Here is a 115,343-nt window from a genome sequence, read left to right as displayed (position 1 = left end):
CCAGATTTTACCGCTGTCGGGACGTGTCATGCCGAATAGTGAGAGTGCCAGTTCAGTGCGTCCGGAGCCGAGCAGGCCGCACAGCCCAAGCACCTCGCCTTCATACAATTTAAAATTGACGTTGTGATATTGGCCGGCGCGGGTTAAATCCTCTATCTCCAGAATGGCGCGGTCATCGTTGCGCGTCGGCGCTTTCAGCTGATAGTCGAGTTTCAGACCGGTCATCAGCTCCGTCAGGTGGTGCGGCGTCATCTCCCGCGCGGGCCAGCAGCCCATTTTGCGCCCGTCACGGATTACCGTAACGCGGTCAGAAATCTCCAGCACTTCATCAAGACGGTGGCTGACAAACACCACGCAGATATTTTTATCTTTCAGATAGCGCACGGTTCGCAGCAACTGATTCACTTCGGTGCGGGTCAGAGAGGCGGTGGGTTCATCCATGATCACCAGCCGCGCATCGGCGACCAGGGCACGGCAGATCGCCACCTGCTGACGCTGCGCGATGGAGAGCGCTGCGACCTTCTCATCCAGATCGAGATCAAACTTCAGCTCGGTAATAATGTTGCGCGCGCTTTCCCGCAGGCGTGCGCGATGGTGCCAGCGCAGCAGGCCGTTGAGGTTATGCTCAAAGGCGATGTTCTCTGCCACGCTCAGGTTGGGAAACAGCGACAGATCCTGATAAATCACCTGGATACCGAAGTCGCGCGCCTGCCGGGTAGTCAGGCGCGGCAGTGGCGCGCCGTCGCCCAGGGTGATGCGGCTGCCGCTGTCCGGGGCGTGCACCCCGGAAATCACTTTGATCAGAGTGCTCTTGCCACAGCCGTTGGTGCCAGCGAGACAGTGCACTTCGCCTGCCAGTAAAGTCAGGGAGATATCGCTCAGCGCGCGGTTACCACCAAATGTTTTCGACAGGTTATCGAGCGCAATCAGTGTCTGTGGAGTGACCTCTTGCATATCAAAGCCCCATTTTTACCAGTTTTGGCAGGTTTTCTTTATCCAGACTCTCTGTGTTGTTACCGAGAATGGTGTGGGTCTTTTCATCCACTTTTACCTTGCCCAGCCCCTCAATCGTCATGCCGTCAGTAATCGGCTCTTTCTTCTGCATCATGTCGGCAATACGCACAAAGACTTCGCCCGCGGTCTCAGGATTCCAGATGTAGCCGCCTTTGATGGCGTTACGCTGAACCAGGGAGGCACCCTGTCCCGGACTGAAAGAGCCAAGGACACAAACCTGATCGATTTTTTTACGGTTCATGACCGCACGTCCGGCACCGATTGGCCCCTGCGAACCAAACGCAAGGATGCCTTTCAGATCGGGATATTTTGACATCAGCTCATTCGTGGTACGGATGGAGTCATCCAGTGATTCACCAACGCCAAATTTGTCGGTGACCAGCTGCATTTTGGGGTAGTGCTCTTTCTGATAAGCGAGTGCGGCGTCAGTCCACTGCTGATGCAGCGGCACCGTCAGGCTGCCCACATACATGGCGTATTTGCCTTCATCGTGCATGCACTTCGCCAGTGCTTTCATATGATTGATGCCATGGGTTATCGCATCGACCAGTTCAAAATCCCAGTTGGCGCCCTGCTGACCGGGAGACTCATGGGTAATGACTTCGATACCGGCATCGCGTGCCCGTTTCAGCACTGGCTCCAGCACTTTTGGATCGTTGGGGACTACGCCGATGATATCGACTTTCTGCGCAATCAAATCTTCAATGGCACGCACCTGAAGTGCCGGGTCAGCGGCAGTAGGTCCGACCATCCACGCATCAATACCGCGCTTCGCTGCTTCACTTTTAATGCCGGTTTCCATGGCATTGAACCAGGGAATACCGCCAATTTTGACCACAATACCCATACGCAATTTATCAGCAGCTTGCGCGCCCGTGGCGGCAAACAGAGCAAGTAAAGAGCAGGCGATAAGATGTTTTTTCATACAGACTCCGGGTTAATTTTTAATTAGCTGCATGGATTGATAACGCTGTGAACAGACGATGACATTGACGCCATTCCACGCCAGTTCCTGTTCAAGCTCTTTATCTTTTAATTGGTCAGTAATAAGAAAATCGACATCGCGGTAATGACATATTCGGGCGAACGAGGGCCGGAGAAATTTACTGCCATCCATTAAAAGATGTTTTTTTTCGGCGGCCAGCAGCATCTGTTGTTTCAGGTGCGCATTATTCTCATTGCCTTCGCGTAAATATCCGTCGTTACCCAGACTGCTACAGGAAAAAAATATTTTATTAATCTGAAATTCCCGCAGTGGTTGCTCAGCCACCACCCCATGGAAAGCCTCATCACGATCGGAATATTCACCGCCCAGACAGATAGTGCGAATACTGCCGCGAGCGGCAAGCGTCTGTACGATGCGCAGCGAATTGGTTAATACCGTTAATTCAATGTCTGGCAACTGTCGCGCCAGATACCAGCAGGTGGTACTGCTATCCAGTAAAATACAGTCGCCGGGACTGATAAAGTCGAGCGCGCGTTTGGCAATAATCATTTTTTCATCAACGTGCTCGTTAATTCGCTGCCGAAAAGTTAATTCACTTTGGTTAGCGATTCTGCTATTTCCTTGTGTGCCAGTGTTCTGTTTTTTTATCAGAACGGCGCCGCCATGGCTGCGTTGTAATAAACCTCGCTTTTCAAGCTGGCTTAAATCACGCCGAATTGTTTCCTGTGAAACCTGACACAGAGTGACCAGTTCTGAGACAATTACCCGGCCATTTATATTAATCTCATTAATAATTCTTTGCTGTCTTTCAATCGGCAACATACTTATCCTCCGATGGATATAAAGTACTGGAAGCAGACACGGGAAAATGTGGACTGGGCAGGAGTCCACGTGGGTAAATTGCGCTGGCGTTTATAAGGTGATGAAGTCGAAATATTTCATGAAAAATATTGCGGCTCATTACATTATTTAGTGATTGATCTCACATAATTAGCCTTATACGGCAGGTAGCAATCACCAAAAGGGTTAATAAACTATATAGACATTGTTGCTATGGCGTGACTGTTTATGACCGTTTGTGTGGGTTTGACCGTTTAAATCCACACCTGGCTTTCTCAGCGTCCCTGTTAAGTCACCTGAGGGTGAGGGAAAGATAAAAAATAACAGACTCAGTCCTGGTGATTCAGACGAAAATCAAGCTGTTCCGGCAATGGTTCTCCCGCTGAGCGCTTTCTACTTTTATGATCACGAGACTGCAGTAATGGAATGCGCAGCCTCGTTCACGCTATTCATCTTTCAGTTTTGTGACTCTCTGACCGTTGTTTATGGGCGCTTTAGTGCGCTCAATCATCGGGTTGCGCACAAATGTAAATGTAATTGATAATAGTTATCGTTTACATTATTGTTCGATTCTCTTCAGGGAAACGCAAAGGAATCGGAAGAAGATGAATTATCCTCAGAAACTAGTAAAAGTGCTTTCTGGCAAGCAGATGGTTGCCGGATTCGCAGGCCTCACGTTCGGTTTGCTCAGTGTAACGGCACAGGCGGTCACCGTCACAGACGTTGCGGGACGCACGGTTACCGTGCCGGATGATGTTCAGCGTGTGGTACTCGGAGAAGGCCGCTTGTTCTTCGCTCTTTCGCTGCTTGAGGGCCAGAAACCGTTTGACCGAATCGTCGGCTGGCAGGGCGATTTCCGTAAACTTGACCCGCAAACCTACGCCACCTATCGGGCGAAGTTCCCGCAAATCGACAACATCCCGTTGATCGGCACGACCAGTGCCGACACCATCAGCCCTGAAAAAGTGCTGACGCTGAATCCTCAGCTGGCGATTTTCGGTTTGTCGGGTCACGGTCCCGGCAAAGGAAGTGAGCTGGTGAAACAGCTGCAAAACGCCGGTGTGCCCGTGGTGTTTGTGGACTTCCGCACCTCTCCGCTCAAAAACACTCTGCCGAGTATGGAACTGCTGGGCAAAGTACTGAATCGTGAGAAACAGGCGCAGGAGTACATCCGCTTCTATCAGGAAAATATTAAACGCGTCACCGATGTGACCCGCGATATCCCGCTGCAGAATAAACCGAAAGTCTTTATCGAACTGCGAGCCTCCACAGCAGATGAATGTTGCCGCTCAGCCGGTAACGGCAACATGGGTGATTTTATCGATCTGGCGGGTGGCGTGAATATCGCCAAACCTCTGCTGCCGGGCGCGCTCGGTCAGGTGAATCTGGAAAAAGTCATTGCCGCGCAGCCGGATGTCTATCTGGTCAGTGGCGGTGCCAGACCGCCCAAAGCGGGCGATCCACAGCCGGTCAGTTTAGTGCTGGGTGCGCAGACCACACCAGAACAGGCAAGCGCCAGCCTGAAGCCGCTGATGGCGCGTAAAGGCATCAGCACGCTGAAAGCCGTGCAAGAGGGGCGCAGTTTTGGTATCTGGCACAACTATTACAACTCTCCCTATAACGTGCTGGCCGTTCAGTACTTTGCCAAAGCATTTTATCCGCAAAAGTTTGCCGGGCTCGATCCGCAGGAAACACAAAAACAACTTTATAAACAGTTCCTCGCTGTCGAACCGACCGGCACTTACTGGACAAAGTAAAAGGAACTTTGCCCCGGCTGCCGGGGCGTTTTACCTCTCGGAGAGACAAAATGGTTAAGACTAAATTTACACCTGCCGTTAAAGCAGGGCTGTTTGCACAACTGATTGCTGCCACGATGCCGGTGATGGCGGAAGAGGCCAGCGAGGTGAAAGAAAATGAAGATCAGATGGTGGTTACAGCCTCCTCTGTCGAACAAAATCTCAAAGATGCCCCCGCCAGTATCAGCGTAATCACACGCGAAGATCTGCAGAGAAAACCGGTACAAAACCTCAAAGAGGTGCTGAAAGACGTTCCCGGCGTACAGCTCACCAATGAAAGCGATAACCGACAGGGTGTCAGCATCCGCGGACTGGGTAGCAGCTACACGCTGATCCTGGTCGACGGCAAACGCGTAAATTCCCGCAACGCGGTTTTCCGCCATAACGATTTTGATCTGAGCTGGATCCCGGCAGAATCGATCGAACGTATTGAAGTGGTGCGCGGGCCGATGTCCTCTTTATATGGATCCGATGCGCTGGGTGGTGTGGTCAACATCATCACCCGTAAAGTCGGCACCCAGTGGCACGGCACGCTGAGCGCAGACACCACCGTTCAGGAACATCGCGATCGCGGTGACAGCGGCAACGGCAATTTCTTTGCCAGCGGCCCGCTGGTTGATGATTTACTGGGCGTGAAAGTTTATGGTGCGCTGGGTAAACGCAACAAAGATCAGGCCAGTTCCGCCAGTGGCAGCAATGGTCAGCCGCGCATTGAAGGTTACACATCGCGCAATGCTAATGTGGAATTCTCACTGACGCCGGATAAAGATCAGGACATCACGTTCGGTTACGGGATGGATCGTCAGGATCGGGATTCCGACACGCTGGATAAAAACCGTATCGAGCGCGAAAACTACTCGCTTGGCCATGCTGGCCGCTGGGGAGTGGCGAATACCGAACTGCGTTTCTACGGTGAAAAAATCGAGAACAAAAACGCCGAAACCATTACCTCGAAAAACAACGCTCTCGACGGCAAAGTTGTGATCCCGCTGGGTGATTACACTCAATTCCTGACGTTCGGCGGCGAATACCGCAACGATAAGCTGGAAGATGCGGTCAATATGAAAAATGGCGGCAGCGTGCAGGCTAATCAGTACGCGCTGTTCCTGGAAGATGAATGGCACATCTTCGAAAACCTGACGCTGACTGGCGGCGTACGCATGGATGACCACGAGAACTACGGCGTCAACTGGAGCCCGCGTGCCTATCTGGTCTACAACGCCACCGATGCGGTCACAGTGAAAGGCGGCTGGGCATCCGCTTTCAAAGCGCCTTCTCTGCTTCAGCTGAGCCCGGACTGGCTCAGTGGTTCATGCCGCGGGAGTTGCAATGTGGTGGGCAATAAGGATCTGAAAGCAGAAACCAGCGAAAGCATGGAGTTCGGACTCTATTACGCCGGTCAGAGAGGGTGGCTTGAAGATGTTACCGCCAGCGCGACGGTGTTTCAGAACGACATCGACGACATGATTACGGTTATCCGCACCGCCAACCGCAGTCTGGCGCCATCCTATCCAAATTTTGCCGGATTTGATGCCAGCGGCAATCCGATCTTCCGCTATTATAATGTGAATAAAGCACGGATCCGCGGGCTGGAAACGGAGCTCGGTCTGCCGGTCGCCGACAAGCTGAATCTCCGGCTGAATTACACCTACAATGACGCCCGCGATCTGAGTAACGGTGGCAACAAACCGCTGTCTGAACTGCCGTTCCACACGACAAATGCGACGCTTGACTGGAAACCGCTGGAGGACTGGAGCTTCTATCTTTCCGCGAATTACAAAGGCAAGAGCCGCACCGTGACCGATGGCAATGCAACACCAGGCGGATATACCACCTGGAATACCGGCGGGTCATATCAGGTGAACAAAGCGGTGAAAATCCGTGCTGGCGTTCTGAACCTGACCGATAAAGATCTCAACCGCGACGACTACAGCTATAACGAAGATGGCCGCAGATATTTCGCGGCTGTTGATTACAGTTTCTGATCGTCAGCGCCGGCCGGGACATCAGCAGTCCCGGCTGTTTTTGCGCTTTAAGTGGTTACTACGGGTTCCATCAGAGCCTGACATCAGAATCAGTCCGTCCTGACGATGCATTGTAAGAACGCAGAAGATGCCTGTTCAGTTCTGATCTCATTCAGCGATGTCACTCACCGACAATTAATGTGCACGATTATTTTGCGCGTGCATAAAGCGTGCACGCCAGGGCTTGAGCACCCACAACGCCAGACCGGCCGTGATAAAGTCGAAGGTAATCGCGCAGCCAAAGACCAGGTGCCAGTTATGGGTGTGCTGATACATCAGCGCCGCCAGCGGACCACCAAAGATCGAGCCAATTCCCTGAGACATATAGAGCCAGCCATAATTCGTGGAGGCATTTTCACTGCCAAAAGTATCGGTGAGTGTGGAGGGGAACAGCGAGAAGATTTCACCCCACCCGAAGAACACGACGCCTGAAAGCAGTACGAACAGCACGGGATCTTCACGGCAGGCGAGCCACAACGTCATCGCGACACCTTCCAGTGCGAAGGCAATAAACATGGTATTTTCGCGGCCGTAGCGGTCGGAAATAAAACCAAACAGGGGACGCGTTAAACCGTTTGTGAAACGGTCAATGGTCAGCGCCAGGGGCAGGGCGGCCATACCGAAAACGACTGCTTTGCTGATGCCAAAGTCTTCAGCAAAAATTGCCATCTGCGAAGTGACCATCAGTCCTGAGGTCGACATCATGGTCATCATCATGAACATCAGCCAGAACAGCGGCTGGCGCAGCATTTCTCTGGATTTAAACTGGCGCTGGCCTCGTACGGGTGACGATGTGTTGCTGACCGGCATCATCGCGCTGCTTTCAGGCAGCCTCAGGTTCTGGCTGGCGAGAAGTCCCACAGCGGCGAAGATGAGACCAAATGTCGTCATCGTCTGTTCCAGCCCGTAGCTATTAAGAGAAATGGAAATCGGGAAGGTGGTAAAAATCGCACCCATACCGTAGCCCGCCGCCACGGTTCCGGCGGCAAAACCGCGTTGCTGTGGAAACCACTTCATCACGAGTCCCACTACGCCAATATACACAATTCCCGTACCCAGTCCGCCCAGGCAGCCATAGACCAGATAGAGAGCAGTCAGGCTATCGACCCGGGCGGCGATTACCCAGCTGAAGCCCGCCATCAGCGTACCGATGGAGATCAGCAAACGTGGACCAAAGCGCTCAACCAGCCGTCCCTGGAAGGGAGAAAAAAAGGTCTGCAGAATAATCAGCAGCGAGAATGTGACCTGCAGTTCCGCCAGTCCGACGCCCAGTTTGGCAATCATCGGTTTGGTTAACAGCGTCCAGACGTACTGCGGGCTGGAAATAGCCGCCATGCAAATCAGTCCAAGTAGAAGCTGCACCCACTTGCTGTGTTTTGCTATTACCACCGGTTCGCTAATTGAGGTCATTATTATGTCTCCACATTACGCTCTGCTACACAGCTGAAATCAGTCTGCTCTGTTTACACACTGTTCTGGCATTGCGCAGATCCAAACCGTTGCCTGCTGCTAATGCCAGATTACTGAGACCGATATGCCAGTACATAGGTGTATGAAGAGAATTAAGCAGAAAATGTGCCAATAAAAATAAGCATTACTATCAACAGGTAATGAGATGGCTTAAAGGTTTAGTGTGATGAAGTGCAAAGAATTAGTGCGCTGAGATGGTGCGTGGGAAAGCGCTGGTGGTCATAAAAGCATTGGGGGTTTTGGGTTTTAAGGGCGATGTGCTGAGAGGGGCTCTCGAAAAGAGCTTAAACCGGTGGCTGAAAGATTGGGTATGGAATGGGTAGATTCTGACTCTAGGAAAAAATTGGAAACACAAATAGCCCGTAGGGTTTTCAGGAGTTCGATGATGGAGCTGGTAATCATGAACCAGGAAAATGTACTCCTGAAAGCCTTATTTCTCTGAAGAGATCTGACGAACAGTCATCAGGAATTCATGAGCCGTGGTTTCCCAAAGTTCAGGGGCAAAATCAAACCCATATCTTCTCCTGAATTACTTTTCGACATTGCCATCATAGGCTGAGATAAAATCGTCAACTTCTTCGACAAGATCGTTGAGCATCCAGTCTGGAACTGACTTTTTGAAAAGCCGCACTATGCCTTCGATCGTATCCTCGCCATCATTGATGATGTCTGCGTCATGATTGAAATAACCGAAAATCAGTTGGTCAGGAAAGTGGAATTTTTGCATTTTCTACCTATAAATCCGGGAATGCTGTGAGAATGTAGTAGGGTTTGCCGTTATATTGCTGAAACTCGATAACAACTCTCACATTTTTCATGACTATTCGCTGGCTACCTCCGCGCCGGAAACCATAGCCGATTGCTTTGCCAGATGCATTGCGAATAGTCAGCCTGCCTCCGAGCCTGCCTCCGCCCAACACCGATTTTATTACGTCACGGTTAGCGAAAAGCGCTTTCGATATAGCTTCTTCTGCTGACCGTACCTGTGTCCAGTCACTGCGTCCGGGCGTGGAGGTGCACGGCCAGCGGGTCACAAAGATGCAGCTGGACAGCGACACCACGACAATCACCTGGACGCCGCGAAATCGTACAACAAGCCAGCCGGTGCTGAGTTTCTGCCAAAGTTCGACAATTGAAAAGAGTGAAAAGGATTTCAGGAATTTTTAGTAATAGGATCTCCAAAAGGAGCTAAAGAAAAACATAACTTACTTTTATAGCTTAAAATAATTCTGTTTATGTATATTTAAATGGCTCGTCTTTTAGATAACATGTTTATAATTATAATCGTTAAATAACTATATAAATCAATTTTTAACATGGGGTCTAATTAGTGGTTTTGCTGGAATATAGTTCCAATGGAAATCCTGCGTCAGATTAGATATTCTCAACCCTGGACATAATTTGCTTATAAGGAAGAGTATGGACGCAAAGCAAATTGCTTATGGAATTGTGGATGGTATGTCATCGATTCCTTCGGGCATGTATCAGGGAGTTAAAAGAACATGGCAGGGTAGCGGCCTTGCCGGGAGCGATATTAAGAACCGGAATCGAAGGGAAACAGAACGATTTATGCGGTTGGTTAAGGCCACTACAGACAGGCATGAACCAATCCGACAACTGGTTACTATTGTGATTTTCGATTTTTATGCAAAGCTCGATAATGAGAGTAAGCAAGCTATTGATGGTAAGCTGGGTTATGGTGCTGGCAGGCTAGGGGGAAGGGTAGGTTCACAATTTATTCTGGCCCAGTTTATAGCTAAAAAAATATTAACTCGTATTGTTACTGCTGAGACCTTTAAGCGATTTGTGAGAGTTGGTTCGTCGCTATCGTTGAACCTTCTCATGATTCAAGGGTTAATCGAAGAGGCTTCACTTGCATCAAGATGGATGCAAAGCAGATTCCCAAAGACTTATTCTAAGGTTTCCCGACTGAATTTGGATATGGTCTATTTTCTTGTTGAGAAGCCACTTGAACCCTATCTGATGTACATCAACAGCCATACATTAATGTGTAAAGGTATACAGAATGAACTCTGCAAAATCATTTCTACTAAAATTCGGTAAGTTCATAGGTATACAAACTACTAATGTGGTTGAAGCTTTCTCCACGGGGATCTGCTCCTTCGCAGCATTTTTCTCGTTGTTTATATTTGAAGGCTGGCCATTAAAAATTGTTGGTTTTTTTGGTTTTTTTATACTTGCCTGGTTTATCGCTTATCTAATGGATAAGCTAAAAGGGGAAGCATGATTACTATGTCACATAATCTGTAAGTTATAATATTAAACGCTAAAGCCATGATACTAATCGTGGCCTTTTTTATTGCGTTCTTTCTCTTGTCAAAAACAGCATATCTCAAGGATGTGCTCTATGGAGTAATTACTGGTGATTCTTTAACCACTATGTGATCTGGCTGTGTGGTGAATACAGGAACGTAACCCTTTAATTTATTTGGCTGGCGAAGTCTGAATGGATTTTTTATCTTTGTGAATTTAAATGAAAATTATTGATTATAAAATTGTTGGTACACCTAAATGTATAACAATTGCTTTTGCTAAATGGTTTTTTATGCAGGGGAGGGCGATGGCTTTGCATCTATCTTCAGATACGCTTTCAGACCTGAAGAGCGTTTTACGTCACGCGGATCCGAAAAGAAAGGGATACGGAGCTTTGGCGAGTCGTTCACTTTAATTGTCCAGACAGACCCGCCAATGAAATTGAACTCAATGATTTCGTGATTGACAGACAGCGCCTCGAAAGAACCTGACGAATATGCATTGCCAACCTGTAAACTTTCAACAATACCCTGACTCAGGCTGATGAGAGTAACAGTAAGAAACTCTTCAAAGATCACATCATCCGTTGTGAAAAGAATATACCTATCATTGTCGACTTTAACGGAGGCTTCGAGTACCTGTCCTTTTATAGTGATACCCGTCGGTTTGTTATCGATCAATACTTCAGAAACGGCCTGCTGAAAATCAGTCGCTTTACTTTTCTCAATAAGCTTTACCGAGAGAGTTTGTTCCATGACTATCTCCATACTGGAAAAATTAAATAATATGAAGTTGGATAAAAATCACAATAAGTCCAGTCAGCAAACAGCATAAAAAACCAAATGCAAAAGTATAGTAAAGTGGTTTGAGAGTATTTATCTTTTTTAGATTTTGACTTTCATGTGCAAAACTATAAGCATTATCGCTCCTGTTTAAAAATAAGATTTTTTTGTTTTGTTTTAATCGCATAAAAAAATATGTCATTAGAGGTGAACCTATATATCCCATATTGCAGTGCAACAAGTAAGGGGTGGGAAGTGTATGATTTTTTTGGAAGTCTGAGATCAATTCCTGGTAACGGGATCTGTTAATCAGATACAAAAGAACACTTACTACTAAGCAAACTAAAGGAAGCATAAGCAAGACCATCAGGACCGATTTCATTTCTCAAATTCCCATGTATTCATAGATAGTATCCATTACAGAATCACTCGCTTTAGCACCTACATAGCCCGCAGCTATTGAGCCAACAGCAGCGCAGACTACCGCGCCGGTTCCTGCTGTGGCGATCCCTATTACTGCGTATACACCTAAACCTGCGAAAGCACCGGCTGCACCAGCTCCCACACCCGTTAAGGACGAAGCACCAAACTTACCATACTCTTTGAATGCAGTTCTTTTACATTCGCTCTAACGTCCTTTCACACTGGCATTGACTAGGTCTTTCATGATTCCAGCAAAGGCAAACCCCATTCCTATGTAACCACCTGATTTTAAGGATTTTACAGCTTTTGCTGTATTGCCTGCATAACTTGAATATCATGCCAGTCCTACTGTAGAGCATTCATGCACTATGGAGCGACAGGGTAGATTTTGACCTGCTCCCAGTATCAGATAAAACCTTCAGTTAGGAATATAGAAATATCGTGATTGCCTTTTGTTTGCTTTCTTAAATTTAATATCAACTATCATTACATTTCTTTCGGATTTAAACGTTTTTATTATTGAGGGTTTTGTTGGATTTTTAATTTAAATGATTATTTTAATTCTGTCATTTTTAATAAATTTTTTAAAAACTAAATGATAAGTGGATATCTATTCTTCGATCAGGTCAAACAAATATGATAAGCAAAACTACTGGATAATGCAGTATTCAAGAGTTATTCTGCAGGCAGCTTAACATATAACTGAGGATAGAGAATGGAAGTTATCCTTGGCGATATACAGTCAAGGCTACAGCTAGTCATCTCTAAAGCGGCAGTGCTCTTACCCTCTGACGTAGGTCAACAGCTTCTTGCTATGGTCACCCCCTCAGCATTAGCAACTATGGCGGGGGTCATCGTGGTTTGGGCTGGTGCGCACTTTTTTGGGATTGGTGAAATCGCTGATTTAGTGCTTCTCATTGTAGGTTGGGTAGCAGTAGGGGGTGTAGCGCTTGAAGCGGCTAAGAAGTTGTTTGATTTTGCCACGAAGACTAACGCAGCTCGTAGCGAAGGAGATCTTGACGTTGCTGCTAAGGATTTAGCAGACGCGATCACTCTGATAGGCGTTAATACTGTCCTCGCACTTCTTTTGAAGAAGAAGCCTGGTGATACATTTAAGACTCCTTTCAGGGGAGTAAAAATGCCCATATACAGCAGCGATATTGGAAGGCAAATGAACCTGCCTCGCAATGGAGGCTGGCGTTATACTCCTAAGATAAAAATTACAAAGCATAGTGACGTCGTTCAGGGACGCACAAAACCCTGGGGGGACGTAGAAGTAGGACGCAACTACTATCCTGGCGCAATGTCGAAAGATGACGCATATTTGCAGATGCTTTCAACTCTTTATCATGAACAGGTACACATGGCAATTGCGCCTAAGTTCTATTTATTTAGAGAACTTAGGGTTTTCATGAGACAAAGCGCATATAATAAATCATATATATTACGATACCTGGAAGAGTCACTTGCTGAAACTATTGGCTTATTAAGGGCAAGAGGGATGAGTAGGGAGTATATCATTGAAGGCTTCAAATTCCCTCTTGGAAATACTTACGAAATTACCTATACATTATTGCGGCATGAAACTGCAGGTATTCTTTTGGGTCCAGTAGTGGTTGGAGGGTTGATGTATAATGTTTGGTATGGAGTTCAGCAATGATATCGCAAAACAAAGCTGTTGAAATTGCCAAAGAATATGCAAGGGAAACAGGTTATGGTTGGGACGAACGTTTTCATGAGGCTGTGAGATCGTCTTTTGATGGCAAATCTGTTTGGGTTATTTCAACCTCAGATTTAAAATTTTCTGAAGATCTTCCATGGATGATGGAAAGTATGCCTAATCCAGTTAAATATTATATAGATGTCTCTAGTGGTGAATGTATTGCAGTAGGGGGAAGAGGCAGTGCGACTCTTCGATTAAATAAATAAATCAAAATGTTCATTATCGACTTTATAAAATATGAGAGTGTTTTCGCGAAAATTTAAATGCTTTGTATGCGGGCTTCAACGGGATAAAAATATACAGAATTGTGAAGCCTGCTAACAGTGTTAGCGAATAAGATACAAGGTTTTCTTGTGTACCGCTGCGAATGGTATAAATGAGTCCTGCGAGAAGGATAGCTATTAATATCATTGCAGCTATGAATCTTTTCTTTAACTGTGAAAGGAGCCAGGGATAAGGATAACCGTTTTTATCAGCATGCTGGCGTATCACAGAGACTTCTTTTGGTGTAAACCCTTCTTTTAAAAGCATTTCTTCGATTTGCTTTTTATTCATAATGAATGTTATTTATTTGTCTTACGATAGTCTGATTGTAACTCATTACCCAAGCTCTATACAAAACGGACAGGTATTTGTAAGTCTTCTGGTTTTTTAATTTTTAGCAATAGTTCTCTAATGCTAACATTTCCGCATTAAATATGTGCTTTTAAAATTACATGTAACCAAAAAGCCTGGTAATTCTGAGGGAGGTAGTGCTGGCATATTTTGCTTTTTAGATTTTAGAAGGCGCTCTGCAAAGATATCAACGGGATTGAACTCAATCAGTTCCTTGGTAGCTATTCAACGAAAAATTTCATTTAGTCGCGAAATAATGCGCCTTAAGGTTTCAAGACCCCCCGCGCTGTTCGATTGGATCAAGCTGATGCTTCAAGAGTTTGGGCCGAATCTCTTTAATCGGAACATTATTCAATCCAGGGAAGACGTTACGTTCAAGGCTACGCCAGATATCAGCTACATGATCTTCTAAAATCACTGACGTTCTTTTCTTCTCTTCCAGCCACTTTCTTGCCACCACCTACAAGGTGTGTTCAGTGGACGCTTTTAATGCATTCGCTTTGTCGGTCTTATGCGTTTGCGGATCAATCTGCTGTGCGAGTAGGGCAAGGTACTGATCTCTGAGAGAGCTATCTTGCGCGAATGTGAGGGTAAGTACCCGAACTCATTTTCGTTAGTTTCTTAGTTACGGGAACCGCATATCTGAAGTACCAGTTTTTCTTGCCACCTTTCACGGTTGGCGATATACGCAAAAACAAGCCGTAACCATTGAGGAGGTTCACTTCCTTATCGGCAGGCTTAGTGTTTTTGATTTGAGTATCATTGAGTTTAGTGACGACTTTCGGCATGTTCGGACCCTCAGATTTTGGACCCATGGGCGTTGGGTCCAAAACAGGGTGTCACATGGCGTGGATTCTAGCCACTCTCAGTGGACTGCTATGGACACAAAAAAGCCCGCAGGGCTTGTGCCGTGCGGGCTATCAGGACTTCAGCGGACAATTCTGGTATCGCCGCGAAAGAATTTTGGGCTGGCGGAATCTGAATAAATCTCGCAATCCAATGTATTTAGTGGTTTTTATCTAATTCAACTTTGTTGCGTGTACCTAAACGTGTACCAATTATTGGATCTTATACCCCGGAACGACTGCGTTAGGATACCGAATGCTCGGCGCTAAATCCAAAATAAAATGATTTTAGGGGAAAGTGTTCACACTGTTCACATTTGATTTTTATTCAATAAATTCATTCTATTAGTTAGTGAATGGTTTTAGACAAGATGTACAAAAGTGTGCACTAGGGGTGATCACCTCGACGAATGAAACAAAACGCTCGAAACTGGTGAGCGTGGAGGGATGTTAAAATGTGCCGCGTGCTGGCGATTTTCATCTCTGTGTCCTCAGCTGCTCACCACTAACCCCATGACATTCTTATTTACTTGCACTAGTTTATATTCGCTGGCATTTTTGTGTGATTATTATAAAATAACTTAATTAACTTCTTTAAAGTGCACCATTTTAGATGGTGCACTTTTTTTTAATGTTAAAAGCTGTTTATTATGTGATCAGCCAATTTATCATATTCATCAGCCATCTCATTCATGAGATCAATTTGGTTAATCGCCCATTGCCCTCTGCCACGTAGAGCATTTGTGGGTCTAACTCGAGACAGATAGCGAATGGGAATATTCTGGATAATACTATCAGGAGCCATAACATTGAGGTCCTCAATCTTTCCAACTGGTTCATAATCAGTAAAATCTGGAACCGCTTCGTATGATGAAATCCGTGAAAGCTGTGGGATCATATTTTCTTCGATAGCTTTTCTTATTGAGCGATGATGAACGGCGTCTGCACCAACTTCTTGTTTGATACCATTTTGCTTTCTCGTATCAAAGCCATTGAATATCCAACCACCAAATTTTGGCATTCCTTTTTGAGACACCATGTTATCGCGAGGATTGCCAGCTAAATATCTTTCCTTACCCTGTTCCCAATCACGTATAAATGATGGCAACATTTCACCAATCAGCCCTACACAATATGAAGAGAATAAATCAGGTGTGCATGGAACTAAGAAGTAGTCCGAGCAGTATAAGGATGATCTGACGAGTGTATTAAATGAGGGAGGTAAATCAATTAAGACATAATCATAATTAACTTCATTTCTTTCTGATGCTTTTTGAGTTATCAATGCTGGTAAAATAAAACGATATAAGCCTGCGCCACTTATAACATCAGTACCGACGTTCAAAATGTCGGAAAATGTATTAAGCCAGAAATCACCAGGAACAATATGCAAAACACCTGCATCTGTCTTAGTTTTTGGCTCGGTTGTATATACTTCACCTATAGTATTCTGTTGTATGTAAGGTAAAGCGAATGCTTTGACTGTTTTTCCAAAAGGAAAATCATCAGAAGAAACTAATAATTCAGAAAACTCTTCATCGCCAATACATGCAATAGAAAGATTGCATTGTGGATCGAAGTCTATTAATAAAACACTTTTTCCTTTATCTGATAACGATACAGCAAGATTCCAAATTATAGTGGTTTTACCAACACCACCTTTGTTATTGAAAACTGATATGGTTTTTGTCATTTGTAGTCCTTATCTTATTTGAATAATATTTCATTTTTGGGTATGGTTTATGAAAATCAGCACGATTCTTTAGTTGTAAAAATGAAAGTATATTTTCAGGCTAGCACAAAGTTTTTGATCATTTGTTGGAATTTTGAAACAATAGTATGATTATTAATTCACTTGAGTTGTGCAAACTTTGCGTATGTATAGTTAAATGCCGCTTCTCATTTATTGAGGATATTGCGGCGCAAGTCTCTTCTACTCTTTCATAATCGGAATTTGTTAATAAGTATATCTTTTTTCATTAAGCTTGTTGTTTCAGTTTCGAACCTGAACTAGTCGATGGATTTTTCCATTTATATGCTTCAAAGCATAAGGCTTCAAAATGGCATATCTTGGTCAAATCTAGGCTGCTCAATATCAGACTTGAATGCAGTCTGTACTAGAGCAGATTTTTCTATTACATTAACATCATCAATTAAAACTTTACTATCTTCATTAATACCATCCATGTCTTGCTGCTCTGAAATCTCTTCCGGATCTAGATCAACAAATGAATCACCCATCATCATTCGGTAATGCGCATCATGCTTAGCCGCCTTAAATATCTTGAAGAAAATTTTCAGATAGCTCGCTGCCATATTGTCACTAATGGCTACATAAAGCTCATCAGGAGCGTAATGCGATCCATCATTCACCCAACTCATCAAGGACTGGCACTGTGTCTTTTCAATGCCTTCAAACTTATCGACCAAGTGGTACGTATCGACACCACCTAAAATTTTGAAATAGTTCTCCAAAATCCGTCGCATTGTATTCTGCAACGTCAGGACTGGCATCGGTGTCTTATTCAGCTCAGCCCAAAGTAGTTGATAAGAATTCTTGATTGGATTGCTAGGATGGAACTCAATTACCGAATGTTCATTAGGTTTGCGGACAATCCAAAATGTCTCGTCAGCAAGAGATGTATTAGCGTTACGGCGCTGATCGTATGCGACCTCTTTGTGGAAATGCACGTTGTGAGTAAGTACCACAACTTGTTTAAGATGGCTACCATGTTTTCTAACCTCAGTAAAAAGCTCCTTGATCAAACTACTTACGATAAATAACACATCACTATCAAGGCTAGAAACAGGATCATCGATGACCACAATCCGATCGGCGGTGATACCGGAAGTCGTAATACTTCCTCTAAGAAGGTGATAGAAATAAAGGAAAGTTACAAATGTCTTTTCACCTTCGCTCAATGTTTGCTTTGCATTCCTCCCATCCGCCCGAATGATTCTATAAGAATTATCCGCACATGCAGGATCTAAAGAAAAACTGAGAAATCCAAAATTCTTTAAAATTTTATTTATAGCAATTACTGTCGGTTTTACGCTTGTAAGTTCCGCCTCAATCTTATTGATTTCGACATCAGCAGCGTTAATATCTTCCGTGGCTTTATCTCGGCTCAATGTGATGCCAGAAATAGATTTTTGTAACTTACTTTTATCAGTGGTGTAATCAGTCAACGTGTTTTTTAGTTCGGCATCGATAATATATTTCCACACTTCTGCAGTAAGCTTCCGTTGCTCAGCGGTGAAGCTTGAAACCAGGCGGTTTTTTTCGCTTATTTTTGCATTGGCTAATTTAATAATAGAAGAAATGTCTGCCTGAATATCCTCAAGCCCCTCAAGAGATACCTCAACGCTCGGAGTGGTGATTTTATTCTCCATTCGCCCTTTATTAACAAGTACAATAGCATCCAGTGCTGAAATTTTAGAATTAAGTTTTTCCTTATCTAGTTCAATGCAATTCAATTCTAACAAAGCATGTGCCTGTTCCAAAATATCCCCAGAAATTTGGAAGTAATTATTACGCAGGGTAAAGACAGCCTTCGAATCAGCCTCAAAAGTCTCGTCGAAGTAGTCAGTAAGTTCCTTCTCGAAGTCGTGGGGAAGATTTTGCTGACAGAACGGACATTGTTCGTCCGTATGCTCCAAAAATCTCATACCATGCCTAACCCAGTCACTATTACCTAATCGCTGAATAATCGCGGATATACTGACATCGTTTTTACCTACCACTTTCTTAACTAATACCGGACTTTTCTCGAATGCTATCAGTCGCGACAGATCCAAGGGCGAAACAAGATCTATTTTTGAAGGTTGTTCGCCATATAAAATTTCAGCTCTAGCCTTAAGATCAAACAAATCAACCAAAGGGGATTCGTTATTATCAAGTTCCTGAAGGACCCTTGCTTTGAATGCTTCTTTATTATTCCTTAAGCCTGTGAATGCCCCTTTGAAATACTCATCATGCTTTACTTTTTGTTCCCAGCACCTGCTTACTAGCTTTGTTTCCAAAGAATTCAACTCAGCATTTTTTCCGGGCTTTCCATCTTCACCATCAAGAGTGGTGATTAACTTTGCCCTCAACTGTTCATAGCGCTTTTTTTCATCTTTAAGAGCTTTTAAGCGATCGAGTTGAACTTTCTCAGCTTTACCAAGTGTAAATACTCCCTGAAACTCTTTGGATTCTGAAAAGTTGGCAGTGATGAAGTCATTATTATAAATCATTGCTGGCATTGGCATATTTCTGAGCCATGTAATGCTTGAGTCAATGGAAAGGCTAGGCTTATCTATAAGTCGGCTGATGGTGGTCTTGCCCGCTCCATTTGCGCCATAAATGAAATTAATCTTTTTCAGATTAATAACTTCTGATTTATCAGCACGGTAAGTAGCGATGTTGGAGAGACTAATTGATTCGATCATAGCGGGTCATCCCTACGCGCAACGTCTCTAAATTGGCCGCTGCTAAGTAAAATTTTGAAGGTATAGGTAAATAACACTACCTAAACATTTTACTATCTTATGAATGCTATTGGCTTGATAAACATATACGGCATGGTGATTTATGTAAAGGCCTGCGGTAGTAGGGAACTAAAATTGGTGTGGTATTGCCTACGCTACAGTTTAAGGATTATATAAATATTCCTGCAAATTTCTCATACCCTTATAGGGCTTAACCGCGCTGCGTAGTCATTGTCAGTGTCTTGCTCTGTAGCTGAGGTTGCAGGCTATTTGTAGGGGTAATTATACAAAACCGGCCTAAGCCGGTTTACGTGGAATGATGTTTTCAGACGCTACACGCTGGTAGCCAATCTGCCTCGCTGTCCTCATGTAACGTTAGGTTAGTTTGTATGCCGTTATTGGTGCGGCGCTTGAGCAGCACGCGCTCATACTCTTTCAACGTCTGAGGCACCGCCTGACCGAAGGCTGTAAGGCTGAGCGGGTGCTGATGGCCGCGCGATTCCATAAACGACAAATAAGCATGGTAAAGATAGCGCTTCGGGTTTATGGGGCGAATATTGGCATTACCTATGAACAGCCCGTTCGGGGTGCTTAAAGGCATCAGGTAGCCACAGAAATCAACCAGCGGATCCGCTTGTCGCTTGATTTCAAGCGCTTCGCCGGATGACTGCTGCGCCTGCAAAAGCTCGCGCGCTTCATCGGGTGACGCGAAGCGCTGCATCAGGTGGCGCACAATGACGGCCAGCTCGGCGCTGATTTTGTCCAGCAACTCTGGATCGCGCTCTTTGGCCGGTATCACCTCCGGGAAGGTCAGGATTACCCGGCGACGCGAAACACCACCGCTGCGATCGCTGAAACGCATTGGGTTGTTATTCACCGCCAGAATCACCGCCGGTATTTGAGTTGAGTAGGGATCGCGATACTTGGGATCGATGGCGACCGCATCGCCGCCTGTAATCGCCTTAATCCCCGCGCCGTCGCCGCTCCACTTCTCTTGATCGGGCAGAATAATCAGCGAGAACCCGACCACGCTGGCGCGTTCCCGTGATGATTCCAGCGTATCAATGGTGGCAGACGTGGTGTTATCGTGGCCAGCGAGCAGCGTGGCGATCGACGCTAAAACACTTTTCCCGCTTCCACCTGGACCAGTTACCTCTAGGAACATCTGCCAGTCGTAGCGGTTTGCCAGTACCATAAATAACGCCGCGAGGATGCGATCCTGCTTGTCGTTATTATGTCCGGCCGCCCGCGTTAACCAGTGGTAAAAGTGGGGCGCGTGGTCTGCGAGATTTTCGCCGGGACGCGGCGCAGAGAAGTCCACACTGTTGACCGTGCGCAGCCAGTTCTCGCGGCGGTGCGGGCAGAATGTGCCGTTAATCGTATCGAAAACGCCGTTACGAAAACCAATCAGGCGTCGCGGCGGTTCGCCCATCTGTGGCACCATCAGCTTAAGCGTATCGAGTACGCTGCCGATTCCGGCTGCTGAGAATGGTGCGCGCACCTTCTGAAACAGCGCGGCGATTTCGCGGCGCAGCATCTGCACCGGCATCACCTGCCACGCGCCGTTCTCATAGCGACAAATTTCCTCCCCGACGGGCGGAACGGCCAGCGCCTGTCCGTAGTGAGCGACCAGCAGCTCCGCCTTTTCACTGGCGCTCATGGCTTTAAGGTCTGCCTCGCTTACGGACTCAAACGGGCTTGGTTTATGGGGCTGAGTATAGGCAGTGAGAAGCGCCTGCGTCGTGATGTCGCCATGTGCCTGCCAGACGTCGTTCCAATCGCCGGATTCTGGCGGTAAAGCGGCTTTGCCTTTGCAGGCTTTCGCGGCTTCCTCTGCCTTTAACTGGCCTGTGCCGTTGTCGTCGCGATCGGCTGCAATCAGTATCAGAGCATCTGGATTTGCTTTACGCAGCAGTGCGGCAAGTGACGTCAGATTATTTGCGCTGAGCGCAACATAAACCGGTTGCCCGGTGAGACGCTGAACCGTCAGGCCGGTTGCATAACCTTCGGTGAGCCACAGCGTTTTGCTGTCAGGTTCGCCCGCAAGGTGATAAGCGCCTTTCACCTGCCCGCCGGGCAGGGTGCGCTTGTCGCCAGCCGCGCTAATAAGCTGGATGTTAACGGTGTTACCGCTTTCGTCGGTCAGTGGCACAAGCAGATCGCCAACTGCAAAACTGATACCGCCACAGCGCAGACCGGCAGCCAGCGTTAACGCGTGGGTGCTGTGCAGCCCTTTTGACAATAAGTAGGCGTTATCCGTGCGGCTGACGGCGGCGGCGATCAGTTTCTGCGCCCGTGCGGCGGCGTCGGATTGCGCAACGGCATTCATTTCTGTCTTCACCGGTACAACTTTTGATGTCGGTGGCAGTGCGCCGAGCAAATCGGCAATTTTGAGCGCCGCCTCTTTGGCGCTGACGTCGAACGCCTTTTCTACCAGATTCAGGCCGTCACCGGCTCCGCACTGGTTGCAGTGCCACGTCCCGCGCCCGTCCTGATTGTCAAAACGGAAGCGATCTTTGCCGCCGCAAACCGGGCATGCGCCGTGTCTGCCGCTGGCGTGAATGCTGATGCCGAGCGCGGGCAGCAGTTGCGGCCAGAATCCGGCGGCCGCTTTTACCGTGTCAGAGACAATGTGTTTCACCTGCTGGTTCTCCCTTAGTGCAACGTGGCGCGGCGAGTCGCGGCAAGCTGGCTGCAAAACAGTTCATCCATCATGGTTGCGCCAAGTCGTGTCAGGCGCGGCGGCGCGGTCAGCAGGTCAGGCTCAAGCATATCGCCCAGCATGGTGCAGGCCATCTCCATGCCCGCATCGGGGCCGTGACGGCGTAAATAGAAGCTTTCCAGCTCAAGGGCAATGGTCATCTGCAACTCATCAAGCGTGGCGGAGACTGTGATGCCGAGGCTTTTACATGCGTTCAGGTAGCCCTGCGCCAGCGCGCGGCGGTAAACGGCGGTGCGTATCTCAACGGGCAGGCAGGAGTGATTAACGGTCATCATGGCGGGCCTCCGTGGCTAACATGCGAGATTCACAGGTTTCAACGACTTTACCGAGCTGGTCGGTGAGCAGGGCGACGACCGAGGCCAGCGCGGCGCTGTCTGGTACGCAGCTTTGAGCGCTGAGGCAATGAACGGAATCGAACATATCAAGCACTGTTACACCGACGGAATGAGCATGTAGCAGACGCAGATAATCGGCGTGTGGAATTGAATAGGTGCTGTTGCTGCGAGCGGCAAGAGTATTCATGCAGCCACCGCCATTACCGGCACGCGGCCAGCAAAGCATAGAACATAATCACGAATGAAATTGGCACGAGCTGTGCGCTCGTCTTCTGCCGCATAGCGCAGCATGCAGGGACGGGCAGCGCGATCGGTGCGGTGCACGGCGGCGAAAATAAAGGTGAATTGGGGATGAGCGGTGTCAGTAACCGTAGCCAAGATGGCAGTCTCCTTGAAGTAGCTGTAATAACTACCACCGGAGTTCCTACACTCTATGGTGGTAGCCCAGACGGGGGTAGGAATACCGGCCTTCAAGGACACCGGCCAGCCCGAAGGCTGCCCCGCCTGAGCCACCATTGCCTGATAGGCATGACGATTCACAGACCGCCACGCTGAAAGCTGGTGCACTAAGGCAACGACATAAAAAAACACGCATGGCGCGTGTATTGTCGCCTTGAAGTAACTCGGGTTCCTACGCCCGGCTGCCGATTTTGCTGCAGCGCGAAAACTGTATAACGATCGCTCGCCAGAGAAAAGGCTTTTTTCACACATCGGGGCGTTTTCCTCAGCAATCGGTCAGGACGTGATCGGATTGTTGCGGATTTGATCGGAATTCACCGTCCTCTTTCTTTGCGCTTCGCTTTGCAGGCTTCGCTTTCTGACTCAGCACGGAAATATGACCATGCATCTCGCTGGTGAAAGCCGGTGCCGTGGCGGGTTTGCCGCTCACCGCTGCCGTCAGGCTTTCCGCGACAAAGGCGGCTTCTTCGCGGGTGAGGGGGTAAGTTTTCGTGCCGAAATTAAGCGTAATCATGCTGCATCTCCAGCACGCTGCGCGATGCGGGCCTGCATCCAGCCGTCAATCTCTGATGCCAGCCAGGCGACGTTCTTACCGCCAAGTGAAATCTGCGAGGGGAACTGCTCCCGGCTGATTAAATCGTAAATGGTCGAACGTGACAGGCCGCAGGTGCTGATGACTTCCGGCAGACGCATAAAGCGATCACGTGGATAAACGGTATCGCGGGTTACCGGGATGGCGAGGGCCGGTACAGATGAAAATGTATGCATGGTATTACCTCATTATGAGTCCGGCCGGTGCTGTCCGGTTACGGTAGTGTCTTCAGGTAACCACCTATTTTGAGAATATTTTTTGCTGTGTAAACAACCCTGTTTTGGCTTGTGACCACTTAAGTTAGCCTGAAAAATAAGCAGTTTGTTTAATTTGGTGCAGTGTGATGCAGTGAAGTGCAGTCAGTAAAAGTTAAAGAGGTACGGAACTATCAAAATTCCATCATTAAAAGGAAATAACGTTGAATAACGCTCGCCAAAAAAAACTTATTACTGAGCGAATGTGAACACCGGTGAATACTCCGTGAATACTTATTTTTAAAGTGTTCACTGCCTTAACTACTGTATTTATTATCTTTTTTATCTCAGTGAATACCAGTGAACAGTTATATAAGAAATATAATCTCTTAAGGGGCTGTTTCGCACCGGTTGTGCCCTTGTCTGTTCATCGACAGGCGGAAAGCAATGAAATGCACTGTCCTGTGGTAAACGACAGAATGGCCTCATCCTTTACAGAAGATGAGAGACAACCATGACCATGCCTGAACAGAAACCTGTATCACTGGAACGCTTCGAGAAAGCCCGCGCCGAACATACCGAAAGAATGAAAGCCTATAACGGCATCTGCGCCGATATTGCCCGCTGTGAAAAAGAGCAGCAGGCAGCCATCAAGGCTGGAAAGGAAGCCGAGAGCAACTGGCGCACGAGCTTCCGTAACCTGCGAGGCAATCTCACTGACGAGCTGCGCGCCGAACATTCTCAGCGCATCACCAGCCGTGAACTGGCCGATGAGTTCGGCGGGCTGCTTAAAGAGCTGGCTCTGGATAAGCAGGAGGCGATGCTGAAATGCTGCGGAAGTGGTAAAGAGTATGTTGAATCGCACCGGGAGGCTTTTACCGGGTTCGCGGATGCGAACTGGCAGTCAGCCCTGCGTAACGTAAGTCCGTCGCTGCTGTGGGCCATTAAGATGCGTCTCCGTCGTGAAGAGCTTTCCCCGACGTTTGCCGGAGACGACCGGGATAGTATTAAGGACGTGGCTTATCTGGTCGGTGAAGCGCTGACGCGGGCGGCTGCTGCTCTGCCAGACAGCATACTAATTGAGGCTCCGCTGCTGGAGAATATTGGTCTATATCGCCCGCCGCTTACGGGTATTGATATGGAGCTTTACCGCCATCCTATGCGCCGGCAGAAGCTGGCTGAATCAATCCGGACGCAGCGTGCAAAACTTCAGGAGGGCAGCCAGAAATGATGCACTGTCCCTGCTGTAAAAGCGCGGCACATACCAAATCGAGCCGCTATATGTCAGAGCAGGTAAAAGAGCGTTATCACCAGTGCACTAACCTCGACTGCTCCTGTACTTTCAAGACGAATGAGAGCATCACAAAGGTGATCACCGCACCGCCGCAGCCGGAAAAAATACCAGTACCATCACCGGAACCAGCAAGAAAACGCCAGACGCTGGGCCGCTATGGTTCTGCATTCCGCCAGATTCATTAATCCCTCACACTGCCGCTGCATATCCAGCGGCTTTTTTTATTCCTGTCTTTGTCTTACTGAAGCCTTTTTTCTGGCGAGCCGCTTTGTAAAGAGCCGTGCATGCATAGCGTGCATGGATCTGCATGCAAAATCATGTACCGCTTTCTCCCATTCTGGCCATACAGAGCGCGGCCCGGCCCATAGCATGCACCTGCATGAAAAGCGGTGCATAAAGCGGGCAGGCGTGGCGGGGATAGCATTGCGCGCTGGCATCTTTGTGTGATTCCTGGGCGCAATTGGTTTCCCTTCATGTTGGGCTAACTTTTATAAGTGAATGTGCCCCACCAACTCATCATGTCTTTACGTTGTTCGAGATAAGTAGAACGGTTGTAGGCTCGCCTGACTTCGTTTTTATCGCAATGTGCAAGAGCTGACTCAATAACATCAGGATTAAAGCTGGCTTCATTGAGCGCTGTGCTCGCTATGGAACGCAGACCATGAGCAACCAACTTACCGCCATAACCTATTCGCTTTAATGCCGCATTCGCAGTTTGGCTATTCATTGGCTCTTTGGGATTGTTTCGGCTTGGAAAAACATATTGTCGGTTAGAACTGATAGGCCGCATAACCTCAAGAATATCTAGAGCTTGTTTCGATAAAGGAACGACATGTTCGCGCTTGGCCTTCATGCGCTCTGCTGGAATAACCCATAGGTTTAAATCGAAGTCGATTTCAGTCCACTGAGTACCAGAGGCTTCTGATGGTCTTACAAGCGTAAGAAGTTGCCACTCAATTAAACAGCGAGTAGTGATTGAGAGATTGGACATCACCAATGAACGCATTAGCTTTGGCAGTTCTTCCGGTCGTAATGTTGGCATGTTCTGTTTTTTTGGCTTTTCGAAAGCCATACCAACGCCAGAAGCAGGGTTCGCATCAATCAACCCTGTGTTGACTGCAAAAATCATAATCTCGTTAATGCGCTGCACTAACCGGCGAACAGTCTCAAGTGCGCCGCGAGCTTTGATTGGCTCTAGTGCTTCAACAATCGTCCTGGCTTTGAGCGCTTGAACAGGAATCTCACCGATAGTAGGGAAGATGTCTTTCTCCAGCGATCGCCAAATATCCTTCGCATAATCTTCGGTAACGCTTTTGCTCTTAAGCTGGAACCACCTTCCGGCAACAACTGAAAAAATGCTATCCAGCTCAATTTGCCGTTGCTCTGATACTTCCTCTTGCTGTTTTTGCGGGTCGATCCCTTGCGCAAGCAGCGAAAAATATCGGTCACGCATCTGGCGTGCAACAGCGAGCGTCAGGGCAGGGTAAGAGCCAAGGCTGAGATTTGTGCGGCTGCTGCTATTTGGCCGTTGATAGCGAAAACGCCATAGCTTCTTACCTGATGTTTTCACGAGCATGAAAAGCCCGTCACCATCGTGCAGAGTGAAGTCTTTTTCTTGAGGCTTAGCTTTGAGGATTTCGTTGTTGGTGAGGGGGCGTGTCATCCGCGCCATGACTGGTTTCCGTCCATAATTGGTACACGTTTTTGGCCCACATTATAGCGTGTACCTAAACGTGTACCAATTATCTCTGGATTCAGGCGGATCGCCTCGGAAGGTTACAGACACAAAAAAGCCCGCAGGGCTTTTGCCGTGCGGGCTTTCAGGACTTCTGCGGATGGCACTGGAACCATCTTTGAAGAATTTTGGTGGAGCTGGCGGGAGTTGAACCCGCGTCCGAAATTACTACACCGTCGGCACTACATGCTTAGTCAGTTTTTACATTCGCCGGTTAGCTGCGAACAGACACGCCACTAACAGACTATCCTGATTGGATTTAACGCTTCAACCCCAGGCAAGGCATCCACGCGATCTCTTTTGGGTTTGACTTCTCTTGATCCCCGTCTTAAGAGCGGAAGCTAGGGAGAGAAGGCTAAAAGCAGGTTATTAAGCTGCTAAAGCGTAGTTTTCGTCGTTTGCGACTATTTTTTTGCGGCTTTTTACGAGGCAAACCGCCCCTCGGCATGCTCCTAAGGCTTCACAATCCCGTCGAGTCCAGAATCAGCCCCAGAACTTCAAATACTAGCAACAAAACAAATCAAAATCCAGTGCTTAACGCTTTGAATTCTTCATGATACGTGCTTTATCCAGTTTCCATTCACGGTCTTTGATATCGTCGCGCTTGTCGTGCTCTTTCTTACCGCGTGCAACACCAATCTTCAGTTTGCACCAAGCGTTTTTCCAGTACAGCGACAGCGCCACGATGGTGTAACCTTCGCGGTTAACGCGGCCATACAGTGAATCAAGTTCACGTTGCTTCAGCAGCAGCTTTCGGCTGCGCGTCGGGTCACAGACCACATGGCTGGAGGCAACGGCTAAGGGTTGAAAGGTTGAACCGAACAGAAAGGCTTCGCCATCGCGCAGCAGAATATAGCTGTCGCTGATGTTGGCTTTACCGGCACGAAGTGACTTAACTTCCCATCCTTGTAACGACAATCCCGCTTCATACTCCTCTTCAATGAAGTACTCGTGGCGGGCGCGTTTGTTCATGGCAACAGTGGCAGAACCGGGTTTGTGTGCTTTTTTCTTTGTCATAGTGCGGCGTATTTTACATCACTTAGTCGGTTATCGCATCCCCAGTCCAGCGGGGCGGCAGGAAACGGGATATTCTAGCACACCCTCACTCGGGGACATTTTTGTTTAATCGCTGAAAATGCTATTATTCAGCGGTTTTGTGATGAACAGGAACCATTATGGCTCAGATTAGTCGTTCGGCGCTGGTCCCGTTTAGTGCCGGGCAGATGTACCAACTTGTAAATGATGTGGATGCCTATCCGCAATTCCTGCCGGGTTGCACCGGAAGCCGCGTGCTGGATGCGTCTGAGAATCAGATGACGGCGTCTGTGGATGTGTCGAAAGCGGGCATCAGCAAAACGTTTACCACCCGCAATACCCTGACAGATAACCAGAGCATCCATATGCAACTGGTTGATGGTCCGTTCCGCAAGCTGACTGGCGGCTGGAAGTTCGTCTCGCTGGGCGATGACGCCTGCAAGGTTGAGTTAAGCCTGGAGTTCGAGTTCACCAACATGCTGGTAGAGATGGCCTTTGGACGGATCTTCAAAGAGTTGGCCAACAGCATGGTGCAGGCTTTCACACAGCGCGCCAAAGAGGTTTACCGTGCCTGATATCTCCGTCGAGGTGGTTTATGCCTTGCCTGAAAAGCAGTATCAGCTTTATGTGAAAGTGGAGCAGGGCAGCACGATTGAACAGGCCATCCTCAAATCAGGACTACTTGAACTGCGTCGTGAGATTGACCTCGCCAGTAACAAGGTCGGCATCTACAGTCGGCCAGTGAAGCTGGATGATGTGGTGAATGAGGGCGATCGTATCGAAGTCTATCGTCCGCTGATTGCCGATCCTAAAGAGTTACGCCGGCAGCGCGCAGAACGAGCGGCAGAAAGCAAAAAATAAGCCCTTATCCCATCAGATACAGCGGATACCCGGCATAAAAAAGGCGCTCAGTGCGCCTTTTTGCTGTCTGTTGTTTCTGACAATCTTACGGGCAATCAGTCGTTGTTCTGTGACAGATTCTGCTTGTTGTCGATATTAGTCAGAACGCCGTTACCATCAAAAGTCAGCGTCAGCGTCTGCTGTTTTACGCCCTCATGACCAGGCTCCTGACGGAAAACGTAATACCAGACGTTGCTGCCAAAAGGATCTTTCATCATCGGCGTACCGAGCGTGTAAGCCACCTGCTGCTGTGTCATACCGGTATGAATCTTGGCCACATCGTTGGCAACGAGATAGTTCCCCTGGTTGATATCAGGACGGTAGACCACGCGCTCTAAGGTGGAACATCCGGCGGTCATCATCAACATTACTACTGCCGCGGCAGTCAGCGTTTTACAGCGCATCTATACATTCCTTTTCCGGGGCCAAACGCCTTTTAAAGGCGGCTTTCTTGCCATCAAAATCTGAACTCTGCCTGCGGCAGGCTTTATTACTCTGGCGACATAAGTGCCGATGATAATAAACCTTTTCGCTGTTGGAAACCTCTACAGAGCAAGCATATGACCACGGAGGGTTAAAAAAGTGCGCGGCTATGCGGCTAAAAGTTCTTTTGCGTTGGCCAGGGTATTGCGTGTGACCTCGCTGCCGCCTAACAGTCGCGCCAGTTCCTGCAGACGCGCCCGCTTGTCCAGTGGCTGCATATGGGTTTCAGTCATTGCGCCATCGGTCTCTTTGCTGACGTAGAAGTGCTGATGACCACAACCGGCCACCTGCGGCAGGTGAGTCACACACATCACCTGGGTCGATTCACCCAGCTGACGCAGCAGTTTACCGACCACGGCAGCGGTCGGGCCGCTGATGCCGACATCCACTTCATCGAAAATCATCGCCGGTGTTTCCATTTTCTTCGCAGTAATCACCTGAATTGCCAGCGCGATACGCGACAGTTCACCACCGGAAGCCACTTTGCCCAGAGGCTGCAGTGGCTGGCCTGGGTTAGTGGTGACCTGGAAATCGACGCGGCTCGCGCCGTCTGCCGTGAGCTGATCCGGATTAAAGGTCAGCGCGATCTTGAACTGGCCGTGCGGCATAGAGAGCAGATGCATACTCTGGGTGATCAGCTGCTGCAGTTCGTCAGCAAAGTGGCTGCGCTGCTGATGCAGTTGCTCTGCGCTTTTCAGCGCAGCCTGATAATGTTCACCCACCAGTGACTGCAGGCTCTCCTGATCGCTTTCATGCTGTGAGAGCAGCTCCGCTTCTGCCAGCAATTGCTGATGCAGTTCGGGTAGGCCTTCCGGCGTAACGTGATGCTTACGGGCCAGCGCGATCTGACGTGAGATACGCTTTTCCAGCTCATACAGGCGGTTAGGGTCCATATCCAGGCTGTCACAGTAGTGACGCAGCTCATCGCTGGCTTCGGTCAACTGAATGGCGGCTTCTTCCAGCAGATTGTGAACGCCGTTCAGCTTCTCATCCAGTGAAGTCAGTTCAGAAATCATCTCACGCGCCGTGTAGAGCAGGCTGTTGAGATTCGTGTCATCGCTGTCTGCTAACAGCTGCAGTGCCTGCTGGCTGGTCGACAGCAGTTGTCCGCTGTTAGCCAGACGCTTGTACTCTTCATCGATCTGCTCATATTCACCCGGCTGCGGTGCGAAGTCGTTCAGCTCTTTCAACTGATACTGCAACAGCTCGCGACGTGATTCGCGTTCCTGCGCCTGCTGCTGATGCAGCGCCAGGGTGCGGCAGCTCTGATTCCAGGTCTGATAGCTGGCGCGCATTTGCTGCAGCAGATCGTCGTGACCGGCATAGGCATCCAGCAGATGTTTCTGATGATCAGGTTTTAGCAGAAGCTGATGGGCATGCTGACCATGGATCTGAATCAGCAACTGGCCGAGGTCGCGCAGCTGAGAGAGCGGCACGGCTGTGCCATTGATAAAGCCACGGGAGCGCCCGTCAGCGCTTATCACCCGGCGCAGCAGGCACTCGTTGCCCTCATCCAGATGATTATCGACCAGCCAGCGCTGGGCAGAAGGGGAGGACTTAAGCTGGAAGCGGGCACAGAGGTCAGCCCGGCTGGCTCCCTGACGCACCATGTCGGCATCAGCACGACCGCCCAGACACAATCCCAGCGCATCAATGGCGATAGACTTGCCGGCACCGGTCTCACCCGTGATAGCTGTCATGCCGCGTTGGAAATCAATGTCGAGCTCACGAACGATAGCGAAATTACTGATGGTCAGTTGGGCCAGCATAGGTTCACCTGTATGAATAAACACATATGGTTTTTCATACAGTATAAACTGGTTTTTTATCCAGTAAAGAGGCGAGGCCGGTTTTCAGAACAATTTTTTTGACCAGCCCAGTTTCGAACTCAGCGTATTGAAATAGCTGTAGTTTTTAGGATGGATCAAATCAAGATGACCGGCACTGCGGCGAATCAGTACATCCTCGCCCTCCTGGATGGGCAGCGCAATCTGGCTGTCACAGCTGATCTCGAGGTCACTGCGACGTGAAGAAAAGCGTAAACGGATTGTACTGCTGCTGTTGATCACCAGTGGCCGTGCGGAAAGCGTATGCGGGAACATCGGCACCAGCACAATCGCCTCCAGTGACGGCGTCAGAATAGGGCCGCCCGCCGAGAGTGAGTAAGCTGTAGAGCCGGTGGGCGTTGAGATAATCAGCCCGTCTGAGCGTTGGGAAAAGGCGAACACTTCATCAATGTAAACTTCAAATTCGATCATGTGTGCCACTTTGCCAGGGTGCAGCACCACTTCATTGATGGCAGAGCCGATACGGGGCGAGCAGTCAGATTTGCACACCTGCGCTTCCAGCAGAAAGCGGCTCTCGACGAAATAGTTGCCCTGCAGCACCTCATCCAGCTGTTGCTGTGCGTTATCCGGATCGAGGTCAGTGAGAAAACCGAGATTACCGCGGTTAATGCCGATCACTTTGATGTCATAACGCGCCAGCACCCGCGCTGCGCCCAGCATATTGCCGTCACCACCCACCACGACGGCTAAATCAGCCTGCTGACCAATCTCCGCCAGCGTGCCCGTCTGTACGTCGTGAAGCGACAGCTCCTGGGCAATCTGCTTCTCAACGATCACCTGATAACCTTTGGCCGTCAGCCAGCGCCAGAGCATCTCATGCGTGGTTAACGCAGTGGGATGGCGCGGATGACCCACAATCCCAATGCAGTTAAAGTGTTTGTTCATCTGGTCGGTGTTCCTTATAAGCCAAAACGGCAAGGCAATGTGATAGGTTCCCTTGAATCCGTCATACCAATCCCCATAATAAGCCAACCAGCGAAATGAATGTGCAAAACGCGGAGAAATTCATGAGTAGTAAAGAACAGAACACCCCAAACGAGCAAGTCTCAGACGAAATTCAGCAGGATCAGCAGCAACCTCAGGAAGCGGAGACAGCAGCAGAGGTGGATCCGCGTGATGAGCGTATTGCTCAGCTCGAAGCTGAATTAGCGCAGTCGCAAACCGGTGTGCGCGATGCCCAGCTGCGTGCGCAGGCTGAAGTTGAGAACATTCGTCGTCGTGCCGAAATGGACGTTGAGAAGGCGCATAAATTTGCGCTGGAGAAGTTTGCCAACGAACTGCTGCCAGTCATCGACAGCCTGGAACGTGCGCTGGAAGTGGCAAACAAAGAAGACCCGCAGCTGGCATCCATGATCGAAGGGATTGAGCTGACCCTGAAAGGCCTGCTGGGTGCCGTGCGTAAATTCGGTGTTGAAGTGGTAGGTGAAACGGGCGTGCCATTTAACCCGGAAGTGCATCAGGCAATGTCGATGATGGAATCTGAAGAGTTTGAACCTAACCATGTCATGCTGGTGATGCAGCGTGGCTATACGCTGAATGGTCGCCTGCTGCGTCCGGCGATGGTGGCGGTTTCTAAAGCTAAAAGCTGATTCAACGCCTGAATCCTGTCACACGGCCGCGCACTGACGCGGCCGTGTGCTTTCTGGCGTTAATCCGGTAAGACCGGCGTCCAGTCCACCGGTTTTTTACCGGCTGCGCTCAGCAGTTCATTGGTGGTCGAAAAGTGTTTGCTGCCGAAAAAGCCACGATGCGCGGAAAGCGGCGAGGGATGCGGTGCCTGCAACACATGATGGCGCTTGCGATCAATAATGCTGCCTTTCTTCTGGGCATGCGAACCCCACAGTAAAAAAATCACCCCTTTACAGTGCTGGTTAATCGCCGCAATCACATTATCCGTAAAGGTCTCCCAGCCGAATCGTGCATGAGAATGGGCTTTACCCGCTTCAACCGTTAACACTGTGTTGAGTAACATCACGCCCTGTTTAGCCCAGCTCTCAAGAAAGCCGTGGTTGGGCTTTTCAAAGCCGGGAATATCCTGTACCAGCTCTTTATAGATATTCTGCAGTGAGGGCGGCACCTGAACGCCGGGCAGCACCGAAAAAGCCAGTCCATGCGCCTGATTCGGCCCGTGATAGGGATCCTGACCCAGGATCACAACGTTGACGTCGCCCAGTTCTGTCAGGCGAAAGGCGTTAAACACATCTTTCTGCGGCGGATAGACTGTTACACCCTCGGCGCGCCGATCGGCGACCTGCTTCAGCGTCTCAATAAAATAGGGTTTCTCTTTCTCTTCAGCCAGCACGTCGTGCCAGGTCAGCTTTTCAGCCATGTTCAACTCCCTTAACGTTAGTGCCGTAAGCTTAGCTGTTCCTGCTGTCGACCTGAAGGCAAAAATAATTTTAATAATACAAACTATTTTTGAATGGCAGCGGTTTTGAGATCAACGGGTTAGCGTTAAAGCCGCCTGAATGCCTGATTCGTATTGATACAGGTCAAAGAGGCCTGGAATAAAGAGTGCTATACCGGGGCCTCAAATTTGATGTATTCACGTTTTATTCGGGAGACGCAATCATGATCACGGGTATCCAGATCACGCAATCAAACAACTCACAGTTACTGAACTCATTCTGGCTGCTGGACGAAGAGAAAGCCCAGGCGCGTTGCCTGTGTGCAAAAGCGGGCTATGAAGAAGACCAGGTTGTCGCGCTCAGCGAACTGGGCGAATTTGCCTGGCGTGAAGTGCCGGTTGAAATTAAACCTCAGGTGCGGGTTGAAGGTGGACAGCATCTGAACGTCAACGTTCTGCGTCGTGAAACACTGGAAGATGCGGTTAAACATCCTGAGAACTATCCGCAGCTGACCATTCGTGTTTCCGGCTATGCCGTGCGTTTTAACTCACTGACACCAGAGCAGCAGCGCGACGTCATCACCCGTACCTTTACTGAAAGTCTTTAAGCAGTCTGATTAATCAGGTGATGAAAATAAGCGCAAAGCGCACACAGCAATCTTTAGCTTAATAATTAACGAGATAAGAAGTTTACTGCCCGGCATTGTTATGCTCGCGCCTTAAAGAAAACGCGCTGGCATGAAAAACAGTGTGAAAGGGCTGTTACTGATTATCAGATAAAAAAAATCGCCTCAATTGAGGCGATTTTTTTATGACGGCGATGATTTATTCCGCATTCTCGTTAGCTGGCGTACTGCCGCTAGCCTTGCGGCGTTTGCCGACATTTTTGGCATCACGATGACGGTTTTTCACCCGCGGTTTTTCAGTTTCGCTGGCTTTCTTCTCTGCACGTTTGGCCAGTACCTTTTTCGACGGTTTTCCCGTGGTTTTGGCACTTGGCGCACGCGTTTCCGGACGCAGCTCATCAATCACACGCGCTTTGATAGGCTCGTTAACATAGCGGGTGATTTTGCCCAGCAGGACGAAATCGTGCGCTTCAACCAGTGAGATGGCGATGCCTTTACGGCCCGCACGACCGGTACGCCCAATGCGGTGCAGGTAAGTATCTGCGGTGCGCGGCATGTCATAGTTAAAGACGTGACTGACATCCTCAACATCAATGCCACGTGCCGCGATATCGGTAGCAACCAGCACGTTAACGCGTCCTTCGCTCAGGCGCTTAATCGCTTCGTTACGTTTCGCCTGCACCATTTCGCCTTCAAGATAGCTGCTGCGAATCCCCGCTTCGTGCAGCCAGCTCACCAGCTCATGCAGACGCTCACGCTTACGCACGAACACGATGCAGCGCGTCACATCCGGCTGTTTCAGCAGGTGAATCAGTAATTTTGTCTTGTGCTGCAGATCATCAGCGCGGTAGTACCACTGCTGAATTTTTTTGCGCTCACGACGGCTCGGGTCCGCTTCCAGCTCTACCGGATCGTTCAGCAGACGCTCGGCGAAGTCGCGAATGTTGTCGCCTTCCAGCGTGGCGGAAAAGAGCATGGTCTGCTTACGCCAGCGCGTTTCAGCCGCGATGGTTTCGATATCCTGGGCAAAGCCCATATCAAGCATGCGGTCCGCTTCATCCAGTACCAGGGTTTCTACGGCGCGACAGTCAAAGTTCTCTTCTTTGATGTACTGCAGCAGTCGGCCGGTGGTGGCGACGACAATATCCTGGTTTTCGCTGAACACTTCGGCATGGTTCATGTAAGCCACGCCGCCCGTGATCGTGGCGATATCCAGATGGGTATGTTTCGCCAGTTCACGCGCATGATCGGCAACCTGCATCGCCAGTTCGCGTGTTGGGGTCACAATCAGGATGCGGGGTGGTCCGGATTTCTTGCGCGGAAAATCAAGCAGGTGCTGCAACGCCGGTAACAGATACGCGGCGGTTTTCCCGGTCCCTGTAGGTGCCGAACCCAGAACGTCACGACCCTCCAGTGCGGGCGGAATTGCAGCAGCCTGGATCACTGTTGGGCGCGTAAAGCCTTTTTCCTGCAACGCTTGTAGCAGGCTTTCGTCGAGTTCGAGTTCGGAAAATGTGGTTACTGTCATGGTCTACCTCAGTTTGGGGCGCTGATTATAGACAGATCAGACTGAATCTTCATCTGTTAATCCGTTTCGGCTGCGCCTGGGGGTGTCTGTCGCGTGAATTCCCTCTGTCGTCACGTTACACTCATGCGCTGCCGTACGGCAGGAAAAAACGATGGTAGTGACGAATGATGCAGGATAAGCCGCGTGAACGGCCACAGTTAAACAAGAACGGATTTACCTTTAAACAATTTTTTGTCGCACACGATCGCTGTGCGATGAAAGTGGGCACCGATGCCATTCTGCTCGGGGCCTGGGCGCCCGTTGCCGGTGTCAGGCGCATTCTGGATATTGGCAGCGGCAGCGGGCTTATCGCGCTGATGCTGGCACAGCGCACGCCGTCGCCGGTTGAAATCGATGCGGTTGAGTTAGAACCGGAAGCCGCAGGGCAGGCGCAGGAGAATGTGCAGCAGTCGCCGTGGCCCGAATGTATTCGGGTGCATCAGCAGGATATCGCCGGCTGGGCTGAGCAGTGTGATAAACGTTACTCGCTTATCGTCAGCAATCCCCCGTATTTCGCGCCGGGCGTGGCCTGCTCTACCGCGGCGCGGGACAGCGCACGTTCGACGGCTTCGCTCGACCATCAGACGCTCTTACGCAGTGCCGCGTTACTGATTGAAGAGGAGGGGATGTTCTGTGTGGTGCTGCCCTCGGCTTCCGGCCAGGCGTTTATCGATCTGGCTAAGGCGGATGGCTGGCATCTGCGTTTCCGGCTGGACGTGGCGGAATATGCCCATCGTCCACCACATCGCGTTGTGCTGGCTCTGTCACCGCAGGCCGGTGAAACGTTACTGGAGCGTCTGGCCATCCGCGCGCCGGACACCCGCTATTCCGATGAGTGGTGCAGCCTGACGCGGGAGTTTTACCTCTTCATGTAGCCCGGCGGTGTCAGAATGGTCGGCAGCGCCTCTGGCAGTAAATCCGGGTAGTCGCGGATAAAGTGCAGGCCACGGCTCTCTTTCCGCTCCAGCGCGCAGCGTACCATCAGGTCAGCGACCTGCACCAGGTTGCGCAGCTCCAGCAGATTATTGGAGAGGCGGAAATGGCGATAATATTCATCGATCTCCTGCTGAAGCAGGTTAATGCGGCGCAACGCCCGTTCCAGACGCCGGGTCGTGCGGACAATACCGACATAATCCCACATAAATAGCCTCAGCTCGTGCCAGTTATGCTGGATTACCACGCGCTCATCAGCGTCATCGACCTGGCTTTCATCCCATGCAGGCAATGCAGTAACGGCTTCAATGGCGGGCAGCGTTTTGATCAGCGCTTCTGCCGCGGACCAGCCATAAACCAGACACTCCAGCAGTGAATTCGAAGCCATGCGATTAGCGCCGTGCAGGCCGGTGTAACTCACCTCACCGATGGCATAGAGCCCATTGACGTCAGTCTGACCATGCTGATCGACCATGACACCGCCACAGGTGTAATGTGCGGCAGGCACAATCGGGATGGGCTCTTTGGTCAGGTCAAAGCCAAACGTCAGCAACTTCTCATAGATCATCGGGAAGTGCGCGCGAACAAATTCTTCAGGCTGGTGGCTGATATCCAGATACATACATTCGACACCCAGCCGCTTCATTTCATGATCGATGGCCCGTGCGACGATATCGCGCGGAGCCAGTTCGGCACGCTCATCAAAATCGGGCATGAAACGACTGCCATCGGGACGCAGCAGCCAGGCACCTTCACCGCGTAATGCTTCGGTTAACAGGAAATTCTGCGCCTGCGGATGAAACAGGCAGGTTGGGTGGAACTGGTTAAATTCCAGATTGGCGACCCGACAGCCCGCGCGCCACGCCATGGCGATGCCATCACCGGAGGCGATATCGGGGTTGGTGGTGTATTGATAGACTTTGGCGGCACCGCCAGTGGCGACCACAACGGCTCGTGCCCGACAGGTTTCGACCCGCTCGCGATTGCGGTTCCAGATCCACGCACCGACCACCCGGCGTGTGCCCGGCAGGCCGATTTTATCTGAGAGAATCAGGTCGACCGCATTGGTACGTTCGAGAATCCGGATGTTGGGGTGGCTGAGCGCCTGACTCACCAGCGTGGTTTCAACCGCGTGACCGGTGGCGTCAGCGCTGTGCAGGATGCGACGATGACTGTGGCCGCCTTCGCGCGTCAGGTGATAGCGCATATCGCCCGCTGCCTGCGGGTCGAGATCAAACGCGACGCCGTTGTCGATCAGCCACTGTACGCAATGCCGCGCATTACTGGCAATAAACGAGACAGCATCACGGTCGCATAAACCTGCGCCAGCAATCAGCGTATCTTCGATGTGCGACTCAATGCTATCCGTCTCATCAAACACCGCAGCAATACCGCCCTGGGCATAGAGCGTTGAACCCTCATTCACCTGCGCTTTACTGAGTACGGTCACCTGACAATGCTTCGCCAGCCTTAACGCCAGCGACAGACCGGCGGCACCGCTGCCAACAATTAATACATCGCACTCATAATCCGGGGTCACATTCATCATAATGTTTAATTTACTAAACAAGAATACGTCTGAGCATAAGCGCAATAGGGGTTTCTGTGAAGTATTTTAAACATCAGCTCACGCTATTCGGCAGTGAATTTCTCAAAGTTACCTATAATCAGTAAGTTAAAATCGGGCTGCTAACGAGGTGGTTTTTTATAGCAAACTTATTAAACCTAAAGGATTTAATGATGAAAAAGCTCTTGTCATAGGTTACTCTGCCTGCGATTTACGCGCCTGACACTGAACGAAAACGAACAACCTGTGTAATGGCTATTGGCGTGTTAAATATCAGGGCGAGAAGTGAACTTCGCACCACATCACAACTCTAAGCGCATGCTTGCTCAGAACATGAGATGTGCTGGCAGTTACTTTTGCATATGAAAAATTTGGGGAGACATTACCTCGGATGAGCGAGCAGTTAACGGATCAGGTCCTTGTCGAGCGGGTACAGAAGGGAGATCAAAAATCGTTCAACTTACTGGTAATTCGTTACCAGCATAAAGTGGCGAGTCTGGTTTCACGCTATGTTCCCTCGGGCGACGTCCCTGATGTAGTACAGGAATCGTTTATTAAAGCGTATCGCGCACTGGACTCATTCCGGGGCGATAGCGCGTTTTATACCTGGCTGTACCGCATTGCGGTTAACACAGCGAAAAATTACCTGGTTGCTCAGGGGCGACGTCCGCCATCCAGCGATGTGGATGCGATTGACGCAGAAAATTTCGAAAGTGCGGGTGCATTAAAAGAAATTTCGAACCCTGAGAACTTAATGTTGTCTGACGAATTGAAACAAATTGTCTTTCGTACCATCGAGGCGCTACCTGAGGACTTGCGTATGGCAATCACCCTCAGGGAACTGGACGGTCTGAGTTATGAAGAGATCGCCGTCATTATGGATTGCCCGGTAGGCACTGTTCGATCACGTATCTTTCGTGCGCGAGAGGCCATTGATAACAAAGTTCAACCGCTTATCCAACGTTAGTGATAACGGCTACTGGAAGGGTACATAGGCATGCAGAAAGAAAAACTTTCCGCTTTAATGGATGGTGAGACCTTAGATAACGAGCTGTTTTCCGCCTTGTCTAAGGACGCAGAATTACAGAAAAGCTGGGCGAGCTATCATCTCATCCGCGATACAATGCGTGGTGATACAGGCGATGTCCTGCATTTCGATATCTCTGCGCGCGTCGCTGCTGCCATCGAAAAAGAACCTAAACGTTCGGTCACTACGCTGATCCCTGAAGCTCAGCCAGAGCCTTCCCGCTGGGAAAAAATGCCGTTCTGGAAAAAAGCGCGTCCATGGGCTGCGCAACTGACTCAGGTGGGTGTGGCTGCCTGCGTTTCACTGGCCGTGATCGTGGGTGTTCAGCACTACAATCAGCCGGCAGGCAGTGCCACGCAAACCTCTGACTCTCCGGTATTCAATACCATGCCGATGATGGGGAAAGCGTCGCCGGTGAGCCTGGGTGTGCCGTCAGATGCGTTTGATACAAACAGCTCAAACCAGCAGGTTCAGGACCAGCGTCGTCGCGTAAATGCGATGCTGCAGGACTATGAACTGCAACGTCGTCTGCATGCTGACCAGCTGCAGATTGAAACCAATGCGCCAAAACAGGCGCAGGTTGATGTTCCCGGAAACCAATCATTAGGACAGCAGCAGCAGTAATGAAGCCGCTTTGGTATGCTGTTAGCCTGCTGACAGGCAGTCTGTTATGGTCATCTGCCGCCCCGGCGCAAACTACCGCGTCCGGGGCGTTATTGCAGCAGATGGAGCTGGCAAGTCAGAACCTCAACTACGAATACGCCTATATCAACGTCTCGCGCATCGGCATTGAATCGCTGCGTTATCGTCACGCTGTGATCGATAACCGGATATTCGCGCAGTTGTTACAGATGGACGGGCCTCGCCGGGAAGTTATCCAGCGTGGCAACGATATCAGCTACTTCGAACCCGGCCTCGATCCCTTTTCGCTTCCCGGCAATCATATTATCGATGCCTTGCCCTCGGTAATTTTTGCTGACTTCACCAAACTTGCCTCAGCCTACGATTTTATTACCGTAGGGCGCTCCCGCATTGCCGATCAAATGTGTGATGTGCTGCGTATCGTTTCCCGTGATGGCACCCGTTACAGCTATGTGGTCTGGCTGGATGTGGACACCAAACTGCCGTTGCGAATCGACCTGCTTGATCGTGATGGCGAAACGCTGGAGCAGTTCCGCGTGATCAGCTTTGCGGTGGATGAAGGGGTGCGAAATCTGATGCAGGGACTGGAGAAAGCGAATCTGCCTCCGTCGCTATCCGTGCCGAAAGGGGATGCAGTTACGCTTACCTGGCAACCTGGCTGGATACCTGCCGGCATGTCACTGGTGTCGCAGAATCGCCGTACACTGCCGGGGCTGAACAAAAATATGGAGTCGAAGCTCTACAGCGATGGGCTGTTTAGTTTCGCAATCAACGTAACGCCAGCCGATAAAACCAGTCTGACGCAGACATTGCGCACTGGACGTCGTACGGTCCAGACCGTTGTGCGCAATAATAACGAAATTGCAGTGATTGGCGAATTACCGCCCTCCACCGCAAAACGTATTGCGGACAGCATTGACCTGGGGTCACAAAAATGATGAGAGAATGGGCCACCGTAGTGGCATGGCAGGATGGCATCGCCACACTGCATACCGAAGCAAAAACGTCCTGCAACAGTTGCCATGCGCGTAAAGGCTGTGGCAGTCATATGCTGAATAAACTCGGTCCAAAAAACGCCCATGTGATGCAAATCGCCAGCAGTAAGCCGCTGCAACCTGGACAACGCATCGAGCTCGGCATCAAAGAGAGCAGCCTGCTCGGTTCAGCACTGCTGGTCTATATGACGCCGCTGTCTGGTCTTTTCCTGGTGGCCGGGCTGTTTCAGGCGCTGTTCAATAGCGATCTGGCAGCGGCCTGCGGTGCGCTGCTGGGCGGCCTCGGCGGTTTTATTGTTGCTAAAGGTGTTTCAATGAAATTTGGCGACCGTGAAGCTTTTCAGCCGGTCATTCTGAGCATTGCCTTGCCTCCTGATGCGCTGCGTGTTGAAAGCGAAGCGTAACGTACGTCCAGGCCGCGCATCTCGCGGCCTTTGTCCATTCTGCTTTGCGCAGATATCTGTTTCGCTTCCACCACGTTCCATTCTTTTATGCGCGGCGTTAACAGTGTAATATGCGTCGTCATTAATGAGGCTGACAGGATTGTGGGTAAAGAGCGATCTTCCTGAATGTGTCTGTGCTCAGGTTTTCAACTGAATTTTAAGCGAAGATATCCCAATAAATGAAGCACATAAGAAATTTCTCCATCATCGCTCATATCGACCATGGTAAATCTACGCTCTCTGACCGTCTGATTCAGATCTGTGGCGGACTCACCGCTCGTGAAATGGCTGCGCAGGTTCTCGACTCTATGGATCTGGAGCGCGAGCGTGGGATCACCATCAAAGCCCAGAGCGTGACACTCGATTACCACGCGAAGGACGGCCAAACTTACCAGCTCAATTTCATCGATACCCCAGGCCACGTAGACTTCTCTTATGAAGTTTCCCGCTCACTGGCCGCCTGTGAAGGCGCGCTGCTGGTGGTGGATGCCGGTCAGGGTGTTGAAGCGCAGACACTGGCGAACTGCTATACCGCGATGGAGATGGATCTGGAAGTGGTGCCGGTTCTGAACAAAATTGACCTGCCTGCTGCCGATCCCGATCGTGCCGCGCAGGAAATTGAAGATATCGTCGGCATCGATGCAACGGATGCCGTGCGCTGCTCAGCCAAAACCGGCGTCGGCGTACCCGAAGTGCTGGAGCGCTTAGTGCGTGACATTCCGCCGCCGGAAGGCGATCCGGAAGGTCCACTGCAGGCACTGATTATCGACTCCTGGTTTGATAACTATCTGGGCGTTGTTTCTCTGGTGCGTGTGAAAAATGGCACCATGCGTAAAGGCGACAAGATTAAAGTGCTCAGCACCGGCCAGGTTTATAACGCTGACCGTCTGGGGATTTTCACCCCTAAGCGTGTCGATCGTAATGAACTGAACTGCGGTGAAGTCGGCTGGCTGGTCTGCGCCATCAAAGATATCCTTGGCGCGCCGGTGGGCGATACCCTGACTACCGCGCGTAACCCGGCAGACAAAGCGCTGCCAGGCTTCAAAAAAGTGAAGCCGCAGGTTTATGCCGGTCTGTTCCCAATCAGCTCTGACGACTATGAAGCGTTCCGTGATGCGCTCGGCAAGCTGAGCCTGAACGATGCCTCGCTGTTCTATGAGCCAGAAAGCTCAACTGCCCTGGGCTTTGGTTTCCGCTGCGGCTTCCTTGGCCTGCTGCACATGGAGATCATCCAGGAGCGCCTGGAGCGCGAATACGATCTCGACCTGATCACCACCGCGCCGACAGTGGTGTATGAAGTCGTGACCACCAGTGGCGAGATCGTTCATGTTGACAGCCCATCTAAGCTGCCTGCGCTGAACAATATCGAAGAGCTGCGTGAACCGATTGCGGAATGTCACATGCTGCTGCCACAGGAGTATCTGGGCAACGTCATCACGCTGTGTATTGAGAAGCGTGGCGTGCAGACCAACATGGTTTACCACGGCAATCAGGTGGCACTGACGTACGAAATTCCGATGGCAGAAGTGGTACTCGACTTCTTTGACCGTCTGAAATCAACCTCGCGCGGTTATGCCTCGCTGGATTACAACTTTAAACGTTTCCAGCCTTCAGACATGGTGCGCGTTGACGTACTGATTAACTCTGAACGTGTGGATGCGCTGGCGCTGATCACTCACCGCGACAACGCACCTTATCGCGGACGCGATCTGGTTGAGAAAATGAAAGATCTCATCCCGCGTCAGCAGTTTGATATTGCGATTCAGGCTGCCATCGGCAACCACATTATCGCGCGTTCAACGGTTAAACAGCTGCGTAAAAACGTACTCGCCAAGTGTTATGGCGGTGACGTGAGCCGTAAGAAGAAACTGCTGCAGAAACAGAAAGACGGTAAGAAGCGTATGAAGCAGGTTGGTAACGTTGAGCTGCCACAGGAAGCGTTCCTCGCCATTCTGCATGTCGGTAAGGACAGCAAATAAGGATTTCCAATGGCTAATATGTTCGCCCTGATTCTGGCGATAGCGACGCTGATTACTGGCATCGTATGGGTAATAGATCGTTTTAAATGGGCACCTGCGCGTCGCGCTAAACAGGCTGAGGTTCAGGCCCAGACCGGCAACGCGCTCGACAGCAAAACGCTGGCGAAGGTTGCTGCCAAGCCAGGCTGGGTTGAGACCACCGCGTCTGTGTTCCCGGTGCTGGCGGTGGTGTTCATCGTGCGTTCGTTTATCTACGAACCGTTCCAGATTCCCTCTGGCTCGATGATGCCAACGCTGCTGATTGGTGACTTTATCCTGGTGGAGAAATTCGCTTACGGTATCAAAGATCCGATTACCCAGACGACGCTGATCCCAACCGGTCAGCCGAAGCGCGGCGATATCGCGGTATTTAAATACCCGAAAGATCCGAGCCTGGATTATATTAAGCGCGTTATCGGCCTGCCGGGCGACAAAGTCATCTATGATCCTTACAGCAAAACCCTGACGGTAAAACCGACCTGCAACGACGACAAAGCCTGTGACACAGCGCTGGCGGTAACGTACACCGATATTGAGCCAAGCAACTTTATTCAGACCTTTAGCGGTTTTGATGGCAACGAAACCGGCAACGGTTTTTATCAGGTGCCGCAGGGCGATACTATGCGCGGAGGTCTGCGCCTGGCCACCCGCAAAGAGACGATTGGTAACGTGACGCATGACATTCTGCTGGTAAACGAAGCGCAGAGTCAGGCAGGCATGTATTATCAGCAGCCGGGTCAGCCGCAGTCGAGCTGGGTCGTGCCGAAAGGACAATACTTCATGATGGGCGACAACCGTGATAACAGCGCCGACAGCCGTTACTGGGGCTTTGTCCCGGAGCGTAATCTGGTCGGTAAAGCGGTCGCTATCTGGATGAGCTTTGAGAAACAAGAAGGCCAGTGGCCTACCGGCGTGCGATTCAGTCGCATCGGCGGTATCCACTAACAACATTGTCTGATTAACAGGCAATTCGGGTGGCCTCCTCAGGGAGGCCACTGCACACCAAACGGAACGTGTTGGATTGCCAGCCCCGTTTGGTATGCAGAGTCACAGACGCAACAAAGAACTGGAATCGCATGAACCCCATCCTGATTAACAAGCTTCAGCGCAAACTGGGCTACACTTTTACTCATTCGGAACTGTTACAGCAGGCCCTGACTCACCGCAGCGCCAGCAGTAAGCATAACGAACGCTTGGAATTTCTTGGCGATTCAATTCTTAGCTATGTGATCGCTAATGCCCTTTATCACCGCTTCCCGCGGGTTGATGAAGGTGACATGAGCCGCATGCGCGCCACACTGGTGCGTGGCAACACGCTGGCTGAAATGGCCCGCGAATTTGATCTTGGCGAGTGCCTGCGTCTGGGACCGGGTGAGCTTAAAAGCGGCGGCTTCCGTCGTGAATCTATTCTTGCCGATACGGTCGAGGCGCTGATTGGCGGCATTTTCCTCGACAGCGGTATTGAGCGGGTAGAACAGCTGATCCTTGACTGGTATCAGAGCCGTCTGGACGAAATCAGTCCTGGCGACAAACAAAAAGATCCGAAAACGCGTCTGCAGGAGTATCTGCAGGGACGTCATCTGCCACTGCCAAGTTATCTGGTCGTGCAGGTGCGTGGCGAAGCCCATGATCAGGAATTCACCATTCACTGTCAGGTGAGTGGCATGGCCGAGCCGGTCGTCGGCGTCGGCTCCAGCCGTCGTAAAGCTGAGCAGGCAGCAGCTGAACAGGCGCTGATAAAATTAGGTCTCGAATAGGTCTGTCGGGGTGACCGTGCCGGAGCGGCACACAGTGAATCACCCTTTGGCAGTTCTGTCCCGGCGTCAGAAGACGCTGAATGACACACGATTCAAATAGCACTTTTTCAGCGCCGTATCAGGCGCTGAACAACTCAGGATTCGAATGAGCGAAAACGTTACTTATTGCGGCTTTGTCGCGATTGTTGGCCGACCAAACGTCGGTAAATCCACCTTACTGAACCAGTTACTGGGGCAGAAGGTGTCGATCACCTCGCGTAAGCCACAAACCACGCGCCACCGCATCATGGGCATTCACACCGAGGGCGAATATCAGGCGATCTACGTCGATACTCCGGGTCTGCACATGGAAGAGAAGCGTGCCATTAACCGTCTGATGAACCGCGCAGCCAGCAGTTCGATTGGTGACGTAGAGCTGGTGATCTTCGTGGTTGAAGGCACCCGCTGGACGCCAGATGACGAGATGGTCTTAAACAAACTGCGCGACAACAAAGTGCCGGTCGTGCTGGCGATCAACAAGGTCGATAATATCCAGGATAAAAGCATTCTGCTGCCGCATCTGCAGTTCCTGAGCCAGCAGATGAACTTCCTCGATATCGTGCCTATCTCTGCTGAGAGTGGCAAAAACGTCGATACCATTGCGGCGATTACCCGCAAGCATCTGCCACAGGCCGATCATCACTTCCCGGAAGATTATATCACTGACCGTTCACAGCGCTTCATGGCGTCAGAGATGATCCGTGAAAAACTGATGCGCTTCCTGGGCGCTGAACTGCCTTACTCTGTCACGGTTGAGATTGAGCGCTTCGTTACCAACGAACGCGGCGGTTACGATATCCATGGTCTGATCCTGGTTGAGCGTGAAGGGCAGAAGAAGATGGTGATTGGCAACAAAGGCGCCAAAATCAAAGTCATCGGAACCGAAGCGCGCAGGGACATGGAAGAGATGTTCGAAGCGAAAGTGCATCTCGAACTGTGGGTGAAAGTGAAATCCGGCTGGGCAGATGACGAACGTGCACTGCGCAGCCTGGGTTATACAGACGATCTCTGATTCAATGGAAGGCTGGCAACGCGCCTTTGTGCTGCATAGTCGTCCCTTCAGCGAAACCAGCCTGCTGCTCGACCTGTTCAGCGAAAGTGAAGGACGGGTTCGGGTACTGGCCAAGGGCGCGCGTTCCCGGCGTTCCAACCTGAAAGGCGCGTTACAGCCTTTTACCCCGCTGCTGGTTCGCTGGAGCGGGCGCGGGGAAGTTAAAACCCTGCGCAATGCCGAAGCGGTCTCGCTGGCTTTACCGCTCAGCGGCATCACGCTTTACTGCGGTCTCTACGTCAATGAGCTGGTCTCACGCGTATTGCAGCAGGAATCTCCCTTCCCGGAACTCTTCTTCGACTATCTCAACTGTCTTCAGGCGTTAGCCTCAACACACGGTAAGCCCGAACCGGCACTGCGACGATTTGAACTGGCGCTGCTCGGTCACCTGGGTTACGGCGTCGACTTCCTGCACTGCGCCGGCAGCGGCGAGCCGGTCAGCGACAATATGACCTACAGCTATCGCGAAGAGCGGGGTTTTATCGCCAGCCTGGTGGTGAACAATCGCAGCTTTACCGGACGGGAGCTGCACGCCCTGTGTGAGCGAGAGTTTCCGGATGCCGACACCCTGCGTGCCGCGAAGCGCTTTACGCGCATCGCCCTGAAGCCTTATCTTGGTGGCAAGCCGCTGAAAAGTCAGGAGCTGTTCCGCCAGTTTATCCCGAAGCAAAAGCCCGAACAGGCAGAAGAATAGCGCTGGTCGTACCGCCTGTTTATATTTGCGCGGTACACTCAACATCACGATGGAAAAGAAGTGAGGATGGTCATGGCTGAGTTGCTGTTAGGCGTCAATATCGATCACATTGCCACGGTGCGTAACGCGCGTGGGACAAACTACCCCGATCCGGTACAGGCGGCGTTTATCGCCGAGCAGGCAGGCGCAGACGGCATTACCGTGCACCTGCGTGAAGATCGCCGTCACATCACCGATCGCGACGTGCGAATTCTGCGTGACACGATTCAGACGCGCATGAATCTGGAGATGGCGGTCACCGATGAGATGATCGGCATTGCCTGTGACATTCAGCCCCATTTCTGCTGCCTGGTGCCGGAAAAGCGCCAGGAAGTGACAACGGAAGGCGGACTGGATGTGGCGGGACAGCAGGAGAAGATGAACGCGGCCGTGCGACTGCTGAAGGATGCTGGCATTCTGGTTTCGCTGTTTATTGATGCCGATCACCGCCAGATCGAAGCCGCCGTTGCCACGGGTGCGCCTTACATCGAAATCCATACTGGCGCTTACGCCGAGGCACCCGAGGGACTGGCGCGTGACGCTGAGCTGGCGCGCATTCGCCATGCCGCGACTTTTGCTGCCAGCCTGGGGCTCAAAGTTAACGCCGGTCATGGTCTGACCTACCACAATGTGCTGCCGATTGCCGCGCTGCCGGAAATGCATGAGCTGAACATCGGCCATGCGATTATCGGGCGTGCAGTAATGAGTGGCCTGCCGGATGCAGTTAAAGAGATGAAGCAACTGCTGCGTGAAGCCCGTCGCTAATGGCTATTCTCGGATTAGGTACGGACATCGTTGAGATTGAACGCATCGCCGGGGTGATAGAGCGCTCCGGCGATCGGCTGGCGCGTCGGGTGCTGAGTGAAGCCGAATGGCACCAGTATCAGGCGCACAAGCAGCCGGTGCGCTTTCTCTCCAAACGTTTTGCGGTTAAAGAGGCGGCAGCAAAAGCCTTTGGCACCGGCATTCGCGGTGGTCTGGCGTTTAATCAGTTTGAAGTTTACAACGATGCGCTGGGAAAACCGGGGTTACGCTTCTTTCAGCATGCCGCTGACGTGGCAGAGAGGCTGGGCGTTAAGCACGTTCACGTGACGCTGGCCGATGAGCGTCACTACGCCTGCGCCACGGTAATCATTGAAAGCTAGCCGTGCAGCAGCACGAACTTCTCCCACAGCGCATCGCGAGATTCGGTGTGCTGTGGGTCTATGATAATCGTGTTGTCGATGGGGCAGACCTGCTGACAGGTTGGCCGCTCATAGTGCCCGACACATTCCGTGCAGCGGCTGACATCAATCTCATAGATCGCATCGCCCAGTGAAATCGCCTGATTCGGGCACTCCGGTTCACACATATCGCAGTTAATGCATCTGGACGTAATCAACAGCGCCATTTTACCCACCTGATACCAACAGAAAAAGCGCGGGTATTATACGTGCTGACGCTGATCAGACCAGCTTTTTCACCAGCGCTTCACTGTGACGAATATGGCTGGACGCGCGCTCTGGATCGTTTTGCACCAGCGCCATAAAGAGCAGATCGGTCAGAGCAAGCTGTGCCGTGGTTGAGGAGATCGCCGCGCTGCGGGTACTCTGCTCTTCCGCCACCGTATAAAGACAGTAACCGGCACTCTGCTGCAGGGTATTCGGCGTAAAACCCGTGAACGCCACCACATCTGCGCCCACCTGAACCGCTTCCTGCGCGGCCAGATTGATCTCTCGCCGTTCACCGGTGTAAGAGATGGCGAGCAGCACATCGCCTGGCCCCATCGCCTGCACGCTGGCCAGCAGGGCGTGCATATCCTGTTCCGCCACCGCATTAATGCCGATCTTCATCAGCTTCCAGGAGAAATCTTTCGCCACCAGGCCCGAGGCGCCGATGCCCACCAGTAAAATACGGCGGGCATTTTTCAGCAGCTGTAACACGTCGTTGAGCTTCTCTTCGCTATTAATATCCAGGGTGGCGCGGATCGCTGAAAGCTTTTCTGTCAGCAGCTTTTCACCCACCATTTTAAGCGGGTCGTCGCTCAGAATATGGTTATGCACGGTAATGGCATCCTTGTCCGCCAGTGACTCACTCAGGGCCAGCTTAAGCGCCGGAAAACCTTTATAGCCCAGCTTCTGAGCAAACTTCACTACGCTCGACTGACTGACGCCGGACTCTTCCGCCAGTTTTTGTGAACTCAGGTGACGCGCCCGATCGGGTTGCGACAGTAAAAAATCCGCGAGCCGACGTTCGTTCAACGCCAGTCGTGGATAAAGCTGGCGAATGCGCAGCAAAGAACTCATGCCCAATCCTCGTCATTCAGGGATAATCAATGAAGAATAAACTATTCATCGGGCATTGTAGTCATCGGAATTAAAAATGACAGTCATCGCCGTACCGCCTGATGATGGCTACACTACTCTTTATCATTCCAGAACCAGCCATAAAGGAGAGTTGTTTGACCAGGGGAACACAACGTCGCATCGTATTTTTTGACCTGGATGGCACTTTGCACCAGCAGGACATGTTCGGCACGTTTATGCGCTATCTGCTGCGTCGCCGCCCGCTTAATCTGCTTCTGGTGGTGCCAATATTGCCGGTGGTCGGTATCGGCCTGCTGTTTAAAGGCCGCGCGGCTCGCTGGCCCATGAGCCTGCTGCTCTGGTCAATTACCTTTGGACGCTCTGAGCAGACATTGCTGCGCCTCGAAGCGGAGTTTGCGCAGTGGTTCCGGCTGCGCGTGAAAGCGTTCCCGGTGGTGCAGCAGCGTCTGACGGATTATCTCAGCAGTGATGATGCTGACGTCTGGCTGATCACCGGATCGCCACAGTCGCTGGTGGAGCAGGTCTATTACGACTCCGCGTTTCTGCCACGTGTGAAGATGATTGCGAGCCAGATGCAGCGCGGCTGGGGTGGGCGGGTGCTGGCGATGCGCTGTCTTGGCCATGAGAAAGTGGCGCAGCTGGAAGAGAAAATCGGTACGCCGCTGCAGCTTTACAGCGGCTACAGCGACAGCAAACAGGACAACCCGCTGCTGTTTTTCTGTCAGCATCGCTGGCGCGTGACCCCGGCGGGTGAACTGCAACAGCTGGAATAAGTTTTTAAAGGACCGATGAGGCCGCTATAATGCGCCGCTTTTTAGTCGCCCGGAGTGGTCAGCGTGAAACAACAAGATGAGTACTGGATGCGCCATGCGCTTGGTCTGGCGCGACGGGCGTGGGAGCAGGGCGAAGTGCCGGTGGGCGCGGTGCTGGTTCAGAACGACCAGGTGATTGGCGAAGGCTGGAACCGGCCCATTGGTCAGCACGACCCGACGGCGCACGCCGAAATCATGGCTCTGCGCCAGGGCGGTAAAGTGCTGGAAAATTATCGTCTGCTGGATACCACGCTTTACGTGACGCTGGAGCCGTGCGTCATGTGTGCCGGTGCTATGGTTCACAGCCGCATAACGCGTCTGGTTTATGGTGCGCACGATGTTAAAAGTGGCGCGGCGGGATCGCTGCTGGATGTGCTGGGCCACCCTGGCATGAATCATCAGATTGAATTGCACAGTGGCATGCTGGCTGAAGAGTGCGCCGCCATGCTGAGCGATTTTTTCCGTATGCGTCGCGAGCAGAAAAAAGCGCTGCGTCAGGCGCAGCGCCAGGGTTAGTTCATCGCGATCTTTGGTTCAACCGCCGGATAGCCCTTCGCCAGTTCGGCCTGGGCTTCCGCCTGCTGCTTCAGACGCTTCTCCTGCTCCTGCAGATAACCCACCAGACTTAGCTGATACTTGCGGATATTCTCCACGTAGTTATAAGCTTCATGCCCACGGGCGTAGCCATACGTCGTCTGTGTATAGTAACGCTTCTGACTCAGCATCGGCAGACGCAGCTTTACATCCGCCCAGCTGTCCGGATCGCCACCCTGGCGTGCCGTCAGCTTGCGGACGTCGAGCATATGGGCATAGCCCATGTTGTAAGCCGCCAGCGCAAACCAGATACGTTCATCTTCCGGGATGCTCTGTGGCACCTTCGCCATCATATCCTGCAGATACTGACTGCCGCCGCGAATGCTCTGTTCGGGATCGGTACGATCACCCACATCCAGACTCTCCGCGGTGTTACGCGTCAGCATCATCATGCCGCGTACGCCGGTAGGGGAGGTGGCCTGCGGATTCCAGTGCGACTCCTGATAGGAGATCGCTGCCAGCAGTCGCCAGTCAATGCTGGTGGCGTACTTCTCAAACAGCGGCTTGATGTCGGGCAGCGTATTGTCGATGGCCCGCAGGAAAGTGCGGGTATCGACATAATCAAAGGTGCCAACGTGGCCGAGATATTTCTCCTCCAGCCGCGCCATCGCGCCTTCTTCTCCCATCCCGTTAAAGAAGTCGAGCATCGCCGCATTCAGGCTGTCATCATCACTGTGCCGCACATACCAGGTCACCGGCTCTTCATCGGTGACGTCGAACGCGACCGCCAGCTGCGGATAAATGCGCTGTAACAGGGCGATGGTGACGGAGTCGCCAATCGTGTAGTCGAGCTTGCCATCAGCTACCGCTTCCAGCAGGGCTTTAGGGCTCTGATCGGTGGAGATCGCCCAGTCCAGATCGGGAAACTGATTAGAACGCGCGCTCTTCAGCGTTGACAGGTAAGCCGATCCCGCCGCAACCGTTAGCCGCCCCTTTAAGTCACCGAGGTTTTTAGGGCGCGGCTTATCCACGCGATAGACCAGCTGCTGCGAAACATTGTAGTAACCTGGCCCGGTCTGATAACGCGTCAGGCGTTCATTGTTATAGTTCAGCCCGGCGGCCAGCACATCGGCTTTGCCATCGTCAAGGTCATCAAACAGATCGCTCAGGTTAGGACGAACCGTCACCTTAAGTTTGACGCCCAGATAATCGGCGAAACGTTTTGCCAGCTCATAGTCCATACCGGCCGGTAATTGGTTAACTGTGTAGTAAGTCAATGGGGAGTTGATGGTACTGACACGCAGCACTCCCCGCGATTTAATCTGTGAAATCTGGTCCTGCCCACCCCCGTACCAGGGAATGGATGGCCATAGCGCTAACGCTAACAGCACGGCAACCAGACCGATAAACAGATAATTAAATTTTAGGCGTTTCAAATAGTTATCTCTCGCTGGCTCTAAGGCCTCTGTCTTTTAAAGGCAGTATTTATCTTCTTTGAACTCCCAGAGCGAGGGGCATTTTGCGCAACAAAATCACGCTGAGCAACTTTTATAGCAGCTTTTGCGCAAATTTCAGGCAAATCCGGGTCGCCAAAAATTGTGCGCAAACGGTTTCGTCGCGAGGTCGCTTTCTCTATAATACGCCCCGTTTTCCCTGTTGCGCCCAATTTGCGTCGCCCGGCGCCCTGACGAGAGACTTATTAATGGAAATTCTGCGTGGTTCGCCCGCCCTGTCGGCATTTCGTGTAAACAAACTGCTGACCCGCTTTCAGGACGCTCATCTGCCGGTGAGTGATATTTACGCTGAGTACATCCATTTTGCTGATGTCAGTACGCCTTTAAGCGCTGACGAACAGAGCCGTCTGCAACGTCTGCTGAAATATGGTCCCTCTCTTGCTGAACATGCTCCACAGGGTCGTCTGCTGCTGGTAACACCGCGTCCTGGTACCATTTCGCCCTGGTCATCCAAAGCAACCGATATCGCCCACAACTGCGGCCTGCCACAGGTCCGTCGTCTGGAACGCGGCCTGGCCTTCTATGTACAGGCTCCCCAGCTGACCGAAGCGCAGTGGCAAACGCTGGGCACACTGCTGCACGATCGGATGATGGAAACGGTCTTCAGTGACCTGGCGCAGGCTGAGCAGTTGTTCGCGCACCACACACCGCAGCCGGTGAAAAGTGTCGATCTGCTGGGTGCGGGCCGTCAGGCGCTGGTTCAGGCCAATATCTCCCTGGGTCTGGCGCTGGCAGACGATGAAATTGACTACCTGGTGGCGGCGTTTACCGCACTGGGTCGTAATCCCAACGACATTGAACTCTATATGTTTGCGCAGGCGAACTCTGAGCACTGTCGTCACAAGATTTTCAACGCCGACTGGATTATCGACGGCGAGAAACAGCCAAAGTCGCTGTTTAAAATGATCAAAAATACGATGGAGAAGACGCCGGACTTCGTGCTCTCTGCCTATAAAGATAACGCCGCCGTCATGGAAGGATCAGAGGTTGGCCGCTTCTTTGCTGACGCCGGAGAGAGCGAGTACCGCTGGCATCAGGAAGCTGCGCACATTCTGATGAAGGTGGAAACGCACAACCACCCAACGGCGATTTCGCCGTGGCCAGGCGCGGCCACCGGTTCTGGTGGTGAAATCCGTGATGAAGGCGCAACCGGTCGTGGCTCCAAGCCAAAAGCGGGCCTGGTCGGATTCTCGGTCTCTAACCTGCGTATTCCTGGCTTTGAACAGCCGTGGGAAGAGGACTTCGGCAAACCAGCCCGCATTGTCAGCGCGCTGGAGATCATGACCGACGGCCCTCTGGGCGGCGCTGCCTTTAACAATGAATTTGGTCGTCCGGCTCTGAATGGCTACTTCCGGACCTATGAAGAGCAGGTCACCAGCCACAACGGCACTGAGCTGCGCGGCTATCATAAGCCGATTATGCTGGCGGGCGGCATCGGTAACATCCGTGCCGATCACGTGCAGAAAGGCGAAATCACCGTAGGCGCGAAGCTGGTGGTGCTGGGCGGTCCGGCCATGAACATCGGCCTGGGCGGCGGCGCGGCCTCATCCATGGCCTCGGGTCAGTCTGATGCCGATCTCGACTTCGCCTCTGTACAGCGTGATAACCCGGAGATGGAGCGCCGTTGTCAGGAGGTGATCGACCGCTGCTGGCAGCTGGGCGATGAGAACCCGATTCTGTTTATCCACGACGTGGGCGCAGGCGGCCTTTCCAATGCTATGCCGGAGCTGGTCAGCGATGGTGGTCGTGGTGGCCGGTTTAACCTGCGAGACATCCTGAGTGATGAGCCAGGCATGAGCCCGCTGGAAGTCTGGTGTAACGAATCACAGGAACGTTATGTGATGGCCGTAGCACCCGATCAGCTGGCGCAGTTTGAGGCGATTTGCCAGCGCGAACGCGCACCCTTTGCCGTAATTGGTGAAGCCACTGAAGAGCTGCACCTGAGTCTGGAAGACAGCCATTTCGATAATAAGCCGATTGATATGCCGCTGGATGTCCTGCTGGGCAAAACGCCGAAGATGACGCGGGATGTAGTGACGCAGCAGGCGCAGGGCACCGAACTGCAGCGTGACGGCATTACGCTGGTTGACGCGGTAAATCGCGTACTGCATCTGCCTGCCGTGGCGGAAAAAACCTTCCTGATCACCATCGGTGACCGCAGCGTGACCGGCATGGTGGCGCGCGATCAGATGGTCGGGCCGTGGCAGATCCCGGTGGCCAACTGTGCGGTGACGACCGCCAGCCTCGACAGCTATCACGGCGAAGCCTTTGCCCTGGGCGAACGTTCACCGGTTGCGCTGCTGGACTTCGCAGCGTCGGGTCGTCTGGCGGTGGGGGAAGCCCTGACCAACCTGGCGGCAACGCAGATTGGTTCGCTGAAGCGCGTGAAACTCTCCGCTAACTGGATGTCCGCTGCGGGTCATCCGGGTGAAGATGCGGGTTTATACGCGGCGGTAAAAGCGGTCGGCGAAGAGCTTTGCCCGGCGCTGGGGATCACCATCCCGGTCGGTAAAGATTCGATGTCGATGAAAACCCGCTGGCAGGAAGGCACTGAACAGCGCGAGATGACTTCGCCGCTGTCGCTGGTGATTACTGCGTTTGCACGCGTCGAAGATGTCCGTCGCACCATCACGCCACAGCTGCAGGCCGATCAGGACAACCTGCTGCTGCTGATCGATCTCGGCAACGGCGCGAATACGCTGGGCGCAACCGCGCTGTCGCAGGTCTATCGCCAGCTCGGTGACAAACCTGCCGATGTGCGTGATGCCACCCAGCTGGCGGGCTTCTTCAATGCGATTCAGGCGCTGGTGGCTGAGCAGAAACTGCTGGCCTACCACGACCGCTCTGACGGTGGTCTGCTGGTGACGCTGGCCGAGATGGCCTTTGCCGGTCACTGCGGCATTGACGTTGATATCGCCTCGCTGGGCAGCGATACGCTGGCGGCCTTGTTCACCGAAGAGCTGGGTGCGGTGATTCAGATCAACGCCGCCGATCGCGATGCCGTTGAGCGGATCCTGGCCGATCACGGTCTTGCCGCTTCCACGCATCTGCTGGGCAGCGCGCAGCCAGGCGATCGCTTTGTGATCCGTTCCGGTGACAGCGCGGTCTACAGTGAAAGCCGCAATACGCTGCGCACCTGGTGGGCGGAAACCACCTGGCAGATGCAGCGCCTGCGCGACAACCCGGCGTGTGCCGATCAGGAGCATGAAGCGAAGAAAAACGACAGCGATCCTGGTCTCAACGTCAATCTGACCTTTAATCCGCAGGAAGATGTGGCGGCACCGATGATCGCGACGGGCGCACGTCCACGCGTCGCCGTGCTGCGTGAGCAGGGCGTGAACTCCCATGTGGAGATGGCCGCTGCCTTTGATCGTGCTGGCTTTACCGCCATTGACGTTCACATGAGCGATCTGCTGGCCGGGCGTCGCGGTCTGGAAGAGTTTCAGGCGCTGGTTGCCTGTGGCGGCTTCTCTTACGGTGATGTGCTGGGTGCCGGTGAGGGCTGGGCGAAGTCGATTCTGTTCAACCCGCGTGTTCGCGATGAGTTCGAAACCTTCTTCCACCGTCCGCAGACCCTGGCGCTGGGCGTCTGTAACGGCTGTCAGATGATGTCCAATCTGCGTGAACTGATTCCGGGCAGCGATCTCTGGCCGCGCTTTGTGCGTAACCAGTCTGAACGCTTTGAAGCGCGTTTTAGCCTGGTCGAAGTGGCTGCCAGTCCGTCACTGCTGCTGGACGGCATGGCCGGTTCGCATATGCCTATCGCGGTTTCGCACGGAGAAGGTTTTGTTGAGGTGCGTGATGCGACGCATCTGGCGGCGCTGGAGTCGAAAGGGCTGGTGGCACTGCGCTTTGTCGATAACTTCGGCAAGGTGACAGAAACCTATCCGGCTAACCCGAATGGCTCACCTAACGGCATCACCGCCGTGACCAACGAAAGTGGTCGCGTCACCATTATGATGCCGCATCCGGAGCGTGTTTTCCGTACCGTCAGCAACTCCTGGCATCCGGCAGAGTGGGGCGAAGACAGCCCGTGGATGCGCATTTTCCGCAATGCGCGCAGACAGCTGGGTTAATGTAATCCGCTGAAATGAACAGGAGGCCGGTGTGCCTCCTGTTCTTTTTTACGCCGCTGTTGGCAAATGGCGACAAAGGGGATATTGCACTGTCTCTTTATGGCGACACCTATCTCATTGATTTTAAATGAGCGGGTATCCGGGGTGATTTAATGTCGCCTTGCGGAGACACATTGACGCTGTCTACATCGGACTTTTCGCAGGTGTCATTGGAACAGCTCGTTCAATCTGCTGAAAAATATAATGATTTATTTTCTGGCATGAAACTTGCTATACTTGTGCAGCTGCTCATTCACCTGTTTATGATTGCCCCGCGAAGCGGATAAGAGCTCATAAAGTCCGAATGACGCACCAAACGGAGCCTGCCGTCCACCTGACCGATAATCGCTTGCGTTATCAAACACCGGACGTAACGTTGAGTAAGGCTCCACCCATTCTTACGCGATGCACCACGCGTCGTGCCAGCGGCAGGCCATTGAGCCTGCCGTTTTCTTTTGTTTCTCTTTCTGCCCACCACACCTTTCTTCTGCTGTCAGAGTCCGCTAGCATCCAGACAGTAAATCTCAAGGAAGCGTCTGCGTGAAAAAATGGCGTTTATTTCCCCGTTCTCTGCGTCAGCTGGTGTTGATGGCGTTTGTTCTGGTGCTGCTACCGTTGCTGGTACTGGCCTGGCAGGCGTGGGAAAGTCTCTCTGCGTTAAGTGAACAGGCCGCAGATACCAACCGCAACACCTTCACCGATGTGCGCAGAAGTGAGGCAATGGCACGAACGGCAGTAGAGCTGGAGCGCAGCTACCGTCAATATTGCGTGCTGGATGATGCCTCGCTGTCGCGCCTTTATCAGACGCAGTACACCCGCTACAGTCAGATGCTGAGCTCGCACAGCGCCAGTCTGCCCGAACTGCCTGCCTTTCAGACCTTGCAGGCGACTCTGCCGCTGCTGACGCCACTGAAATGTGATAATGGCAATCCCATTACACCCGCCGCAGAGGCGCTGGATCGCTTTTCTGCCACTAACGCGCAGATGGTGCAGGACACGCGCGAAGTGGTCTTTTCGCGTGGCTTACAGCTGCAGCGTGAAATCGCCGATCGCGGCCAGTTTTTTGGCTGGCAGGCGCTGATTCTGTTTATCATCAGTCTCGCGCTGATGACGCTGTTTACCGGCATGATTATCGGGCCGGTCAAGCGCATTGAGCGGATGATCAACCGGCTTGGCGAAGGGCGGGAGCTGGGTAACAGCGTGATTTTTCGTGGCCCGCGCGAGTTACGCTCGCTGGGACAGCGCATCGTCTGGCTCAGCGAACGGCTTGCATGGCTGGAATCTCAGCGTCATGAGTTTCTGCGCCATCTTTCACATGAACTGAAAACGCCGCTGGCCAGCCTGCGTGAAGGCACTGAGTTGCTGGCGGATGAAGTCGCCGGATCGTTGAACGCCGACCAAAAAGAGGTGGTCACTATTCTCGACAGCAGCAGCCGCCATCTGCAGCGGCTGATTGAACAACTGCTCGATTACAATCGCAAACTGGCGGATGGCCCAATCCAGCTGGAACCGGTCAGCGTGGCAGCGATCGTGGAGGGCGTCGTCAATGCACATGCGCTCTCGGCGCGCGCCAAACTCATGCAGACGGTCGTTAATCTTGAGGTCAGCCACTGTCTTGCTGAACCGACGTTACTGATGCGGGTCATTGATAACCTCTACTCGAACGCCGTGAACTACGGCAGCGAATCCGGTACCATCTGGCTGCGCAGTCAGCAGCAGGGCGATCGGATCTGGATTGAGGTTGCGAATAGCGGCACGCCGATTCCGCCGGAAGAGCAGGCAATGATTTTCGAACCGTTCTTCCAGGGCAGCCAGCAGCGCAAAGGACCGATAAAAGGCAGCGGGCTGGGATTGAGTATTGCCAAAGATTGCCTGCGCCGGATGCACGGCGACCTGACGCTGGTCCCCTGTGAGCAGGCTGACGTCTGTTTTCGAATTGAACTGAACACCACTGCCGGGAAAGTCTGACTGATGAAATATTTACCCGCGTTGCTGTTAAGCACGCTGACGACGCTGCTCCTCAGCGGATGTACGACCTCCCCGGCCACCTCATCCCTGTCGTCAGGCCATCAGGTAGCGGAACCCGAGGTCAGCATTGCTGATTATCTGGCGACCCGCTGCAATGATCTCTGGCCGATAGAGAAGAGTGCCGCGCTGGATAATCCCCTTTACTGGATGCGGGCGATCGATTGTGCTGAGCGCCTTTCTGCTGCAGAAGCCAGAGCCGAAGCCCATCGCTGGCCGGCAGAGAACTGGTCGCGCGCCTTTAAACAGGGCGTGCTGATGTCTAATGGCAACGTCACGCCAGTTGAGCGTCGTCGCTATGTGGAAACCCTGGATCGTTACAGCGCTGATTTTCCACAGTCTGTGCGCCCGCTTATTCAGTTGTGGCGCAGCAACCAGACCGCGCAGCTTGACCTCAGTGAAGCGCGCACCCGTTATGCCCATCTGCAACAGAGCAGCGATAGTCAGCTTGAGGCGATACGCCAGCAGATGGTTAAACAACAGCAGCAGCTCAGTGACACGCAGCATAAGCTGGAGCGGCTGACTGACATTGAGCGGCAGCTCTCATCGCGTAAAGCCCCGGATGTTTCTGACAGCAGTCATGGTACAGCGCTGCCGCAGGATGAGGAGCAATGATGGTCAGACAAGCGGCAAAATTGCTGCTGGTGGATGACGATCCCAGTCTGCTGAAGCTGCTGGGCATGCGTCTTCGCAGCGAAGGGTATCAGGTCACCACTGCGGGCAGCGGACCCGAAGCGTTGCGTCTGTTGCAGAAAGAGAAGATTGAGCTGGTGATAAGCGATCTGCGAATGGATGAGATGGATGGGCTGGCGCTCTTTGGCGAGATCCAGAAGCGCCACACCGGTCTGCCAGTGATTATCCTGACGGCGCATGGTTCTATCCCGGACGCTGTTTCCGCTACACAGCAGGGCGTATTCAGCTTCCTGACTAAACCGGTTGATCGGGACGCGCTCTACAAAGCGATTGATGAGGCGCTGGCACAGCAGGCACCGGTCAGTGATGACCGCTGGCGCGAGGCGATCGTCACCCGCAGCCCGCTGATGTTAAAGCTGCTGGAGCAGGCGCACATGGTGGCGCAGTCGGATGTCAGCGTACTTATTAATGGTCAGAGTGGCACCGGCAAAGAGATGCTGGCGCAGGCGATTCACGCCGCCAGCCCGCGTAACGGCAAGCCTTTTGTCGCGATTAACTGTGGCGCTTTGCCGGAGCAGCTGCTGGAATCAGAGCTGTTCGGCCACGCCAAAGGTGCTTTTACCGGTGCGGTCAGTGCGCGTGAGGGGTTATTTAAAGCGGCAGGCGGCGGTACGCTGTTCCTGGATGAGATTGGCGATATGCCGCAGCCGCTGCAGGTTAAGTTACTGCGGGTGTTGCAGGAGCGTAAGGTCAGACCGCTGGGCAGCGACCACGATAGTGAAATCGACGTGCGAATCATTTCAGCCACGCATCGCGATCTGCCGAAGGCGATGGAGAAGAAAGAGTTTCGTGAGGATCTCTTCTATCGTCTGAATGTGGTGAATCTGAAAATACCCGCGCTGCATCAGCGCACAGAAGATATCCCGCTGCTGGCCAATCATCTGCTGCGCCAGGCAGCGGAACGGCATAAACCGCAGATTCGCAGTTTTTCCGTTGATGCGATGAAGCGTCTGATGGCCGCGAGCTGGCCAGGCAACGTGCGCCAGCTGGTAAACGTCATTGAGCAGTGCGTGGCGCTGAGTTCATCACCGGTGATCAGTGATGCGCTGGTTGAGCAGGCGTTGAGCGGCGAGAACAGCGCCTTGCCGACCTTTGCGGAGGCGCGTAATCAGTTTGAGCTGAACTATCTGCGTAAGCTGTTGCAGATGACCAAAGGCAATGTGACCAACGCCGCACGTCTGGCTGGACGCAACCGCACGGAGTTCTATAAGCTGCTGTCTCGCCATGAACTGGATGCCAGTGATTTCAAAGAGTAGCGGAGGCTGCGACGTAATACCGGCAGGTTGCCTGCTCAGGCCCGAATCAGAATGGGTGCGGTCAGCATAATCTGACAGCGCTTGCGGCAACCTGAAGAATCCCGGATATTACCGCCCGACAGCGCCAGCAACATTTATACTTGATAAACCCTCTGACCATGGAGGGAGTGAAAAAGGGTCTGACATGAAAAAGATTGATGCGATTATCAAACCATTCAAGCTCGATGATGTTCGTGAAGCCTTAGCGGAAGTCGGCATCACCGGGATGACCGTGAGTGAAGTAAAGGGCTTTGGTCGCCAGAAAGGGCATACCGAGCTGTATCGCGGCGCAGAGTATATGGTCGATTTCTTACCTAAAGTGAAAATCGAGATGGTGGTGGGCGACGATATCGTTGATACCTGCGTCGAGACCATTATGCGCACCGCGCAGACCGGCAAAATCGGTGACGGTAAGATCTTTGTCTTCGACGTGGCGCGCGTGGTGCGCATCCGTACTGGCGAAGAGGATGAAGAGGCGATCTGATCGTCTCGTTATCCGCATAAAGAAGCCCGCACTGCGGGCTTTTTTATGTCGGGAAAACGGGTGCTATTGGCTGCGAGAATGTGCCTGCTCAGGGAACACGGTCAGATCGGAAAGACGCAAAACCCGCCATCCATGGCACGCTCGGCCCGCGCGATTACGCACCTCGTCCCTGAGGTGCGCCCGTTGCCGGGCCAACGCTTTGCGTTGTTCAAAAACGCTCCCGGCGTTTTTGTCCATGGCGCGGGACGCTTTCCTCTTCTGCCCGAGTTCCCTTCGCTTTGAAGCTGTCTGTTGCTGCCTGAACTTAGTAGCAGATTTACATCCCTTTGTGCGGGCCAAAGAGTTCGTAATGAATGCGTGCATCTGCCACGCGGGCATCGCGCAGTTGCGCCACCACATGCTGCATAAAGGGTAGCGGTCCACAGAGATAGAAGTGGGTATCGGATGACGCTAATCGTGCAGCCATTTTGCTGATATCCATCAGCCCCTGCGTGTCATAGCGACCGGTATCTTCAGCAGCGGGATCGCGATACCAGACCTCACTGATAAAATCGGCGAGCTGCGCGCCAGTGGCACTCACTTCCTCGCCAAACGCATGCTGTTTGCCGTTCTCTGCGGCGTGCAGCCAGCTGACCGGTGCGCGATGCTCGCTGGCTGCCAGTGAATGCAGCATCGCCAGCATCGGCGTCTGACCCACGCCCGCAGAGATGAGCGCGACTGGCGTGCCAGAATCGACCTCCAGGAAGAAGTCGCCGTGCGGTGCGGCGAGCATCAGCTCATCACCCACTTTGCCATGCTGATGCAGCCAGCCGGAGACCGTGCCCTGCGCTTCGCGTTTCACCGCAATACGATACGCTTTACCGTTGCTGAGATGCGTCAGTGAGTACTGACGAATCTGGTGATGCTCGAAGCTGGCAGGCTGCAGGTGTACTGTCAGATACTGACCCGGTTTAAAAGCGGCTACCGGGCCGCCATCCACCGGCGTGAAGGTAAAGCTTTTAATCACCTCGCTCTGCTGCTCAACTGCGCTGATGCGAAACGGGCGGGTGCCGCGCCAGCCGCCGGTTTGCTGCTCTGTGGCCCTATAGATCTCTTCTTCCCGATTGATGAACACATCCGCCAGGACGCCATAGGCCTGGCCCCACGCAGCCAGCGCCTCGTCACCGGGATTCAGCAATTCTTTGATGGTCGCCAGCAGATTTTCACCGACGATGGCGTACTGGGCAGGCTGAATATTCAGGCTGGTGTGTTTCTGCGCGATTTTTTCTACCGCAGGCAGCAGCACGGCCAGATTCTCCAGATTCGCGCCATAGGCGCAGATAGCGTTGAACAACGCTTCGCGCTGATCGCCATTGCGCTGGTTATTCATATTGAAGACGTTTTTGAGTTCAGGGTGGTGCGACAGCATGCGGTCATAAAAGTGTGCGGTAAGCTTTGGACCGCAGGCGGCTATGGCAGGCAGCGTCGATTTAACGGTGGCGATGGTGTGTGCATCAAGCATATCAATGGCCTCTTATTAAACATGTATTTTAAATGCATGTTATAGCCGCCTTGCCTGTGGTGTAAATAACCCGGGAAACTTTCTGGCTGCACATGTGGCAACTTTTTAGTGCATCAACAGACGACGCCGTCACATCGTTGAGAAAAAATGTGACGGCTGAACAGCCTAAAAAGGTGTAAAAAAGCGCTGCCAGTCGCCAGCCAATCGTTTGCGTAAAAAGAGGCGGTTCACCCTACCTTCACCTGTTAAAACGGTTTACACTGTTGGCCTTCGCCCCTGAAGGGGGGTAAATACCGTCAGAAAGTTAGCTGAGTCAGGAGATCCGGATGTTAAAGCGTGATATGAACATTGCCGATTACGATGCCGAGTTGTGGCAGGCAATGGAGCAGGAGACAGTGCGTCAGGAAGAGCACATTGAACTGATTGCTTCTGAAAACTACACCAGCCCGCGTGTTATGCAGGCACAGGGTTCTCAGCTCACCAATAAATACGCTGAAGGCTATCCGGGCAAACGTTACTACGGCGGCTGTGAGTACGTTGATATCGTTGAGCAGCTGGCGATTGACCGCGCAAAAGCGCTGTTTGGTGCTGATTACGCTAACGTGCAGCCACACTCAGGTTCACAGGCTAACTTCGCTGTTTATACGGCGCTGCTTCAGCCGGGCGATACTATCCTCGGGATGAACCTGGCGCACGGTGGACACCTGACTCACGGCTCACCGGTTAACCTCTCTGGCAAACTCTATAACGTGGTTGCTTACGGTATCGATGAGACCGGAAAAATCAATTACGACGAGCTGGCTGAACTGGCGAAAACCCACAAGCCAAAAATGATCGTTGGCGGCTTCTCAGCTTACTCTGGCGTCTGCGACTGGGCGAAAATGCGTGAAATCGCGGATAGCGTGGGTGCCTGGCTGTTTGTCGATATGGCCCACGTTGCCGGCCTGATTGCCGCAGACGTTTATCCAAGCCCGATTCCCCATGCGCACGTCGTGACCTCCACCACCCACAAAACGCTGGCGGGTCCGCGCGGTGGTATCATTCTGGCTAAAAACGGCGACGAAGATTTCTACAAGAAACTGAACTCTGCTGTCTTCCCGGGCGGCCAGGGCGGTCCTCTGATGCACGTTATCGCGGGTAAAGCAGTTGCCTTCAAAGAGGCGATGGAGCCGGAGTTCAAAACCTACCAGCAGCAGGTGGCAAAAAATGCCAAAGCGATGGTTGAAGTGCTGATTGAGCGTGGCTATGACATCGTTTCCGGTGGCACCTATAACCATCTGTTCCTGATCGATCTGGTGAGCAAAAACCTGACCGGTAAAGAAGCAGATGCCGCGCTGGGCCGTGCCAACATCACGGTTAACAAGAACAGCGTACCGAACGACCCGAAAAGCCCGTTTGTGACGTCGGGTATCCGTATCGGCACACCTGCCGTTACGCGTCGTGGCTTCAACGAAGCAGACGTGCGTGAGCTGGCTGGCTGGATCGCTGATGTACTGGATAACGTCAATGACGAAGCCACCATTGAGCGCACCAAAAAGAAAGTGCTGGATATCTGCAGCCGTCTGCCGGTCTACGCTTAATCGCTAACCTGTTGTAAGACAGTACAAAAAGGATGGCAATTGCCATCCTTTTTTATTGCCTGCTCCGCAGTGCTCTGCCAGAGTAACGCCTGTTTATGCTGCCTGGCAGCAAATTTACTGGAGGGAATATGGCAATCGGCTCCGCCAGATGGCTCGGATTGGGCTACTTCACTTACTTCTTCTGTTACGGCATCTATCTGCCATTCTGGGGCGTGTGGCTGAAAGGCACCGGCCTTGATGCTGAAAAGATTGGCCTGCTGCTCGGGTGTGGCATGGTCGCGCGCTTTGTCGGCAGTCTGCTTATCGCTTCTCAGGTCAAAAATCCATCACGGTTGATTACGGCGCTGCGCCTGCTGGCGCTGATGACCTGTCTGTTTGCCGCCGGTTTCTGGGTGGGCGAGCAGTGGATGTGGCTGCTTACCGTGATGATTGGCTTTAACCTCTTTTTCTCACCGCTGGTTCCCCTCAGCGATGCGCTGGCCGCCACCTGGACACAGCAGATTGGGCTGGCATACGGGCCGGTCAGGCTGTGGGGCTCGCTGGCCTTTGTCATCAGCTCGGCGTTAACCGGCGTGCTGGTCAGCGCCTGGTCCTCAAACGCAATTCTGATGCTGTTATCCACTGGCGTCATTTCTATGCTGGCGGGCATGATGCTGACACCCGTCACACAACCGCAGGGCCATGAGCGACAGGGCCCTGCGGGCGGTGGATGGCAGGAGTGGCGGGCGTTACTGCGCGAGAATGCGGTATGGCGATTCATGCTCTGCGTGACACTGCTGCAGGGCGCACACGCCGCCTATTATGGCTTCAGTGCTATCTGGTGGCAGGAGAGCGGCTATTCCGCCTCGACGGTGGGCTATCTCTGGTCGCTTGGCGTGGTGGCAGAGATTGTCGTCTTTGCCATGAGCAACCGGCTGTTCCGCCGCTGGAGCGCGCGCGATCTGCTGCTGCTTTCGGGCATCTGCGCGCTAATTCGCTGGGGTCTGATGGGGGCGACAACGGCGCTGCCGCTGCTGATTGTGGCGCAAATTCTCCACTGTGGCAGCTTCACCGTCTGCCATCTGGCAGCGATGCGATTTATCGCGGCGCGTCAGGGGGCGGAAGTCATCCGACTGCAGTCGCTCTATTCCGCGCTGGCGATGGGCGGTGGCATTGCGATAATGACGATGATTTGCGGCGTGCTTTTCGCCCATCTGCAGGGGCATCTGTTCTGGGTGATGGCACTGGTGGCACTGCCCGCGCTGTTTCTGCGGCCCGGCTACGACTCCAGTAAATAACGAATACGCTGCTGATGGTGTAACGTCAGCGGCAGTTCCGCATGCACCAGCGGCGGAGAGTAGAGTGGCAACGAGGTCGGGTAGGGCGAAATGATGATGTCGACATCACGTGGCGCGCCCTCCCGCTGAAACAGTTTCACGTCCTGATAGGTAATATTAATTGGTAGCAGCGTGATCTCACGAATCTGCTGTTCTACATCCTGTTCCAGATCGGCATCGTCGCCGGTCAGGATCAGCACCTGCTTTTCCTGCAGCGCACTCTCCTGCATCAGCCAGGCACCGAAAATAATGGTAATTAAACTCACCTCTTCCGGTGTAAAAGCGATGCGGTAGTGCTGCTCAAAAGCCTGCAGTGCCTGCTGAGTGGTGCGAAGCAGACGCGGATAGAGACGGCTGACATCCAGTGCCACGCTATTGTCGATACCGATATTGAAATGGGTGCGATCCAGCGCCTGCGCCAGATGCGGATAGAGCTGGTGCAGCAGTTCATTGCGGTCAGCAAAGGTAATCCCGGCACAGGCTTCAAAATCATCAATCAGCTGCTGAGTCGCATTCATTAACTGCTGTTCAGCAGGATGCGCAATCGCGTCCACGACCGGCGTATGTATCTGGCTGAACAGCAGCGTCCAGAAATCTGCTTCGCTGACGGGCGGAGCAATATGGCAGCGTTTACGCCAGTGGTAGATCACATCCTCAGCGGCCTGCCGCTCAGGCTTCTGCTGCAGCCAGAGACATTGCGCCTCACTGAACAGCACCGGCTGACGCTGGCACAAGCCATACTTCATGAATATCTGCAGAAACAGCCGGTCACGTTCGCTGAAGTCACGCTTCAGGCGCAGGCTACAGTGCTGAATCAGTGCCTGTAAATTGGTCTCATCCCACAGCGCTTTCTCAATCTTCATGACTTTCAGGCGCTGACGCAGAGGCGCGGCAAAATGTTCGCAGACGAAGTCCTGCGATAAACGCAGACTGCGTCGCAGGTTATGCAGCAGACAGAGGCGCCGATCCAGCTCAGTTCCATGAAGACGAAAGCTGCCATCCACCATCTGATGCAATTCCAGCTGGTGATATCGCTGTATCTCATGGCCCACATCCGCGATATCCTGTCGGGCAACGTCAGGATCGACGCCATTCAGCTGGCAGACTTTTTCAAGCGTAAGCAAAGGTGTCGGCAGAAACAGCAGCAATAAAAGATGGCACTGACGCTGTGAACGGGAGAAGAGTGGTGCCAAAGGGGTAGCAGAACTCATCAATCAGATTTCCAGCAGGCTATTTTGAGCTAAGAATAGTCAACCCGTTCAGCGCCTGCGCGGTTTACGCGGTTTATTTGCCAGAGGTTTAAGGCGGGTCACAAAATTTTGTTACTTATAGATTCTTTTCGTCGGGAACGTTACTTTATAACATTATGAAACGCGCACTCTTTGCTCTGTTAATGGTATTAAGTCCGGCTGTGCTGGCACACCCTCACAGCTTCATTGATATGAAAACGGAACTGGTGGTGAAGGATGACACCTTTACCGGGTTGAAGATGACCTGGACCATGGATGAGATTACCTCCGCCGATCTGCTGTATGACGCGGGCGACGCGAAACCTGGCACTGTAGTGTGGAAAAAGCTGGCAGCGGGTGTGATGGCAAACGTGCTGGGCCAGCACTACTTCTCAGAAATCTGGCACAACCAACAGCGGGTAAAGTTTTTGAATCTGCCAACGGAATATAACCTTTCGCGAAACGGCCACAAAGCGGTGCTGGAATTTATTCTGCCGCTGGCGGAACCCCCGAAGCTGACCGGACAGCGCTTTGAGATCCTGACTTTTGATCCCACCTATTTCGTCGATATGTTTTACGACAATCCCGGTGCTTTAACGCTGCCGCCTGCACTGCAGACGCGTTGCCGGTTTACCCTCAATACGCCCAAACCCAACGACTCACTGAAACAGTATGCGCTGTCGCTGGACAAAGCGGATGCCCCGGCTGAAGAGATGGATTTAGGCCGCCAGTTCGCACAAACGGTGGTACTGAAATGTCAATAATCTCCACGCCTTCCTGGGCCACCCGACTCTGGCCACTCTGGCCACTCTGGCTGATAGCAGGACTCTTCTCTGGCGGCGCACTGCTGGTCTGGCTTTACTGGTCGCAGATTCTGCTTCAGAGCGTATTGTGGCAGAAAGATTTGCACCGGCAGATGACTCAGCTGTTACAGCAGGTCGCGGAGCAGCCACACCAGGCAGGCATATCGCTGGTGATATTCAGCCTGCTTTATGGCGTGCTGCACGCGCTGGGACCGGGCCACGGAAAAGTGGTGATCGCGACCTTTCTGGCGACCCATCCGAGCCGCGTCAGAACCAGTATCAGGCTGACGCTGCTTGCCTCACTGCTGCAGGGATCGGTCGCGATTGTGCTGGTCACGGTGATGCTGGTGCTGCTGAAAACCTCATCGCGTCAGCTGCATCTCAGCAGTTTCTGGATTGAAAAGGGCAGTTATCTGCTGGTGATCGGGCTGGGTGTGATGATCGGGTATCGGGCGCTGTGTGCGCTGTGGCTGGCAGTGCGCCCACGACCCGCTCCGGTATTTCGTGCTTTCCAGCCGCAGCATCAGCATGACGAGCATTGCGGATGCGGCCACGCACATCTGCCGACGCCGCAGCAGATGAATGGCAACATCAGCTGGAAAACTCAGATGCTGGTTGTGGTGTCGATGGGCTTACGTCCCTGTTCTGGCGCGATTATGATGCTGCTGTTTGCCAAAGTGATTGGTGTTTATGGCTGGGGCATTCTCTCTGCTGCGGTAATGGCACTGGGCACGGCCCTGACTATTTCCGCAATTGGTTTGCTGGTACAGCAGGCGCGCTCGGTAGCACAACGACTGGCGCAGCCTCGTGCTGGTGCTGGCATCACGCAACTTCTGATTCCCATTCTGGCTTTGACTGGTAGCCTGATATTAATCGTAGTGGGTATTGCATTATGGCAGTCTGCCCGGTTAACGCTGGGCGGCGGAATTCGACCTTTCTGACTAAAAGCGCAGCGGGAATAAAATTTCCGCTGTTATCTTTACCTCGCTAATTATCTGAGGCTTCATCACTTTAATTTTTTATCTGAGTAGTTCAGTGGTGAAATCACTATTCCCTGTCTACGCTGTTAATACCAAAACGGCATTCCGCCGTCGGCATGATAAAAGATCAAGACAGCTTTCTGTTTATTGCGAGGAGTATATTTCATGGCTGATACCCGTATTAATAATGGCTACACCGAAACGCTGGCGACCGGACCTGCAGGATTACCTTTAAAGCGTATTTCCTGGAGCGCCGTTTTTGCCGGTGTTATTTGTGCCTTAATCGTTCATATCATTCTGACATTGCTGGGAACAGCCATTGGTGCCACCACCATTGATCCGATGAAAGAACAGAATCCTCTCGACGGCCTTGGTACTGGCGCACTGGTCTGGACAGCCATTGAAATGCTGGTTGCGATGGCGGCAGGGAGTTATGTTGCCGGGCGACTGGCTCAGCGCGAAGGGGCCCTGCACGGTTTATTGATGTTTGGCCTTAGCACAATTTTCACTATTTACCTGGCTATTGCACTGGCGACCAGTGTATTAGGCGGCGCAATGAATATTGTGGGTTCAGGTTTCCAGGCATTGGGGAGTGGTATTTCCGCTGCAGCGCCTTCGGTTACTCAAATGGCAAAACAAAAGCTGCAGGAGAATAATATTAATTTAGATAACCTGCAGAACGAACTGGAAACGACATTACGTCAGACAGGCAAGCCGGAATTACAACCCGAGAATTTGAAGCAGGACGCAAATAAAGAAGCGCAGAATGCAGAAAACCAGGCTAGCAACACCGCGAATCATCCGCAGACAGCTGATACTGATCTGACTAACTGGGTAAAAGGTGTGATGGATCGTCATTCAGATACTCTGCAGGCAGCCGACCGTGATGCGCTGAAAAATATTATTAAAGCGCGTACCGGTAAAAGCGATCAGGAAGTGGATCAGATTGTCGCTAAAACTGAGCAGAACTATCAGCAGGCCGTTCAGAAGTACCAGGAACTGAAACAGCAGGCTGAACAGAAAGCGCGTGAAGCCGGTGAGAAAGCCGCGGCTGCAACCGCTAAAGCAAGCTGGTATGCACTGATTCTGCTGATCATCGAAGCCGTACTGGCCGGTGTGATGGGTATGGTAGGTCGTCGTACTCAGCCTCGTCAGGTGCTGGCACACGAACGTCGTTAATCATCACTGAATAACAGGCAACAAAAAAGGCGGCTGATAGCCGCCTTTTTCTGTACTGAAACTTAGCGTTTTAATGCTTCGCTCAGCTCATCACGCATATTCGACAGCATCGATTTCACTACACGTGGGTTACCCGCAACCAGGTTACCTGACAGCAGATAGCCGTGGTTACCGGTGAAGTCAGTGACCAGACCGCCCGCTTCACGCACCAGCAGTTCGCCCGCGGCAAAATCCCATGGCTTCAGGCCAATCTCAAAATAGCCATCGACGCGACCGGCAGCGACATAAGCCAGATCCAACGCAGCAGAACCGGTGCGACGGAAATCAGCACACTGGGTAAAGAGTTTGGTCATGATGTTCATGTAAGCAGGCGCGTGCTGCTTCATTTTGAACGGGAAGCCGGTTGCCAGAACGGTGCCATCCAGATCGCGTGCCGTGCTGCCACGCAGACGGTAGCCATTCAGCTGCGCGCCCTGACCACGTGAAGAGGTGAACAGTTCATTGCGCATAGGATCGTAAACAACGGCGACTTCAGTGCGGCCTTTGATGCGCACAGCGATCGAAACAGCAAAGTGAGGTAAACGTTTGATGAAGTTAGAGGTGCCATCCAGCGGATCGATAACCCATTGAACATCCTGATCTTCGCCCGCCAGCTCACCGCTTTCTTCAGTGATGATGGTGTGCTTCGGATAAGATTTACGAATAATTTCGATAATCAGGCGTTCTGCTTCGCGGTCAACATTCGTTACGAAGTCGTTGCTGCCTTTCTGGCTGGCTTCGACGGCGTCCGGGGTTTCATAATATTTGGCAATTAAATTTCCGGCCTTGCGCGCTGCGCGCACGGCAATGTTGAGCATTGGATGCATCGGTATCTCTCGCTGGATGTTAAAGAACGGGGAAAACGGCGCGGAGTATAGCAGTGTGTTCGGTAAATGTCCTGCTTTATGTTAATATTCGCCCTACTGATTTTACTGACCCGTTTCTGAGTATCCCTAATCATGTTGCAAAATATTCGTATCGTGCTGGTTGAGACGTCTCATACCGGTAACATGGGCTCCGTTGCGCGCGCCATGAAAACCATGGGCTTAACTAACCTCTATCTGGTTAATCCGCTGGTCAAGCCTGACTCACAGGCTATCTCCCTGGCCGCCGGTGCCAGTGACGTTATCGGCGAGGCTAAAATCGTCGACTCGCTGGATGAGGCGATCGCCGGATGCAGTCTGGTCGTTGGCACCAGCGCCCGTTCCCGTTCGCTGCCGTGGCCGATGCTGGATGCACGTGAATGTGGCGTGAAGAGCGTGGAAGAGGGCCAGCAGGCACCTGTTGCGCTGGTGTTTGGTCGTGAACGTGTTGGCCTGACCAATGAAGAGTTGCAGAAGTGCCATTATCACGTCGCGATTCAGGCTAACCCGGAATACAGTTCGCTGAACCTGGCGATGGCGGTGCAGATTATCGCCTATGAAGTGCGCATGGCGTGGTTACAGTCGCAGGAGCAGGCCAGCCCGGCACCGAAGTATGAAGAATCCCCTTATCCGCTGGTGGATGACCTTGAACGCTTCTATCAGCATATGGAGCAGATGATGCTGAACAGCGGTTTTATCCGTGAAGCTAATCCGGGTCAGGTGATGAGTAAACTGCGTCGCTTATACACCCGCGCACGCCCGGAACGTGATGAACTCAACATCCTGCGTGGCATGCTTTCATCGTTTGAAAAGCGTAAAAACGAGAAAAAAGAAGCAGATAATAGTTGAGTAAATTACCAGGTTAAATACCTGACTAATTTACCAGGTTAAATAGTTGACCAAATTACTCGGGAATGGCAGACTTCAGCGCATCTGTTGCTAATCCTCCGATAACCGGACGCTATTGAGGTCACACGCTATGAGACTGACATCCAAAGGACGTTATGCCGTTACTGCAATGCTGGACGTTGCCCTTCACTCCCATGAAGGTCCGGTCCCGCTGGCGGATATTTCCGAGCGTCAGGGCATCTCGCTCTCCTATCTGGAGCAGTTATTCTCCCGACTGCGTAAAAATGGTCTGGTCTCGAGCGTGCGTGGTCCGGGTGGCGGTTATCTGTTAGGTAAAGAATCCAGCACCATTTCTGTCGGTGAAGTGATTACCGCCGTGGATGAGTCAGTTGATGCGACCAAATGCCAGGGTAAAGAAGGTTGTCAGGGTGGCGAGCGCTGCCTGACTCACGTGCTGTGGCGCGATCTGAGTGTGCGCATCAGTGAATTCCTGAACAATATTACGCTGGCTGAGCTGGTGAACAATCAGGAGATTCTGGATGTGGCCGATCGTCAGAATGCGATCGATAATCGTCGCTTCCAGAGCCCGCGTTCTCAGGAAATTAACGTTAACCAACGCGCCTCCTGATCCCCGCTGTTGCGGCCCTTACTGCTAACGCGGTCAGGGCCGAATCTGCTATAAAGACGTATGATTTTTTATACGGAGCTGTAGCGCAATGAAATTACCGATTTACCTGGATTATGCCGCCACCACGCCGGCCGATCCGCGTGTAGCCAGCAAAATGATGCAGTTTCTGACGCTGGATGGCACGTTCGGTAATCCGGCCTCGCGATCGCACCGTTTTGGCTGGCAGTCTGAAGAAGCGGTTGATGTTGCCCGTAATCAGATCGCCGAACTGGTCAACGCCGATCCCCGCGAAATCGTCTTTACCTCTGGCGCCACCGAATCCGATAACCTCGCGATCAAAGGCGCTGCCCATGCCCACCAGGCACGCGGCAAACATATCATCACCAGCCAGACCGAACATAAAGCGGTGCTCGACAGCTGCCAGCAGCTGGAGCGTGAAGGCTTTGATGTCACGTATCTGACGCCCGCAACCAATGGCATTATCTCGCCTGACCAGTTACGTGCGGCGCTGCGCGACGACACGATTCTGGTCACTCTGATGCATGTAAACAATGAAACCGGGGTGATTCTGGATATTGCCGCCTTTGGTGAAATTTGCCGTGAGCGTGAGATTCTGTTCCATGTTGATGCCACCCAGAGCGTTGGCAAATTGCCCATCGATCTCAGCCTGTTACCGGTCGATTTGATGTCGTTTTCTGCCCACAAGCTTTATGGCCCGAAAGGCATTGGCGCGCTCTATGTACGGCGTAAACCGCGCGTGCAGATCACTGCGCAGATCCACGGCGGCGGACATGAACGCGGAATGCGCTCCGGGACCTTGCCGGTGCATCAGATTGTCGGCATGGGTGAAGCCTATCGTATTGCCGCCGAAGAGCGCAAAACTGAAATGGCGCGGATTCAGGCGCTGCGCGATCGCCTGTGGCAGGGCATCAGCGCGCTGCCGGACGTTACCCTTAATGGCGATCTGCAGCAGAGTGCACCGAACATTCTTAACCTCAGTTTCGCTGATGTTGAGGGTGAGTCACTGATCATGGCGTTGAAAGACCTGGCGCTCTCTTCCGGGTCGGCCTGTACCTCCGCCAGCCTGGAGCCTTCCTATGTCCTGCGCGCGCTGGGCCTGAGTGAAGAACTGGCGCACAGTTCGCTTCGCTTCTCGCTGGGACGCTTCACGACGGAAGAAGAGATCGACTACGCCATTGCACTGGTGCGGAAGTCAGTGACCCGTCTGCGGGCCTTAATGAAATCCTGATACCCGGCGATAGTCCGGAAACTGCGCCAATATGGGCACTTCGCTGGCAACGCCCGGCGGAATCTGTTATCAGGTCTCTCTGTGAATTACATTTAACATCTTATTAAAGCCGTTATAACAATCAGGCTGGATGAAACAGATAACGATTACGGAGCTTTTCGATGACCACACAACCGATGAACATTACGCTTAGCAGCCAGCCCGCCGATGCGCGCTGGGGCGAAAAAGCGATTCTCAGCAGCAACGACAGCGGCATGACACTGCACCTGACCGGCGCAGATGCGCTGAATACCATTCAGCGTGCGGCCCATAAAATCGATGGCCAGGGCATCCGCCATGTGGCGCTGACCGGCGAAGGCTGGCACCTTGAGCAGTGCTGGGCATTCTGGCAGGGCTTCCGTGGCCCGAAAGGCCAGCGTCAGGTTGACTGGCCTGAACTGGGCGAACATGAGCAGGCGGAGTTTGATCGCCGTCTGAAAATCATCGACTGGGTGCGCAACGTTATTAACCTGCCTGCAGAAGATCTGGGGCCGGAGCAGCTGGCGCACAATGCCGTCGATCTGATCAGTGAAGTGGGCGGTGACGCCGTCAGCTATCGTATTACCAAAGGCGATGAACTGCGGGTGCAGGGTTATATGGGCCTGCATACTGTGGGACGCGGTTCAAATCGTCCGCCGGTCTATCTGGCGCTCGACTACAACCCGACCGGCGACGAGAATGCGCCGGTTTACGCCTGCCTGGTCGGTAAAGGCATCACCTTTGATACCGGCGGCTACAGCCTGAAGCAGAGCAGCTTTATGGACTCCATGAAGTCTGACATGGGCGGCGCGGCGACGGTGACTGGCGCGCTGGCGATGGCGATTTCGCGCGGTCTTAACAAGCGCGTCAAACTCTACCTCTGCTGCGCCGATAACATGGTCAGCAGCAACGCCTTCAAGCTGGGCGACATTATTCGCTATCGCAACGGCAAATCGGTTGAAGTGATGAACACCGACGCGGAAGGCCGCCTGGTGCTGGCCGACGGTTTGATCGACGCCAGCGAGCAGAATCCGACGATGATCATTGACGCCGCAACGCTGACCGGCGCGGCTAAAACAGCGCTGGGCAACGATTACCATGCGCTGTTCACCTTTGATGATGTAATGGCGCAGTCGCTGATGGGCAGCGCGGTGAGTGAGAACGAACCTTTCTGGCGTCTGCCGCTGGCCGAATTCCATCGCAGCCATCTGCCGTCTAACTTTGCCGATCTCAATAATATCGCCAGCCCGTCTCATGCGGCAGGTGCCAGCAGCGCGGCAGCGTTCCTGTCACACTTCGTCAGCAACTATCAGCAGGGCTGGCTGCACATCGACTGCTCTGCGACCTATCGCAAAGGCGCCGTTGATCAGTGGGCGGCAGGTGCAACAGGTCTGGGCGTGCGTACCCTCGCCAATCTGTTACTGAAATAAGCCGATCTCAGCGGTGGCTGATGCTGCCGCTGTTCAGAGGGAAACGTTCAGAGGGAAACTATGAACCGTCTTGAAGAGGTGCTGAAGCTGGCGGCGACTGAGCCTGCCCATCGGCCCGAGTTTTTCCAGTTGCTGCTGGAATCTGACGTCTTTGTTCCGGGCGAAAGTACCACGCAACAGTTTGATGCCAGCACGCCCGTTGATCTTCAGCACTGGGAAAAAGAGGATGGCAGCAGCATTATTCCTTTTTTCACGTCAGAAGAGGCGATGAGTGAAGCGGTAAGCGGTGAGCAATCCTGGCTGCGTCTGCCGGTACGGACGCTGTTTGCGATGACGCGTGGCGAGACGCTGTTTCTCAATCCTAAACTGCCTTCCGGCAAAGAGTTCACTGCAGCGGAGATCACGCATCTGCTGGCGGAAGAGGGCAGTGCGCTAAGTCAGCAAACCGTGCTGGAAGGCGGGCAGTCACTGCTGCTCTCTGAGGTGGCTGAACCGCCTGCACAGATGATCGACTCGCTGACTCAGTTGTTCACGAAGCATAAGCAGGTGCGTCGGGCATTTATTGCCAGCATTCGTGAACGGGCAGACGAAGCACCTAATTTACTGATTGGCATTGAAGCGGACAGCAACATTGAAGCGATCATCCAGGCGGCGGGCAGTGTGGCAACGGATACGCTGCCAGACGATGCGCCGGTGGATATCTGTGAAGTGATGCCGAACGATCGCGGCATCAGCCACTTCTTTACCGCCCACATCACACCCTTCTATGAACGTCGCTGGGGCAGTTTCCTGCGTGACTTCAAGGGCAGTGAGCGGATTATCTGACGCACTCAATACAAACAGGCGGCTCATGAGCCGCCTGTTTTTTATTTCGCAATAGGCAGGTCGTCCCGGCTGCCCCATTCGCCCCAGGATCCGTCATACAGCGTGGCATCCCGTGCGCCCAGCGCGGTCAGCGCCAGAATCAACACCACCGCCGTCACGCCTGAGCCACAGCTAGCGACCACTGGCTGGGAAATATCGACACCTGCGTCAGCAAAAATTCTGCGCAGTTCCGCTTCCGGCTTGAGTGTTCCCTGCTCAACCAGCATATTCCACGGCACGTTCAGGCTGTTGGGAATATGGCCGCGATGCAGGCCAGGACGCGGTTCGTCCACTTCAGCGTTAAAACGATTGGCAGCACGGGCATCAACAATCTGTGCGCCGCCTTCATGGCTGATCAGCAGCACATCCGTCAGGCGTTTCACCCGGCTTTCATCCGCGTGGGCTTCAAACTCACCTTCCGGCAGATTCACTTCGCCGCTTGCCAGCGCAAAACCGGCCGCTTTCCAGCCCTGCAATCCCCCGGCCAGAATCGACACCTGAGCCACACCAAAGGTCTTCAGCATCCACCAGGCGCGGGGAGCGGAAAAGAGATTGCCTTCGTCATAAACGACCAGATGCTTATCACTGCTGATGCCCAGCTCGCGCATCGCGACGGCAAAGGTCTCGGCACGCGGCAGCATATGTGGATAAGGGCTGGTGTGATCGGAAAGGGCTTCAATATCAAAGTAAGGGGCGTCAGGTAAATGACCCGCCAGATACTCAGCCTGGATATCGCGAACCGCTTCCATTCCGGGTGGCAACAAACGTGCATCCAGTACCTGAAGCCGCTCATCGTTGTAGTGCTCTTGTAACCAGTCGGCGGACACAAACAGTGGCGTCGTCATAACAACCTCTTCTCAGCAATCTGTCATACCAGTGTCAGGGAATGTGCGCACCATCTCAAGAGAAGCGTTGATTAAATGCGAGCATTGATATGAAATTGCGCGGCGTAATCAAACGACACTCCCTGCGTCCCGGTGAAGGAACTACCATGAAGAAACGCAACACCCGACTGCTGCTCAGCATGCTGATCGGTGGCTCACTGCTGTCAGCAACCCTGTTACCTGTTTTGCCTCTTCAGGCGGCAGAGGCACCCTCAACGGCTCAGGTCAGCAAACCGCTGACCATTATCGATCTCTCAGAACTGCAGATCGACGGTGCCGCTGCGCTGGTCTTAACCTTCAGTCAGCCGCTGGATGACAAACAGGATATCGCGCAAAAAGTCAGGCTGACGGAGGACAAACAGGGCCGGGTGGATGGCGGCTGGGAGCTTTCCGCTAACCGCAAAACGTTGCGATTCCGTCATCCTGAACCCTCACGTCACTTCACCGTCACGGTGGATGCAGGATTGCGCGCGGCCAGCGGTGAAACGCTTGCCGCCGATTACAGCCAGAAAATCGCCACCAGTGATATCCAGCCGATGGTGGGGTTTGCCAGTCGCGGTTCACTGCTGCCGCTGCGTATCACGCAGGGACTGCCGGTGCTGGCGCTGAATGTGAACCAGGTCGATGTCGATTTCTTCCGCATTAAGAATGCCGGCCTGGCAGAGTTTCTCTCGCAGTGGAATTACGGCAATAACCTCTCCAGCTGGCAGTCACAGGATCTGCTGAAAAGCAGTCAGCTGGTCTATTCCGGTCGCTTTGAGCTTAATCCGGCGCGCAACACCCGTGAAAAATTGCAGTTGCCGATGAGTGACATTACCGCGCTTCAGCAGCCGGGCGTTTATCTGGCGGTGATGAAGCAGGCCGGAACGTATCGCTACAGCCAGCCCGCTACACTTTTCACCCTGAGCGACATTGGCCTCTCACTGCATCGCTTCCCGACTCAATTTGAACTGTTCGCCCAGAGCCTGGCAAACGGCCAGCCACTTTCCGGCGTCAGCGTCAGGTTGCTGGATGCCAAAGGGCAGGTGCTGCAAAGCGGCACCAGTGACAACACCGGTCATCTGCGCCTCAAGGCGGATGAAAAAGGCAAGATCCTGCTGGCCGTGCAGGGTGAACAGACCTCAATGATTGACCTGTCGCGTCCGGCGCTGGATCTCGCGGAGTTTCCGGTTGCCGGACCGCAGGGGTATGACAAACAGCTGTTTGTCTTTGGGCCGCGCGATATCTATCGCCCGGGCGAAATCGTCATCGTCAATGCGCTGCTGCGTGATGCCGACGGACATCCGTTGCCCGCCCAGCCGATAAAAGCAGAACTGATGCAGCCCGATGGCCAGGTGATGCGGACCTTTGTCTGGCAGCCTGAGGCGGGCCTCTACCAGCAGCGCCTGGCACTGCCCGAATCTGCCATGACCGGCAACTGGATACTGCGACTCAATACCGGCGATAACCTCAAGCGTGAATGGACGTTCCACGTCGAGGATTTTCTGCCGGAGCGCATGGCGTTAACCCTGAAAAATGACCCTCAGCCGCAGCCTGCTGATGCCCCCGTTGAGTTTGGTATTGAGGGGCGTTACCTCTATGGCGCACCGGCGGCGGGTAACACGTTACAGGGACAACTCTATCTGCGACCGGCACGCGAAGCGGTGGCTGTACTGCCGGGCTACCAGTTTGGTGACATTACCGAAGAGGGGCTAAAGCGCACGCTGGATGAGGTCGATCTCAAACTCGACGCCAGCGGTAAAGCGCAGCTTTCGGTAGAGAGTCAGTGGGATCAGCTGCACTCTCCGCTCAACCTGATCCTGCAGGCCAGCCTGCTGGAGACCGGTGGACGTCCGGTCACCCGACGCGCTACCCAGGCCATCTGGCCTGCTGAAGCTCTGCCGGGTATCCGGCCGCTGTTCGGTAACAAGGCCGTTTATGACTACCGCAGTGACAGCTATCACGATGAGCCTACCGTGCCGGAAGAGAGCCTGGCCGAATTCGATATTGTCTATGCCAACAGTCAGGGCAAGAAACTGGCGGCAGACAAGCTGGATGTGCGCCTGATTCGTGAACGCCGTGACTACTACTGGAGCTTCTCGGACAGCGAAGGCTGGCAGTCGCAGTATGGCGACAAAGACCTGCAGGAAGATGAACGCGCTATCTCTGTTCCGGCTGACGGCAGCACCAAAGTCAGCTTCCCGGTTGAGTGGGGCCACTACCGGCTGGAAGTGCAGGCGGGCGATAAAATCGTCAGCAGCGTGCGGTTCCAGGCCGGTTATGACTGGCAGGACAACACCAACGGCACGGGCGCACTGCGTCCGGATCAGGTCAGACTGAAGCTGGACAAAGCGGCTTACCAGCCGGGCGACACCGTGCATCTGCAGGTTGACTCCCCGGCAGCCGGTAAAGGTTACCTGATGGTGGAGTCGAGCAGCGGCACGCTCTGGTGGCAACCGCTGACTGTACCTGAGGGCGGCACAACAGTGGATGTCCCTGTTGCTGAGAGCTGGCGGCGTCACGATCTCTACTTCAGCGCTATCGTGGTGCGTGACGGTGATAAGGTCAGTGGCGCAACGCCAAAACGCGCGGTGGGGCTATTACACCTGCCGATGGCGACAGAGGCGCGCCGCTTAAACCTGACGCTGGATGCACCCGATAAAATTCGTCCTGAGCAACTCCTGACGGTCAGGGTTCACGCCGGTCGTGACGGCGGTCCGCTGCCTGAAAAAGTGAATGTACTGTTGTCAGCCGTGGACAGTGGCGTGCTGAGCGTCACAGATTTTAAAACGCCCGATCCGTGGCAGGCTTTCTTTGGCCGTAAACGCTACAACGTCGATCAGTACGATGTCTTTGGTCAGCTGATCGAAGGCGGTGGCCGACTGGCGGCGCTGCGTTTTGGTGGTGATGGTGAAGATGAATCGATGACGCGCGGCGGTAAAAAGCCGGTAACGCATGTGAATATCGTGGCGCAACAGTTGCAGGCGGTAACGCTGGATAAAGAGGGCAACGGGACGATTACGCTACCGATCCCGGCGTTTAACGGCGAACTGCGGCTGATGACCCAGGCCTGGAGCGACGATAGCTTCGGCGCGGCAGAGCGCAAACTGGTGGTTGCGGCGCCGCTGATCAGCGAACTGGCCACGCCGCGCTTCCTTGCCAGCGGCGACTCGGCATCACTGGCGCTCGATCTCACGAACCTGACCGATCTGCCGCAAACTCTGAAAGTGGATGTGGCCAGCAGTGGCTTAGTCGATCTGGCCGGTGCGGCCAGCCAGAGCGTGACGCTGGCCAAAGGCGCTCGTACCACACTGCAGATTCCGGTCACGGCGAAAACCGGCTTTGGTGATGGCGAGATTGCCGTACAGATTTCCGGTCTGAACCTGCCGGGTGAACAGGTTAAGGCCAGCAAACAGCAGTGGAAAATCGGCGTCCGGCCGCCTTATCCTGCCCTGACGCTGAACTTTGATGCCGTTATCAATCCCGATCAGCCCTGGCAGATCGCGGCAGCGGCGCTGACCGGCCTGGATGCACAGACCCTGAGTGGACAACTCACGCTGAGCAATCGTCCGCCGCTGAATATCGCCAGCTATATCAGTGCGCTCTATGCCTATCCCTACGGCTGTCTGGAACAGACTACCAGCGGGCTCTGGCCTTCGCTCTACACCAGCCATGCTGAGCTAACTGCTATGGGCATTAAAACCAGCAGCGATGAAGCGCGACGGGCCGCCGTCGACACTGGCATTGCTCGTCTGGCGGGCATGCAGCGGGCCAACGGCAGTTTCGGGCTGTGGGATAAACAGAGTGAAGAGGAGTTCTGGCTGACGCCTTATGTAACGGACTTCCTGCTGCGCGCCAGTGAGGCGGGCTATGCGCTGCCAGATAATGTGGTTGATCGTGCTAACGCACGGCTGCTGCGCTACTTGCAGGATCCCGCACAGATCAGCGGCGGCAGCAGTGACGACAACGCTGCGCTGCAGTTCAGCGTGCAGGCTTACGCCGGATTGGTGCTGGCGCGTCAGCAGCGCGCGCCACTGGGTGCGCTGCGTGCATTGTATGAAAAGCGTGAGAAAGCCCGCTCCGGACTGGCGCTGATGCAGCTGGGTGTCGCGCTGAAGCTGATGGGGGACGGGCAACGCGCATCGCTTGCGATCATGCAGGGTGCCACGCTGACCCGCTCGGACAAAGCGTGGTACGGCGACTATGGCAGCACGGTGCGCGATGAGGGGATGATGATTGCCCTGTTAGCAGAGAATAAGCTGCAGCCTGATCTGCAGAATAGTCTGCTGCTGTCGCTCTCCAAAGAGGTCAGGGGAAAACGCTGGTTCTCGACCCAGGAAAATAACGCGCTTTATCTGGCTGCGCATACCTTACAGCAGGCGCAGGGCGGGAGCTGGCAGGCGCAGCTGTCCGGTAACCCAGCTCCGTTACAGGGCGATGCACCGCTGAATAAAGGGCTGGGCGCTGAGCAACTGCTGCAGGGGCTAACCATCGGTAATCCGGGCAACGCGCCGCTGTATGGTCGTCTGGATGTCACCGGTTATCCGCTGGCCGCGCCTCAGCCGGAGAGTAATGTGCTCGGGATAAAACGTGAATCTTTCACCCTGGATGGCAAAGCTGCCGATCTCAGTAATCTGCGCAGCGGGGAATTGTTGGTGGTTCGTCTGACGGTCTCCTCGAAACGCAGCATCAGCGATGCGCTGGTGGTGGATCTGCTGCCTGCCGGCCTGGAGCTGGAAAACCAGAATCTGGCGGATAGCAGCGCCAGCCTCGGTGACAGTGCGGATGCGCTGAAGGAGAGCATGGGTGACATGCAGCAGGCTGATATCAAACACATCGAGTTCCGTGACGATCGATTCGTCGCGGCACTGGCGGTGGATACCTATCGTCCCGCCACGCTGGTCTACCTGGCCCGGGCGGTCACGCCGGGTCGCTATCTGATGCCACCGCCGCAGGTGGAGTCGATGTATGTGCCGGAGTGGCGCGCCACCGGCAGTACACCGCCGCAGCTGCATATCCAGTAAGTGATGCAGGGCGTGATTAACATCAGCGCCATTAAAAAGCGGTGGCTCGCGCTGCCGCTTTTTTTTCTGGCGTTATGGCTGGCGACATGGGGACTGGATCGGCTGTTCCCGCTGCCGCTTAAAGAGGTGCAGCCTGCGCGGGTGATTGTGGCCAGCGACGGCACGCCGCTGTGGCGCTTTGCGGACAGCAAGGGCATCTGGCGCTATCCCGTCACACCAGAAGAGGTCGCTCCGGCTTATCTGCAGGCGCTGCTCACCTACGAAGATCGCTGGTTCTGGTATCACCCCGGCATCAATCCCCTGGCGCTGGTGCGTGCGGCCTGGCAGGATTTGCGCCATCAAAGCGTTATTTCCGGTGGCAGCACGCTGACCATGCAGGTAGCACGCCTTATCGACCCGCAACCCCGTACGCTGCGGGGCAAGCTAATCCAGGCGTGGCGGGCGCTGCAGCTTGAATGGCACCTTTCCAAACGTGACATCCTGACGCTCTACCTTAACCGTGCGCCTTTTGGCGGCACGCTGGAAGGGGTGGGCGCGGCAAGCTGGAGCTGGCTGGGGAAATCCCCATCACAGCTGACATCGGGCGAGGCAGCGCTGCTGGCGGTTTTGCCGCAGGCACCCAGCCGACTGCGGCCCGATCGCTGGCCAGAGCGGGCAGAAGCGGCACGCAATAAAGTGCTGGATCGGCTGGCGGAATACCGCATCTGGTCCGCTGAGCAGGTGGCGGAAATCCGTCAGGAGCCAGTCTGGCTGCCGCCACGGCAGATGCCGCAGATGGCGCCACTGCTGGCCCGGCGATTACTGTCGATCAGTTACAGCGACAAGATTGTCTCCATGCTCGATCCTTCACTGCAGCGCGAGCTGGAAAGCCTGGCGCTGAACGTTAAAAACCAGCTTCCGCCGCGCACCTCGCTGGCGATGCTGGTGGTCGATCACACCACCATGGCGGTTCGGGGTTATGTCGGTTCGGCTGACTTTACCGATGACAGTCGGTTTGGGCATGTGGACATGATCGCCAGCGTGCGCTCGCCTGGCTCGGTGTTAAAACCTTTTGTTTACGGAATGGCGCTGGATGAGGGGCTGATTCATGCCGAATCGCTGCTGCAGGATGTGCCGCGTCGCTTTGGCGATTACCGGCCAGGCAATTTCGACACCGGTTTTCACGGGCCGGTCAGCGCCAGCGATGCGCTGGTACGCTCCCTGAATCTGCCGGCTGTACAGGTGCTGGAGGCGCTGGGACCGAAAAACGTTGCGGCGCGTCTGCGCAATGTGGGTCTGAATTTACGTTTCCCGCCCGGTGCGGAACCCAATCTTTCGTTGATTCTTGGCGGCACCGGTGCCCGCATGGATGAAATTGTGGCGGCTTATAGCGCCTTTGCCCGTCACGGCAATGCCGCTGCACTGCGCTGGACGCCCGATCAACCCTTGCAGCAGCGACCGCTGCTTTCACCCGCATCGGCGTGGATCATCCGGCGCATCCTGGCGGGTGAAGCGCAACCGGCCGGTAATGGCAGCGTACCTGATGTGGTGCCGCTGGCCTGGAAAACCGGCACCAGTTACGGCTATCGCGACGCCTGGTCGGTGGGCATCAATCCCCGTTATCTGATTGGCGTCTGGGTGGGGCGGCCGGATGCGACTCCGGTTGCCGGGCAGTTTGGTTTCGCCTCTGCCGTGCCAGTCATGAATCAGATTAACAGCGTGCTGATGAGCCGTCTCGGCAGGCGTGACGTGCCGGTCGACCCACGTCCGGCCTCGGTAACGGTCGCGACCATATGCTGGCCTGGTGGTCAGCCGCTGCCTGCCGGAGATGAAAACTGCCGCCAGCGTCGGCAAAGCTGGGTCGCTTCCGATACGTTGCCGCCAACACTGCTGGCGCCCGGTCAGGAGAGCCTTAGCGGATTACGCGCGGGCTACTGGCAAAATGCGCAGGGACTGCGCGTCGCAGCAGATTGCCCCGGCGCCACCCGCCACGAACGACTGGTCTGGCCGCTGCCGCTGGAAGCGTGGCTGCCGCCTCAGGAGCGGCGGGCGCAGCGCTTACCGCCTGTCGATACCCATTGTCCGCCATTACAACAGGGCAGTAGCGCACCACTGATTGTCACAGGCGTTATTGAGCGGCAAATCGTTAAACCGCTGCCGGGTAATAGCACGCTGACGATCCCGGTCGCGGTGCAGGGAGGGCAGGGCGCGCAGCGCTGGTGGTTCCTGAATGGTGAGCCATTGATGACGCAAAACGCGGCGAACAGCCTGTCGCTGCATCTTGATCATCCCGGCGAGTATCAGCTGGTGGTAATGGATGAAGAGGGGCAACTTGTCTCAGTCACCTTCACTCGGGGCTGACGATTTTTTGCGCTAAATCATAACTATGGCGCGCCTGCCTCGACTCAGATCAAGAATTTTCAACAAATTGGGGATCTCTGATAGGCAATGCCGCACTCAGCCCCTATAATCGGCGCCGTTTCTTAACCGGGGCGGACGCCACCGGTTTCTTCAGAACGTCAAGACAGAGGTCATCATGGCAATCGAACGTACTTTTTCTATCATCAAGCCAAACGCCGTCGCTAAAAATGTGATTGGTGCTATCTACAACCGTTTTGAAAGCGCTGGCTTCAAAATCGTTGGCGCAAAAATGCTGCAGCTGAGCAAAGAGCAGGCTGAAGGCTTTTACGCTGAGCACCAGGGCAAGCCATTCTTCGATGGTCTGGTTGAATTCATGACCTCTGGCCCGGTTGTTGTATCCGTGCTGGAAGGTGAAAATGCGGTTCAGCGTCACCGTGACCTGATGGGTGCAACTAACCCGGCAAACGCACTGGCTGGCACACTGCGTGCTGACTACGCTGACAGCTTCACCGAAAACGCGACCCACGGTTCAGATTCTGCTGAATCCGCTGCCCGCGAAATCGCTTATTTCTTCGGCGAAAACGAAATCTGCCCACGTACCCGTTAATCGCCCGGCGATAAACGTTACAGCGGCTTTACAAAAATCTGCGTAGGGGAGGTCACTCCCGCCTGTTATCAGGACGCAGATGTTGTACAATATTGCGCCTTCATTGACATCGCTTAATGAAGGCGCAATTTTTTCACCTATCCCTGAACAGCGCCATAACGTGTAACAACGAGGCCAGAGAATATTATGTCCGAACAGATTGAGACGTCCGCGTCCGCTTCCCCCATTGTCGTTTCTCCCAAAAGCCAGAAAATAAACCTGCTGGATCTCAACCGTCAGCAGATGCGGGAATTCTTCCTGTCGCTGGGCGAGAAGCCTTTCCGCGCCGATCAGGTCATGAAGTGGATTTATCACTACTGCTGTGATGACTTCGAGCAGATGACCGACATCAACAAAAAGCTGCGTAACCGGCTGATGGAGCTGACGGAAATCCGCGCGCCAGAAGTGGCGGAAGAGATGCGCTCCACCGACGGCACCATTAAATGGGCTATCCGCGTGGGCGACCAGCTGGTGGAAACGGTCTATATCCCGGAAGGCGATCGCGCCACGCTGTGTGTCTCTTCACAGGTGGGGTGTGCGCTGGAGTGTAAATTCTGTTCGACCGCACAGCAGGGCTTTAACCGTAACCTGCGGGTGTCAGAAATTATTGGTCAGGTGTGGCGTGCGGCGAAAATTGTCGGCGCAGCCAAAATCACCGGCCAGCGTCCTATCACCAACGTGGTGATGATGGGTATGGGCGAGCCACTGCTCAACCTCAATAACGTGGTTCCGGCGATGGAGATCATGCTGGATGACTTCGGTTTTGGTCTGTCGAAGCGTCGCGTAACCCTCTCCACCTCAGGCGTCGTGCCTGCGCTGGATAAACTGGGTGATATGATCGACGTGGCGCTGGCGATCTCGCTGCATGCAGCAAACGACAAGCTGCGTGATGACATCGTGCCGATCAACAAAAAGTACAACATCGAAACCTTCCTGGCCGCAGTTAAGCGTTACATCGCTAAATCCAACGCCAACCAGGGACGCGTGACCATTGAGTACGTCCTGCTGGATCACGTCAATGACAGCACTGATGATGCGCATGAACTTGCCGCATTACTGAAAGAAACACCGTGCAAAATCAACCTGATTCCGTGGAACCCCTTCCCGGGCGCGCCTTATGGCCGTAGCTCTAACAGCCGTATCGATCGTTTCTCCAAAGTTTTGATGGACTATGGTTTTACCACCATCGTGCGTAAAACCCGTGGTGACGACATTGATGCCGCCTGCGGTCAGTTAGCCGGCGAAGTCATTGACCGTACCAAGCGGACGATGCGCATCAAAATGGCGGGTGAAGCCATATCTGTGAAGCCTCTCTAGAAGGTTGAAATCGCGCGTTTTCTGACGTGATGACCCGTGGCAGGCTGCAGCCTGTCAACGTCAAACGGAGGGAAACGATTATGCGTAATGGATTACCTGCAGTGTTGCTGGCGCTGTTTGTTGTAAGCGGGTGTGTCAGCCAGCCGCGTGAACCCGGTGCAGAAGAGGTGCGCCTGCAGTTAGGGATGCACTATCTGGCCAGTGGCGACGCTGCCGCGGCTGAGCGAAACTTTCTACGGGCACAGGCCGCTGCGCCACAGGATTACCGGGTCTCGCTTGCGCTGGCACGGCTGGCACTGAAGCAGGGTAATCAGACAGTGGCGCAGGCACGGTTTATATTGGCACAGCAGCAGGCGCCGGATAATGGTTTTGTTGCTAACAATTACGGTGCGTTTCTCTGCGCTTTAAGGCAGTATGACGAAGCGCATCAACAGTTTAGTCGGGCAAGCGCAGCACAGCAGTTTGATGCTCGCAATGACGCGCTTGAACTGGCAGGTTTTTGTTATCTGCAGGCTGGCGATGTTGCTGCTGCCCGCAGGGCGTTACGTCAGGCCATTGATGCTGACAGGCGTAAAGCTGACTCGCTGCTGTCTGAAGCTGAAAAGCAGCTGGCAGATAACCATCTGTCGAAGGCGCAGGTTTTGCTTGGTGTTTACCAGCAACAGCTGCCTGAAACAGCACGAAGTCTGGCGTTACACTTACGTTTCGCCGCGCTACAGGGAAATGCCGCTGACGTTTCACGTTATGGCGACCGGTTAGCGCGACGTTTTCCGCAATCGATACAGTACCAGCGTTATTTAGCTAATGAATACTGAAGCCACTCAAGAAAACTCTGCATTACAATCAACAGGTGAACGCCTGCGTCTGGCCCGTGAGCAGATGGGGCTGACGCAGCAGAACGTCGCTGAACGCCTGTGCCTGAAACTTTCTACCGTGCGTGACATCGAGGAGGACAAATCACCTGCTGATTTAGCTTCCACGTTCCTGCGCGGCTACATTCGCTCTTACGCGCGTCTGGTGCATATTCCTGAAGAGGAACTGCTGCCGATGATGGCGAAGCAGACACCGATTCGGTCTTCAAAGATTGAGCCGATGCAAAGTTTTTCACTGGGCAAACGCCGCAAGAAACGCGACGGCTGGTTAATGATTTTTACCTGGCTGGTGGTGTTTGTGGTCGTGGGGCTGACAGGCGCCTGGTGGTGGCAGAACCATAAAGCGTCTCAGGACGATCTGGTGCCGATGACCGACCAGAGCAGTAGCAGCGGTGATAATGGTCAGTCGATTCCGCTGGGTGAAAGCAGCGGTGATAGCGCGGCACCTGCCGCGCCTGACGAAAGCAATACCACCACGACCAGTAACAGCGGCGCAGCCAGTGCGCCGGCGAGTGCGGCCCCGGCCGCCACCGCCAGCAATAGCGCGACCACCGCCCAGCCGGACAACACCAGCAATGCTGTAGTGTCGCCGAGCCAGGCGCCAGTGGACAACTCAGCGGCTGCTCCAGCAGCCACGACGCCGACAACCAGCGCGGCACCTCCGCTGCCCGTCGGTGCAGCTGCGGTCAATGAGCCGGCTGCTGACCCTAATGCGGTGGTCATGACCTTCAACGCCGACTGCTGGCTGGAAGTCAGTGACGCGACCGGCAAAAAACTGTTCAGCGGCATTCAGCGTAGTGGTGGTAAACTCAGCCTCGCAGGAACGCCTCCGTATCGTCTGAAAATTGGCGCGCCTCGTGCGGTTCAGGTGCAATATCAGAATCAGCCCGTTGATTTAAGTCGTTTTATCCGTAATAACCAGGTTGCTCGCCTGACGTTGGGTGCGCAATAACAGCGTATCGCGTACCGGGCAATTGTGGAGAAGAAATATGCATAACGAAGCACCCATTATCCGCCGTAAATCCAAACGCATTTACGTCGGCAAGGTGCCGGTCGGTGACGGCGCGCCAATCGCTGTTCAGTCGATGACCAACACCCGCACCACTGACGTGGAAGCGACGGTAAATCAGATCAAAGCCCTTGAGCGAGTCGGTGTCGACATCGTTCGTATCTCGGTGCCTACCATGGATGCCGCAGAAGCATTCAGACTGATCAAACAGCAGGTGAATGTCCCCCTGGTTGCAGATATTCATTTTGACTACCGCATCGCCCTGAAAGTCGCCGAGTATGGCGTCGACTGCCTGCGCATCAATCCCGGTAATATCGGGAACAATGAGCGCATCCGTATGGTGGTCGACTGCGCACGCGACAACAATATTCCGATTCGAATTGGCGTGAACGCCGGTTCACTGGAAAAAGATCTGCAGGAAAAGTATGGCGAGCCGACGCCGCAGGCGTTGCTGGAATCAGCCATGCGCCATGTCGATCATCTTGACCGTCTTAACTTCGATCAATTCAAAGTCAGCGTAAAAGCCTCTGACGTCTTCCTCGCCGTTGAATCTTATCGCCTGCTGGCGAAACAGATCGAACAGCCTCTGCATCTCGGCATCACCGAAGCGGGTGGCGCACGCGCAGGCGCAGTAAAATCTGCGATTGGACTCGGCCTGTTACTTTCAGAAGGGATCGGCGATACGCTGCGTATCTCGCTGGCGGCCGACCCGGTTGAAGAAGTCAAAGTCGGTTTCGATATCCTGAAATCACTGCGCATTCGCTCTCGCGGGATCAACTTCATCGCCTGTCCAACCTGTTCACGTCAGGAATTTGACGTTATCGGCACGGTCAACGCGCTGGAGCAGCGTCTGGAAGATCTGATCACCCCAATGGATGTCTCCATTATCGGCTGTGTCGTCAACGGACCGGGTGAAGCGACCCTCTCTACGCTGGGCGTGACCGGCGGCAGCAAGAAGAGTGGTTTCTACGAAGATGGCGTGCGTCAGCGCGATCGTCTCGACAACAATGACATGATCGATCAGCTGGAAGCGCGCATTCGCGCCAAAGCGTCGATGCTGGATGCCAGCCGCCGTATTGATGTGCAGCATCTGGAAAAATAATGGCGCGCGCGGTCTGCGTGCGTGACTTTTTTGACTGAACCTGTGCGGTTTCATCCTCATAAGGTATGATGCCGGACAGGTTTTTTTGCATTAAGAGATTCTAACGTGGCGAAGAATATTCAGGCGATTCGCGGGATGAACGACTACCTGCCTGCGGATACTGCCCTCTGGCAACGGATTGAAGGCGTTCTCAAGCAGACGCTGGCGAGCTACGGTTACAGCGAAATTCGCTTACCGCTGGTAGAGCAAACCCCACTGTTTAAGCGCGCCATCGGTGAAGTCACCGACGTGGTTGAAAAAGAGATGTATACCTTTGACGATCGCAACGGTGAAAGCCTGACGCTGCGTCCGGAAGGCACGGCAGGCTGTGTGCGAGCCGGTATCGAACACGGTTTACTCTACAACCAGGAACAGCGTCTGTGGTACATGGGTCCCATGTTCCGCTATGAGCGTCCGCAGAAAGGCCGCTATCGTCAGTTCTATCAGATTGGCGTCGAAGTCTTTGGTCTGCAGGGACCCGACATCGATGCTGAACTGATCATGCTGAATGCCCGCTGGTGGAAAGCCCTGGGTATCTCTGAGCACGTTCGCCTTGAACTTAACTCTATCGGTTCGCTGGAAGCGCGTGCTCACTACCGTGATGCGCTGGTCGCCTTCCTTGAACAGCACAAAGAGGTGCTGGACGAGGATTGCAAACGCCGCATGTACAGCAATCCGATGCGTGTTCTCGACAGTAAAAATCCCGACGTTCAGCAACTGCTGAATGATGCGCCACAGCTTGGCGACTATCTGGATGATGAATCACGTGAACATTTCAGCGGCCTGTGTGCCTTGCTGGATGATGCCGGGATCAGCTACACCGTCAATCAGCGTCTGGTGCGCGGTCTGGATTACTACAACCGCACCGTGATTGAGTGGGTGACGGATAGCCTGGGTTCACAGGGCACGGTATGCGGCGGCGGTCGCTATGATGGCCTGGTTGAGCAGCTCGGTGGTCGCGCGACACCTGCCGTTGGCTTTGCTATGGGCATGGAGCGTCTGGTATTGCTGGTTCAGGCAGTTAATCCTGAATTTGAACCGACGAGCAATGTGGATGTCTATGTTATCGCTTCAGGTCAGGGCGTGCAGTCTGCTGCGATGCAGCTGGCTGAGAAATTGCGTGATGAAGCGCCTGAACTGAGGCTGATGACCAACTTTGGCGGCGGCAACTTCAAGAAGCAATTCGCCCGTGCTGACAAGTGGGGCGCGCGCGTTGCCCTGGTGTTAGGCGAGGATGAAGTTAAAGCCGGTCAGGTCGTGATTAAAGATCTGCGCCGTGGCGAGCAGCAAACACTGGATCAGGCAGAGGCTGCTGCTGTATTGCGTACGCTGCTACAGTAAGCGTGACACAGCACCAACCATAGAAAGGAGAGGGATTGCGTGGAAGTGTATAGCAATGAAAACGAGCAGACCGACGCGCTGCGCAACTTTTTTGCCAGCAATGGCAAAGCGTTAGCCATTGGCGTAGTGATCGGCATTGCTGCGCTGGGTGGCTGGCGTTACTGGAGCAGTCATCAGGATGATACGGCGAAATCGGTATCCGCACAGTATCAGCAGCTGACCAGCGCCATGCAGGCAGGCAAGCCGGAAACGCTGGAAGCGGTAAACCGTTTTGCCAGTGAAAACAGCAACACTTACGGTGCACTGGCCGCGATGGATCTGGCGAAGCAGTACGTTGACGCCGGTCAGCTTGATAACGCGGCATCACTGCTGCAAAACGGCCTGAAAGATACCAAAGATGCCAATCTGCAGGCGGTGATTAACCTGCGCCTGGCACGCATTCAACTGCAACAGAATCAAGCGGATGCGGCGCTTAAAACCCTTGACGGTGTGAAGGGTGATGGCTGGACAGCCATTGTGGCCGATATTCGCGGCGAAGCGCTGCTGACCAAAGGCGACAAGCAGGGCGCGCGCGATGCCTGGAGTAAAGGGGTTGAATCTGACGCCTCTCCGGCATTGAAGCAAATGATGCAGATGAAGATGAATAACTTAAGCTAAGCCAGTCAAGAGAGAGCGCATGGAATTACGTAAATACCTGCTGCCGGGACTGATTTCAGTCACTTTGCTCAGCGGTTGTTCGCTGTTTAGCGGCGAAGAAGATGTAGTAAAAATGGCCCCGTTGCCGAAGGTCGAAAACCAGTTCACGCCACAGAAAGTGTGGAGCACCTCGGTCGGTGACGGTGTGGGTGATTTCTACTCAAATCTGCATCCTGCCTGGCAGGATAATACGGTTTACGCTGCCGACCGCTTTGGTATCGTCAAAGCACTGGATGCCGCAGACGGTAAAGAAAAGTGGAAAGTCGATCTCTCTGAGAAAACCGGCTTCTTCTCGAAAAATATTTCAGCCCTGCTATCAGGTGGCCTGACGGCTGATGGCGACCGCATTTATGTTGGCAGCGAACGCGGCCAGGTTTTTGCCCTGAACAGCAGCGATGGTAGCGTGGCCTGGCAGACGAAAGTCGCCGGTGAAGCGCTATCACGTCCGGTGGTCAGCGATGGTCTGGTGCTGATTCATACCAGCAACGGCATGTTGCAGGGACTGGATCAGAGCAGCGGTGTGGTGAAGTGGAGCGTCAACCTGGATATGCCAGCACTGTCTCTGCGCGGTGAATCTGCGCCGGCTGTGGCCTTTGGCGGCGCAATTGTCGGTGGCGACAACGGCCGTGTCAGTGCCGTGGCAATGAACCAGGGACAGCTGATCTGGCAGCAGCGTATTTCTCAGGTCAGCGGTGCCACAGAGATTGACCGTCTTAATGACGTCGATACCACACCGGTTATCGTTAACGGCGTCGTTTATGCACTGGCCTACAATGGCAATCTGTCGGCGCTGGATCTGCGTTCAGGTCAGATTTTGTGGAAACGCGAAATCGGCGGTGTGAAGGATCTGATTGTTGATGCCGGCCGTATCTATCTGGTCGATCAGGACGATCGTGTGATCGCTCTTAACACTGACGGCGGTGTTGCCATCTGGCGTCAAAGCGATCTGCTGCATCGCAACCTGACTTCACCGGTGCTCTACAACGGTTATCTGATAGTCGGTGACAGCGAAGGCTATCTGCACTGGCTGAACACCACGGATGGACGTTTTGTGGCGCAGCAGGAACTGGATAGCTCAGGCTTCCAGACCGAGCCGGTGGTCGCCAGCGACAAGTTGCTGATCCAGTCCAAAGACGGTGAGGTTTATGCGATTACCCGTTAATGGGTAAACGTCTGGCAGGTGAAATCCTCCGTTCCGACGGCTCCTGATTTAATCAGGGGCCGTTTCGTTTTTAGTCAGGCATGGTATTCTTTGCGCCTTAAGCCTGAACTTAACGGCCAGAGCCGTTATAATCTCGCCATTCGGGCGATTAATTTTTTATTGAGGCATTTTGTTATGGTACCTGTGGTCGCGCTGGTTGGGCGTCCCAATGTGGGAAAATCTACGCTATTCAACCGTTTAACACGCACACGTGATGCGCTGGTAGCGGATTTTCCTGGACTGACTCGCGATCGCAAATATGGTCGCGCCGAAGTGGAAGGGCGCGAATTTATTGTTATTGATACCGGTGGTATCGACGGCACCGAAGAGGGTGTTGAAACGCGGATGGCTGAACAGTCACTGCTGGCGATCGAAGAAGCCGATGTTGTGCTGTTTATGGTGGATGCCCGTGCGGGCATGATGGCCGCCGATCAGCAAATTGCGAAGCATCTCCGTTCCCGTCAGAAAGCGACCTTCCTGGTGGCAAACAAAACTGACGGAATGGATCCGGATCAGGCGATTGTTGACTTCTATTCACTGGGTCTGGGCGAAATCCACGCCATTGCGGCCTCGCATGGTCGTGGTGTGAGCAGCCTGATTGAAGAGGCGCTGCTGCCGTGGATGGAAAAAGTTGAAGCGGTCGAGCTTACGGAAGAAGAAGAGAACCAGGCTTACTGGGCTGCTTTAGAAGCTGACGAGATTGCTGAGCAGGAAGCCGCAGAGGAAGAAGAAAACTTCGACCCGACGGGCCTGCCGATCAAACTGGCTATCGTTGGTCGTCCAAACGTAGGTAAGTCAACGCTTACCAACCGCATTCTCGGTGAAGACCGCGTGGTGGTCTACGATATGCCGGGCACCACCCGCGACAGCATCTATATTCCGATGGAGCGCGATGGACGTGAATACGTTCTGATCGACACCGCCGGTGTCCGTAAGCGTGCCAAAATCTCTGACACTGTAGAGAAATTCTCGGTGATCAAGACGCTGCAGGCGATTGAAGATGCCAACGTGGTGATGCTGGTGATTGATGCGCATGCCGGTATTTCCGATCAGGATCTCTCACTGCTTGGCTTCATTCTCAACAGTGGTCGCTCGCTGGTGATTGTGGTCAACAAATGGGATGGCCTGTCGCAGGAAGTGCGTGATGAAGTGAAAGAGACGCTGGACTTCCGTCTGGGCTTTATCGATTTCGCCCGTATCCACTTTATCTCTGCGCTGCACGGCAGCGGCGTGGGTAATCTGTTCGAGTCGATCACTGAAGCTTATGACTGCTCGACCCGACGCGTAAATACCTCGCTGCTGACACGCATCATGAACATGGCTGCAGACGATCACCAGCCGCCGCTGGTACGCGGTCGCCGCGTTAAGCTGAAATACGCGCATGCCGGTGGTTATAACCCGCCTATCGTAGTGATCCACGGTAATCAGGTGAAGGATCTGCCCGATTCTTACAAACGCTATCTGATGAACTACTTCCGTAAATCACTGAACGTGATGGGAACGCCAATTCGTATTCAGTTCAAAGAGGGTGATAACCCTTATGAAGGCAAACGTAACCTGCTGACGCCAACGCAGCAGCGTAAACGTAAACGTCTGATGGCGCATATGAAAAAGAATAAGCGTTAACAAAATGAGGGCCATCTGGCCCTCTTTTTTTTGCTCTGAACTCATCAGGCAGGGAGAAGAAAATGATGGTGATGTGTGATAAATGTCAGCAACCGCTGTCGCTCAGCAACGGTGAAATTATCTGCAGTGCCTGTGGTGCGCATTATCCCGCGAAACCCTGTTGCCCTGAGTGTCACCAGCCGCTTGACGTACTCAAAGCCTGCGGCGCAGTGGACTACTTTTGCCGCAATGGACATGGTCTGATCTCCCGCAAGCGCGTACTGTTCCAGCCGCCAGGTCACTAACGCCGCTTTCAGCTACGCTTAATCTGTCTGAGAATCCACCGCGACGCCCGGCCCTTTTTGTAGCAAAAATGCTATTGCGCCGTAACAAACCGGTTAGATATGTTCACTCTGTAACGTACCAGGTGGTACAATCCTGCCGCGTCGTGGGAGGGGTCAGCCACATCAGTGCTCTTCCGGCCCACAGATTCTCACGGACGCGGGTCTGTTTATATTCGATTTGAAACCGAGCGATGCTCCACGCGCACCTGTTAACGCGCCGGAGTCCGGATGGCCTCTGTCCGGGCGCTCTGTTTATTCAGGAGAGTAAGTGTTATGGCTGAAACATCCTCCCGCTCCGGAAAGGGGCTGGGAATAGCATCCATGCTGCTCGGACTGGTGCTGCTTGCCACCGGTCTGTTTTTTGCAATTGGCGGCGGTAAACTGGTTGCCCTGGGCGGCAGTTGGTACTTTTTAATTGCGGGTATTGTTACTGTCCTCTCCGCAATCCAGTTCTTCCGTCGCAAATCTTCGGCAGTGGTTCTGTTCCTGCTGGTCTTTGCTGGCACCCTGATCTGGTCGCTATTTGACGCAGGTCTGGATTTCTGGCCACTGGTCTCGCGTCTGATGGTTCCAGCCGGACTGACGCTGCTGGCTTTCCTGATCTGGCCTTCACTGCGTAAGCACGAAGGTAAGCACTCACTGGCGAAACCTTCTTACGCGTTCGCGGCAGTGCTGGCGGCAGGCATGGTGGCAACACTGGTGCAGATGTTCCAGCCTCATCCTACCGTTGCGGCTACGGGCGAAGAGTTACCGTTGATCCCGGTAGACAAAGCGAAACAACAGAAAGACTGGGATAACTACGGCAACACTCCTCAGGGCAGCCGCTTTGTGGCACTCGATCAAATCACCCGCGACAACGTGAAAGATCTGCAGGTCGCGTGGACCTTCCGCACGGGTGATACCCCAGTCAGCCCGACCGGTAACGGCGCAGAAGATCAGCAGACGCCATTACAGATTGGCAATACCCTTTATCTCTGTACGCCGCATAACAACGTGATCGCCGTTGAAGCCAACACGGGTAAGCAGATCTGGAAACGTGAAATCAACGCCCAGGCTGAAGTCTGGCCGCGCTGCCGTGGTCTGGCTTACTTTGATGCAACCAAACCGCTGCAACAGCCTGATAAACCGGGATCATCACCTGTTCCGGCCGCTGTCCTGCCAGCCGGTGACAGCTGTCAGCGTCGTATTCTGATGAATACCATCGATGCGCGTCTGATTGCGATCAACGCCGATAACGGTGAGTTCTGTGAAGACTTTGGTAATCACGGCATCGTAGATCTTAAAGCGGGCCTGGGTCAGGCACCGGACCCACAATATCAGCTGACATCTGCGCCAACGCTGGCCGGTACTACCGTTGTGGTGGGTGGCCGTGTTGCAGATAACGTACAGACCGATATGCCTGGTGGTGTGTTACGTGGTTTTGACGTGATTACTGGCAAAATGCGCTGGGCGTTTGACCCAGGCAATGTTGACCCGAATGCGATACTGATGCCGGGCAAAGATTATACCCGCAGTACGCCAAACTCATGGGCGCCGATGTCATACGACCCGGCAATGAACACCGTTTTCATTCCAATGGGCAGTTCGTCAGTTGACCTCTGGGGTGCGAACCGTACCGCGCTGGATCACAAATATGGCGCATCGGTGCTGGCGCTGGATGCCACCACCGGTAAAGAGAAGTGGGTCTATCAGACCGTACATAACGATCTGTGGGACTTTGACCTGCCGATGCAGCCAAGCCTGATCGACTTCCCGCAAAAAGATGGCAGCACCACGCCAGCGGTGGTGATTGGCGGCAAAACGGGCATGATCTTCGTGCTTGACCGTATGACCGGTAAGCCGCTGACCAAAGTCGAAGAACTGCCGATGCCGCAGGGTCATATCCCGAACGAGCAGTACACCAAAACGCAGCCACACTCGATCGGTATGCCGCAGATCGGCAACCAGACGCTGAAAGAGTCTGACATGTGGGGTGCCACGCCGTTTGACCAGCTGGCTTGCCGTATTGGTTTCAAATCGATGCGCTATGACGGTCTGTTCACCGTACCAGACACTGACAAGTCTCTGAGCTTCCCGGGTTCACTGGGTGGGATGAACTGGGGCAGCATGTCGATCGATCCGAACAATCACCTGTTGTTCGTCAATGACATGCGTCTGGGCCTGTGGGTTCAGATGATCCCGGCGGATACCAATAAAACGGCGCGCGGCAGCAACGGTGGCGAAGCGATCAATACCGGTATGGGTGCGGTTCCGCTGAAAGGCACGCCTTATGCTGTGAATAAGAACCGCTTTATGTCACCGCTGGGCATCCCTTGTCAGAAACCGCCATTTGGTACGCTGTCGGCGATTGATCTGAAAACACAGAAAATCGTCTGGCAGGTGCCGGTCGGCACGGTGCAGGATACCGGTCCGTTTGGTATTAAAATGCGCGTGAAAATGCCGATTGGTATGCCAACACTGGGTGGGACGCTGGCAACGCAGGGTGGCCTGGTGTTCATCGCCGGTACACAGGATTACTACCTGCGCGCCTTTGATGCATCAACCGGTAAAGAAGTGTGGAAAGCACGTCTGCCGGTGGGCAGTCAGGGCGGCCCAATGAGCTACGTCTCACCGAAAGATGGTAAGCAGTACATCCTGATCTCGGCAGGTGGCGCACGTCAGTCACCGGACCGTGGTGATTACGTGATTGCGTACGCGTTGCCAGACAGCAAGTAACAACGCATAACGAGAAGGGCCGACATTGTCGGCCCTTTTTTTATTTGCCGTCGCGCCACAGCGCCTGCAACTCAGCTGGTGCCACCTGTTCCGGAATCAGCAACACAATGGTGCCCACCTCGCGGCGGGTGGCATACTGAATCTGGATGCGGAAATAGCGCTGATCGCCACTGCCCACCTGCGCAGCTTTTTCCTCGGGTTCGCCCAGCGGCATTGCCTGCTCCAGCGCATGACAGACGCGCTCTTTTTCCGGTGCCGGCAGCTCACCCAGCATAAAACGACGTTCGGCGCGCAGCCCCGGAATAAAGGCCATGCCGCCTTCACGCGCGACGATGATGGTGGCATCATCAGTGAGTTCAGGCAGGTCACTCATAGCACGCCAACCTCCTTCCACGCCTGTTCAATAGCACTGCTGACCGACGCGTCGAACCGTTTTTTACCATGCTCAATGGTGAAGCGGGCAAAGGTCTTAAAGTCCGCATTCTGTGGCAGTTCGTCGTCACACACGGTGTCGTACCAGGCATATCCCGCCTGTTCCCATGCATAACCGCCCAGTGCTTTAGCCGCCAGATAAAAGGCCCGGTTAGGAATGCCGGAGTTAATATGAACCCCACCATTATCTTCACGGGTCTTCACGAAGTGATCCATGTGGTCCGGTTGCGGATCTTTGCCCAGCATCGGATCATCGTAGGCAGTGCCAGGTTCAGACATCGATCGCAAACCACGCCCGTTAATTCCTTTTGCCAGCAGACCTTCACCGATGATCCAGTCGCCCTCGTCGGCGCGCTGTTTTTTACTGAACTGTTTCACCAGCGAGCCAAAGACATCCGACAGCGACTCGTTCAGCGCGCCAGACTGCTCAAAGTAGATTAACCCGGCTTCGTTTTCAGTGACGCCATGCGCCAGCTCGTGCGCCACCACGTCAATCGGAATGGTGAAGCGATTGAAGATTTCGCCGTCACCATCACCAAATACCATCTGCTGGCCGTTCCAGAAAGCGTTCTGGTATTTCTCACCGTAGTGCACGGTACCCAGCAATTTCAGCCCCTGATTATCCAGCGAGTTACGCTGATAAGCCTGCCAGAAGAAGTCATAGGTTACGCCAAGATAGTCCCAGGCTTCTTCTGCAGCCACGTCGTCATTGCCGGGCTGACCTTCCTGACGAATCAGTTTACCCGGCAGCGTTTGCTGACTTTGCGCATCATAAATTTCACGATCCACATGACCACCCGCCGCGGTTTTTACGCCGGTCGGCTTTTGCCAGTGTTCCGCCATGAGGTGCTGAACGTGAGTCAGGGTGCGACGCGCCTGCTCCTGCTGGTGACCGGAACCGTGTGCGATGATTTTGCGAAGGATATAGGGAGGAATAACGCAGTAAGCCATCTGGAACTCCTTGGCATCATGAATGTACCAAAAAGTATAGACCCGCCAGTCTGGTTAAACCTTATTCATAAGACCAGCGGTGAGGGAAAAGTGTGATTTGACAGCAAGCGTCAGCGTCAGGACGCGGTTTTGCGGCGGCGTTTTTTCTCAGGTAACAGCTGTGTCACCTGGCTTTCAACCCAGCCATCATCCAGACGGGTGCGCAGCAGATCGCCGCTCTGGAGCTGTACCGTTTTCTTCACCACCTGTCCGGTGGTATCGGTGGTCACACTAAACCCACGCGCCAGCGTCGCCAGCGGGCTGACGCCTTCCAGCTGCGCCACCAACTGACCAAAGTGCTGCCTGTTGCTGTTAAGCTGCTGAGTGATGCTCTGCTGCAGGCGATAGTGCCAGTTTTGAAGCTGCTTTTGCGCCTCGAACAGGCGCTGCTGCGGCTGTTGAGCATTGAGTCGCTGGGACAGGTGATCCTGCTGACGTGTTGCGTGACGCAGACGGGTTTCGATCGCTTCACCCAGACGCTGTTGCAGGCGGAACAGGGCGGTCTGCTGGCGAGCCAGACGCAACTGCGGGTGCTGCTGCTGCAGACGATGCTCAAGGCGGGTATAAAGCCGCTGCTGCCGCGCCAGGTAATAATCCATCGCCATCTCCAGCCGCTGTTGTTGAGATTGCAACTGGCGCAGCAGCTCCAGCTGGTTACGGCTGACAATTTCAGCGGCGGCGGAAGGGGTGGGCGCGCGTAAATCGGCAACAAAGTCAGCAATGGTGACATCGGTTTCGTGACCGACCGCGCTGACGACAGGAATGCGGCTGGCAAAAATGGCGCGTGCTACGCGTTCGTCATTAAAACTCCACAGATCTTCCAGTGAACCGCCGCCGCGTCCGACGATTAACACGTCGCACTCATTGCGCAGGTTGGCGATTTCAATTGCACGGACAATCGCCGCGGGCGCATCAACACCCTGAACTACGGTGGGGTAGATCACCACGGGCAGCGAAGGATCACGGCGATGCAGCACACGTAACACATCGTGCAGTGCCGCGCCGGTGGAAGAGGTGATAACCCCGACCTGGCGTGCCGGTTCCGGCAGTGGTTGCTTATGCTGCGGATCGAACAATCCTTCGGTCGCCAGTTTTGCTTTCAGCAGTTCAAACTGCTGTTGCAACAAGCCTTCACCCGCCGGATGCATGCTCTCGGCAATCAGCTGATAGTCACCGCGGGGCTCATAGAGCGTGATGTTGGCACGCACCAGTACCTGCTGACCGTGCTGCGGACGGAAGGTGACGCGACGATTGCTGTTACGGAACATGGCACAGCGAACCTGAGCGCCATCATCTTTCAGCGTGAAGTACCAGTGACCGGATGCCGGTTGCGTGAAGTTGGAGATCTCGGCGCTGATCCAGACCAGACCCATCTCTTTCTCCAGCAGTTGACGCACTGTCGTATTGAGACGGCTGACGGTAAAAATATTGGCGATGGGTGGCAGCGACATGTGACGAAGATCAAATTCCAAATCAGCAGGTTAATTCATCGATACTACATTGCTGCCTGCGCGGATCAAGAGTTTTTCTTAAATAATGCTGGAGGCAATCGATTACGGCCTGTATAATGCCGCGGCAATATTTTATCTATTCTCAATCACCCGAGGTGGAGTATTGCCATGTTAAGAATCGCTAAAGAAGCACTCACTTTTGACGACGTTCTGCTCGTCCCTGCACACTCCACCGTCCTGCCTAATACGGCCGATCTCAGCACTCAGCTGACCAAAAATATCCGTTTAAACATTCCTATGCTCTCCGCTGCCATGGACACCGTGACCGAATCGGGTCTGGCGATCGCGCTGGCACAGGAAGGCGGCCTTGGCTTCATCCACAAAAATATGTCGATTGAACGCCAGGCGGACGAAGTGCGCAAGGTGAAGAAACATGAAAGCGGCGTGGTCACTGAACCACAGACCGTGCTGCCAACCACGCCTCTGGCTGATGTGAAAGTGCTGACCGAGCGCAACGGCTTTGCAGGCTACCCGGTAGTTAACCGCGACAACGAACTGGTGGGTATCATCACCGGTCGTGATGTGCGCTTTGTCACCGACCTCTCTCAGCCGGTCTCTGCGGTCATGACGCCGAAAGAGCGTCTGGTGACGGTGAAAGAGGGCGAAGCGCGAGATGTGGTCCTGCACAAGATGCACGAAAAGCGCGTTGAGAAAGCGCTGGTCGTGGATGACAGCTTCCATCTGCTGGGCATGATCACCGTGAAAGACTTCCAGAAAGCCGAACGTAAACCTAACGCCTGTAAAGATGCGCAGGGTCGTCTGCGTGTCGGTGCAGCGGTGGGCGCGGGTGCTGGTAACGAAGAGCGTATTGATGCGCTGGTCGCAGCAGGCGTTGACGTGCTGCTGATTGACTCTTCACACGGCCACTCTGAAGGTGTGCTGTCACGCATCCGTGAAACCCGTGCTAAATACCCGGACCTGGAAATCGTCGGCGGTAACGTGGCCACAGGCGCAGGCGCTCTGGCGCTGGTCGCGGCAGGCGTCAGCGCCGTTAAAGTCGGTATCGGCCCGGGCTCAATTTGTACTACCCGTATCGTAACCGGCGTGGGCGTTCCGCAGATCACTGCCGTTTCTGACGCGGTTACTGCGCTGGAAGGCACCGGTATTCCGGTGATTGCTGACGGCGGTATCCGATTCTCTGGTGATATCGCCAAAGCAATCGCGGCGGGTGCGTCCTGTGTGATGGTCGGTTCAATGCTGGCGGGGACCGAAGAGTCGCCGGGCGAGATCGAACTCTATCAGGGCCGTTCATTCAAATCCTATCGCGGTATGGGTTCACTGGGCGCGATGTCCAAAGGCTCGTCTGACCGCTACTTCCAGACTGATAACGCCGCTGACAAGCTGGTGCCGGAAGGTATCGAAGGTCGCGTGGCCTATAAAGGCCGTCTGAAAGAGATCGTGCATCAGCAGATGGGCGGACTGCGCTCGTGCATGGGCCTGACCGGTTGCCCGACCATTGACGACCTGCGCACCAAAGCGGAATTTGTTCGCATCAGCGGCGCGGGCATCAATGAGAGCCACGTGCATGACGTGACCATCACTAAAGAGTCACCGAACTACCGCATGGGTTCATAATCCCGATTTCACGCCCGGCTTCAGCCGGGCGCTTTTATTGATCAAGTCACCGTTCTGGAAACCCCTCAATGACGACGGAAAATATCCATAAGCACCGCATTCTGATTCTCGATTTCGGCTCACAATACACGCAGCTGGTGGCACGTCGCGTGCGCGAGCTCGGCGTTTATTGCGAACTCTGGGCATGGGATGTCACCGAAGAGCAGATTCGCCAGTTCAACCCTAGCGGCATCATCCTTTCCGGTGGCCCGGAAAGCACCACAGAACTGAACAGCCCGCGTGCACCTGAATATGTTTTCAACGCAGGCGTGCCGGTGCTGGGTGTCTGCTACGGTATGCAGACCATGGCGATGCAGCTGGGCGGCACAGTATCTGGCTCTAACGAGCGCGAGTTCGGCTATGCGCAGGTTGAAGTGACGACCCCAAGTGCCCTGGTTCGCGACATTGAAGATGCAATCAGCGCCACCGGTAAACCGCTGCTGGATGTCTGGATGAGCCACGGCGACAAAGTCACGGCGATACCGGCTGACTTCGTGACCGTTGCCAGCACAGAAACCTGTCCGTTTGCCATTATGGCCAATGAAGAGAAGCGTTTCTATGGCGTGCAGTTCCACCCGGAAGTGACACATACCCGTCAGGGCCTGCGGATGCTTGAGCGCTTCATCATCGACATCTGTGAATGTGAAGCACTGTGGACACCGGCCAAAATCATTGAAGATGCCGTTGAACGCCTGCGTGAGCAGGTTGGCAACGACAAGGTCATCCTTGGTCTGTCAGGCGGAGTGGACTCCTCTGTGACGGCAATGCTGCTGCATCGTGCCATCGGCGACCGTCTGACCTGTGTGTTCGTGGATAACGGCCTGCTGCGTCTGAACGAAGCACAACAGGTAATGGATATGTTTGGCGACCACTTCGGTCTGAACATCATCCATGTGCCGGCTGAGATGCGCTTCCTGGATGCGCTGGCGGGTATTGATGAGCCAGAAGCCAAGCGTAAGACCATTGGTCGCGTCTTTGTGGAAGTGTTCGACGAAGAAGCGCTGAAGCTGCAGGATGTGAAGTGGCTGGCACAGGGCACCATCTATCCGGACGTGATTGAGTCGGCGGCGTCAGCTACCGGTAAAGCGCACGTCATCAAGTCACACCACAACGTGGGTGGCCTGCCGAAAGAGATGAAGATGGGCCTGGTTGAGCCGCTGAAAGAGCTGTTCAAAGACGAAGTGCGCAAGATTGGTCTGGAGCTGGGCCTGCCGTACGATATGCTGTATCGCCATCCGTTCCCGGGTCCGGGTCTGGGCGTGCGTGTGCTGGGCGAAGTGAAGAAAGAGTATTGCGACCTGCTGCGCCGTGCCGATGCCATCTTCATCGAAGAGCTGCATAAAGCGGATCTCTACAACAAAGTCAGCCAGGCGTTCACTGTCTTCCTGCCGGTTCGTTCAGTCGGCGTGATGGGTGATGGGCGTAAATATGACTGGGTTGTCTCGCTGCGTGCGGTGGAAACCATCGACTTTATGACCGCACACTGGGCGCACCTGCCGTATGATTTCCTGGGCCGCGTCTCAAACCGCATCATCAATGAAGTCGACGGCATTTCCCGCGTGGTGTACGACATCAGCGGCAAGCCACCGGCGACGATTGAGTGGGAATAAACCAGCTTATGCCGATTAAGCGCTGATGCAAAAAAGCCCGCTTCCAGCGGGCTTTTTATTGCCTGAACCCCACTTAGACGGGCCATTTTAACCTTTCAGCACATCTATCCCCATCACTGGCGGTTTTCTGTTCACTTTACCGGAAATTACGCTATTCTCCCTGCAATAGAAGCCTGCACTTAACTTCCTTTGTGTCCTGCTTTTATCCGCCGCTTCGATAATCCGTATCCCAAAGCCACCACTTACTGTAACCGCCTGCTACTCAGGCGTTTCGTGATTCTTACGTCATCAGGAATGTTGTCATGCTCTCACTGAAAGTGTTCAGCCTGTTTTTTGTTGCCGTGCTACTGCTGTCGCTGGGGGCCAGCATTGCGCAGGCGACGCGTCACGGCGAAACCGCACAGCCCGGTGGCTGGGCCACTGCCCGGCGGGATTCGGCCGGAATCGCGCCCGATCCGCGTGCGTTATATAACCTGGCTATCGTGCAGGTCTATGCGGCGCCGACCTATGGCTGGAAAGGGCGGGTGGCGGTGCATCCCTGGATCATCTTTAAGCGCGCAGGTGAAACGCGTTTCACCCGCTACGAAGTGATTAGCTGGGGCAGCGGCGACAAAATCCGGCGCAACACCAACCTGCCGGATGGTTACTGGTATGGCGCAAAACCCCGGCTGCTGGTGGAGCATCGCGGACCGGAAGCCGAGGCGATGATTCCGCAGATTGAAGCCGCCATTAAATCCTATCCGTGGCCGACAACTTATCGTGCCTGGCCCGGACCGAACAGCAACACCTTCCTGGCGCATATCGGCCGTGAAGTGCCGGCTTTAAAACTGGATCTGCCCGCCAATGCGCTGGGCAAAGATTACCGGTCACTGTGGCATCCCATCGGGCTGCCGCCATCCGGGCGCGGTTTGCAGGTGTCGATTCTGGGCGTGGCGGGCGTGACGCTGGGCGCGGAAGAGGGACTTGAAGTGAACCTGCTGGGGCTTAATATGGGACTCGATTTTACGCCGTTCCGGCTGCGGTTGCCGTTTATCGGTGGTCTGGGCAATGACAACCTTCAGCAGGACAAACCCTGACAGTCTGGCCCCGCCAGGGGCCATTTTGCGTCAGCACACGCCAAAGTCACCTTCTTCGTGATAGAGATTGACGCTCTCTGCTTTCACTTCGATCTCTTTCTTTGCCGCATCATCAACGCGCGCGCACCACAGGGTGTCGCCGTCGACGCGCAGTACCTGCATTTTAGGTCCGCCGGTTTTCGACTGAACAAAATCCTCTGCTTTAAACATTCCTGCCTCCGTTGTTGAACATGAGTCCGGCCAGATTCTCGCTGGCGCGGTTTATTTTTTGCGTGACGTTTTCCAGTTTATACCCTGACCGTTTTACTGCGAGAAAAAGTCTGCGCATGCTGAGGCGCATTAAGAAATATTCCCCTGGTTGTCAGTTGACAACTCAATCATTCAGCGTCAGGATAGGGACACACTTGGCAAGGAAGCGGCATCCCAATAAAGAGATTGAAACGGCGTTACGTTACGCCGAAACCCATGGCTGGCTGGTCGTGACGGGAGGTCATCATGCCTGGGGCAAAATGTACTGCCCGAAAAATCTGTTGATGTGCCGATGTGGGGAGTTTTGTCTGACCTGCATCTGGAGCACACCGAAAAATGCACATCAGCATGCCCAGGCGCTGCGGCGCGTGGTAGATAATTGTCACTATCTGAAGTCCTGAAGCAGCACAAGGAGAGGCATATGGAATATTGTTTTACACTGCGGTTTAGCCTGCCGGAAGGGCATGCGCCAGTGGATGAGTTGCTGGAAACACTGGCAGCAGCAGGCTGTGATGATGCACTGATTGGTCTGGGTATGCCAGGGCGCATTGCACTGGAGTTTACCCGGGAGTCTGACTCTGCCACGGAGGTATTGAGACAGGCAGAAGAGGATGTGCTGCGTGCTATACCGGGTGCCACGCTGGTAGAAGCGGCACCTGATTTTGTGGGATTGACGGATGTAGCCGAGATCATCGGCATGACACGTCAGAATATGCGTAAGTTAATGCTCAGCCAACGCCCGCCGTTTCCACTGCCGGTGCACGACGGTAAAACCGCCATCTGGCACTTAGCGGACGTGCTGGAGTGGCTGAGCCAGCGCGGCAATTACACGCTGCCTGTGGCGACCCGTGAGCTGGCACAGGTGACGCGCCAGCGCAATCTCAACGGGTCGCTGCAACGTTACGGCCTGCACGCCTGATCAGTGCGGCAGCAGGAAGATCGTCGCCAGCCCCAGGAAGATAAAGAAGCCGCCGGTATCGGTCAGAGCGGTGATCAATACGCTGGAGCCCACGGCCGGATCGCGCTTCATTTTGGTCATCACCAGCGGAACCAGTACACCCATTAGCGCGGCCAGCAGCAGATTCAGCGCCATGGCCAGCATCATGACGCCGCCCAGCGCCATATTGTCATACATCAGCCAGGTAATGCCGCCCATAATACCGCCCCAGAACAGGCCGTTGATCAGCGCTACACCCAGTTCACGGACAATCAGAAACGAGAAGTTACCCGGTTCCACCTGATGTAAGGCCAGCGCCCGCACAATCATGGTGATGGTCTGGTTACCGGTGTTGCCGCCAATACCCGCGACGATCGGCATCAGAGTGGCAAGCGCCACGATTTGCGAAATGGTTCCCTCAAACAGCCCGATGACCCTTGAGGCGATAAAAGCGGTACAGAGATTAATGGCCAGCCAGGCCCAGCGTTTGCGTACTGATTTACGCACCGGGGCAAACACATCCTCTTCCTGACTGATGCCGCCCATTTTACGAATGTTACTTTCGTTTTCGGCATTCACCAGGTCGACAATGTCTTCGATGGTCACACGGCCAATCAGTTTGCCCCTGGCGTCGGTGACGGCAGCAGAAATCAGGTTATAACGCTCAAAGGCACTGGCCGCATCTTCGGCCTTGTCGTTGAGCTGGAAGGTGGTCGGGCGCGCGTTCATAACGTCGCTGACCAGAGTTTTAGGTTTGTTAAGCAGGATATCCGTTAGCAGCAGTTCGCCCAGCAGCTGATTGTCTTTGTTAGTAATAAAGAGTTTATCGGTACCGCCGGGCATGCTTTTACGTTTGCGCAGAAAACGCTGCACTGTAGCCAGCGTGACATCGTCGCGCACCGTCAGGATATTAAAATCCATCACCCGGCCTACGCGGTCGCGGTCGAGCTGCACCATGTCCAGCATACGGGCGCGCAGGGCTGGCTCTACGGTTGCCAGCAGGCGCCCGGTCAGGTCACGTGGCAGATATTGTGCCAGCCAGACCTGATCATCAATGTCCAGCGGCTGGATAGCGCGCAGGATATCACGGTCGCTCATCTCTTCGGTGAGGCTGGCCCAGACCGTTTCTGAGGCTTCAACCAGCACGTGACCACGCCGCTCATTCGGCACCAGCCGCCACAGCGCCTGACGTTCCTCTTCGGGTAGGGCTTCAAGAATGTCGGCGAGGTCAGCGGCATGAAGCTGCTGAATATCCTGTTCCAGCGCATCACGCTGGGCCGCATTTTCACGTTGCTGTTCAGGATTGAGATCGCCGGATTTCTCCAGCAGGGAATCAACCAGATCGTGCTCATTGAGCAGCAGCGTCAGAATGCGATGACGTATTTCACTTAAACGTTGAGATTGAGAGGCAGACACATTGGATCCCTTAGTCTGTAAGCACCAGCACGAAGTGTAGCGTTTCGCCTGAAAAAGGGATGCAAAAAAGAGTCCAGTTATCTGGATTCCGTTTAGGTTTCAGTGCAATTCAGGCGAAATATCAGTATTCGCTAGCGCGTATCATTTGATGTGACGGTGACAGGCTCAGGAATAGCTTTCTGTTGCTGATGATGCTCGAAGGCAGCAGGCAGGATAAAAATCAGGCGACTAAAGAGAATGATAAAACTGATCAGCAGCACAATGCGGGTCATGGTGCCGGTTTTTTGACGTCTTCGGGGAGAAATAGCGCTGTTCACGCGGGGTGGTTCCTGTAATGAGCCCATCATAGGGCGACTGCAATATTTAGTCACAGTCGCCTGATGAAATCAATCGCTGTTGAAAAAAACAGCAGATAAAGATCAATAACTCGCTTTTTGCGCCAGTAACGTTGCAAAGCGGCAAGTGATGCGGTTGCCGTTTTCATCTTTACGATGCAGCTGACCGGGGTGCTCGTTGTACTTCACGATGTGCCAGTTGCGATAATAGTGGCTGAGTTCGCCCGATTTAAACGCAAAAGAGAAATCTGCCGGGCAGGGCATATCGTCCGTGTTCATCGCCGCCACAATCAGGTTGAAACCATCCCTGACCGTACAGGCCTGCATGTCGGCAATCAGCTGCGGAATGGTCTGCGGCTGCAGAAACATCATTACCACGGTCGACAGCACAAAGTTGAAGCCGCCATTAAAGCGTGTGTTGTTCAGGTCGCGCTGCTCAGTGTGTATACCCTGGAGGTTTTCCTGCGCAATAATTTCCTGCAGGCGCGCCAGGCTTTGCGGATTGTGATCCCACGCTGTCACGTCAAAACCGTGCTGATTCAGAAACAGCGTATTGCGTCCCACGCCACAGCCAAGATCAAGCGCCTTGCCGACGTTAAGCTGGGGCAGAGCCGCAACCACTTCGGAGTGGGGCGGCGTTAAACCATAGGTGTCGGCAAAATAGTTTTCGCCTGAAAGCGGTGCGGTTGGTTGTGTCATAGTCATCAATTCGGTTAAACGGGCGCGGGGCGCCCGGGTTGTCAGATATCTTCTTCGAGGATCAGCTTCCATCCGGTGACGTCGTTCCAGTAAGCCTGCTCGCGTTCAAGATCGAGCTGAACCAGATTGTTCTGCGCAAAGTAGCCCGCCGGGAAAATCAGCGTCCAGTGGCCATCATCGCATTTCAGGGTTAACGCATCCGGACGCGTGGTGGCCTGGCGCTGATTATTCAGCAGGGTGCCCAGGCGCAGCAGAAAAATCAGCGGCACAAACTGCTTTTTCTTGAACAGCGTTACGCGTGGTAACTCATCAAGCTTCACTGCTTTACGATGGAATCTGACCAGTGCCGCCAGTAGCATCTGCTGATCCTGATTGAACCCCGGCAGGTTGGTGTTTTGCAGAATATAGGCTGAATGACGTTGCAGGCCGCTGTGATTGATAGTCAGGCCCACTTCGTGCAGCATCGCCGCCCATTTTAGCAGTGCAGCCAGTTGCGGATTCGCCAGCTTTGGGTTCTGATCGCGCCATTGCAGATAAAGCTGCTCGGTCGTCTCCAGCACACGTCGAGCCTGATCGCTGTCGATGGCGTAATGGTTAGCCAGACTTTGTGCTGTGCGGCTGCGAATATCCTGATGGCGGAAACGGCCCTCCATCTCATAGAGCACACCTTCACGCAGCGCACCGTCGGAGAGGCGCAGCTCGCGAATCGCCAGCGCATCGAAGACGCCACAGAGAATCGCCAGTCCGGGGACAAACACGCCTTTGCGCTCTTCTGACAGGCCCGGCAGGCTCAGTGCAGAGAAGGATTTATGTTTCATCACTTCGTCATAGAGCTTTTCGAGACGCTCAGGCGTAATCAGCTTCTCTTTTTCATCCATCGCCTGCAGCACTTCGCAGGCAGCTTTGATGGTACCGGATGCGCCCAGCGCATATTGCCAGCCATGCAGACGATATTGCCACGCCAGCGTTTCCAGCTTCTGTGCAGCCGCTAAGCGGGCGCGACGGAAGTTTTCACGACTGATTTCCCCTTTCGGGAAATAGAGCTGGGCGAAACTGACGCAACCCATGCGCCGGCTCTCAACCAGCTGAGGTTCGAAATCCTCACCAATCACCAGCTCAGTAGAGCCGCCGCCGATATCGATAACCAGCTTGCGGCCTTTTTCCGGCTGTGTGTGCTCCACACCCATAAAGATCAGACGCGCTTCTTCATGGCCTGAAATCACCTCGATTGGATAGGGGATCACCTCGGCAGCGCGCTGCAGGAAGGTTTCGGCGTTGATCGCCTCGCGCAGCGTATGGGTGCCGACAATCGTCACGTTGCTGGGACTGAATCCCTGCAGGCGTTCGGCAAACAGTGCCAGGCAGGCTAAGCCACGCTCCATCGCCTCTTCGCTGAGGTTGTGTTGAGCATCCAGCCCGTCCGCCAGATGGACGCGCTGTTTAAGGCGGCCCAGTACCTGCATCGCACCATCGACAACCCGCGCAATTACCATATGGAAACTGTTCGAGCCCAGGTCAATCGCCGCAAACTCCTGGGGTTTTGGCGTACTTTTATGAGAAATTGGCATAGGATTTATTCAGGTTGTTCCAGTTTCTTGATGTAATCATAGATGGCCAGCTGCGAGCGCACTTTACGACGATTGCCGCGCTGGACGTAATGGTTACTCAACTCTTTATCGACGATGCGGGCTTTTACCGTATCACTCAACTGAATAGCAATAATGTCGAGTATACGCTGCCGGATGTGGGGATCGAGAATCGCCACAGCCACTTCAATGCGGTAATCGATGTTACGCGTCATCCAGTCAGCGGAGGAGAGGAACACCTTTTTATCGCCGCCATTTTCAAAAATATAGACGCGATCATGTTCCAGATAACGATCAACAATACTGATGACACGAATATTTTCACTGATCCCAGGCAAGTCAGGAATTAATGAGCACATTCCGCGCACCAGAAGATTGACCTTTACCCCTACGCTCGAGGCTGTATAAAGCCGATCAACCAGACCTTTGTCCACCAGATTGTTTATTTTCAGAGTAATGCCGCAGGGCTTATTTTGCTGAGCATTGGCAATTTCGGTGTCGATCAGTTCATACAGCATCCGGCGCGAGTTCTGTGGCGACACCATCAGGTGATCGAACGTCACAGGCCGATAGGGATTCTCAATAAAGTTGAACACCCGGCGCACTTCATTGGTGATGCGCGCATCCGCGGTCAGCAATGAGTAATCGGTATAGAGTCGCGCGGTTTTCTCGTTAAAGTTCCCGGTACCGATATGCGCGTAGCGCACAATCTCTTCGCCTTCGCGGCGTGAAATCAGGAACAGCTTGGCGTGAATTTTAAGGCCTGGTGCGGAGAAAATGACGTGTACACCCGCTTCAGTCAGGCGTTTCGCCCAGTAAATGTTAGCTTCTTCATCAAAGCGCGCCTGCAGTTCCACCACCACCGTGACTTTTTTACCGTTATAGGCGGCATGGATCATCGCATCCATAATGCGGGAGTGTTTGGCGACGCGGTAGATATTGATTTTGATTGCCAGCACGCTGGGGTCAAACGATGCCTGACGCAGCAACTCCAGCACATGCTCAAAGGTATGGTACGGATAGTAGAGCAGCACATCGCGATTGCGAATCGCATCAAAGCCGTTGCGGAAGCCATCAAAGCCGATGTGGCGAATCTGCGGCAGCGGGCGGTTAACCAGGTTGTTTTTGCCGACGTTCGGGAAGCCGATAAAGTCTTTGAAGTTGTGGTAGCGGCCGCCCGGCAAAATGGAATCCAGGTTAGAGATGGAAAGCTTATGGCACAGCAGCGACACCATGGTGTCGGGCATATCGCGCTGGTAGACAAAACGTACCGGCTCCGCCGTCAGTCGCTGCTTCAGGCTGGAGGACATCAGTTCCAGCAGGCTCGACTCCATTTCCGTGACCAGGTCGTACTCGGCGTCACGCGTCATTTTCATTGAATAGGCGTTGAGCGCGTCGTAGTCATAAAAGCCTTTGAAAATATCATCCAGGCAGTAACGCAAAATGTTATCCAGCAGGATCATCGGTTTACGGCGACGCGGTGGCTCTGCCGGTAAATTGATGAAACGCGGCACTTTGTCGGACGGAATTTCCAGCAGTGCATACTGAATATGGTCACCACGGATAATCTCTACTGCCAGATAGGTGTAGTCGTCTTTGAGGAATTCCGTCAGGTCGGTCTCGTGGGTGATCAGGATCGGCGAGATGTGCTGACGCAGTTCATGTTTGAAGTAGTGGCGCAGCCAGGCCTGCTGATTGGATGAGAGCTGACGTTCGTTGATCAGGAAGATCTGATTACGTGCCATCTCCAGCAGCAGATCGTTATAGAGCGCATCAAACTCCTGATCGGACTTCATCACCCGTTGCTGAATTTTCTTAAACAGATGGCGTGGCGTACTGGCGGAACCCTGCTCTTCACCAATCAGAATGCGGCGTTTGAGGTCGGCGAAACGCACTTTATAGAATTCGTCGAGATTATTGGAGTAGATGCCCAGAAAGCGCATCCGCTCAATCAGTGGATTGCTTTTGTCTGCGGCTTCCTGCAAAACCCGTTCATTAAAGGATAACCAGCTTAATTCTTTTTCAATATAAAGCTTTACCTGACCCATTCTCACTCCATTTAGCGGTTGCAGGACTGAAGATCCAGTATCCACCAACATTATGGCGAGAGTATGGCAGCGTTGTCCAACGCCAGGAGTTGTCTTATCAATCGGCTACGGGCAACATAGCGGCTTATTTCAGGCTGCCACCGGAACCGCATGAGCGCAAACCACATTCCTGTCCAATTCAGCGATCGTAAGCGTCGTGCCGTTGACCGTCTGACGCGGCGACTGGTCACCTGCTGTGGCGTAGCGATCCTATTGCTGATGCTGCTGCTATTCTGCTGGTTGATTGGCGTGGTATTACCGCTATTTAATGCGCCGGGCCTGCAAATTGCGGCCAGCCAGCAGCTCTGGGATCGTGCGCCCGCTTTAGCCATGGGCAATCAGGGCAGTGTCGGCTGGCGAATCAGCGCACGCGGTGCGGCCCGTTTTATTCCGCTGGATGGACAGCCTGCGGAACCGGCGCTGACCCTGACTCCCGCTCCCGATGACGCCGTGCAGAGTGCTGATGGGCAAACACTGTTGCTGAATATGCAGGGCGCGCTAACGCTGATGCAGCCGACAGCCGACCAGCAATGGCGTTTTCCACTGGGTGACAAACCGTTCCATCTGCCTGATGGCGCGGTGACGAAGATGGCGCTGGCGACACGTCATGCGGGCCAGTGGCGCATTGCTGCTCTTACAGAGGCCGGACTCCGGGTGCTGACGCTGGGCACCGATCGTCAGGCATCCATTATCCCGCTTCCGCAACGTCAGCTGGATCTGCTGGCACTCTCGCCATCCGGCGATCTGCTCTACACCACTGAAGGCAATCTGCTGCGGGTCTGGCAACTTGATGATGATCGGGCACTGTTGCGCGAGACCCACATGCTGCCGCAGCCTCCGCAAAGTTTGCATCTACTGGTAGGGGGTAAAAGCCTGCTGATTCAGGATAACCGCGGCGTCACCCAATGGTTTGCGATTGCCAGCGATCAGGGGCCACGGCTGCAGCAAATCCGGACCTTTGCCGACAGCGACGGCGAGACGATTCTGGTGACGGAATCTCAACGTCGCGTGTTTGCGACCCTCAGTAAGCAGGGGATGCTTCGGCTGTTCGCCAGCAAGCAGCATGGCCCGATACTGCAGCGTCAGCTGGCGCCGGGCATTGTGCAGGCGCAGTTCTCTCCCCACGGCGACAGCCTGCTGATTGAGCGGCCGGGCAGCTGGCAGACACTGCGGCTTGATAATCCGTGGCCGGACGTCACCTGGCGCAATTTCTGGCAAAAAATCTGGTATGAAAACTACCCTGGACCCGACTGGGTCTGGCAATCGACTGCGGCCGGCGATAACTATCAGGCCAAATTCAGCCTGATGCCGATGGTCTCGGGAACGCTGAAGGCGGCCAGTTTAGCACTGCTGTTTGCGACACCGCTGGCGCTGGCGGCGGCGATGTACACCGCATGGTTTATGGCGCCAGGCCTGCGGCGCTGGGTTAAACCGGCCATTGAGATGATGGGTGCGCTGCCGAGCGTGGTGGTCGGGCTGATTGCCGGGATTTGGCTCGCGCCACATATCGGTCAGGCGCTGGTGGGTGTGCTGCTGCTGCCGCTGACCCTGGCAGGCGCGCTGCTGCTGTGCGGCGTATTGAGCGCGCGTTTACCACCACGCTGGCGTCAGCCGGGACGTGAGGTCATGGTTCTGCTGCCGCTGTTGCTGCTGGTCACGCTGCTGACGCTGTGGCTGCCCACACTGTTTATACCGGATGCCGGTGACTGGCTCCCGCATTACGAGCAGCGCAATCTGCTGGTGGCTGCGCTGGCGATGGGCTTCGCGCTGGTGCCGCTGATTTTCACCCTCTCAGAAGATGCGCTGTTTAGCGTGCCTGCTGCACTGGGGCAGGGCTCGCTGGCACTGGGGGCGACGCCCTGGCAGACACTGACCCGCGTCGTGCTGCCGGGTGCCTCTGCCGGTATTTTCGCCGCCCTGATGATCGGTCTGGGACGCGCCGTAGGAGAAACCATGATTTTGCTGATGGCGACCGGCAATACGCCGCAAAGTGAAGGTGGCCTGTTCAGCGGGCTGCGCGCGCTCTCTGCAAACATCGCCATTGAGATGCCGGAAGCAGCAGCGGGCAGTGCCCACTATCGCGTGCTGTTTCTCAGTGCACTGATGCTGTTGCTGTTTACGCTGGTGATTAACACGGTTGCCGAGCTGATCCGTCAGCGACTGCGTCAGCGCTACAGTCAGCACGAGGAGCAGGCATGAAAGCGATGCGACAGAATGACCGCTGGCGCTGGTTAACCGCCGGTGCCGTCGCCGTCTGCCTGCTGGCTTTTACGCTGCTAATTGGCCTACTGGCGTGGCAGGGCGTTCGCGCTTTCTGGCCGCAGCGTGTTGACCTTTATACGTTCAGTCAGCCTGAGGGTGGCGAAACACGTCTGCTGGGCGAAACGCTGGAACATCAGCGACGTTTTCCGGCCCCGGCCGATGAGCAGGGTAACAGCGGTGGTCAGGTGAATCGCTATCTGATCAAAACCGGTAACCGTGACTGGGACGCACCCGATTTCCGCGTCGTCTACAGTCGCACGGCAGCGAAGGTCAGCCAGCCAGCAGATATCATGGTGCTGCAACGCCGCAGCCACGGCCAGGCTTATGGCTGGTTTGTTGGCCTGCGTGAAGATAATGAAGAGTTAACTGCGCAGGATCCCGATGCCCTGCTGAATCAGCGGCTCGGACAGGTGCAGATGCTGGTGCGGCAGGCTAACCAGATTCGCCGGGTCGGGATGGCGCGCATCAACAGCCAGCGTGAGGAGCTTGATGAGCAGGCGGCCACAAACCGTGCTGCCGGGCACTTTGATCTGCAGGCCGAATCGGAATATCAGGCCAATCAGGCTGCCTTACAGCGCCGCTTCAATCAACTGAGTGAGACACTGGCTTCTCTGCAACTGCAGAGTCAGCGCGATGTGTTAGTTCTGCGGGATGTGCAGGGCACCGAACATGCGATCCCGCTGACCGAAATCGTCGACAGCTGGAAACCTAATGCGATGACGCTGACCGGCAAAACCGGACATTTTTTGCATCAGCTGTGGCGTTTCGTCAGTGACACACCCGCCGAGGGTGAAAGTGAATCCGGGGCGTTTCCGGCGATATTTGGCACCGTGCTGATGGTGTTATTGATGTCGGTGGTGGTGATGCCGCTGGGCGTCATCGCCGCCATCTGGCTGCACGAATATGCCGGACGCAATGCGCTGACCAGGCTGGTGCGTATCGCAGTGGTCAATCTGGCGGGCGTCCCTTCAATTGTTTATGGCGTATTTGGTCTGGGCTTCTTTGTCTGGCTGGTGGGCGGCACCCTTGACCAGCTCTTCTTCGCCAGCGCGCTGCCGAATCCCACTTTTGGCACGCCGGGTTTGCTGTGGGCCTCACTGACGCTCGCCTTGCTGACGCTGCCAGTGGTGATTGTGGCGACTGAAGAAGGCTTATCCCGTATTCCCAACAGCCTGCGTCAGGGTTCGCTGGCGCTGGGCGCGACCCAGGCGGAAACGCTGTGGAACGTGGTGTTACCGATGGCGGTGCCAGCCATGTTGACCGGCCTGATTCTGGCGGTAGCGCGTGCTGCTGGTGAAACCGCACCGCTGATGCTGGTGGGGGTAGTAAAAATGGTACCGGAACTGCCGGTCGACGCAGTGTTTCCTTATCTGCATCTGGATCGCAAGTTTATGCATCTGGGCTTCCAGATTTACGATCTGGCGTTTCAGAGTCCGAATATTGAAGCTGACCGGCCGCTGGTGTTTGCCACCGCGCTATTGCTGGTGCTGATTATTCTGTCGCTTAATCTGCTGGCGATGGGCCTGCGCCACCGTCTGCGTGAACGCTATCGTCTTATGACTCAATAACAGGCTATGACTATGACGTCCGACACGGATATCGCGCTGACCGTTAACCATCTGTCGCTATGGTATGGCGAGCGCCAGGCGCTGCAGGATATTTCTTTGCAGGTGCCGAAAAACAGAATTACTGCGCTGATTGGCCCCTCAGGCTGTGGTAAGTCGACGCTGCTGCGCTGCTTTAATCGTATGAACGACGTGATTGATCACTGTCGGGTAGAGGGCGAGGTGCTGCTGGATTCATTGCCGATCCTGCAGCCCGGACAGGATCTCTCCGCGCTGCGCCGTCGGGTCGGTATGGTGTTTCAGCGGCCCAATCCTTTTCCAAAGTCGATCTATGAGAATGTGGTCTATGGGCTGCGTTTACAGGGTGTGCGCGATCGACGGGTATTGAACGAAGCCTGTGAACGGGCACTGCGCGCGGCGGCGCTGTGGAGTGAGGTCAAAGATCAGCTGTCACAGAATGCGCTGACGCTTTCGACCGGACAGCAGCAGCGGCTGGTGATTGCCCGGGCCATTGCGATTGAGCCGGAAGTGCTGCTGCTGGATGAGCCGACCTCCGCGCTGGATCCGATCTCCACGCTGGTGATTGAAGAGTTGATGACCACACTGAAGCAGCATTTCACGCTGGTGCTGGTGACACACAACATGCAGCAGGCGTCGCGCGTGTCAGATTACACTGCGTTTATGCATCAGGGCGCGTTAGTGGAGTTTGATGAGACCGACCGGATTTTCACCGCGCCGAAACAGCGACGGACTGAAGATTATATTACGGGGCGTTACGGCTGAGGGAGAGGAAAAACGGGTATTCTGACTGACGGCTTCTGAATTCAAAGCGATGGGAGCTTATGCCTGTAGTAAAGCATCGCGGACCAGGGACAAAAACGCCGGGAGCGTTTTTGAACAACGCAAAGCGTTGGCCCGGCCGTTGGCCCGGCAACGGGCGCGCCTCAGGGATGAGGTGCGTACTAAAAACGCCGGGAGCGTTTTTGAACAA

The 115,343-nt window shown here is 53.7% G+C and carries 102 protein-coding genes, 1 other RNA gene and 1 pseudogene (1 of these 104 running past the window's edge); 62 read left to right on the top strand and 42 right to left on the bottom strand.

The genetic code is table 11. From position 1 onward, the window contains the following. The 3 genes in view from P2R09_RS16655 to P2R09_RS16645 are tightly spaced (at most 12 nt apart) and all read right to left on the bottom strand, a layout consistent with a single transcriptional unit that may run on beyond the window. A protein-coding gene (locus P2R09_RS16655; RefSeq protein ID WP_275771361.1) for a sugar ABC transporter ATP-binding protein crosses the window boundary here: on the bottom strand, positions 1–954 show its 5' portion. The gene continues 552 nt to the left of window position 1, outside the view; only the first 954 of its 1,506 coding nucleotides appear in the window; the start codon lies at positions 952–954; the stop codon falls past the left edge of the window. 1 nt (position 955) lies between these two features. Beyond that, the gene (locus P2R09_RS16650; RefSeq protein ID WP_275771359.1) at positions 956–1,939 is read right to left on the bottom strand and encodes a substrate-binding domain-containing protein; all 984 of its coding nucleotides are present in this window, start codon (positions 1,937–1,939) and stop codon (positions 956–958) included. 12 nt (positions 1,940–1,951) lie between these two features. Continuing rightward, positions 1,952–2,782 carry a DeoR/GlpR family DNA-binding transcription regulator gene (locus P2R09_RS16645; protein WP_008926749.1) on the bottom strand — a complete coding sequence of 277 codons (831 nt, stop codon included), beginning with the start codon at positions 2,780–2,782 and terminating at the stop codon, positions 1,952–1,954. 668 nt (positions 2,783–3,450) lie between these two features. Between P2R09_RS16645 and P2R09_RS16640 the strand changes: the two genes are divergently transcribed. Together P2R09_RS16640 and cirA are read left to right on the top strand one after the other, a co-directional pair. Continuing rightward, positions 3,451–4,557: an ABC transporter substrate-binding protein gene (locus tag P2R09_RS16640; protein WP_275771413.1), complete on the top strand. Its 1,107-nt coding sequence runs from the start codon at positions 3,451–3,453 to the stop codon at positions 4,555–4,557. 50 nt (positions 4,558–4,607) lie between these two features. Next, positions 4,608–6,581, top strand: a complete 1,974-nt coding sequence (cirA, locus tag P2R09_RS16635; RefSeq protein WP_275771356.1) for a catecholate siderophore receptor CirA — start codon at positions 4,608–4,610, stop codon at positions 6,579–6,581. 174 nt (positions 6,582–6,755) lie between these two features. Here the strand turns inward: cirA and oxlT are convergent, their stop codons facing one another. From oxlT to P2R09_RS16620, 3 genes are all read right to left on the bottom strand, one after another. Beyond that, positions 6,756–8,030 carry an oxalate/formate MFS antiporter gene (gene oxlT / locus P2R09_RS16630; protein ID WP_003850320.1) on the bottom strand — a complete coding sequence of 425 codons (1,275 nt, stop codon included), beginning with the start codon at positions 8,028–8,030 and terminating at the stop codon, positions 6,756–6,758. A 589-nt stretch (positions 8,031–8,619) separates the two neighbouring features. Then, entirely contained in the window at positions 8,620–8,817 is a 198-nt protein-coding gene (locus tag P2R09_RS16625) for a contact-dependent growth inhibition system immunity protein (protein WP_275771354.1), read from the bottom strand. A 7-nt stretch (positions 8,818–8,824) separates the two neighbouring features. Next, positions 8,825–9,124, bottom strand: coding sequence for an RNase A-like domain-containing protein (locus P2R09_RS16620; RefSeq protein WP_275771411.1), 300 nt, complete (start codon positions 9,122–9,124; stop codon positions 8,825–8,827). Positions 9,125–9,509: 385 nt separating this feature from the next. Between P2R09_RS16620 and P2R09_RS16615 the strand changes: the two genes are divergently transcribed. Together P2R09_RS16615 and P2R09_RS16610 are read left to right on the top strand one after the other, a co-directional pair. Continuing rightward, positions 9,510–10,154 (top strand): hypothetical protein, encoded by a 645-nt coding sequence (locus P2R09_RS16615; RefSeq protein WP_275771352.1) that lies wholly within the window; start codon positions 9,510–9,512, stop codon positions 10,152–10,154. Next, complete coding sequence (locus P2R09_RS16610; protein ID WP_187512831.1) at positions 10,117–10,338, top strand: hypothetical protein; 222 nt, start codon at positions 10,117–10,119, stop codon at positions 10,336–10,338. Before P2R09_RS16615 ends, P2R09_RS16610 begins: the two co-directional genes overlap by 38 nt. Positions 10,339–10,654: 316 nt before the next feature. On the opposite strand, the gene P2R09_RS16605 is transcribed toward P2R09_RS16610, so the two are convergent. Beyond that, on the bottom strand, positions 10,655–11,119 hold the full coding sequence (locus P2R09_RS16605) for a hypothetical protein (protein WP_275771349.1): 465 nt from the start codon (positions 11,117–11,119) through the stop codon (positions 10,655–10,657). Positions 11,120–12,284: 1,165 nt separating this feature from the next. On the opposite strand from P2R09_RS16605, the gene P2R09_RS16600 reads away from it, so the two are divergent. Further along, on the top strand, positions 12,285–13,229 hold the full coding sequence (locus P2R09_RS16600) for a hypothetical protein (RefSeq protein ID WP_275771347.1): 945 nt from the start codon (positions 12,285–12,287) through the stop codon (positions 13,227–13,229). After that, positions 13,226–13,498 (top strand): hypothetical protein, encoded by a 273-nt coding sequence (locus P2R09_RS16595; RefSeq protein ID WP_140033132.1) that lies wholly within the window; start codon positions 13,226–13,228, stop codon positions 13,496–13,498. Before P2R09_RS16600 ends, P2R09_RS16595 begins: the two co-directional genes overlap by 4 nt. A gap of 22 nt (positions 13,499–13,520) precedes the next feature. On the opposite strand, the gene P2R09_RS16590 is transcribed toward P2R09_RS16595, so the two are convergent. The 10 genes and pseudogenes from P2R09_RS16590 to P2R09_RS16545 all read right to left on the bottom strand — a co-directional run bounded on the left by P2R09_RS16590 (position 13,521) and on the right by P2R09_RS16545 (position 23,506). Beyond that, complete coding sequence (locus P2R09_RS16590; RefSeq protein WP_275771344.1) at positions 13,521–13,847, bottom strand: hypothetical protein; 327 nt, start codon at positions 13,845–13,847, stop codon at positions 13,521–13,523. Positions 13,848–14,015: 168 nt separating this feature from the next. Further along, positions 14,016–14,695, bottom strand: a pseudogene (locus P2R09_RS16585) (integrase arm-type DNA-binding domain-containing protein); the annotation flags it as partial. 691 nt (positions 14,696–15,386) lie between these two features. After that, entirely contained in the window at positions 15,387–16,445 is a 1,059-nt protein-coding gene (locus P2R09_RS16580) for an AAA family ATPase (RefSeq protein WP_275771341.1), read from the bottom strand. A 362-nt stretch (positions 16,446–16,807) separates the two neighbouring features. Next, a complete protein-coding gene (locus P2R09_RS16575) occupies positions 16,808–19,183 on the bottom strand; it encodes an AAA family ATPase (protein WP_275771338.1) in 2,376 nt (791 codons plus the stop codon). Positions 19,184–19,547: 364 nt separating this feature from the next. Further along, on the bottom strand, positions 19,548–21,863 hold the full coding sequence (locus P2R09_RS16570) for a primase-like DNA-binding domain-containing protein (protein ID WP_275771336.1): 2,316 nt from the start codon (positions 21,861–21,863) through the stop codon (positions 19,548–19,550). Positions 21,864–21,877: 14 nt separating this feature from the next. Then, the gene (locus P2R09_RS16565) at positions 21,878–22,219 is read right to left on the bottom strand and encodes a DUF5375 family protein (protein ID WP_275771333.1); all 342 of its coding nucleotides are present in this window, start codon (positions 22,217–22,219) and stop codon (positions 21,878–21,880) included. Next, positions 22,206–22,466, bottom strand: a complete 261-nt coding sequence (locus P2R09_RS16560; RefSeq protein ID WP_275771331.1) for a hypothetical protein — start codon at positions 22,464–22,466, stop codon at positions 22,206–22,208. The genes P2R09_RS16565 and P2R09_RS16560 overlap by 14 nt, the downstream gene beginning before the upstream one ends. Beyond that, positions 22,463–22,990, bottom strand: coding sequence for a host cell division inhibitor Icd-like protein (locus P2R09_RS16555; RefSeq protein ID WP_275771329.1), 528 nt, complete (start codon positions 22,988–22,990; stop codon positions 22,463–22,465). The genes P2R09_RS16560 and P2R09_RS16555 overlap by 4 nt, the downstream gene beginning before the upstream one ends. Positions 22,991–23,003: 13 nt before the next feature. After that, entirely contained in the window at positions 23,004–23,252 is a 249-nt protein-coding gene (locus P2R09_RS16550; RefSeq protein WP_275771327.1) for a hypothetical protein, read from the bottom strand. After that, the gene (locus P2R09_RS16545) at positions 23,249–23,506 is read right to left on the bottom strand and encodes an AlpA family transcriptional regulator (protein WP_275771325.1); all 258 of its coding nucleotides are present in this window, start codon (positions 23,504–23,506) and stop codon (positions 23,249–23,251) included. The genes P2R09_RS16550 and P2R09_RS16545 overlap by 4 nt, the downstream gene beginning before the upstream one ends. Before the next feature lie 532 nt (positions 23,507–24,038). On the opposite strand from P2R09_RS16545, the gene P2R09_RS16540 reads away from it, so the two are divergent. Together P2R09_RS16540 and P2R09_RS16535 are read left to right on the top strand one after the other, a co-directional pair. Beyond that, positions 24,039–24,755 carry a hypothetical protein gene (locus P2R09_RS16540; protein ID WP_275771323.1) on the top strand — a complete coding sequence of 239 codons (717 nt, stop codon included), beginning with the start codon at positions 24,039–24,041 and terminating at the stop codon, positions 24,753–24,755. After that, positions 24,752–25,003 carry an ogr/Delta-like zinc finger family protein gene (locus P2R09_RS16535; protein ID WP_275771321.1) on the top strand — a complete coding sequence of 84 codons (252 nt, stop codon included), beginning with the start codon at positions 24,752–24,754 and terminating at the stop codon, positions 25,001–25,003. The genes P2R09_RS16540 and P2R09_RS16535 overlap by 4 nt, the downstream gene beginning before the upstream one ends. Positions 25,004–25,299: 296 nt before the next feature. Here the strand turns inward: P2R09_RS16535 and P2R09_RS16530 are convergent, their stop codons facing one another. From P2R09_RS16530 to smpB, 3 genes are all read right to left on the bottom strand, one after another. Next, positions 25,300–26,490 carry an integrase domain-containing protein gene (locus P2R09_RS16530; protein ID WP_275771319.1) on the bottom strand — a complete coding sequence of 397 codons (1,191 nt, stop codon included), beginning with the start codon at positions 26,488–26,490 and terminating at the stop codon, positions 25,300–25,302. A gap of 192 nt (positions 26,491–26,682) precedes the next feature. Beyond that, positions 26,683–27,044, bottom strand: a transfer-messenger RNA (tmRNA) gene (gene ssrA, locus P2R09_RS16525). 43 nt (positions 27,045–27,087) lie between these two features. After that, positions 27,088–27,570, bottom strand: coding sequence for an SsrA-binding protein SmpB (gene smpB, locus P2R09_RS16520; RefSeq protein ID WP_003848573.1), 483 nt, complete (start codon positions 27,568–27,570; stop codon positions 27,088–27,090). Between the two features lie 158 nt (positions 27,571–27,728). Between smpB and P2R09_RS16515 the strand changes: the two genes are divergently transcribed. Together P2R09_RS16515 and P2R09_RS16510 are read left to right on the top strand one after the other, a co-directional pair. Then, on the top strand, positions 27,729–28,163 hold the full coding sequence (locus P2R09_RS16515; protein ID WP_008926724.1) for a type II toxin-antitoxin system RatA family toxin: 435 nt from the start codon (positions 27,729–27,731) through the stop codon (positions 28,161–28,163). Next, positions 28,156–28,449 (top strand): RnfH family protein, encoded by a 294-nt coding sequence (locus tag P2R09_RS16510; RefSeq protein WP_008926723.1) that lies wholly within the window; start codon positions 28,156–28,158, stop codon positions 28,447–28,449. The genes P2R09_RS16515 and P2R09_RS16510 overlap by 8 nt, the downstream gene beginning before the upstream one ends. Before the next feature lie 95 nt (positions 28,450–28,544). On the opposite strand, the gene bamE is transcribed toward P2R09_RS16510, so the two are convergent. The 3 genes from bamE to nadK all read right to left on the bottom strand — a co-directional run bounded on the left by bamE (position 28,545) and on the right by nadK (position 31,703). Next, a complete protein-coding gene (gene bamE, locus P2R09_RS16505; protein WP_003848578.1) occupies positions 28,545–28,892 on the bottom strand; it encodes an outer membrane protein assembly factor BamE in 348 nt (115 codons plus the stop codon). Between the two features lie 186 nt (positions 28,893–29,078). Next, positions 29,079–30,740 (bottom strand): DNA repair protein RecN, encoded by a 1,662-nt coding sequence (gene recN, locus P2R09_RS16500; RefSeq protein ID WP_003848580.1) that lies wholly within the window; start codon positions 30,738–30,740, stop codon positions 29,079–29,081. Positions 30,741–30,824: 84 nt separating this feature from the next. Then, complete coding sequence (nadK, locus tag P2R09_RS16495) at positions 30,825–31,703, bottom strand: NAD(+) kinase (RefSeq protein ID WP_003848582.1); 879 nt, start codon at positions 31,701–31,703, stop codon at positions 30,825–30,827. A gap of 122 nt (positions 31,704–31,825) precedes the next feature. Here nadK and grpE point away from each other — a divergent pair, with 122 nt between their 5' ends. Next, positions 31,826–32,407 carry a nucleotide exchange factor GrpE gene (grpE, locus tag P2R09_RS16490; RefSeq protein ID WP_003848585.1) on the top strand — a complete coding sequence of 194 codons (582 nt, stop codon included), beginning with the start codon at positions 31,826–31,828 and terminating at the stop codon, positions 32,405–32,407. 59 nt (positions 32,408–32,466) lie between these two features. On the opposite strand, the gene ung is transcribed toward grpE, so the two are convergent. Beyond that, positions 32,467–33,147 (bottom strand): uracil-DNA glycosylase, encoded by a 681-nt coding sequence (gene ung / locus P2R09_RS16485; protein WP_275771314.1) that lies wholly within the window; start codon positions 33,145–33,147, stop codon positions 32,467–32,469. Positions 33,148–33,389: 242 nt separating this feature from the next. On the opposite strand from ung, the gene grcA reads away from it, so the two are divergent. Next, complete coding sequence (grcA, locus tag P2R09_RS16480) at positions 33,390–33,773, top strand: autonomous glycyl radical cofactor GrcA (protein WP_008926720.1); 384 nt, start codon at positions 33,390–33,392, stop codon at positions 33,771–33,773. A gap of 217 nt (positions 33,774–33,990) precedes the next feature. Here the strand turns inward: grcA and srmB are convergent, their stop codons facing one another. After that, positions 33,991–35,319 carry an ATP-dependent RNA helicase SrmB gene (gene srmB, locus P2R09_RS16475; RefSeq protein WP_003848590.1) on the bottom strand — a complete coding sequence of 443 codons (1,329 nt, stop codon included), beginning with the start codon at positions 35,317–35,319 and terminating at the stop codon, positions 33,991–33,993. Between the two features lie 164 nt (positions 35,320–35,483). On the opposite strand from srmB, the gene P2R09_RS16470 reads away from it, so the two are divergent. After that, positions 35,484–36,233 (top strand): tRNA1(Val) (adenine(37)-N6)-methyltransferase, encoded by a 750-nt coding sequence (locus P2R09_RS16470; RefSeq protein ID WP_275771310.1) that lies wholly within the window; start codon positions 35,484–35,486, stop codon positions 36,231–36,233. On the opposite strand, the gene nadB is transcribed toward P2R09_RS16470, so the two are convergent. Beyond that, entirely contained in the window at positions 36,218–37,837 is a 1,620-nt protein-coding gene (nadB, locus tag P2R09_RS16465; RefSeq protein WP_275771408.1) for an L-aspartate oxidase, read from the bottom strand. The genes P2R09_RS16470 and nadB overlap by 16 nt on opposite strands. Positions 37,838–38,249: 412 nt before the next feature. Here nadB and rpoE point away from each other — a divergent pair, with 412 nt between their 5' ends. The 11 genes from rpoE to acpS all read left to right on the top strand — a co-directional run bounded on the left by rpoE (position 38,250) and on the right by acpS (position 47,708). Beyond that, positions 38,250–38,825, top strand: a complete 576-nt coding sequence (gene rpoE, locus P2R09_RS16460) for an RNA polymerase sigma factor RpoE (RefSeq protein ID WP_003848595.1) — start codon at positions 38,250–38,252, stop codon at positions 38,823–38,825. A 30-nt stretch (positions 38,826–38,855) separates the two neighbouring features. Beyond that, entirely contained in the window at positions 38,856–39,509 is a 654-nt protein-coding gene (gene rseA / locus P2R09_RS16455; protein WP_003848597.1) for an anti-sigma-E factor RseA, read from the top strand. Continuing rightward, positions 39,509–40,465, top strand: a complete 957-nt coding sequence (gene rseB, locus P2R09_RS16450; protein WP_275771307.1) for a sigma-E factor regulatory protein RseB — start codon at positions 39,509–39,511, stop codon at positions 40,463–40,465. The genes rseA and rseB overlap by 1 nt, the downstream gene beginning before the upstream one ends. After that, positions 40,462–40,926 (top strand): SoxR-reducing system protein RseC, encoded by a 465-nt coding sequence (gene rseC / locus P2R09_RS16445; RefSeq protein WP_275771305.1) that lies wholly within the window; start codon positions 40,462–40,464, stop codon positions 40,924–40,926. The genes rseB and rseC overlap by 4 nt, the downstream gene beginning before the upstream one ends. A 218-nt stretch (positions 40,927–41,144) precedes the next feature. Next, the gene (gene lepA / locus P2R09_RS16440) at positions 41,145–42,944 is read left to right on the top strand and encodes a translation elongation factor 4 (RefSeq protein WP_003848603.1); all 1,800 of its coding nucleotides are present in this window, start codon (positions 41,145–41,147) and stop codon (positions 42,942–42,944) included. Between the two features lie 9 nt (positions 42,945–42,953). After that, the gene (lepB, locus tag P2R09_RS16435) at positions 42,954–43,928 is read left to right on the top strand and encodes a signal peptidase I (protein WP_182629673.1); all 975 of its coding nucleotides are present in this window, start codon (positions 42,954–42,956) and stop codon (positions 43,926–43,928) included. Between the two features lie 131 nt (positions 43,929–44,059). Next, positions 44,060–44,740, top strand: coding sequence for a ribonuclease III (gene rnc, locus P2R09_RS16430; protein ID WP_003848606.1), 681 nt, complete (start codon positions 44,060–44,062; stop codon positions 44,738–44,740). Between the two features lie 145 nt (positions 44,741–44,885). Next, positions 44,886–45,791, top strand: a complete 906-nt coding sequence (era, locus tag P2R09_RS16425) for a GTPase Era (protein WP_003848607.1) — start codon at positions 44,886–44,888, stop codon at positions 45,789–45,791. A 4-nt stretch (positions 45,792–45,795) separates the two neighbouring features. Continuing rightward, positions 45,796–46,524: a DNA repair protein RecO gene (gene recO, locus P2R09_RS16420; RefSeq protein ID WP_275771406.1), complete on the top strand. Its 729-nt coding sequence runs from the start codon at positions 45,796–45,798 to the stop codon at positions 46,522–46,524. A gap of 72 nt (positions 46,525–46,596) precedes the next feature. Next, positions 46,597–47,328, top strand: coding sequence for a pyridoxine 5'-phosphate synthase (gene pdxJ, locus P2R09_RS16415; protein ID WP_003848612.1), 732 nt, complete (start codon positions 46,597–46,599; stop codon positions 47,326–47,328). Further along, complete coding sequence (acpS, locus tag P2R09_RS16410) at positions 47,328–47,708, top strand: holo-ACP synthase (protein WP_003848613.1); 381 nt, start codon at positions 47,328–47,330, stop codon at positions 47,706–47,708. Before pdxJ ends, acpS begins: the two co-directional genes overlap by 1 nt. On the opposite strand, the gene P2R09_RS16405 is transcribed toward acpS, so the two are convergent. Both P2R09_RS16405 and P2R09_RS16400 read right to left on the bottom strand, forming a co-directional pair. After that, complete coding sequence (locus P2R09_RS16405) at positions 47,705–47,953, bottom strand: YfhL family 4Fe-4S dicluster ferredoxin (protein WP_003848615.1); 249 nt, start codon at positions 47,951–47,953, stop codon at positions 47,705–47,707. The two genes, acpS and P2R09_RS16405, sit on opposite strands and share 4 nt — an antisense overlap. Before the next feature lie 55 nt (positions 47,954–48,008). Then, on the bottom strand, positions 48,009–48,848 hold the full coding sequence (locus tag P2R09_RS16400) for a MurR/RpiR family transcriptional regulator (RefSeq protein ID WP_003848617.1): 840 nt from the start codon (positions 48,846–48,848) through the stop codon (positions 48,009–48,011). Between the two features lie 155 nt (positions 48,849–49,003). Here P2R09_RS16400 and yfhb point away from each other — a divergent pair, with 155 nt between their 5' ends. After that, a complete protein-coding gene (yfhb, locus tag P2R09_RS16395) occupies positions 49,004–49,642 on the top strand; it encodes a phosphatidylglycerophosphatase C (RefSeq protein WP_275771298.1) in 639 nt (212 codons plus the stop codon). A 63-nt stretch (positions 49,643–49,705) separates the two neighbouring features. Then, positions 49,706–50,197, top strand: coding sequence for a tRNA adenosine(34) deaminase TadA (tadA, locus tag P2R09_RS16390; RefSeq protein ID WP_275771296.1), 492 nt, complete (start codon positions 49,706–49,708; stop codon positions 50,195–50,197). On the opposite strand, the gene mltF is transcribed toward tadA, so the two are convergent. Next, a complete protein-coding gene (gene mltF, locus P2R09_RS16385; RefSeq protein WP_003848623.1) occupies positions 50,194–51,651 on the bottom strand; it encodes a membrane-bound lytic murein transglycosylase MltF in 1,458 nt (485 codons plus the stop codon). The two genes, tadA and mltF, sit on opposite strands and share 4 nt — an antisense overlap. Positions 51,652–51,917: 266 nt before the next feature. Here mltF and purL point away from each other — a divergent pair, with 266 nt between their 5' ends. From purL to glnB, 5 genes are all read left to right on the top strand, one after another. Next, on the top strand, positions 51,918–55,805 hold the full coding sequence (purL, locus tag P2R09_RS16380) for a phosphoribosylformylglycinamidine synthase (RefSeq protein WP_275771292.1): 3,888 nt from the start codon (positions 51,918–51,920) through the stop codon (positions 55,803–55,805). 579 nt (positions 55,806–56,384) lie between these two features. Then, positions 56,385–57,812, top strand: a complete 1,428-nt coding sequence (locus P2R09_RS16375) for a HAMP domain-containing sensor histidine kinase (RefSeq protein ID WP_275771289.1) — start codon at positions 56,385–56,387, stop codon at positions 57,810–57,812. 3 nt (positions 57,813–57,815) lie between these two features. Then, positions 57,816–58,484 carry a two-component system QseEF-associated lipoprotein QseG gene (gene qseG / locus P2R09_RS16370; protein WP_275771287.1) on the top strand — a complete coding sequence of 223 codons (669 nt, stop codon included), beginning with the start codon at positions 57,816–57,818 and terminating at the stop codon, positions 58,482–58,484. Continuing rightward, positions 58,481–59,818: a two-component system response regulator GlrR gene (gene glrR / locus P2R09_RS16365; protein ID WP_085980574.1), complete on the top strand. Its 1,338-nt coding sequence runs from the start codon at positions 58,481–58,483 to the stop codon at positions 59,816–59,818. Before qseG ends, glrR begins: the two co-directional genes overlap by 4 nt. Before the next feature lie 184 nt (positions 59,819–60,002). After that, positions 60,003–60,341: a nitrogen regulatory protein P-II gene (gene glnB, locus P2R09_RS16360; RefSeq protein WP_003848647.1), complete on the top strand. Its 339-nt coding sequence runs from the start codon at positions 60,003–60,005 to the stop codon at positions 60,339–60,341. 316 nt (positions 60,342–60,657) lie between these two features. Here glnB and hmpA read toward each other — a convergent pair whose 3' ends face one another. Then, on the bottom strand, positions 60,658–61,842 hold the full coding sequence (gene hmpA / locus P2R09_RS16355; RefSeq protein WP_275771284.1) for an NO-inducible flavohemoprotein: 1,185 nt from the start codon (positions 61,840–61,842) through the stop codon (positions 60,658–60,660). Between the two features lie 326 nt (positions 61,843–62,168). Here hmpA and glyA point away from each other — a divergent pair, with 326 nt between their 5' ends. Together glyA and P2R09_RS16345 are read left to right on the top strand one after the other, a co-directional pair. Beyond that, positions 62,169–63,422 carry a serine hydroxymethyltransferase gene (gene glyA / locus P2R09_RS16350; protein WP_003848651.1) on the top strand — a complete coding sequence of 418 codons (1,254 nt, stop codon included), beginning with the start codon at positions 62,169–62,171 and terminating at the stop codon, positions 63,420–63,422. 128 nt (positions 63,423–63,550) lie between these two features. Next, positions 63,551–64,699, top strand: a complete 1,149-nt coding sequence (locus tag P2R09_RS16345) for a 3-phenylpropionate MFS transporter (protein ID WP_275771282.1) — start codon at positions 63,551–63,553, stop codon at positions 64,697–64,699. Here P2R09_RS16345 and csiE read toward each other — a convergent pair. Beyond that, complete coding sequence (csiE, locus tag P2R09_RS16340) at positions 64,681–65,949, bottom strand: stationary phase inducible protein CsiE (RefSeq protein ID WP_275771280.1); 1,269 nt, start codon at positions 65,947–65,949, stop codon at positions 64,681–64,683. The genes P2R09_RS16345 and csiE overlap by 19 nt on opposite strands. Positions 65,950–66,104: 155 nt before the next feature. Here csiE and P2R09_RS16335 point away from each other — a divergent pair, with 155 nt between their 5' ends. The 3 genes from P2R09_RS16335 (at position 66,105) to P2R09_RS16325 (ending at position 68,929) form a co-directional block, all read left to right on the top strand. Further along, positions 66,105–66,731 carry a DUF1007 family protein gene (locus tag P2R09_RS16335; protein ID WP_003848656.1) on the top strand — a complete coding sequence of 209 codons (627 nt, stop codon included), beginning with the start codon at positions 66,105–66,107 and terminating at the stop codon, positions 66,729–66,731. After that, positions 66,722–67,711, top strand: coding sequence for a nickel/cobalt transporter (locus P2R09_RS16330; protein WP_275771278.1), 990 nt, complete (start codon positions 66,722–66,724; stop codon positions 67,709–67,711). The genes P2R09_RS16335 and P2R09_RS16330 overlap by 10 nt, the downstream gene beginning before the upstream one ends. Before the next feature lie 204 nt (positions 67,712–67,915). Continuing rightward, a complete protein-coding gene (locus tag P2R09_RS16325; protein ID WP_008926710.1) occupies positions 67,916–68,929 on the top strand; it encodes a TIGR04086 family membrane protein in 1,014 nt (337 codons plus the stop codon). Positions 68,930–68,991: 62 nt separating this feature from the next. Here P2R09_RS16325 and suhB read toward each other — a convergent pair whose 3' ends face one another. Continuing rightward, a complete protein-coding gene (suhB, locus tag P2R09_RS16320) occupies positions 68,992–69,795 on the bottom strand; it encodes an inositol-1-monophosphatase (protein WP_008926709.1) in 804 nt (267 codons plus the stop codon). A gap of 132 nt (positions 69,796–69,927) precedes the next feature. Between suhB and trmJ the strand changes: the two genes are divergently transcribed. The 5 genes from trmJ to sseB all read left to right on the top strand — a co-directional run bounded on the left by trmJ (position 69,928) and on the right by sseB (position 74,830). Then, complete coding sequence (trmJ, locus tag P2R09_RS16315; RefSeq protein ID WP_003848663.1) at positions 69,928–70,680, top strand: tRNA (cytosine(32)/uridine(32)-2'-O)-methyltransferase TrmJ; 753 nt, start codon at positions 69,928–69,930, stop codon at positions 70,678–70,680. Between the two features lie 130 nt (positions 70,681–70,810). Further along, a complete protein-coding gene (gene iscR, locus P2R09_RS16310) occupies positions 70,811–71,308 on the top strand; it encodes a Fe-S cluster assembly transcriptional regulator IscR (protein ID WP_275771272.1) in 498 nt (165 codons plus the stop codon). Between the two features lie 88 nt (positions 71,309–71,396). Further along, entirely contained in the window at positions 71,397–72,557 is a 1,161-nt protein-coding gene (locus P2R09_RS16305) for an IscS subfamily cysteine desulfurase (protein ID WP_275771269.1), read from the top strand. A 161-nt stretch (positions 72,558–72,718) separates the two neighbouring features. After that, entirely contained in the window at positions 72,719–74,005 is a 1,287-nt protein-coding gene (gene pepB, locus P2R09_RS16300; protein WP_275771267.1) for an aminopeptidase PepB, read from the top strand. A gap of 60 nt (positions 74,006–74,065) precedes the next feature. Further along, the gene (gene sseB, locus P2R09_RS16295; RefSeq protein ID WP_275771265.1) at positions 74,066–74,830 is read left to right on the top strand and encodes an enhanced serine sensitivity protein SseB; all 765 of its coding nucleotides are present in this window, start codon (positions 74,066–74,068) and stop codon (positions 74,828–74,830) included. Positions 74,831–74,871: 41 nt separating this feature from the next. Here the strand turns inward: sseB and sseA are convergent, their stop codons facing one another. Next, entirely contained in the window at positions 74,872–75,714 is an 843-nt protein-coding gene (gene sseA, locus P2R09_RS16290) for a 3-mercaptopyruvate sulfurtransferase (protein ID WP_003848671.1), read from the bottom strand. 146 nt (positions 75,715–75,860) lie between these two features. Between sseA and P2R09_RS16285 the strand changes: the two genes are divergently transcribed. The 13 genes from P2R09_RS16285 (at position 75,861) to P2R09_RS16225 (ending at position 95,983) form a co-directional block, all read left to right on the top strand. Next, positions 75,861–80,756 carry an alpha-2-macroglobulin gene (locus tag P2R09_RS16285; protein ID WP_275771262.1) on the top strand — a complete coding sequence of 1,632 codons (4,896 nt, stop codon included), beginning with the start codon at positions 75,861–75,863 and terminating at the stop codon, positions 80,754–80,756. Between the two features lie 3 nt (positions 80,757–80,759). After that, positions 80,760–83,096, top strand: a complete 2,337-nt coding sequence (pbpC, locus tag P2R09_RS16280; RefSeq protein WP_275771260.1) for a peptidoglycan glycosyltransferase PbpC — start codon at positions 80,760–80,762, stop codon at positions 83,094–83,096. 175 nt (positions 83,097–83,271) lie between these two features. Beyond that, a complete protein-coding gene (gene ndk / locus P2R09_RS16275) occupies positions 83,272–83,703 on the top strand; it encodes a nucleoside-diphosphate kinase (protein WP_003848684.1) in 432 nt (143 codons plus the stop codon). 186 nt (positions 83,704–83,889) lie between these two features. After that, positions 83,890–85,059 (top strand): bifunctional tRNA (adenosine(37)-C2)-methyltransferase TrmG/ribosomal RNA large subunit methyltransferase RlmN, encoded by a 1,170-nt coding sequence (locus P2R09_RS16270; protein ID WP_003848686.1) that lies wholly within the window; start codon positions 83,890–83,892, stop codon positions 85,057–85,059. An 80-nt stretch (positions 85,060–85,139) separates the two neighbouring features. Beyond that, positions 85,140–85,874, top strand: a complete 735-nt coding sequence (gene pilW, locus P2R09_RS16265; RefSeq protein WP_275771257.1) for a type IV pilus biogenesis/stability protein PilW — start codon at positions 85,140–85,142, stop codon at positions 85,872–85,874. After that, a complete protein-coding gene (rodZ, locus tag P2R09_RS16260) occupies positions 85,864–86,883 on the top strand; it encodes a cytoskeleton protein RodZ (protein ID WP_275771255.1) in 1,020 nt (339 codons plus the stop codon). Before pilW ends, rodZ begins: the two co-directional genes overlap by 11 nt. 37 nt (positions 86,884–86,920) lie before the next feature. After that, positions 86,921–88,042 (top strand): flavodoxin-dependent (E)-4-hydroxy-3-methylbut-2-enyl-diphosphate synthase, encoded by a 1,122-nt coding sequence (ispG, locus tag P2R09_RS16255; RefSeq protein WP_003848692.1) that lies wholly within the window; start codon positions 86,921–86,923, stop codon positions 88,040–88,042. Between the two features lie 105 nt (positions 88,043–88,147). Continuing rightward, on the top strand, positions 88,148–89,422 hold the full coding sequence (hisS, locus tag P2R09_RS16250; protein ID WP_003848694.1) for a histidine--tRNA ligase: 1,275 nt from the start codon (positions 88,148–88,150) through the stop codon (positions 89,420–89,422). Positions 89,423–89,461: 39 nt separating this feature from the next. Continuing rightward, positions 89,462–90,079, top strand: a complete 618-nt coding sequence (locus tag P2R09_RS16245; protein ID WP_275771252.1) for a YfgM family protein — start codon at positions 89,462–89,464, stop codon at positions 90,077–90,079. A 19-nt stretch (positions 90,080–90,098) separates the two neighbouring features. Further along, positions 90,099–91,280, top strand: a complete 1,182-nt coding sequence (gene bamB, locus P2R09_RS16240; protein WP_003848699.1) for an outer membrane protein assembly factor BamB — start codon at positions 90,099–90,101, stop codon at positions 91,278–91,280. Between the two features lie 174 nt (positions 91,281–91,454). Beyond that, positions 91,455–92,945 (top strand): ribosome biogenesis GTPase Der, encoded by a 1,491-nt coding sequence (der, locus tag P2R09_RS16235; protein WP_008926703.1) that lies wholly within the window; start codon positions 91,455–91,457, stop codon positions 92,943–92,945. A gap of 62 nt (positions 92,946–93,007) precedes the next feature. After that, positions 93,008–93,229, top strand: a complete 222-nt coding sequence (locus tag P2R09_RS16230) for a zinc ribbon domain-containing protein (RefSeq protein WP_275771248.1) — start codon at positions 93,008–93,010, stop codon at positions 93,227–93,229. 312 nt (positions 93,230–93,541) lie between these two features. Next, positions 93,542–95,983, top strand: a complete 2,442-nt coding sequence (locus tag P2R09_RS16225; protein WP_275771246.1) for a glucose/quinate/shikimate family membrane-bound PQQ-dependent dehydrogenase — start codon at positions 93,542–93,544, stop codon at positions 95,981–95,983. Between the two features lie 40 nt (positions 95,984–96,023). On the opposite strand, the gene P2R09_RS16220 is transcribed toward P2R09_RS16225, so the two are convergent. The 3 genes from P2R09_RS16220 to xseA form a co-directional block, all read right to left on the bottom strand. Beyond that, the gene (locus P2R09_RS16220) at positions 96,024–96,356 is read right to left on the bottom strand and encodes a protealysin inhibitor emfourin (protein WP_275771244.1); all 333 of its coding nucleotides are present in this window, start codon (positions 96,354–96,356) and stop codon (positions 96,024–96,026) included. Beyond that, positions 96,353–97,366, bottom strand: a complete 1,014-nt coding sequence (locus P2R09_RS16215) for a M4 family metallopeptidase (protein ID WP_275771242.1) — start codon at positions 97,364–97,366, stop codon at positions 96,353–96,355. Before P2R09_RS16215 ends, P2R09_RS16220 begins: the two co-directional genes overlap by 4 nt. 116 nt (positions 97,367–97,482) lie before the next feature. Continuing rightward, positions 97,483–98,856, bottom strand: a complete 1,374-nt coding sequence (xseA, locus tag P2R09_RS16210; RefSeq protein ID WP_275771241.1) for an exodeoxyribonuclease VII large subunit — start codon at positions 98,854–98,856, stop codon at positions 97,483–97,485. Positions 98,857–99,024: 168 nt separating this feature from the next. Between xseA and guaB the strand changes: the two genes are divergently transcribed. From guaB to P2R09_RS16195, 3 genes are all read left to right on the top strand, one after another. Continuing rightward, positions 99,025–100,491, top strand: coding sequence for an IMP dehydrogenase (gene guaB, locus P2R09_RS16205; RefSeq protein WP_003848714.1), 1,467 nt, complete (start codon positions 99,025–99,027; stop codon positions 100,489–100,491). A 68-nt stretch (positions 100,492–100,559) separates the two neighbouring features. Further along, on the top strand, positions 100,560–102,140 hold the full coding sequence (gene guaA, locus P2R09_RS16200; RefSeq protein ID WP_003848716.1) for a glutamine-hydrolyzing GMP synthase: 1,581 nt from the start codon (positions 100,560–100,562) through the stop codon (positions 102,138–102,140). Positions 102,141–102,442: 302 nt separating this feature from the next. Further along, the gene (locus P2R09_RS16195) at positions 102,443–103,216 is read left to right on the top strand and encodes a DUF3750 domain-containing protein (RefSeq protein ID WP_105098917.1); all 774 of its coding nucleotides are present in this window, start codon (positions 102,443–102,445) and stop codon (positions 103,214–103,216) included. Between the two features lie 30 nt (positions 103,217–103,246). Here the strand turns inward: P2R09_RS16195 and P2R09_RS16190 are convergent, their stop codons facing one another. Then, positions 103,247–103,426, bottom strand: coding sequence for a hypothetical protein (locus P2R09_RS16190; RefSeq protein ID WP_003848720.1), 180 nt, complete (start codon positions 103,424–103,426; stop codon positions 103,247–103,249). A 194-nt stretch (positions 103,427–103,620) separates the two neighbouring features. Between P2R09_RS16190 and P2R09_RS16185 the strand changes: the two genes are divergently transcribed. Beyond that, a complete protein-coding gene (locus P2R09_RS16185; protein WP_275771235.1) occupies positions 103,621–103,866 on the top strand; it encodes a hypothetical protein in 246 nt (81 codons plus the stop codon). 20 nt (positions 103,867–103,886) lie between these two features. Further along, positions 103,887–104,384: a DNA-binding protein gene (locus P2R09_RS16180; protein ID WP_275771233.1), complete on the top strand. Its 498-nt coding sequence runs from the start codon at positions 103,887–103,889 to the stop codon at positions 104,382–104,384. On the opposite strand, the gene mgtE is transcribed toward P2R09_RS16180, so the two are convergent. From mgtE to ppk1, 5 genes are all read right to left on the bottom strand, one after another. Further along, positions 104,385–105,818, bottom strand: coding sequence for a magnesium transporter (gene mgtE / locus P2R09_RS16175; protein WP_275771231.1), 1,434 nt, complete (start codon positions 105,816–105,818; stop codon positions 104,385–104,387). Positions 105,819–105,949: 131 nt separating this feature from the next. Next, complete coding sequence (locus P2R09_RS16170; protein WP_003848728.1) at positions 105,950–106,135, bottom strand: YfgG family protein; 186 nt, start codon at positions 106,133–106,135, stop codon at positions 105,950–105,952. A 102-nt stretch (positions 106,136–106,237) separates the two neighbouring features. Beyond that, the gene (gene tehB / locus P2R09_RS16165; protein WP_182629663.1) at positions 106,238–106,852 is read right to left on the bottom strand and encodes a tellurite resistance methyltransferase TehB; all 615 of its coding nucleotides are present in this window, start codon (positions 106,850–106,852) and stop codon (positions 106,238–106,240) included. Positions 106,853–106,893: 41 nt separating this feature from the next. Beyond that, positions 106,894–108,420, bottom strand: coding sequence for an exopolyphosphatase (gene ppx, locus P2R09_RS16160; protein WP_003848733.1), 1,527 nt, complete (start codon positions 108,418–108,420; stop codon positions 106,894–106,896). Positions 108,421–108,425: 5 nt separating this feature from the next. Beyond that, positions 108,426–110,486 (bottom strand): polyphosphate kinase 1, encoded by a 2,061-nt coding sequence (ppk1, locus tag P2R09_RS16155; protein ID WP_003848735.1) that lies wholly within the window; start codon positions 110,484–110,486, stop codon positions 108,426–108,428. Positions 110,487–110,636: 150 nt separating this feature from the next. Here ppk1 and P2R09_RS16150 point away from each other — a divergent pair, with 150 nt between their 5' ends. Genes P2R09_RS16150 through pstB form a run of 3 tightly spaced genes read left to right on the top strand, consistent with a single transcriptional unit; the run spans position 110,637 to position 115,135 of the window. Next, on the top strand, positions 110,637–112,724 hold the full coding sequence (locus P2R09_RS16150; protein ID WP_275771230.1) for an ABC transporter permease subunit: 2,088 nt from the start codon (positions 110,637–110,639) through the stop codon (positions 112,722–112,724). Beyond that, complete coding sequence (gene pstA / locus P2R09_RS16145; protein ID WP_003848739.1) at positions 112,721–114,355, top strand: phosphate ABC transporter permease PstA; 1,635 nt, start codon at positions 112,721–112,723, stop codon at positions 114,353–114,355. Before P2R09_RS16150 ends, pstA begins: the two co-directional genes overlap by 4 nt. A 6-nt stretch (positions 114,356–114,361) precedes the next feature. After that, positions 114,362–115,135 carry a phosphate ABC transporter ATP-binding protein PstB gene (gene pstB, locus P2R09_RS16140; RefSeq protein WP_275771229.1) on the top strand — a complete coding sequence of 258 codons (774 nt, stop codon included), beginning with the start codon at positions 114,362–114,364 and terminating at the stop codon, positions 115,133–115,135. Positions 115,136–115,343 lie beyond the last annotated feature (208 nt).

It is taken from the genome of Pantoea sp. Cr_R13 (assembly GCF_029222565.1).
Taxonomy (GTDB): domain Bacteria; phylum Pseudomonadota; class Gammaproteobacteria; order Enterobacterales; family Enterobacteriaceae; genus Pantoea; species Pantoea eucalypti.
Note: the sequence above shows the minus strand (reverse complement) of the source record. Positions and strands in the feature narration are given on the sequence as shown.

Bases quoted from the DNA above. Each gene is read 5' to 3' on its own strand.
- rseC (WP_275771305.1), top strand. From the start codon at position 40,462: ATGATGAGAGAATGGGCCACCGTAGTGGCATGGCAGGATGGCATCGCC.
- P2R09_RS16150 (WP_275771230.1), top strand. From the start codon at position 110,637: ATGAGCGCAAACCACATTCCTGTCCAATTCAGCGATCGTAAGCGTCGT.
- P2R09_RS16405 (WP_003848615.1), bottom strand. From the start codon at position 47,953: ATGGCGCTGTTGATTACGTCCAGATGCATTAACTGCGATATGTGTGAA.
- suhB (WP_008926709.1), bottom strand. From the start codon at position 69,795: ATGCATCCAATGCTCAACATTGCCGTGCGCGCAGCGCGCAAGGCCGGA.
- P2R09_RS16650 (WP_275771359.1), bottom strand. From the start codon at position 1,939: ATGAAAAAACATCTTATCGCCTGCTCTTTACTTGCTCTGTTTGCCGCC.
- P2R09_RS16285 (WP_275771262.1), top strand. From the start codon at position 75,861: ATGAAGAAACGCAACACCCGACTGCTGCTCAGCATGCTGATCGGTGGC.
- nadB (WP_275771408.1), bottom strand. From the start codon at position 37,837: ATGAATGTGACCCCGGATTATGAGTGCGATGTATTAATTGTTGGCAGC.
- acpS (WP_003848613.1), top strand. From the start codon at position 47,328: ATGGCTATTCTCGGATTAGGTACGGACATCGTTGAGATTGAACGCATC.
- grcA (WP_008926720.1), top strand. From the start codon at position 33,390: ATGATCACGGGTATCCAGATCACGCAATCAAACAACTCACAGTTACTG.
- P2R09_RS16515 (WP_008926724.1), top strand. From the start codon at position 27,729: ATGGCTCAGATTAGTCGTTCGGCGCTGGTCCCGTTTAGTGCCGGGCAG.
- P2R09_RS16600 (WP_275771347.1), top strand. From the start codon at position 12,285: ATGGAAGTTATCCTTGGCGATATACAGTCAAGGCTACAGCTAGTCATC.
- P2R09_RS16615 (WP_275771352.1), top strand. From the start codon at position 9,510: ATGGACGCAAAGCAAATTGCTTATGGAATTGTGGATGGTATGTCATCG.
- P2R09_RS16195 (WP_105098917.1), top strand. From the start codon at position 102,443: ATGCTCTCACTGAAAGTGTTCAGCCTGTTTTTTGTTGCCGTGCTACTG.
- recN (WP_003848580.1), bottom strand. From the start codon at position 30,740: ATGCTGGCCCAACTGACCATCAGTAATTTCGCTATCGTTCGTGAGCTC.
- grpE (WP_003848585.1), top strand. From the start codon at position 31,826: ATGAGTAGTAAAGAACAGAACACCCCAAACGAGCAAGTCTCAGACGAA.
- P2R09_RS16230 (WP_275771248.1), top strand. From the start codon at position 93,008: ATGATGGTGATGTGTGATAAATGTCAGCAACCGCTGTCGCTCAGCAAC.
- rpoE (WP_003848595.1), top strand. From the start codon at position 38,250: ATGAGCGAGCAGTTAACGGATCAGGTCCTTGTCGAGCGGGTACAGAAG.
- pepB (WP_275771267.1), top strand. From the start codon at position 72,719: ATGACCACACAACCGATGAACATTACGCTTAGCAGCCAGCCCGCCGAT.
- P2R09_RS16610 (WP_187512831.1), top strand. From the start codon at position 10,117: ATGAACTCTGCAAAATCATTTCTACTAAAATTCGGTAAGTTCATAGGT.
- P2R09_RS16645 (WP_008926749.1), bottom strand. From the start codon at position 2,782: ATGTTGCCGATTGAAAGACAGCAAAGAATTATTAATGAGATTAATATA.
- hmpA (WP_275771284.1), bottom strand. From the start codon at position 61,842: ATGCTTGATGCACACACCATCGCCACCGTTAAATCGACGCTGCCTGCC.
- P2R09_RS16325 (WP_008926710.1), top strand. From the start codon at position 67,916: ATGGCTGATACCCGTATTAATAATGGCTACACCGAAACGCTGGCGACC.
- era (WP_003848607.1), top strand. From the start codon at position 44,886: ATGAGCGAAAACGTTACTTATTGCGGCTTTGTCGCGATTGTTGGCCGA.
- smpB (WP_003848573.1), bottom strand. From the start codon at position 27,570: ATGACAAAGAAAAAAGCACACAAACCCGGTTCTGCCACTGTTGCCATG.
- P2R09_RS16640 (WP_275771413.1), top strand. From the start codon at position 3,451: ATGGTTGCCGGATTCGCAGGCCTCACGTTCGGTTTGCTCAGTGTAACG.
- P2R09_RS16540 (WP_275771323.1), top strand. From the start codon at position 24,039: ATGACCATGCCTGAACAGAAACCTGTATCACTGGAACGCTTCGAGAAA.
- P2R09_RS16345 (WP_275771282.1), top strand. From the start codon at position 63,551: ATGGCAATCGGCTCCGCCAGATGGCTCGGATTGGGCTACTTCACTTAC.
- pstB (WP_275771229.1), top strand. From the start codon at position 114,362: ATGACTATGACGTCCGACACGGATATCGCGCTGACCGTTAACCATCTG.
- rnc (WP_003848606.1), top strand. From the start codon at position 44,060: ATGAACCCCATCCTGATTAACAAGCTTCAGCGCAAACTGGGCTACACT.
- iscR (WP_275771272.1), top strand. From the start codon at position 70,811: ATGAGACTGACATCCAAAGGACGTTATGCCGTTACTGCAATGCTGGAC.
- P2R09_RS16215 (WP_275771242.1), bottom strand. From the start codon at position 97,366: ATGGCTTACTGCGTTATTCCTCCCTATATCCTTCGCAAAATCATCGCA.
- sseB (WP_275771265.1), top strand. From the start codon at position 74,066: ATGAACCGTCTTGAAGAGGTGCTGAAGCTGGCGGCGACTGAGCCTGCC.
- P2R09_RS16225 (WP_275771246.1), top strand. From the start codon at position 93,542: ATGGCTGAAACATCCTCCCGCTCCGGAAAGGGGCTGGGAATAGCATCC.
- P2R09_RS16545 (WP_275771325.1), bottom strand. From the start codon at position 23,506: ATGCATACATTTTCATCTGTACCGGCCCTCGCCATCCCGGTAACCCGC.
- pilW (WP_275771257.1), top strand. From the start codon at position 85,140: ATGCGTAATGGATTACCTGCAGTGTTGCTGGCGCTGTTTGTTGTAAGC.
- guaB (WP_003848714.1), top strand. From the start codon at position 99,025: ATGTTAAGAATCGCTAAAGAAGCACTCACTTTTGACGACGTTCTGCTC.
- P2R09_RS16270 (WP_003848686.1), top strand. From the start codon at position 83,890: ATGTCCGAACAGATTGAGACGTCCGCGTCCGCTTCCCCCATTGTCGTT.
- csiE (WP_275771280.1), bottom strand. From the start codon at position 65,949: ATGAGTTCTGCTACCCCTTTGGCACCACTCTTCTCCCGTTCACAGCGT.
- bamB (WP_003848699.1), top strand. From the start codon at position 90,099: ATGGAATTACGTAAATACCTGCTGCCGGGACTGATTTCAGTCACTTTG.
- pdxJ (WP_003848612.1), top strand. From the start codon at position 46,597: ATGGCTGAGTTGCTGTTAGGCGTCAATATCGATCACATTGCCACGGTG.
- ppk1 (WP_003848735.1), bottom strand. From the start codon at position 110,486: ATGGGTCAGGTAAAGCTTTATATTGAAAAAGAATTAAGCTGGTTATCC.
- xseA (WP_275771241.1), bottom strand. From the start codon at position 98,856: ATGTCGCTGCCACCCATCGCCAATATTTTTACCGTCAGCCGTCTCAAT.
- P2R09_RS16330 (WP_275771278.1), top strand. From the start codon at position 66,722: ATGTCAATAATCTCCACGCCTTCCTGGGCCACCCGACTCTGGCCACTC.
- ung (WP_275771314.1), bottom strand. From the start codon at position 33,147: ATGGCTGAAAAGCTGACCTGGCACGACGTGCTGGCTGAAGAGAAAGAG.
- guaA (WP_003848716.1), top strand. From the start codon at position 100,560: ATGACGACGGAAAATATCCATAAGCACCGCATTCTGATTCTCGATTTC.
- sseA (WP_003848671.1), bottom strand. From the start codon at position 75,714: ATGACGACGCCACTGTTTGTGTCCGCCGACTGGTTACAAGAGCACTAC.
- P2R09_RS16535 (WP_275771321.1), top strand. From the start codon at position 24,752: ATGATGCACTGTCCCTGCTGTAAAAGCGCGGCACATACCAAATCGAGC.
- P2R09_RS16335 (WP_003848656.1), top strand. From the start codon at position 66,105: ATGAAACGCGCACTCTTTGCTCTGTTAATGGTATTAAGTCCGGCTGTG.
- pbpC (WP_275771260.1), top strand. From the start codon at position 80,760: ATGCAGGGCGTGATTAACATCAGCGCCATTAAAAAGCGGTGGCTCGCG.
- nadK (WP_003848582.1), bottom strand. From the start codon at position 31,703: ATGAACAAACACTTTAACTGCATTGGGATTGTGGGTCATCCGCGCCAT.
- P2R09_RS16530 (WP_275771319.1), bottom strand. From the start codon at position 26,490: ATGGCGCGGATGACACGCCCCCTCACCAACAACGAAATCCTCAAAGCT.
- lepA (WP_003848603.1), top strand. From the start codon at position 41,145: ATGAAGCACATAAGAAATTTCTCCATCATCGCTCATATCGACCATGGT.
- qseG (WP_275771287.1), top strand. From the start codon at position 57,816: ATGAAATATTTACCCGCGTTGCTGTTAAGCACGCTGACGACGCTGCTC.
- cirA (WP_275771356.1), top strand. From the start codon at position 4,608: ATGGTTAAGACTAAATTTACACCTGCCGTTAAAGCAGGGCTGTTTGCA.
- P2R09_RS16625 (WP_275771354.1), bottom strand. From the start codon at position 8,817: ATGCAAAAATTCCACTTTCCTGACCAACTGATTTTCGGTTATTTCAAT.
- P2R09_RS16565 (WP_275771333.1), bottom strand. From the start codon at position 22,219: ATGATGACCGTTAATCACTCCTGCCTGCCCGTTGAGATACGCACCGCC.
- P2R09_RS16560 (WP_275771331.1), bottom strand. From the start codon at position 22,466: ATGAATACTCTTGCCGCTCGCAGCAACAGCACCTATTCAATTCCACAC.
- glnB (WP_003848647.1), top strand. From the start codon at position 60,003: ATGAAAAAGATTGATGCGATTATCAAACCATTCAAGCTCGATGATGTT.
- P2R09_RS16575 (WP_275771338.1), bottom strand. From the start codon at position 19,183: ATGATCGAATCAATTAGTCTCTCCAACATCGCTACTTACCGTGCTGAT.
- glyA (WP_003848651.1), top strand. From the start codon at position 62,169: ATGTTAAAGCGTGATATGAACATTGCCGATTACGATGCCGAGTTGTGG.
- pstA (WP_003848739.1), top strand. From the start codon at position 112,721: ATGAAAGCGATGCGACAGAATGACCGCTGGCGCTGGTTAACCGCCGGT.
- P2R09_RS16555 (WP_275771329.1), bottom strand. From the start codon at position 22,990: ATGTGTGAAAAAAGCCTTTTCTCTGGCGAGCGATCGTTATACAGTTTT.
- tehB (WP_182629663.1), bottom strand. From the start codon at position 106,852: ATGACACAACCAACCGCACCGCTTTCAGGCGAAAACTATTTTGCCGAC.
- srmB (WP_003848590.1), bottom strand. From the start codon at position 35,319: ATGACAGTAACCACATTTTCCGAACTCGAACTCGACGAAAGCCTGCTA.
- P2R09_RS16220 (WP_275771244.1), bottom strand. From the start codon at position 96,356: ATGAGTGACCTGCCTGAACTCACTGATGATGCCACCATCATCGTCGCG.
- ppx (WP_003848733.1), bottom strand. From the start codon at position 108,420: ATGCCAATTTCTCATAAAAGTACGCCAAAACCCCAGGAGTTTGCGGCG.
- rseA (WP_003848597.1), top strand. From the start codon at position 38,856: ATGCAGAAAGAAAAACTTTCCGCTTTAATGGATGGTGAGACCTTAGAT.
- P2R09_RS16550 (WP_275771327.1), bottom strand. From the start codon at position 23,252: ATGATTACGCTTAATTTCGGCACGAAAACTTACCCCCTCACCCGCGAA.
- purL (WP_275771292.1), top strand. From the start codon at position 51,918: ATGGAAATTCTGCGTGGTTCGCCCGCCCTGTCGGCATTTCGTGTAAAC.
- bamE (WP_003848578.1), bottom strand. From the start codon at position 28,892: ATGCGCTGTAAAACGCTGACTGCCGCGGCAGTAGTAATGTTGATGATG.
- lepB (WP_182629673.1), top strand. From the start codon at position 42,954: ATGGCTAATATGTTCGCCCTGATTCTGGCGATAGCGACGCTGATTACT.
- ispG (WP_003848692.1), top strand. From the start codon at position 86,921: ATGCATAACGAAGCACCCATTATCCGCCGTAAATCCAAACGCATTTAC.
- rodZ (WP_275771255.1), top strand. From the start codon at position 85,864: ATGAATACTGAAGCCACTCAAGAAAACTCTGCATTACAATCAACAGGT.
- rseB (WP_275771307.1), top strand. From the start codon at position 39,509: ATGAAGCCGCTTTGGTATGCTGTTAGCCTGCTGACAGGCAGTCTGTTA.
- P2R09_RS16305 (WP_275771269.1), top strand. From the start codon at position 71,397: ATGAAATTACCGATTTACCTGGATTATGCCGCCACCACGCCGGCCGAT.
- glrR (WP_085980574.1), top strand. From the start codon at position 58,481: ATGATGGTCAGACAAGCGGCAAAATTGCTGCTGGTGGATGACGATCCC.
- P2R09_RS16470 (WP_275771310.1), top strand. From the start codon at position 35,484: ATGATGCAGGATAAGCCGCGTGAACGGCCACAGTTAAACAAGAACGGA.
- P2R09_RS16190 (WP_003848720.1), bottom strand. From the start codon at position 103,426: ATGTTTAAAGCAGAGGATTTTGTTCAGTCGAAAACCGGCGGACCTAAA.
- der (WP_008926703.1), top strand. From the start codon at position 91,455: ATGGTACCTGTGGTCGCGCTGGTTGGGCGTCCCAATGTGGGAAAATCT.
- oxlT (WP_003850320.1), bottom strand. From the start codon at position 8,030: ATGACCTCAATTAGCGAACCGGTGGTAATAGCAAAACACAGCAAGTGG.
- trmJ (WP_003848663.1), top strand. From the start codon at position 69,928: ATGTTGCAAAATATTCGTATCGTGCTGGTTGAGACGTCTCATACCGGT.
- P2R09_RS16400 (WP_003848617.1), bottom strand. From the start codon at position 48,848: ATGAGTTCTTTGCTGCGCATTCGCCAGCTTTATCCACGACTGGCGTTG.
- P2R09_RS16180 (WP_275771233.1), top strand. From the start codon at position 103,887: ATGGAATATTGTTTTACACTGCGGTTTAGCCTGCCGGAAGGGCATGCG.
- P2R09_RS16595 (WP_140033132.1), top strand. From the start codon at position 13,226: ATGATATCGCAAAACAAAGCTGTTGAAATTGCCAAAGAATATGCAAGG.
- recO (WP_275771406.1), top strand. From the start codon at position 45,796: ATGGAAGGCTGGCAACGCGCCTTTGTGCTGCATAGTCGTCCCTTCAGC.
- P2R09_RS16580 (WP_275771341.1), bottom strand. From the start codon at position 16,445: ATGACAAAAACCATATCAGTTTTCAATAACAAAGGTGGTGTTGGTAAA.
- ndk (WP_003848684.1), top strand. From the start codon at position 83,272: ATGGCAATCGAACGTACTTTTTCTATCATCAAGCCAAACGCCGTCGCT.
- P2R09_RS16605 (WP_275771349.1), bottom strand. From the start codon at position 11,119: ATGGAACAAACTCTCTCGGTAAAGCTTATTGAGAAAAGTAAAGCGACT.
- P2R09_RS16590 (WP_275771344.1), bottom strand. From the start codon at position 13,847: ATGAATAAAAAGCAAATCGAAGAAATGCTTTTAAAAGAAGGGTTTACA.